Genomic DNA, 100,112 nt, shown 5'->3' on the forward strand with positions numbered 1-100,112 from the left:
GCCGGTTTTCGTCCGCCCTGCCACGCGACCGCGCCTTGCGTACACAAGCCGGCGGACGAAAACAGGCGGTTTTTTCACAACGCCCTTAACCCCGTACGTGACCGGCGGCCTCCGTGCCCGACTCTCGTCCAACCCGCAACCACACCACCAACACGGCAAACCAATCCAGCCACCGCACTAGGCGCGAGTGCCACGCCGGGCTTCCCTGAGAAGCGAGCTTGGCGCTGGCAACACGGCGAACCGGTCCCCGCACCACAAGAAGCCCGCATAGCGCCGCAAGCAAGCTAGTGGCGCCACGCGGCTCGGCAAAACACGTGGCTGCGGCATCGAGCACGCCGACGCCGGAAACGAATCAAGCGAGCTTGGCGCTGGCAACTCGGCGAACCGGTCCCCGCACCGCAAGAAGTCCGCATAGCGCCGCAAGCAAGTTAGTGGCGCCATGCGGCTCGGCAGAACACGTAGCTGCGGTATCAAGCACGCTGGCGCCGCAAGCGAATCAGGCGTGCGCAGCAATCAGCAGCGTGCTCAAGCTCCCCGGGCGCGCGGCTGGCGAAGCGGGCTGGCACAGCACCGGCCGTGGCAGGCGCCGAATCAGCCCTTTGATAAAACAGCCGCAGCCATCGTGCCCTGCGAAAAAAGTAAAACAGAACCCTAAAGCTCCCCGCCCGATCTGCCGATACAAATATTAAGCGGCCCCCGGCCCCGGCGTAGCTCGCGTCCCTGCCCTCCGCGAGCGCGCCGTCGCCGGTCGCTGCCTCCTGGTAGCAGGTTTCCGGCAGGTTGCCCCCCGGCCTGTCGGGGGCCGGTTCCGCTCCGTGATGATCTGCGGATTTCAGCACCCGCAGATCATCGCGGCGTGGGGCGGTGTTCAGGGCCGTGTGCTTCAGGAGCCCGCCGACGCAGCTAAGGAGTGCGTCAGCGGGCTCTGTCAGGCCGGTGGCCGTTTCGGCGGGGTCGCGCTACTTGATCGAGCCCGCTGTCAGGCCGTCGACGACCTTGCGCTCGATCAGGCCGAACAGGACGATCACCGGGATGGTCGCGATGACCGTGCTGGCGAACAGGTGGCCGTAGTCCACTGTGTACTGGCCGATGTAGTTGTCCACCGCCACTGACAGTGGTGCCTTGTCCGGACTGGTGGTCAGGGTCAGGGCGACGATGAACTCGTTCCAGGCCGCGATGAAGGTGAAGATCAGCGCGGTCACGATGCCCGGCATCGCCAGCGGGATGGTGACGCGGCGGAAGGCGCCGAAGCGGGTCGCGCCGTCGATCATCGCCGCCTGTTCCAGTTCGACCGGGATGGCCGAGAAGTACGCCGACAGGATCCAGACCGCGAAGGCCAGGTTGAAGCCGGCGTCCACGATGATCAGGGCCCAGACCGAGTTGATCATGTTCAGGTCGCGCATCTCGCCGTAGATGCCGACCACCATGGCGGTGGGCTGGAACATCTGCGTGACCAGGACCAGGAACAGGAACGCCTTGCGGCCGCGGAAGCGCTTGCGGGCCGTGTAGTAGGCCGCCGGCAGGGCCACGAGCAGCACCAGGAAGGTCGCGCCGAAGGCGACTTCCAGGGTGATGCGCATGTTGGTGCCGAAGCTGGAGTCGCCGGAGAACACCGAGGTGAAGTTCGACCACTGGAAGTGGTGCGGGATGATCGTCGGGTCGGAGTCCTCCTTCACCGGCCGCAGCGCGGTGAGGAGCATCTCCAGGTAGGGGGTGATGAAGATCAGCGCGATCAGGTACGCGCCGCCGACCATCAGGATCTTCTTCACGCTCGGCAGGCCGCGCGGGGGCTTGGGGGCGTTCGGGACCCGGTCCTGGCGCTGGCTCCGAGAGGAGGTCGTGACCGCGGTCATGCGTCGGCCTCACTGTTCCACTTGCTCACCTTGAGGAAGGCGAAGACGATCACGATGATCAGCGCGAAGTTGACCATCGACAGGGCCGCGGACTCGCCGATGTTCTGGCCCTTGAGGATCCACATGAAGACCGTGGTGGTCGCGGTGTCGTAGCCCGGCCCGCCCTTGGTCATCTCCCAGATGATGGGGAAGCTGTTGAACACGTTCATCACGTTGATGACCGTGGCCACCAGCAGCGCCGGGCGCAGCAGCGGCAGCGTCACCGAGAAGTAGGTGCGGACCTTGCTCGCGCCGTCCACCTTGGCCGCCTCGTACACCTCGGCCGGGACGGTCTGAAGGCCGGCGATCACCGTGTAGCTGGTGAACGGGATCGACACGAAGATGGCGACCGCCATCTCCCACATGAACCCGGAGCCGGAGTGCCCGAGCCAGTCCGCGGTGTTGCTGTTGCGGTCCACCAGGCCCAGGTCGTTCAGGATGATGTTGATGAACCCGTAGCCCGGGTACAGCATCCACTTGAAGATGATCGCGGTCATCATCACCGAGGCCGCCCACGGGGCGATCAGCGCCCAGCGCGCGACGGTGCGGCCCGGGAACTTCTGGTTGAACAGCTGCGCGACGCCCAGCGAGATCACCATCGTGAGGGTGACGACCACGACCACCCAGATGCCGGTGCGCTCCAGCACACCGGACAGGTCCTGCTCCTTGAACAGCTTGTTGTAGTTGTCCGTCCCGTTGGACCCCAGGTTCACGCCGTAGCGGGACCAGTGGGTGGTCGAGGACTGGACCATCTTCACCACCGGCCACAGCACGGCGAAGGCGATCAGCGCGATCGCCGGGCCGATCCAGGCCAGCGGGGCCAGGCCGGACAGGACCGACCTGGCGAGGGCGGGGCGGGGCCGGCCGAGCCGGCCCCGCTCAGTGTGCGTCGTCATAGCTGGGGTATCCCGTGGGACCTTAGTTGCTGGCCGTCGCGACGGCCTGGATCTGGTCCAGGACGCCCTTCGGGTCCGAGGTCACCGCCTTGCCGACGATGTCCTTGACCTTCTGCGAGGCCGGGTCCCAGTTCGGGTCCGAGCTCGGGTACCAGGCGGCCGTGGGCAGCGCGTCGATGAAGGGCTTCAGGGCCGGGTTGGACGCCGACAGGTCGGCGGCCGCGTCCTGGGTGGCCGGCAGCAGGTCGTAGAGGTTGTCGAACTTCTCCTGGTACTGCTTCTGGAGCGCGAAGTCCAGGAACTCGCCGATCGCGGTCTTGTGGTCCGGGTGGCTGTTGAAGGCCTCGATGAAGTCCGCGACGCCCAGCGGGGTGCTCAGCGTGCCGGTCTTGCCGGGGATCGGCGAGGACTTGAAGTTGCTGCCGATGGTGCCCTCCTTGAGGATCGGCAGCAGCGCCGGGGAGCCGTTGATCATGCCGATGTTGCCGGCCGCGAAGTCCTTCCACAGGTCCGTGCGGTCCTTGGTGCCCGGGTCCGGCTCGGTCAGGCCCGGCTTGACCAGGTTGTCGGTCAGCCACTGGAAGGTCTGGACGTTCTGCGGGGAGTTGATGTCCCACTTGCCCGAGGCGTCCTTGTAGCCGCCGCCGTTGCCCAGCGTCCACAGGTAGGTCTCGGCCTGCGCCTCCTCCGAGCCCAGCGGCAGCCCGAAGCCGGTCTTGCCGAGCGTCTTGATCTTCGCGGCGTCGGCGGCGACGTCGGCCCAGGTCTGCGGGGCCGTGGTGATGCCGGCCTGCTGGAACAGCTGGGTGTTGTAGAAGAAGGCGCGGGTGGAGGTGGTGAACGGGATGCCGTACTGGGCCTGCTGGCCGTCCTGGCCCTTGGTCTGGCCGAGCTGGGCCACGTGCGGGATCAGGTTGCTCAGCGTCTGCGGGGAGACGATGTCCGAGGCCTTGTAGAGCAGGCCCTGCGCCGCGACGTCGGCGTAGCCGCCGCCCTCGAACAGGTCCGGGGCGTCGTTGTTCTGGAGCGCCGTGGTCAGCTTGGTGGCCAGGTTGTCCCAGGTGGCCTCCTGGAGCTGGACCTTGACGTTCGGGTACTTGGCCTCGAAGGCCGTGATGATGTCGCCCCAGTAGTTCTTGCTGTCGTCAGCGGTACCGCTGCCGTAGTTCGGGGCGAGCAGGGTGATGGTCACGGGCTTGGAGGAGCCCGAGGACGAGGACGAGCCGCCAGAGGACTTGCTGGACGAGCACGCCGAGAGGACGAGGGACGCGGCCAGACCGGTCGCGGCGAGGGTGGCGAGACGCTTCACCTGGGTTCCACCTTTGTCGGAGGGTGAGGGTTGGGGACAGCAGGTCGTGACGCTGGGACACGCTAATCAGGTTTCAGTCAGCGGTATAGACCAGATGGCCCTCAGGTATAGACCAGTTATCGAACCGTCATCTCGGAATCGGGACAGAATCGGATCAATCCGGGCGTAATCAAGGGGTTGAAAGCGTCTTCAGAATGAACCACTGTTGAGCCGCAGATGTTGGCCGGCGTGCGGACCGGCCGTACGGCGACTTCCGCCGCGATGACCGGATCGTTCCGCATCCGGGCCGGAACGGGCCTGCCGCCGGCCCGGCCCGGCGGCGATGCTGAGGACATGACACAGCGCGCTCTCATCGTCATCGACGTCCAGGAATCCTTCCGCTCCCGGCCGCTCTGGCGACTGATCGACAACCCCGATATCGCCGACGACGTCAACCGCCTGGTGGACCACGCCCGCGACCACGACGACCTGGTGGTCTGGGTCCTGCACCAGGAACCGGGCACCGGCGGCGCCTTCGACCCCGAGTCCGGCCACGTCCGCTACCTGGACGGCCTGCGCGCACCGGCCGCCGGCGAACCGCAGATCCGCAAGACCTCGCACAACGCGTTCACCACCACCAACCTGCAGCAGCTGCTCACCGAGCACGGCGTCCGCGAGCTGGCGATCTGCGGCATCCGCACCGAGCAGTGCTGCGAGACGACCGCGCGCCTGGGCTCCGACCTGGGCTACCAGGTGACCTTCGTGATCGACGCGACCGCCACCAACCCGATCGCGCACCCGGACGCGCCGGACGGCCTGACTCCCGAAGAGCTCGCCGCCGACCCCCGCACGCTGCCGGCCTCGGCGGTCGTGGAGCGCACCGTCTTCGCGCTCAGCGGGCGGTTCGCGACCGTGGCGACCGTGGACCAGGTGGTCGGTTCGGGCGTTCCGGCAACGATCGGACTAAGCTGACCGGATTGTGAAGGTCGTCTTCCTGCTCATCCCGCGTCTGCACCTGCTGGACCTCTCCGGTCCGGCCCAGGTGTTCTCCACCGCTGATGATCACGGGTATCCGTACGAGCTGCGGTACGTCGCCGAGCAGGAAGACATCGTGACCGCGCAGGGCGTCCGGCTGCGCGCCGAGACCGAGTGGCCCGGCGCCGGACCCGCCGACCTCGTCCTGGTCCCGGGCTGGCGCTCGCCCATGCTCAAGGGCGGCCCGCGCCCGGGCCGGGAGCTGCTGGGCCGGCTGGTCGCGCACCACGCCGCCGGCGGCACCGTGGCCAGTGTCTGCTCCGGCGCCGACGTGCTCGGGCAGGCCGGGCTGCTGGACGGCCGGCGCTGCACCACCCACCACGATCTCCAGGACGAACTGGCCCTGCGTTATCCGCGGGCCCGGGTCGAGCGCGACGTGGTCTACGTCGCCGACGACCGGGTGATCACCTCGGCGGGCATCGCCAGCGGCATCGACCTGGCGCTGCACCTGGTCGCCGAACAGCACGGCCCGGCCGCCGCCGCCCGCGTCGCCCGGGACATGGTGGTCTACGCGCGCCGCTCCGGCGAGGAGTCGCAAGACAGCGCGATGCTCCGGCACCGCTGGCATCTGCGCGACGCCGTGCACCGCGCGCAGGACCGGATCGACGCGAACTACGCCGAGCCGTTGCGGCTCACGGAACTGGCGCGCGCCGGTGGCGTCAGTGAACGGACGCTGACCCGGCAGTTCGTGGAGAGCACCGGTATGACCCCATTGCGCTACCAGCAGACGCTGCGTCTGGAACGCGCCGAGCACCTGATCGGCCACGGCGCGACGGTCGAGGCCGCGGCCCACGCGGTGGGCTTCGCCGACGCCCGCATGTTGCGCCGGCTGCGTTCGCGCGTGATGTAGCACACGTCACTTTCATCCTCTTGCTCCGCAACCGCCCCACCCCCCTTGGGCGTCTGAGAACCGCACGGGAAAAACAGGCAAGCTGGCGGTACCCATCAATGAATGGCCATACTCTGAGGCTGGATCGGGGACCGGACTGAGAGGATCGTGGATGACACCGGCACCGACGGGAAGGACCGGCGACGGCAATCCGGGACGCGGGGTACCTCCGCGGCCGGACCGGCCGCAGGGACCGCCCCGCGGCCGCGAGGTACCGCGTCCCAGGCCCCCTCAGGACCCCCGGCAGGGGCCCGCCGTAGAGCCACGGACGCCGTGGGACGACTACTCCGCGCCGCAGGCCCCGCAGTACCCGCAGGGCCGCGACCCCCGTGCCGACCAGCAGCGGGACCCTCGCCACCCGAGCTACCAGCCGAATCCGGGCTACCAGCAGCCTGAGTACCCGCAGCCCGGTTATCAGCAGCCCGACTATCAACAGCCCAGCCGGCAGCAGCCGCAGCCGCCGCCCGGCTACCAGGCCGGGCACGCGCAGCAGGCGCCGAGCTACCAGCAGAGCCCGAGCTTCCAGCCGCACCCGGGTCAGCAGCAGAATCCCAGCTATCAGCAGAACCCGAGTTACCAGCGGCTGGACGGCGCGGCCCAGGACATGCGCGCGCTGGACGAGACCCACGTCCCGCGCGGCACCCGCCGCCGAGTACCTCAAAACCCTGAGGATCTGCGGCCGGCCCCGGTACCGGGCCAGCGGGCGCGGGCCGGCGAGTACGGCGGCGGCCCCGGCGACACCGAGTACTCCTCGGGTTTCCCGGACGGCTACAGCGACAACCACAGCGACGGCTACGGCGAGAACGAGAGCCCCGAGAGCGACGCCGTCGAAACCGAGGAGCACGGCCGGTCCCGCCGCCGCGCGAAGACCCGCCGCCGGGACCGGCTCACCCCGGCCCAGCGCCGGCGCCGCAAGCTCATCCGGCGCAGTCTCGCCGGCGTGCTGGCCGTGCTGGTCTTCCTGACCAGCTACTCGCTCTACGGCGCGCTGAGCGCCCCGGGCAACATGAGCAACCAGGCCCGGATCGCCGAGTGGGCCCGCGGGCACGACATGGGCTGGGCCGTCACCTGGCTGGAGAACCAGCAGTACCAGAGCAACAAGCCGAAGACCGGCGGCGGCCTGTCCCCCTCGCAGCTGGCCGACCTCGCGCCGCCGTCGGCGACGCCGACCCTGGCCCAGGGCCAGCACGATCTGGCGCCGATGAAGCCGTTCGTGCCGAACCCGGCGCCGGGTGAGGGCGTCTGGCAGCCCACGGTCGTGGTGAACGGCGTGCCGGTGATCCAGACCGCGAAGCTGCGCTCGGACCCCCAGCACCTGGACTACCTGTCGGCGGTGGCGTACATGGACCAGAAGCACGCCAGCTTCATCCTGCACCCCGGCTCCCAGCAGCCCGGCACCGCCGGCTACAACCAGACCGACCACCTGTCCGGCGACCAGTTCAAGAACCTGATCGCCACCTGGAACGGGGCCTTCCTGCTCAGCCCGAACGACGCGCACGGCGGCTTCTACCTCAACGGCAAGACCTACGGCACTCTGGTCCCGGGCCAGGCCTCGGAGGTGTTCTACAAGGACGGCACGGTCAACATCGGGTCCTGGAACTCCGGCGCGGGCTTCCAGCTGGACCCGAACGTGGTCGGCGTCCGGCAGAACCTCCAGCTGCTGGTGGACAACGGCCAGGTCAACCCGAGCGTGGACAGCGAGGACAAGAAGCTGTGGGGCGTGACGGTCAAGAACGCCTACTACGTCTGGCGTTCCGGGATCGGCATAACGGCCGACGGCAACCTGGTCTACGCGATCGGCCCGGCGCTGTCCGTCCGGACCCTGGCCGAACTGCTCCAGCGGGCCGGCGCGGTGCGCGGCATGGAGCTGGACATCAACCAGGAGTGGGTGTCCTACATGACCTACGACAGCAGCAAGGGCCAGAACCCGCCGGACTCGACGAAGCTGTTGGACTTCGCCCGGACCGCGCAGCGGTATTACTCAACTGATGAGCGCGACTTCGTGGCCGTATACAGTCGTTAGCTCCGAAGGTCGCTCGCTCTATCGCTCCCCTCTCGCTACCTTTGTTCGGTAGGCGAGAGGGGAGCGCTGTTTTTCATGAACGGGACCGTATTCGGCATCATCCTGATCGTGCTCGCGGCCGCCGGCGGTGCGGCGTTGTGGGTGGACACCGTCCGCAAGCGCGACAAGCAATAGCCGCGGCGAACGACGACAGCGGGCGACAGCTCGCTCAGTAACCGCCGGAGCCACCGCTGCCTGGCGGACGTGGACGCGTTCGCCGGTGCCGGACTCGACGGTCCGGCACCGGCGGCCGTCCTCACCTTCTTCGATCGGATCGGTGGTTCAGGACCTCAGGACCGCTGGTTCAGGACCGCTGGATCAGCGTCAGAGTGGTCCACACCCCGACATGGACCCGCTGCCCGGCCTCGACCGGGAACGCCTGGTTCGGCGGGAGCGGCGCGGTGTCGTCGTTGAGCACCGTGCCGTTCGTCGACTCCAGGTCCACCACCGACCAGCCGCCGTCCGGGCGCCGCTGGAGCACCGCGTGCAGATGCGAGATGCCGGGGTCGGTGGGCGGGCCCGTCAGGTCGATCTCGACGCTCCCCTTCTTGCCCGAGCGGCCTATGCGCACCGTGTCGCCGTCGAGCGCGAACTCGCGTTCCGGGCAGTACGGCGGGAACGGGTAGGCGGCCGCGTCGATCTCGCCCTCGGCGACCACCGCGTCGTAGTAGGCGCGGTCGGCGCTGGCGACGGCGATCCATCCGGAGGTGGCGGCCGGGGCGCCGACCGGGTCGACCGGGTCGATGGTGACCGGGTCGACGAAGACCGGGTCCACTTCCAGGGGCCCGGGCGTCGGGTCGCCGCCGACCGGACCTGGGCCCGGAACCGGATCGCCGCCGCCGACCGGGTCGGTCCCGGTGGTGCCGCCGGCCCCGGGGCCCGGCCAGACCCCGGTGCCGATGCTCCCCTCCTGGTCGAAGGGGAAGCCGCAGGCCTCACAGAAAGTGTCGCCGGCCTGCCGCGGGATCAGGCAGTTCGGACACGGGTCGCCGGGCGAGCCGTAGGCCGACGCCGCGCCGCCCGTCCCCGCGCTGGAGACCGGCTCCGACACCTGCACCGGACCGCCCATCGACAAGCCGCACTCGTCGCAGTAATCGGTCGCGACCGTTTGGTGTCCGTCCGGACACGTGGCCATCATCGTCCCCCTGCCTTAATGGTCGCCATCGTCAGCTCCCCGAGCCGCCGGTCCGCTTGTTGGTCCGCACCGTCTTGGTCGAGTCCAGCACGGCCTCCATCACGTCGCCCTTGTTGACATCGGACTTGGACTTGGCCCGCAGGACCCGCTGGGTGTCCGGGTCGACCTCGGCTATCTTGCGCAACATCTTGACGGTGTCCTCGCGCCCGGACTCCAGCGCCAGGTCCATGGCGCGGCCCAGGCGCGCGGTGGCGGTCGGCATGTCGCCGGCCTCCTGGGCGGCCGCGCCCTCCTCGATGGCCGCGGCCATCTCGGCCTGGCCGGTGTAGTGCGCCACCCGGCCGTTGATCCGCCCGGTCTTCTCCTCCTCGTTGGTCCAGATCGCCCGGATCTTGCCCTCGCCCAGCGCCGTGACGCCGGCGCTGTCCTTGGCCACCAGGGTGACCCGGCCGGCCAGCTTCTCGGTGTTCAGGTTGCCGGGCTCGACCTCGACGCAGATGTGGTACTCGCGGCTCTCCGCGCCCCAGGCACCGGTCGGATAGTCGCCGATGAGCGGGCCGCCCCCGTCCGCGCGCTTCCCGGTCAGGTCGGCCAGCGTCGGGTTGACCTGCTTGACGAACCGGACCACCGCGCCCTTGGGCGTCCACAGCCGCAGCGCGACGTCCGCGACCTCCTTGCCCATCGAGTTCGCGGTCATCTCGCGGAAGTCCTCGGCCAGCCGCTCCGGCTCGCGGATGATGCCCACGGTGCCCAGCAGCGCGTCGGCGATCTTCTTCACCTCGGCGATCTCCCAGTCCTCGCCGATCCCGCGGCAGTCGGCGGTGAAGGTGCCGATGCTGGCCTGGATGGCCCGGGCCAGGTCGGCCGGGGTCTCCGACTCGTCCTTGCCGTCGGTGAGCAGGATCGCGTGCTTGATCGCGTTCGGGTGGGCGTCGAAGATCCGGCCGGCCTGGCCCAGCCAGCGGCCCATCGCGGTGCCGCCGTTGGCGTGCAGGCGCGAGACCGCCTCCTTGGCCGCCGCGCGGCTCTGGTAGTCGGCGCGCAGCAGGTGGCCGCCGGTCGGGTAGACCACGCGCGCGCCCTCGGTGCCGGCCACCACCGCGAAGTAGGTGCCGTCGCTGAGCGTGTCGATGGCGACCTTGGTGGCCTCCTTGGCCGCCATCATCTTGGTGCGCGGGTAGTCCATGGACCCCGAGCAGTCGATGATGATGACCTCGACCTTCTCGCCGCCAGCGCCCGGGGCCGGGGCCCCGTAGGCCGGCGCCGCCGCGCCGCCGGTCGCGGAGGTGGCGGTCAGCGTGACCACCGCGTGCACCTCGCGTGCGCCCTCGGCGAGATACTCGTTCTGGTTGATCTCGAAGGCGAAGTCCGGGTACTGGCTCATGGCTGCCTACTCACTCCTGTCGTGCTGACGCCCTCGGCGGGCGGCTGAACCGGATAGGGGACGAGCACCGCGGTGATGTTGTCGTGACCGCCGTCGGCCAGGGCCCGGCGGACCAGGGCCTCGGCCGCGGTGAACGGGTCCGTCAGGGCCCCGGGCAGGGCGATCGCGGCCAGGTCCGCGGCCTTCTCCACGTAGTTCCACAGGCCGTCGCTGCACACCAGGACCACGCCGGGGCCGTCCGGGGTGAAGCTCGCCAGATGCGGCTCGGGACCGCCGGAGTCGGCGCCGAGCCAGGCCTCGATGGCGTGCGAGCCCTCCTCGGCGTCGTCCCGGGTCAGGGCGCGGGAGGTACCGCGCTCGTCGAGCCAATAGGCGCGGCTGTCGCCGAGCCAGGCCAGGGTGACGTCGGTGTCGACGATGGCGCAGACGTAGGTGCAGGCCGGCGGGTTGCCGTGGTCGGCGTCCCGGGCCAGGCCCGAGACCGCGTGGTCGGCGTCGATCACGGCCTGCCGGGAGACGGCGCGCAGATCTGCCCGCCGGCCCCGGCGCGGCTGGTCTTCCTCGGCCGTCGAAGGCTCAGGGGACAGGGTCTCGGGGGCGATGGTCTCGGCGACCACTGTCTCCGGCACCGTTTCCATGACCGCGGTCTCCACCGGCCCGGCGCGCGTCGGCTCCGGCCCGGGTCCGTCCGGGGCGCTACCGCCGGCGATCGCGGCCAGCAGCAGCTTCGCGGCGGTCTTGACCGCCGCCGCCGAGGCCTCGTCCGGCCGCTCCGAGGTGGACACCCCGTCGCAGACCACCGCGATCATCAGGGTCCGGCCGTCCGGCCCGAACGCCGGGCCGAGCGCCATCGAGTCCTCGTTGCGGTGGTGGCGCAGGCCGCGGTCGCTGACCCCGGCGACCGCCTTGAAGTCCACCTCCATCCGGTCCCGGCGGCGCGGCTGTAGATCGCCGCAGTCGGTGCAGTAGCCCTCGGCGTCGATCTCGGTGCCGCCGCAGGAGACGCAGGGTTTGGGGTCCTCGGCGGTACCGGGTTCCTCGTCCCCGGTCACCGCCTCGGCCAGCGCGTACCCGCACTGCTCGCAGAACCGCGAGGCCTGGTCGGCCTCCAGGTCCGTCGCCCCGCACTTGGGACACGTCAGTTGCAGTGCCATGGCAGTGTCCGCCTCCGGTCCGGCCGTCGTCGCGCCGGGGCCCGTCCCGACCGCGGTCCCGACCGTCATATCAGGGTCCTGGGACGGACCGCGTTGGCCTGGTCGACCAGCTCGATGCGCTTGCCCTTGTCGGTGGCCAGCCGGGCCAGCGAGCGGTAGGTGTGCTCCATGCCCAGGCGCAGCGAGCGCTCGTCGACGGCGCGGTCGATGAGCTTCTGGCCGGGTTGCAGGTCCTGCGGCACCTGGACCTGGAGCCGGCGGCCCGCGGTCTGGAACACCTCCAGCGCCAACAGGTTGGCGTGCTCGGGGTCCAGCCGGTCGGCCAGCCACTTGTAGCGGCTGTCGATCCCGGCCAGGTCGGCGCCGGTCAGGTCGTTGTCCCGGCCGGCCAGCAGGGCCCGCAGCGCGGCCTCGTTGGCGGCGGTGTGGTGCGTGGAGGTCTGCGGCACCGCGCCGAACGCGGCCACCGCCGCGCCGCGCTGGCCGGTGCCCAGCAGCGCCCGGGCCAGACCGAAGGCGGCGCTGACGTAGCCGGTGTCGGTGCGCCAGACCGTGTCGTAGTAACGGCTGGCGGTGACGAAGTCGCCCTGAAGCTCGGCGCAGGCCGCCAGCGCCAGCTTCGGCGCCGCCTCGCCCGGCAGCGCGTCGTAGACCGCGGTGAACATCCGCACGGCCTCGGTGAGCAGGCCGCCCTGGAGCTGGATCAGGCCGCGGTACCAGAAGGTGCGCCAGTCGCCGCCGTTGTCGTTCTCGAACCGGTCGAGCAGCCCGACCGCGGCGGCGAAGTCGCCGACCGCGGCGGCGGCCAGCACCAGGCGCAGCTGGATCTCCTGGGAGTTGCCCAATAGCGGGGAGTTCTCCAGGGCCCGGCGCTGGTCGGCCAGATCCAGCGCGCCGAGCCCGGCCAGGAACTGCGCGCCGGGGTCGTCGCGGTCCACCAGCGGCACCGGCAGCGCCTGCGCCACGGCGAACGGCTCCGGCACCGCCGCGGTGGTGCTCGGCACCCGGACCTCGGGCCCGAACATGACCGAGGCGCCGGGATGCGGCTTGTTCTCGTCCAGCGAGAGCACTTCGCGCAGCACCGCGGTCAGCTGCTCGGCCATCTGCTGGGCCGAGCCGAACCGCATGTCCGGGTCCTGGTCGGTGGCCCGCTGGAGCAGCTTGTAGAACGACTCGTGCCGGCCGAACAACGGCACCACGTCCGGCGCCGGCAGCTCCTCCAGGTAGGTGGTCTGGTAGGTCCGGGTGTCCAGGCTGGTGAGCACCGCCAGGCTGCGGCCGACGGTGTACAGGTCGGACTCCACCGAGGGGCCGTCGGCGATCTCCGGGGCCTGGAAGCCGCGGGTGCCGTAGATCGGCGAGTCCTCGTCGTCCATCTGGATCACACCGCCCATGTCGATGAGCTTGAGCTGCTCCTCGGACTGGATGATGTTGTCCGGCTTGAAGTCGTTGTAGACCAGGCCCAGGCTGTGCAGGTAGCCGAAGGCCGGCAGGATCTCGATCGCGTAGGCGATGGCCTGCGCCACCGGCAGCGGGCCGGCCTGCCCGGCGGAGTCCCGGTACTCGTCGCGGATCTGCTTGAGCGAACTGCCGCCGACGTACTCCATGACGATGTAGCCCACCGGCGCGCCGGTCTTGGCGTCCGGGTGCTGCACGAAGTTCATGATCTGCACGATCGAGGGGTGGTTCACCTCGGCCAGGAACTTGCGCTCGGCGGCCGCGGCGGCCATCGCGTCGGCGTCGCCGGAGTCCAGCAGGCCCTTGAGGACCACCCAGCGGTCCGAGACGTTCTCGTCCTTGGCCAGGTAGATCCAGCCCAGACCGCCGTGCGCGATGCAGCCGAGCACCGCGTACTGCCCGACCTTGTCCCCGGCCTTCAGCTTGGGCTCGAAGGAGAACGCGGTCCGGCACTTGCGGCAGAAGCCCTCGGTGCGGCCCGGCTGGCCGTCCCGGCCGCGGCCCACCTCGGCGTTGCACTTCGAGCAGCGCCGCTTGTTCTCCGGCACCATCGGATTGGCCATGATCGCGGTCATCGGGTCCCGGGCCGGGACCGGCGGCACCTCGATCAGCCCGGCGCCCAGGTTGCCCCGGCGCGAGCGGCCGGAGCTGCCGCCCCGGGTGCCGCGGGTGCGGCTGGACACCGAGGTGGAGTTGCGGCTGGAGGCCGACGTGGACGTGGAACGCGTGGAACTGCTGGTGCGCGCCGAGTTCGCGGTACGCGACGAGGCCTGGCCGGCCCCGGTGCGCGGCGCGGTCTGCGCCGCCGCCGCGGCGGCGGTACCGCAGGTGTCGCAGTAGCCGTCGGCGTCGATGGTCCCGTCGCAGCCCGGCTCAAGACAGGCGGTCACTGGTGTTTCCCTCTCCCCTGTAAAACCCTTGTGGAGCCTTGTTGAGATTCCGATGGAGTCCGGTGTGGTCGGTTTCGCCCCCGCTCACTAGTGCACACCAGACCTATGACATGCTCGGCAGCGCCGCGCCGACCGCCGCCAGGTACTCGCGTACCCCGGCCTCGGCCGCCGTCAGGTCGCACGGCGCGGACCACAGCCGGTCGTGGACCGACTGGTACAGCGCGGTCAGCACCGGGGCCTCGGCGACGCCGTGCCGGGCGGCGCGCGCCCGGTAGGCCTCCAGCAGCCCGCGCAGCTCGTCCCGCCGGTCCAGCGGTTCCCGGATCTGCGCGATCCGCTTCTGCGCGTTCTCCAGGATCAAGCGGCTGTTCTTCTCCAGCGCCGACAAGTTCCGGCCGAGCAACGTCCAGGACTGGCCCGATCGTTCCCGCTCCAGTTCGGCGACCTTGCCGCGCAGATGCGCGGCGGCGGCCGAGGCCGGCGGCAGCTTCGGCGCGGCTATCTTCTCCCGGACGGTGACCCGGACCTGTTCGGCCTCGGCCTCGGCCCGCGCGATCCGCACGATGACGTCCTGGAGCCCGGCCAGCCGCTGGTCGAACTCGGTCCGGGCGACCAGCGCCTGGTCCAGTTCGGTCTGCACATCAGCCAGCTGCCCGAGCAGCCCCGCCACCCGGGCCGGCGTGAGGGCCGAGGCGCCGCCGACCATGCCCAGCGGATCGGTCAGCGCCTGCCGCCGCATGTCGGAGACCTGCTTCTCGATCCCGGCCAGCCGGTCGAAGACCGGATCGCCGCCGGCCCCGACCTGATCGGCCGTGGCCCGGGCGGCCCGGGCCTTGGCCTGCAGGTCGTCCAGCGGCTCCAGCAGCCGGTTCCACGCGTTCTCGGCGTCGACCGCGACCTTCTTGACCATGTCGTAGGTCCGGGCCATGGACTCCACGGCCTCGTCCAGGGTCAGCAGGTCCTGGGTGCTGGCCGGATCCAGCAGCCCGCGCCGCTCGAACGGCACGGCCTGCCGGGGCAGCTCGACGGAGCGGCCGGTCAGCAGATCGGCCATGGCCGCCAGTTCCCGGTCGCCCAGCTTGGTCTTCGGGCCGCCGCGCATCGCCGAGACCCGGTCCAGCACCTGCTGGTACGCCTCGAACACGGTCCACAGCCCGGCCAGTTCGGCCGACGCCTTCGCCCAGGACTGGGCCGTGGCGCCGGTCAGCTTGGCGCCGTCCAGCAGCCGCCGGCCCGGGTGGTCGTCCAGTTCCAGCAGGCCGGCCGACACCCCTGAGCGCTCCAGGGCGCGGCGGTCGATCGCGGCATCGATCGCCTGCCGGGTCCACATCGTCGTCACGGTCGTGCTCTTGCTCCCCCCATGCCTGTCTGCCTGGACTCTATTGCCCGTCCCATCAGGTCGGCTAACTCCCCAGAGGGTACGCCGTCGGGATCTCCGGCAGGGATACGGGTTGTGAACCCAAATCCTTTGCAAACAGTGAGCGCCAGCCGTTCGGACCGGAGTCCTGGATCATGTTCGCCAGGACGGCGTTCACGAACGGGGTGAGGTCGTTCGGCGACTTCGGGTCGCAGTTCGTGGCGATGCCATATGGCTGGTCCTGCCCGCCGGGCGCGGTGGTCATCGCGACATGCGGGTCCTGCGATGCCATGCCGCGCAGCAGGGCGTCATCGGTGTAGATCGCGCCGACTTGGTCTTGTTGCAAGTCTGCGAGGCAGTCCAGGGCGTTGGGCACCTGGACGGCCGCCGAGGCGCCGAGGGTGTTCTTGATGATGTCGACCGGGGTGGAGTTCAGCGTCGCGCAGACCTTCGTGCCCGTGCCCTTCAGTTGTGCCAGGGACGTGGTCTGCGCGCTGCCGTCGTCGCGGAGCGGCATCAGCAGCTTCAGCTGGGCGGTGTAGTAGGGGTTGGAGAAGTTCATCCGCTCCGCGCCCTCCATGCGCGCGCAGGTGATGGTGGTGGTCTCCACGGCCAGGTCGATGTTCCCGGCGTGCAGCTGCGCGTACTCGCCGGTCTTCGGGTCGGCCAGGGTGACCACCCGGAACTGGATGTGGCCGTCGGCGCCGAAGATGGCGCGGGCCACCGCCTTGGCCATGTCGACGTCGAAACCCTGCGGGTTGTTGTTGTGCTGCGGGTCGTAGCCGAACAGCTCGGTGTTCAGGTCGATCCCGGCGATCAGGAATCCGCGCTTGCGGATCTTGTCCAGGGTGCCGCCGGGGGTCGCCGGAGCGTTCGGGTCCGGTAGCGCGTTCAACGTGGCCGCGGTCGCCGACGGCCCGCAGGGCGTCGGCGATGACTTCGGAGCGTTGGGCAGAGCGCCCGGGCCGATGCCCTGACCGGCTAGGGGCCTCGCGCCGCCCTTGGAGGCACTGCACGCCGCGGTGAGCGCGACGGCCGCCACGACCGCCGCGGCCCCCCATGTCCGCATCCTGATGTTCCGCCTGCCGTTCATCGTGGTCATCCCCCGCCCGCTCATTGGTATTCCGCGATCCGCCGGCCCAGGCCCCGGACCACCGCCGCCGCCATCAACAGCGCCAGCACGCCGAGCCCGATCTCCAACCCGGCCACGGCCCCGGCGCCGTCCTTGGCCTCGGCACCGAAGGAGGTCTCCGCGTACGTGATGGCGTGGTCCAGATCGGTCTGCAAGGCGTCGAACGACTTGGCCGCGCTGGGCGCGGTCGCGAAGTCGTGCTGGCCCAGCGCCGAGTCCACGGCCTTCTCGTACTGGTTCTGCGCGTCGAAGCCGCGCAGCGTCTGGTGCTGGGTGTGCCAGGCCGCCTCGTCGCCCAGCGCGGCGGCGGCCAGCTTGGTCCCGGTGTCGTCGGTCGCGAGCTTCTCCGCCTGCTGCAAGGCGGTGGCCAGATTCGCCTCGGTGCCCGGGGTGTACGTCCCGTTCGCCGCGGTCACGCCGGCGTAGTCGGTCTCCTGGTCGTCCGCGGTGCCCCGGCCGACCAGGGTCAGCATCTCCTCGGTCCGGCCCTGCAACGACAGGATGCGGGCCGTGGCCAGAACGCTCACCTGGTCCGAACCGCGCGACTTGGCCTTGTCCTCGTGGCCGTTCTGGACCCCGATGTCCACGCCGGTCCAGGCGAACGCGACCACGAGCGCGACCGTGGCGGCGAGCAGACCGGGGCTGAAGACCCGGTTGGTCCGCCGGGACTCCCGGACCTGGACCACCGTCAACGCGGCCAGCAACAGCAGGCCGACCACCAGCATCGGCACCGGGAACTGCTTGGCCGTGCCCTCCGCGGCGGAGAGGTTCTTCGCCTCAGTGTCGGTGAGGTTCTGGGCCCACGGCAGTATCCCGGACGGCGGGGCGGTGGCCGTGGCGCTGGTCCCCTGCATCAGGTTCGAGGCCTGAAGCAGGTACCGGAAGCCGACCGGATAGCCGATCAGGTTGTTGGCCGCCGCGGTGGCGTTCAGCTTGACGTACTGCGGCAGCTGGGTGGCGATCTGGTCCAGCGCCTTCACGGCCACGGCGTCGCCGCCGGCCTCCTTGGTGGCGGCCAAGAGCGCGGCCTGCGCGTTCTGCAGGTCGGTGTTGTACTGCTGCAACAGGTTCGCCGGCGCCTCACCGACGTGCAGGTACATGGTCGTCGAGGTGGCGTCCGCGTCCGAGAGGCTGTGGTAGATCTGCTCGGCCTGCTCGATCAGGATCCCGCTGTGCGTCTTGGCGTCGTTCGCGCCGTCGGTCCGGACCTGCACCCCGTATATGCCCACCGCTCCGAACAGGAGCGCGCCGACAGCCAGGAACACACGGATCCGCGCCAGACGCCGGTCCGTACGCGGCCTCGCGGATCTGGCCGGTTCCCCCGGCACTGCTGGGGCCGAACCCGCGGCCGCGGCGGCCTGGGTCGGCGGATGTCCGGTGGCAGCGAGTGTCATCCAGGAGCCCCCTCTAGATCAGTCCCGATAGGCAGTCGGCTTGTGCTTCTCCTCTGCCTCCCCGTGGTTAAGGAAAACCTAACGGTTCACCCGCAGGCTACGTCGCCATTGGTATCAGGCAGTTATAGGATCGAGCACAGGAGGCGATTATGCGCAGACTGCACAAGCTCGCCGTCGCGGTGGCCGTGGTAGGCCTGACCACCGCTGCTTGTGGCGGGGGCGGGAATTCCCAGAAGACGGCGACGGTGGCCCCGGTGGCCAACGGGTCTTCGACCTCTCCTTCGGCGGGGACCAGCGGCGGATCTTCTCAGAGCTCTGCGTCGAGCTCACCGTCGAGTTCGGCGTCCACCAGCGCGGCCCCGGCCCTGGTGGTGATCAAACCCGCGGGCGACGGTTCCGATGTGGACCCGGCCTCGCAGATCCAGGTCAGCGTGGCGAACGGGAAGCTGACGTCGGTCACCGCGCAGCTGTCCGGCGGCAGCGCGGTGGACGGGACGCTGGATCCCTCAGGCGCGTCCTGGACGTCCGCGAACCCGGTCGGCATCGACCACACCTACAAGGTGACGGCGATCGCCATGGGCGACAATGGGAAGGCGCAGACGGTCACGTCGCAGTTCTCGACCGCCTCACCGGACAACACATATGCGGGCACTTACACACCGGACCCCGGCACCACCTACGGCATCGCACAGCCGGTGTCGATAACGTTCGACAAGTCGATCCCGGACCGCGCCGCGGTGGAGAAGCAGCTGACGGTCACCTCCGACCCGCCGGTGGCCGGTTCCTGGCACTGGTTCGGCTCCGAGCGGGTGGACTGGCGTCCGCAGCAGTACTGGGCCCCGGGCACCAAGGTGACGCTGCACATGCGCCTGGACGGCGTGAAGAGCGGCAGCCTGTACGGCAAGCAGAACCGGGACGTCACCTTCACCATCGGCCGCTCGCTGATCGCGACCATGGACGCCAACACCAAGAAGATGACCGTGGTCACCGGCGGCAAGACCACCACGCTGCTGACCAGTTCCGGCAAGCCCGGATTCGAGACCTGGAACGGCACCATGGTGGTGCTGGAGAAAGACCAGGACATCAGCATGAATTCCGACACGGTCGGGATATTCGGCGTGAACGCCTATGACATTCCGAACGTGTACTGGGACGTCCGGCTGACCCCGTCGGGGACCTTCGTGCACGCCGCACCGTGGAACGCCGGCAAGTTCGGCAACGTCAACGGCAGCCACGGCTGCATCGGCATGTCGACCGACGACGCGGAGTGGTTCTTCAACCAGGTGATCCCGGGCGACCCGGTGACCGTGGTGAACTCCAAGGACACGGTGCGCGCCGACAACGGGTTCGGCGACTGGAACCTGAGCTGGAGCGACTGGATCGCGGGGAGCGCGCTGCCGCACTGAGGACCGGCTGGGCGTTACCGAACCGGGTCTGGATCCGCGCCCGGACCGGCGCCTTTTCGATATCTCCGAGCACCCGCGACATCGTCCTGAGAAAGGCCCGCCGGAATATAAGGTCTACGCATGACCAACCTCCGGGCCGCCTACCCCGCTGTCGACGACCACGGCCTCATCGGCGACCTGCGCACTTGTGCGCTGGTGGCCGGTGACGGCACCGTGGACTGGTTCTGCCCGGGACGGTTCGACGAACCGAGCGTTTTCGGCGCGGTGCTGGACAGCGAGCGGGGCGGGGCGTTCCGGATCTGGGTCGAGGGCGCCACGTCGAGTCAGTCCTACGTGCCGCGCAGCGCGGTGCTGGTGACCCGGTTCGAGACGCCCGACGGGGCGGTCGGCGAGGTCGTGGACTTCATGGTGCCGCAGGAGGCGCGCTCCTCCCGCGCCGCGGTCCCGGCGTGGGACCGGGGGCGCGAGACCGGCGCGACCATGCTCTACCGGATCGTGCGCGCGGTCCGTGGCGACGTCCAGTTCTCCGTCGACTGCCGTCCCCGATTCGACTACGGCCTGGTCTCCGGAACGGTCGAATCGGTGCGGCGCGGCGGCTCTGCGGCCGCGGTCTTCTCCGGTCCGGACCGCACGCTGAGCCTGCTCTCGACGGCCCCGCTGACCGTCTCCGGCGGCACCGACGACTCCGGCCTGGACCCCGGCCGCGCCGGCGCCGCGAGCGCCGAGGTGCTGCTCGGACCCGGCGAGGCCGCCGCGTTCATCCTGGTCGCCGACCTCGACGAGCCGGACGACTGGCAGCCCGACGTGGCCGCCGAGGTGGAGCGCTCGCTGGAGGAGGTGCTCATCTTCTGGCACGGCTGGCTGGCCGAGTGCACGTACCGCGGCCGCTGGACGGACGCCGTGCACCGCTCGGCGATGACCCTCAAGCTCCTCACCCACGCCCCCACCGGCGCCATCGTCGCGGCCCCCACCACGGCGCTGCCGGAGCAGGTGGGCGGCCGGCGTAACTGGGACTACCGCTATACCTGGATCCGCGACGGTTCCTTCATCTCGCGCGCCCTGCTCGACCTCGGCTTCCACGACGAGGCCGAGGCGTTCGCGCGCTGGGTCACCGACCGGCTGGCCGAGGGGCCGACGGCGCTCGGCGAGGCGCTGCACGTCATGTACCGGGTCGACGGAACGTCGGAACTGGTCGAGATGGAACTGCCGCACCTGGAGGGCCACCGCCAGTCGGCGCCGGTCCGCATCGGCAACCACGCGTCGGAGCAGCTGCAAATCGACGTCTACGGGGAATTCCTCTACTCGCTCTCGGCCACCGACCACCTCCAGAGCCCCGAGGGCCAGGCCGCGGTCAGCAGGCTGCTGGACTGGCTGGTCGAGAACTGGGCCCGTCCCGACGAGGGGATCTGGGAGACCCGGGGCGGGCGGCGCGATTTCACGTACAGCCGCATGATGTGCTGGATCGCGTTCGAGTACGGACTCCGCATCGCGCCCACGCACGAGAACGCGGGGATGTGGGCCGTCATGGCGCACTCGATCGCCGCCGAGATCAACACGCGGGGCTGGAACGAATCGCAGCAGTCGTATGTGCACAGCTACGGCGACAGCGCGATGGACGCGGCGATCCTGTTCATGCCGTTCGTCGGCTTCCTGTCGCCGACCGACCCGCGCTGGGCGAGCACGCTGGCCGCCATCGAGCAGGGCCTGGTCCACGACGGGCTGTGCCACCGCTACCGGCTGAGCGAATACAACGACGGGTTGGCCGGCGACGAGTCGAGCTTCGACCTGTGCACGATGATGTATTACGTGGCGCTGGCTCAGAGTGGCGCCGTGGAGCGGGCGCAAGAGCTGTTCGAGAGGTTCCTCGGCCACGCCGGCCCGACCGGGTTGTTCTCCGAGAGGCTGACGCCGGAAGGCGAGCAGATCGGGAACTATCCGCAGGGTTTCACGCATTTGGGCGTGATCTGGGCGGCTTTGGCCCTGGATGCCGCCTTGGACGCCGAGCTCGAGACGGCGCGAGGCACGGCCCGTCTCGTGCCGGCGAACGGATAGCGACCTCCCCACCACATCGCGTTCACGCCACCCCCACGCCGTAACCCGTTGGCATGACTTTCCAATAGCCGGGCCCCTTTCCCCGATGCGCAGCCCTACAATCGCGACCGTCAGACCACAACGCGAACGCCATCACCCGCCCCTCGGGCACTGCTTGGAATGGGGAGCTGTCTGACGCTGCCGCAGCGTCCCGTGGAAGGAACCCTGAGCATGCACATCCCGGGCAAGTCACGCACGATAGACGCGGTCGTCTTCGACGTCGGGGAGACGTTGGTGGACGAGAGCATCGAGTACCACAACTGGGCCGACTGGCTGGGGGTCCCCCGCCACACGTTCTCCGCGGTGTTCGGGGCGGTCATCGCCGCGGGCCGGCCGCACCTGGAAGCCTTCGAGTACTTCCGCCCCGGCTTCGACCTCGAAGCCGAACGCCGGGCCCGCACCATCGCGGGCCGGCCCGAAGGCTACGGCGAACGCGACCTCTACCCCGATGCCCGCCGCACCCTCGCCGCCCTCAAAGAAGCCGGCTACCTGGTCCTGATAGCCGCGAACCAGACCACTGCCTCACACCGCATCCTGGAATCGCTCGACCTGCCGGTGCACCTGGTGACCACCTCCGGCATGTGGGGCGGCCTGGAGAAACCGGACCCCGCGTTCTTCGCCAAGGTCATCGAAGTCTGCGACGACGTGTCCCGCGCCCAGGGCCGGGGCCCGCTGCGCGGCGCCGGCCGCATCCTGTACGTGGGCGACCGCCTCGACAACGACCTCCGCCCCGCCTGGGGCGCGGGCCTGCGCACCGCCTTCATCCGCCGAGGCCCCTGGGGCATGATCCACGGCGACCACCCGGATCTGGTCGCCAAGGCCGATTTCTCGCTCACCAGCCTCGACGAACTCCCCGGGATGCTCGCCGACGAGGTTTGACCGCGGGCCCCGGCGCTAGGGCGTGTTTGAGAAGTCGGGCGGGGCGCGACGCCTGATCGGCGGCGCCTGGCTGCGCCGGACGACCAGCCACAGCCAACCAGGATGAGGCAGGCCGTCCGTCTTGCCATGCTTGCCGCTGAGCCGTCGCGCTCGACCTGCTCATCACCTGCGGGACACCACCCACCCGACTTCTCAAACACGCCCTAGGCGGTGGAATGCGGCGCCGGGGCCCGCTTCGGGCCGAGGACACCGAGATCAGTCGAGCTCATCGAGATCACTGGGATCATCGGGATCACCCGAGATCGCGGAGACCACCGAAACCGCCGCACCAATAACGGCGGTGCCTCGCACCATCCCCCCCGAGGCGGAGCCCCCCGGCTGCCAGTGTGTCGCCTGCTCACTAGGAGCGGCGTTGGGGTACAGGGGCAGCGTCATCTCCGCCTCCGATGGTACCCGGTAGTCATACCCCGAATTCAGTGCGGGTACTCCCCACGACCGACGGCCGCGGCGTGCGTCTGATTCCGGGTCACGGGTCCCGGGCCCAGAGCACCACCGCGACCGCCGTCGCAGGCAACACCGCGCCGCGAAGGCTTCGCCCGCGGCCGGCCTCGTTGCCTTGCCTGCCCTCTTCTTTCGACGGACTACTTCAGTCGCGTCTCATCACAACAGCGCCATGACCACTCCTTCCCCCCGAGGATCCGTCACTCGAACTCGGCCGCGCGCAGTCGCACCGACACCCGCTCCCGGCGCCGCGACGCGGCCTCCAACGCGGTCCCGCCGACGGTGCACAGCACCGCCGCGCCGATGACGGGTACCAGCCACCCACCGCTCGGCGCGCCCGGGACCTGGGCACCCAGGAGCGGCGCGAGCGCCGTCCCCATCGCCAGGCCGCCGGCTGCCGCCAGGACCAACAGCGGCAGCGTAACGGCGGGACCCAGCAGCCGACCCCCTGTTTCAGAAAGACCATAGATTCGCAGTAGCAGAGCGCTGTCACGCGCCGCGCTCCGCGTCCCGGCCATCGTCTGTACGAGGCACAGCAGCCCGAAGCCGGCCGACAGCAGCTCGGCCATGCGCAGCACGGCGTGGGCGGCGGCGGTGCGGCCATTGGCATAACCGGCGGCGGATACCTGGGCGTAGGACGCCAGCGGGAAGTAGGGCCGGACGCCGGGCAACGTACGCAGGGCATGGATATCCGGATGGCCGGTGACCCAGAGCGCGTTCGGCTTCACCGCCTTGGCTCCCATCTGATCCGACGGGAGCACCACGTATCCGGGCCCGTATTCACCGCCGATCACCGACGCGGTGGGCAGATCGGCGGTGGCGACGAAGTCCACCTCGACGTCCTCGGTCGGCAACGCCACCGTGGCATGCGTCCCGACCAGCCCCGCCAGCCCCGGTGACACCAGCGCGGTCACCGTCCCGGGTCGGCTCGGCGTCATCGGCCAGTAGGTCGGCACCCGCCCGGACCGTCCCCGCGACTCGCGGGCGGCCCGGTCGGTCAGCGCCCGCAGCGCACCGGAATCGGCCACCAGCACCGCGACGTTCGCCGGGGCCGCGGGCACACCCGAGATCCCTGCCGGCCCCACGAAAGCGCTCATCGCCTGCCCGGCCCCCGGCAGGGCGGCGGCCCGCGCGGCGAATCCGTCGGGCAGCGACACCTGGGCGCCGCTGTTCAACACGATCGTCGACGGATCCGGGACCGCCTCGACCCGGGCCCCGGCGCCGACCGCGGACAACGCGTCGTCGCGGACCCCCTGCGTCACCGACGAATCCAGCCGGGCGGCGAACGTCGCGGCGGCGGTGGCCACGACCAGCCCGGCCAACGGCGCGGCCAGGACCGGCACCCGCCGGCCGGCCAACGCGGTCGCCACGAACGTCAGCGTCCCGCGCCGGCGCCGTGCGAGCCAGAGCGGCACCGACCACAGCACCGGAACCGCCCGCACCACCACCACGGCCGCGGCGAAGGCCAGCAACGCCGGGGCCGCGACCGCCAGCCAGTCGAAGGACCCTGATCCGTTCCGTGCGCCGCGCGTCCGCATGATGCCGACCGCCGCCGCGGCCCCCAGCGGCACCGCGATGTCGCGCACCAGCCGGGGAATCCGCGCGGTGGCATCGGCCTGGGAAGGCTCGCGCCGCGCCGAACCGGGCCGGTCGTCGTGAGCCAGAACCCTGAGGTGGACGGCGACAGAGCCGGCCAGCGTCAACAACACCGCACCGATCCAGGCCCGAAATGATCCGCCCGCGGCCACTCCGGCAACTGTGGCGATCAGCACCCCGGCGACCGAAGAGCCGGCCACCACGATCCCTGATTGCGCGGCGAACCGCGACGCCAACCGCGCCGGCCCCGCACCCCGCGCCTTGCACAGCACGATCTCGGCCGACCGCCGCGTGACCACCGTGCGCAGCATCAGGAAGAAGGCAGCCAGCGCCCCGGCCGACGCCGCCCCGAGCACGACGTAGTCCAGCACCCGCGCCTGCCGCTCGACGGTCAGCGCCCGACCGGCGAGCACGTCGAGCCGGGTCTTGGCGGCCAGCGGGAACGCGTGGCCGTCGGGGTCCCGCAAGCTCAGCCCCGATCCCCCGACCACCAACCTGTGCACCGCGTCCTGCAACGCCGCGAGGCCCGACACCTGGACCCGCGACGGATCGGCCACGTACTCGATTTCCGTGTTGTTCTGGCCGGTGCCCGGAATCACCCCCACCGCGTCCACGTCGGCGACTGAAGACACCAGCAGATCAACGCGCCAGATAGCCGGCGGCTGGCCGCACTTCGGGTCGGGCACGTAGCCGATGTCGGGAACGTCCGAGCCGCAGATGGAGCCCAGGCCCAGGCCCTGCGCGTAGTTGGCGTAGCGCCAGAACGCATCGTCGGACGGGTTCTCGGAGACATAGATGCCGGTGATGGTGTACCGGATCACCTCATGACCGTCGCCCGCGAAGCCGCCCACCGTGCTCACTACCGATCCGACCCGCAGGCCGAGGGAGTCTGCGGCGGCCTTGCTGATCGCCGCCGATTCCGTCACCAAGGCGGACGGCGGATTGCCGTTGGTGAAGGTGACGTGGCTGGGGGCGCTAGGCGCTGCTCCCTCGACGAAGCGGACGTGGTTCTCATAGCCGAGCACCGCGGCCTCGCGCAGGTGCACGAACTGGTTGTTCGGCCCCTTGAACGGCCCGTCGGGCTCCATGATCGGATACTCGCCGGAACTCACGACGCTGATATCGGTCGCACTGAACAGCGCCGACAGCTGTGGCGCCATGGCGGCCCGCGACTGGGCCGCGACGGACTTCAGGAAGTCGTTGCTGTACTGGTCAGTGCTGGGAGCGATCAGCGTGATATCGCGGTCCAGGCTGCTCGCGCCGCCCACGGAGTCGTTGACGATCGCCCGGTCGGAGCGGCTGATCTGGTACGGCACCGCTGCCGCCGTAGCGGCCGTGGCCGCACCGAAGACGGCCAACAGGACCAGCGCGCCACGCACCCGCGAGGTCTGGGCCCACCACCGCGACCGCCGCATCAGTTCGCCTCCGCACGGAACGAGGCCCGCTCGCTGAGCGCATAGGTGAGCAGCACGGCCAGCGCCCCGAACACCGCCGCGGCCGCCCCGGCCAAGCCCAGCGTCGGCCAGTCGTAGACGCGGACCGGCGGCGGCGTCGGCGGAGCGCCGGAGGGCGTGAACACCATGAGCTTGAACTCCGATCGCAGGGCGAGGTCGCCCAGACCGAGCCCGGCCAGTGCGCCGAGCAGCGCGACGCCGGCTTGTTCGGCCAGCAGCAGGAGGGCGGCACGGCGCCGGGTCAGGCCGAGCGCGTCCAGCACCGCCAGTTCGCGGGCCCGTTCGCGCAGCGTGGAGACGGTGTGCAAGGCCAGGCCGAGCAGGACGAATGCGAGTGCCGCGATCGAGCCGAGTTTGAGCGTCAGGCTGAACCCGGCGGCGAATGGATAGTCCCGCAGCGCGCTCTGCTGCCTCGCCCGATCGTCGACGGTCGCGGGCTGCGAGAGGTGCGCGCCGGTCAGCGTGCTGCGATACCGGTCGGCGAGGCTGGGCGCGGAGACGCCACCGGCCGTGTCGGCCCACCACTGGCCGCTCAGTGGCGCGCGCTGTTGCCCGGCCTGGCCCGGACCGGCCGCGGCCCGTTCCGCCTCGCGGTCCAGCAGGCCGATCGGCACGATCAGCGCGTCCTGGCCGCCGCCGGCGGACCCGGGAGCGGCCGCGATCGAGGCGACGAAACGCAGGATCACCGGCTGGGAGAAGGCCCCGGTGGCGAAGGTGTCGCCGACGCGCTTGTCCAGCTCGGCCAGCAGGTGCTCAGTGGCGATCGCGGGGACGATCAGCGGGCCGGGCTTGCCGGTCTTGGTGAGCTCCAGGAACTCCAGCGGCTGCGCGGCGGGGCCGTTCTTGACGTCGGCGTCGGTGGCGGCGAGGTCGGCGTCGGTGGACACGGCGGGGGCCGCGAAAACCACGCCGGCCGGGATGCTCACCGGTCGGCTGTCGGCGTGCAGCGCGCCGACGCTCACGCGACCGATCGGGCACACTGTGGCGGACGTAACCGACAGGGCACTGATGCTGATCGGGTAGGCGACGTTCTCACCGCTGCCGATCAGCGTCCCGGACAGCGTGTGAACAAGACCGTCCGGCGCGGCGATCGTGCCGAGGACCGCCGAGCCCGGGAAGCCGTAGGCGTCGGTGAAGTGCGCGGTCACCTGAAGCGGACCGTCCGTGCAACTGGCGCCGGTACCGGGGTTGTACGTGAGGTCCGCGGACAAGCGGGTCGGCGTGCCGGGCAGTGAGACCCCGACCAAGCCGTGTGCGTCCCAGCCGTCGCCGGTCAGCAGAGGACTGATTCGCGGCCAGCTCTTGCCGCCCGCCAGGTCGTTCCGCAGAACAAGGACGCCGTCGGAACGGGCCGGGTCCAGACCCAGCACATCGGCGGTCGGCGTGGTCTCGTCCAGGCCATCGGTCGTGGCGGCCTGATCGGCGCGGACCATGCGGTAGGGGGCGCGCAGGGCGGCGAATCCCTTGCCGGTACCAGGCGTGGTCGTCAGCGCGTGGAGCGTCTGCGGTCCGGTGGATACCAGCCCGGCGACCCGCACGTCGGCGCCGACCGCGAAGCCGGCCTGGTCCGCGTCCGAGCGGTCGGCCGAGGACAGCAGAACACTGGCTTGCACGCCGATCGCCACCGCGACGACCAGAAGCGCCATCGGAAGGGCCTGGGTCCGGGCGGCTCGGCCGAGGCGCCAGCCGACCAGCGCGGCCAGCGCGCCCTTGCCGTGCGCGGCGAACCGGCCGGCCGGGGCGGCGATGAACGGCAGGAGCCGCAGAGCGATCAGCGCCCCGGCGAACAGCAGGACGGCGGGCGCCACGACCTGCGGCCAGGGCAGCGCGCCGGTGCGGGAGGCGTCGTCACCGGCCTGGAACAGTTCCCACAGCGCGGCAAGCGCGAACGCCAGCACCGCGAGGTCGATCGTGGCCCGCTGCAAGGTGCTGCGCAGCGTGGAGCGGCGACGGACGCGGGCGACGGTGCTGTAGGTGAGGGCCGAGCGCGTGCCGACCGAGCCGAGCAGGATCGCGGCCAGCACCGCGCCGACCAGGGCGACCACCCACTGCGCGGTCTGGATACGGTCCGCACCGTCCAGAGCGCCGGCGACCCCGGAATCCCCGTGCGCCCACGTCGCTCCCATCCGCCGCTCCAGCCAGCGGGCCGCCCACGGCGCCAGCAGCGCACAGGGCAGCGCGAGGGCCAGGCCTTCGACGATCTGCACCCTCCCGAGCGCGCGGATGGAGGAGCCGCGAGCGCGGAGCAGGCCGTCCATGGCGTGCCGACGGTCGGCGAGGGCCTGCGCGATCTGGGCCAGAGCGGCCACCGACAGCACTCCGAGCTCCGCGGCCACCAGCCACTCCAGGCGCACGCTGACCACCGTCACCCCGACCAGCGCGCTCATCCGCGGCGCGAGTGGGTCCTCGATCGACGCGGCGAAGTCGCCGTCCGGGGAGGACGTGGTCGGGACCCAGGCGTCGAAGGCCGCCAGCTGACCGGCGAACTGCGGGAGCCGGCCGGCCGGGAAGCCGGCGGAGTCGGGGGTCGCGGCGACGGCGGCTTGTGCCAGCACGGTGTCGGGGCGGGCGGTGACCGAGGGGTCGACCAAGACAGCGGCCTGATCCCCGTCGTGCTGCCAGAACACGTCGGCGGGGTCCGCGGGCTGGTAGACGCCGACGATGCGGAACGTGAGGTTGCTGGTGGCCTCCCAGCCGGAGCGGGTGCGGACCGTGTCGCCGAGGTTCCAGTGGTGGCCGGCGAGAGTCTGCTGGGAGACGACGGCCGGAAACCCTTCCGCGGACGACGCGGCCGCACTCGGCCACTGCCCCCGCGCCAGCCGCGCCTTGTCCTTCAGCGCGTCGCTGGACCAGAACGCGACGGAATCGGTACTGGAAAGGCCCGAATCGAGCAGCACATACGGCCCGGACACGACTGTGGTGTCCACCTGCGCCCCGACCCCGGCGAACGCGGCGGCGACCCGTCCGTGCAGCTGCGCGAAGAACGCGGTGCGCTGATCGGGCGTCGCCCGCCACTCGGTCCCGGATCCGTAGACCGCGCGCACCGTCCGCGTGTCCGGCGACATAGCCTGGAGCGCGCTGCGCACCGAAGCCGTCCGCACCGCCGAAGCGTGCAAACCGATGAGGGTGACCAGGATGAGCGCCGGCGTCAGCACCGCCACCGCGGCGGCGAGCATGGCACGCTGGTGTACCGCCCGGCGGAGCAGGAGACGGGGTGCGGTCATGCTTGTTAACGACGAGTCCCGGCGAGTGGGGGGTTGCGGGCGTTATCCAACGGTGATCAAGACAGGGAGCTTAGATGCTGTTGCGCGATGTCCGACTCACCGATGTCGACGCCTACGTGCGGATGCGCTGCGATCCGGCGATGATGGCCGAGCTCGGCGGAGCACGGCCCCGGGAGGAGATCGACGCCAAAGTCGCCAAGGACGTCGACGAGGCCGAGGCGGACATCTCCTGGATCAAGATGATCGTCGTCGACGAAGCCGTGGCCGGCACGGTCACGCTCTGGCAGCACGAAGGCGACAGCGGCACGTTCTCCGAGATCGGCTGGATGGTCCTGCCCGAACACCAGGGCCGGGGACTGGCGAAACAAGCGGTCCGCGTGGTGCTGGACGCGGCACACGCCGACGGCCGCTGGGGCCCGGTCCACGCCTTCCCCGGCGTGGCCAACGGCCCCTCGAACGGCATCTGCCGCGCACTGGGCTTCCAGCTGCTCGGCCCCGAAGAGATCACCTTCGCCGGAAAGCCGTTCTCCTCGAACCACTGGGTCTTCGGCTGAGAGGCTGGCCTCTGGGCCCTCAGTCCGGCAGCCGCACGCCGTTCCCCGCGTCGAACAAGTGCAGCGCCGCCCCGGCCCGCACCCCCAGCACCACGCTCTCCCCCTTGGCCGGCACCGGCCCGCCCGCGTGCCGCACCACGAGGTCGCTCTCCTCGCCGTCGACCACCATGCGGGCGGTCACCAGGTAGTCGCGGCCGGTGTCGCGGACCAGGACGGTCGTCGCGCGGATGCCGTCGGTCTCGGCGCCGATCGCCAAGTCCTCGGCGCGGATGCCGATCACCACCCGGTGGCCGGTCAATGTTGAGGCTTGCGTTGAGGTGAGGGCCACCGCGAGGCCGCCCATGCGCGCCACGCCGTCGGCGACGGCAGCGGTCACCAGGTTCATGCCGGGTTGGCCGAGGAACTGCGCCACCGCGATGGTGGCCGGTTTGTCGAACACCTCGGCCGGGGTGCCGAGCTGCTGGACCCGGCCGCTGTCCAGGACCGCGATCCGGTCGGCGATCGACCACGCGTCGATCGAACTGCAGGTCGCGTACAGCGTCGTGATGCGCAGTTCGCGCTGTAACGCCGCGATCGGCGAGCGGCCGCGCATCATCAGCGGCACGCCCGAGCCGGCCAGCGGTTCGTCCAGGCACACCACACCCGGCCGGCGCACGATCGCCCGGGCCATCGTGGCGCGCTGCCGGACGTCGTAGCCGACCGAGTCCGGTTTGCTGTTCAGGTGGTCCGCGATGCCGCAGAGCTCTGCGACCTGCTGCACCCGGGCCGCCGCCGACTTCGCCGAGTTCTTGCGCATGGTCAGCGGCAGCGCGATGTTCTCGCGGATGCTCTGGTGCGGGAACAGCGCGAAGCCCTGGAAGATCATCGAGACCCCGCGCTTGTCCGGGGCGGTGCGCCCGACGTCCTTGCCGCCGATCAGCACACTGCCCCGGTCCATCGGCTCCAGCCCGGCCAGCATCCGCAGCAGCGTGGTCTTGCCGCTGCCGGAGGGGCCGGTCAGGACCAGCAGCTCGCCGTCGCGGACATCGAGGCTGACGCCGTCGACAGCGGGCCGCCAGGCCCCGTGGAACACCCTTGTGGCGTCGAGGAAACGGACGTCCGCCACGGTTGCGCCTTCTCCTGCCTTCGATTCGTCGCCTGGGAGGGGTGGGAGGACGGCTGGCTCTAGCCCTAGCCCTAGCCCTAGCCCTAGCCCTAGCCCTAGCCCTAGCCCTTGACCGAGCCCGCCATGAGTCCTTGGACGAAGTATCTCTGGAAAGCGAAGAACACCACGAGAGGCACCGACAGTGACAGGAACGCGCCGGGCGCGAGGATGTCGATGTTGCTGCCGAACTGCCTCATGTTGGACTGCAACGCCACCGTCAGCGGCTGCGTCTTCGCGTTCGAGAACACCAACGCCACCAACAGGTCGTTCCACACCCACAGGAACTGGAAGATGGCCAGCGAGGCGATGGCCGGCAGCCCCAGCGGCACGATCACCTTGCGGAAGATCGTCCACTCGCTGCCACCCTCCATTCGCGTCGCCTCCAGCAGTTCGCGCGGGATCGCCGCGAAGAAGTTGCGCAGCAGGTAGATGGCGAACGGCAGCCCGAAGCCGACGTGGAACATCACCACGCCCAGGATGGTGCCGAAGATGTGCAGGTTCCGGTAGAGCGCGGCCACCGGCAGCAGCGCCACCTGGATCGGCACCACCATCAGCCCGACCACGACCACGAACAGCCAGTCCCGGCCCCGGAAGTCGATCCAGGCGAAGGCGTAGGCGGCCAGCGCGCCGAGGAACACCACCAGCACCGTGGCCGGCACGGTGATCAGCACCGTGTTCCACAGCGACTGGATGATCCCCTTGTTGGCGAACAGGTTCGAGTAGTCCTTGAAGGTGATCTGCGCCGGATGCGTGAAGACCGTCCACCAGCCGCTGTCGCTGATGTCGGAGGCCTTCCGCAGAGAGCTGATGAACAGCCCCAGCGTCGGGATCAGCCAGATGACGCCGACCAGCAGGACGACGAGGTACCACGCGCCGCCGGTGAGGCGCTTGGCGACGCGGGTGCCGGCGGGGACCCGGCCGGGCACGGCGACGGGGCGCGTGACGCTCATCGTCCTCCCTCCTTCTTCTCTCTGCGCAGACGGCGGATGTTGAAGTACATGGCCGGCAGCACCAGCGCGTACAGGAACACGCCCATCGCACTGCCCAGGCCCTGGTCCTGGCCGCCGCCGAAGGACACGTTCCACATCTGCACGGCCAGCACGTTCGCATTCGGCAGCGTGGATCCGGGCGCGATGACGTAGACCAGGTCGAAGACCTTCAGCACATTGATGACCTGGGTCACCAGCACGACCAGCAACACCGGCGCCAGCAGCGGCACCGTCACCCGCCAGAAGATCTGTCTCTCGTTGGCGCCGTCGACCCGCGCCGCCTCCTGCAACTCCCGCGGGATCGAGGCCAGGCCGGCGGCGATCAGCACCATCGCGAACCCGGCCCAGATCCACAGATACGAGGCGATGATCGCGGGCGTCACCAAGCTCGGCCCCAGCCACTGGATCCCCCGGTAGGGCTGGGCGAAGTTGCTGCCCGGAAGCTCCAGCCGATAGCTGGCGCCGGGTTTCAGGCCTTTGATGGTGAAGGTGCCGTCGTTGTGCGCGGACGCCGATCCAGCGCTTTTCCCGGTCGCGGCGTCGATCGCCTTGACCGAGATCCCGGGCATGCCCTTCTTCCCGGGGTCGATGCTGCCCGGCTTACCGCCGCCGCCGTAGATGATGTCCAGCCAGACGGTGCCCTCGATCTGGTCCGGGGCCGGCGCCGCACTCGGTGCCGCGGCCTGCGCCGCCTTGCCGGGCAACGAGGCGGCCTGGAGGCCGACCAGTGGCACCGTCACAACCGAACCGGCCTGGTAGGTGTGCACCGTGTTGAAGGCGCCGCCGCCGGCCTCGGTGCCCTCGTTCGGCCGGGGCCGCGCGCCGGGATACTGCGAGGACTTCGCGAACGTGTCGTGGACCCCGACCGCGACCGCGTTGGCCACACCCTGGTTCGGGTCCTGCTGGTAGACCAGCTCGAAGATGACGCCGGCGGCCAGGAACGAGATGGCCATCGGCATGAAGATGACCGCCTTGAACGCGGTCGACCACCGGATCTTCTCGGCCAGCAGGGCGAACATCAGGCCCAGCGCGCAGGCGATGGTCGGGGCGCACACCACCCAGATGACGTTGTTCTTCAGCGCGGTGAGCGTCGCTGAGTCGGTGAACATCGTCTTGTAGTTGTGCAGGCCGACCCACTTGGAGCCGTCGTGGTTGTGCAGGCTCAGCCAGACCGAGTCGACGGCCGGCCAGATGATGATGGCGGCCAGGATGACCGCGGCCGGGATCAGGAACCCGGCCCGCACCCGGACCGGTATTCGCAGGGGGCTGCGACCGTGGTCGGCCGATGAGAACAGGTGCGGCGCGGGACCGGGACCGCTCGGGGCCGGCGGGCCCGCCGCCGGGGCGGCCCCGGCGGCGGGTGCGGCGGACAGGGGCTCATCCATGCTTAGGACCACGTCACCTTGGCGGCGTCGGCCTCCAGCTTCGCGGCGGTGCCGTCCACGTCGGTCGGGTGGCCGAGGAAGTATTGCAGGTCACCCCATTCGCCGGCGCCCTTGGTGCCGCCGAACCCGGCCGGGGACAGGTCGTCCAGGCTGAACCGGAAGTTCGGCCCGGCCTGGGTCAGCTGGGCCGCCTCGGCGCGGGTGATGTCGTCGGGGTAGGCCGAGGCCGGGACGTTTTTGTTCGGCGAGAGGAATCCGCCGGCCTGGGCCCAGATCGACCCGGCTTGCGGGGAGGCCAGGAACTGGATGAAGGCCATCGTGGCCGGGTTGCCGTTCAGCGCGACCGCCGCGTCGCCGGAGCCCTGCACGAAGTTCGCGGTGGAACCGGCGGCCGGGAACGGGAAGAACTTGGCGTCGGTGCCCAGCTTCGCCGAGGTGGTGCTGGTGATCACCGAGGAGGAGAAGTCGCCCTCGAACACCATCGCCGCCTTGGACGGGGTCTTGAAGGTGTTGGTGACCGAGTCGTTGAACGAGGTCTGCAACGCCCCGGACTTGCCGCCGGCCAGGAACTGGTCGTTGCCGAAGAGCTGGCCGAGCGTGGTCAGCGCCTGCTTGACGCTGGGATCGGTCCACGGGATCTGGTGGTGCGAGAGCTTGTCGTACATGTCCGGTCCGGCCTGCGACAGGTAGACGTTCTGGAACCAGTCGGCCAGGGTCCAGCCGTCCGCGCCGCCGACGGACACCGGGGTGATGCCGGCGTCGGACAGGGTCTGGCAGTCCTTGAGGAAGCCGGCCCAGTCGGTCGGCGGCTGGATGCCGGCCTGCTGGAAGGCGGCGGTGTTGTACCAGAAGGTGCCCTTGTCCGCGGCCTTGAACATGATCGAGTAGGACTTGCCGTCGATCGTGCCGAGCTTCTTCCAGCCCGGGTCGAAGTTGGCGTCGATGGTCGACTGCACGTCGGCCGACAGCGGGGTGAGCTTGCCGGCCTTGGCCAGGTCGGTGATCGCGCCGGGGGCGGCGATCAGCGCCACGTCCGGGGCCCCGCCACCGGCGATCTTGCTTTGCAGCACGGTGACCGTCTGGTCCCCGGCGCCCTGGTAGCTGACCTTGGCGTGGGTCTTGGCCGTGAAGGCGTCGATCACCTTCTGGAAGTCCTGCTGTTCGGTGCCGGACCACTCGGCCAGCACCTGGATCGACTTGCCGGACAGGTCCGGCAGCGCCGGACCCGGGGCCGTGCTGCCGCCGCTCGCCGAACCGGACGCCGAACCCGAGGCGGAGGTGGCCGCCGAGGAGTTCGAGGAGCCCGCCGACGGCTTGGAGGAGCTGGAGGAGCAGCCGGCCAGTGCCAGGCCGGAGGCCAGTCCGACGGCGGCGACCGCCGTGACGGACCGGTGCGAGCGTGCGCCCATGATCAGCCTTCTTTCATCAACTCGAGTGAGGGACCTGTCGTTATTAAGGCGGGGTTTCAAGGCGTGGCGGTGATGCCGGAAACGTAGGGGCGACGAAATGAAGGCGTCAAGCATGTTGCGATTCCGTGATGCGCGAACAAATTCCACCGAACTAACCACCCCCGCAACCCCCCTATTTGTTTGGCCCTTGACTAATCGCGGCCCATCGCAGCATCCTTCAGAACATGAGGACGCCTGTCCGGGAGTCCCGGGCCGACCGCAGCCGACTGGCCGTGGTGCGGCTGCTGCGCGAGCGCGGGACGATGAGCCGCGCCGACATAGCCCGGCACGTCGGGCTGTCCCGCTCGACGGTCTCCGGGATCATCGCCACGCTGGTCGCCGACGACCTGGTGGTGGAGCTGGAGGCGAAGCTGACGCCGGCCGGCGGCGGGGCCGGGCGGCCGGGTGCGGCGGTGATGCTGAACCCGGCCAGCGGCGAGGCGATCGGCGTCGACTTCGGGTACCGGCACGTGCACGTGATCATCGCGAACGTGGCGCACGCCGTGCGGATCGCGAAATCGGTGCGGCTGCCGGTCGGCTACGACCCCGGGGCGGCCTTCGACGTCGCCGCCGATCTGGTGCGCGGCGCCATCGACGAGGCCGGCACCGATCCCAGCCGGATCCTCGGCGTCGGGGTGAGCGTGCCGGGGCCCTTCGACACCAGACGCGGCGTCCCCTCCTCGGGCATGCCCTCGCCCTGGGCCGGTATCCCGGTGGCCGTCGAACTCGGCGGCCGGCTGAACCTGCCGGTCCTGGCCGACGGCGACACCAAGCTCGGCGCACTGGCCGAGCGGCGCTGGGGCGCGGCGCGCGGCTACGACGAGTTCGTCTACATGAAGCTGCACGGCGGGGTCGGCGGCGCCTTCGTCTCCAACGGACAGCTGGCCCGCGGCGTCAACGGCGGCGCCGGCGAGATCGGGCATCTGGTGGTGGACGCCACCGGGCCGCTGTGCCGGTGCGGCAACCGCGGCTGCCTGGAGACGTTCGTTGGGCTGCCGGTCGTGATGCGCGCGCTGGAACCGACCTACGGCGACCGCCTGACCCTGCGCAACGTCATCACCATGGCCTGGCAGGGCGACCGCGGCTGCATCAGGGCCCTGTCGGACGCCGGCACCATGGCCGGCCGCGCGGTCGGCATGCTCGGCAACATCCTCAACCCGCAGAGCGTCATCATCGGCGGCGCCCTGGCCGCCGCGGGCGAGTTGCTGATGGGCCCGCTGCGCGAGGCGGCCGCCGCGGCCTCCCTGCCGCTGGCCGGCGACGTGCTGACGATCCAGGTCGGGGCGCTGGGGCCGCAGGCGTGCGCGCTGGGCGCGGTGGCCATGGTGCTGGGCGAGACCGACGAGAAGCTGTTGGCGGCCATGGGTTCCTGAGCGCGGAACGGGACGACTCAGGGTCCTGGCTGAGCAGAGCGCTGATAGCGTGATCGGACGCAGTGCGTTTCGCGGGGGCGGGGGAATCGAGCGATGCGAGAGCTACAACCGGGGGACCCGGACCGGCTGGGGCCGTTCGAGATCCGCAGCCGCATCGGATCCGGCGGCATGGGGGTGGTCTACCTCGGGCGCTCGCCGAGCGGACGGCTGGCGGCGGTCAAGCTGGTACGGCTGGAAGTGGCCGACGACGAGGAGTTCCGGGCCCGGTTCCGACGGGAGATCGACGCCGCGCGCCAGGTCTCGGGCGCCTTCACCGCCGGTGTGCTGGACGCCGACCCGGACGCCGAGCGGCCGTGGCTGGCCTCGGCCTACATCGAGGGTCCCTCACTGCGCGAGCGCGTCATCGACGCCGGGCCATTGCCGCTGCCCGAGGTCCGCAAGCTGGGAGCCGGCCTGGCCGAGGCGCTGGCCGACCTGCACCGTGTCGGGTTGGTGCACCGGGACGTGAAGCCGGGCAACGTGCTGCTGGCCGCCGACGGCCCGCGGCTGATCGACTTCGGCGTCATCCGCTCGGACGCGCTGGCCGAGCTGACCGAGTCCGGGTTCATCATGGGCTCGGCCGGCTACATGGCGCCGGAACAGGCCGAGGGCCGGCGCACCGGGCCGGAGGCGGACGTGTTCTCGCTCGGCGCTTTGCTGACGTTCGCCACCACCGGCCGGGGTCCGTACGGCACCGGATCGGCCGCGACGCTGTTGCTGCGCACGGTGAATGAGGCTCCTGATCTGACGGGCGTGCCGGCGGAGCTGCGGGGCGTCATCCAGCGCTGCCTGGCCGCCGATCCCGCCGACCGGCCGCGCGACCGGGATCTGCTCGCGATGCTGGCGCCGGGCGCCGAGGCGCTGCCGGAGTGGGAGCGGCCGCGGCAGACCGACGGCGGGCCGAGGGCCGTCGGGATGCCGCGGCCGTATCCGAGCGCGGCCCAGCAATCGGAACCGCCGCCGTTCATGTCCCAGGGCGATCCCGCCGCCGCGTCCTTCCTTCAGCCGCCGCCGATGCTCGTGCTCAACCCCCAGCAGCAACCGCAGTTCCCGGTCCCGGTCCAGCAGCAGCCGTACTATCCGGTGATGTACCCACCGCCCTACTCGACAGGTATCCCGGCTTATCGGCGTCGGTCGTTGCCGGCCCCGGTCAAGGTGCTCATCATCATGGCCTGGGTAGGGTGCATGCTCCTGCTCGTGTTCATGGTGGTGGGGGCCTCCAACCCGTGACGGCTCAGGCCTTCCGGTACAGCGTCACCACGGCCGCGCCGCCGAGCCCGACGTTGTGCGCCAGTCCCACGCGCGCGCCCTGGACCTGGCGGGCACCGGCCTGGCCGCGCAGGTGCCAGTTGATCTCAGCGCACTGAGCCAGTCCGGTGGCGCCCAGCGGGTGGCCCTTGGAGATCAGGCCGCCGGAGGGGTTGACCACCCAGCGGCCGCCGTAGGTGGTGGCGCCGTCGGCGACCAGCTTGCCGCCCTCGCCCTCCCCGCACAGGCCCAGCGCCTCGTAGGTGATGAGCTCGTTGATGGAGAAGCAGTCGTGCAGCTCGATCAGGTCCAGGTCGTCCGGGCCGAGGCCGGAGGCGTCGAAGACCTTGCGCGCGGCGTCCCGGCTCATCGGGCGGCCGACGACGTCGATACAGCTGCGGGTGTCGAAGGCCTCGGCGGTGTCGGTGGCCATGGCCTGGGCGAGGATCTCAACGGCCTGATCGGCCAGGCCGTGCTGCTCGACGAAGCGCTCGCTGACCACGACCGCCGCCGCCGAGCCGTCGGAGGTCGGCGAGCACTGGAGCTTGGTCAGCGGCCGGTGGATCTCCTTGGCGTCCAGGATGTCCTGGACCGAGTACTCGTCCTGGAACTGGGCGTTCGGGTTGTGGACCGAGTGCCGGTGGTTCTTGGCGGCGACCATCGCCAGCTGTTCGGCGGTGGTGCCGTACTCGTCCATGTGCTCGCGCGCGGCGTCGCCGAAGATCTGCGCGGTCGGCGGCGTGGGCTCGAAGCCGTGCAGGTCGGCCATCAGCGTGTAGTGCCGGGCCACCGGTGAGGCGGCGAAGTCGTCGTTGTTCACGCCGCCGCCCAGCGCGCCCTTCTTCATCTGCTCGAAGCCCAGCGCCAGCACGCAGTCGTTGAGCCCGCCGGCCACCCACTGCGCGGCCATCATCAGCGCGGTGGAGCCGGTGGCGCAGTTGTTGTTGACGTTGTAGACCGGCACGCCGGTCAGGCCGAGTTCGTAGGCGGCGCGCTGCCCGCAGGTCGAGGGGCCGAAGACGTAGCCGGCAGCCACCTGCTCGATCTGTTCGTAGCGCACGCCGGCATCGGCCAGCGCCGCGGTGCCGGCCTCGCGGGCCATGTCGAAGTAGCGCCACTGCCGGGTCTCGGGCTTCTCGAACTTCGTCATGCCGACGCCGACGACGTAGACCTTGTTCACTGTCGTATCTCCTTCATCAGAGTTCAGTCTCAGTCGCGGGGCAGGCCCAGGATCCGTTCGCCGATCACGTTGAGCTGCACTTCGGTGGTACCGCCGGCGATGGTCAGGCAGCGGCTGGACAGGAAGGCCTGGGTCCAGCCGGCGGCGGAGCCCGCCGCTTCGGTGGCACCGGCGGCGCCGAGCAGGTCCAGGCCGAGTTCGGCGACGTCCTGAGCGAGCTTCATCGAGATCAGCTTCCTGATGCTGGCCTCGGGCCCCTGCTCCATCCCGGACAGCTGGCGCAGCGTGGTCCGCAGGCCCAGCAGTGCGGCGGACTGGCCCTGGCAGACCAGGGCGCCGAGCCGTTGGGCCAGCACCGGATCCAGCTCGTCCCGCGCGGCGACCGAGCTGAGCAGGCCCTCCAGCGAGCCGCCGAGGACCGGGCCGGAGGCCAGCGAGACGCGCTCGTTGCCCAGGGTGTTGCGAGCCAGCGGCCAGCCGCCGTCCACCTCGCCGACCACCAGAGCGTCGGGGACGAACACGCCGTCCAGGAACACCTCGTTGAACATCGACTGGCCGGTGATCTCGCGCAGCGGCCGGACGTCCACGCCGGGCGACAACATGTCGACCAGGAAGTAAGTGATGCCCTCGTGCTTGGGCTTGTCAGGGCTCGTACGCGCGATGCAGATCGCCCACTGCGCGAAGTTCGCCACCGACGTCCAGACCTTCTGCCCGTCCAGCCGCCAGCCGCCCTCGGCCCGGGTGGCGCGGGTGGTCAGCGCGGCGAGGTCGGAGCCGGCCCCGGGTTCGCTGAACAGCTGGCACCAGATGACCTCGCCGCGCAGGGTCGGCGCCGCGAACCGCTCGCGCTGCTCGTCGGTGCCGTATTTGACCAGCGTCGGGACCACCCAGTTGCCGATGATCAGATCCGGCAGCTTCACCTTCGCGGCCGCCTGCTCCTGCGCGATGACGATCTGCTCGACCGGGCCGGCCGACAGGCCGTAGGGCTTGGAGAGGTAGGGGGCGGCGTAGCCGGTGGCGGCGAGCGCCTTGCGCTGCTCGGCGGGCGTCAGGTCTTGGACGGCTGCGAAGGCTTCGCGGGCGGCTGTGCGGTAGGCGTCGGCTTCCGCGGGGAGCTCGATCTTGAGTTCGCGGCGGCGGCCGGCGGCGGTGAGTTCGGCGACACGGGCCAGCCGGCGGCTGGTCGAGCCGTGTACCTGGCGCAGAGTCAGGGCCCTGCGGAGGTAGACGTGGGCGTCGTGCTCCCAGGTGAAGCCGATGCCGCCGAGGACCTGGATGCAGTCCTTGGCGCATTCGACAGCGGCTTCGAGCGCCAGCGCGGCGGCCAGGGCGATCGGGAGTTCGGTGGGTTCGGCCGCTTCTACATCCTGAGCGGCGATACCGGATCCGGCGACGAAGGCGGCGTCCCAGACCGCGCTCCGCGCTTGCTCCATGCGCGCGACCATGTTCGCGCAGCGGTGCTTGACGCCTTGGAACTGGCCGATCGGTTTGCCGAACTGGACCCGGACCTTGGCGTACTCGGCGGCGGTACGAGTGCACCAGTCCGCGATGCCGACCGCTTCGGCCGAGGCGAGCAGCGCCGCGGTCCGGTCGAGGCTGTCCGTGGCGCCGATGATGACGCGGTCGCGCGGGACGAAGACGCCTTCGGCGCCGACCTTCGCCACCCGCCGGGTCCGATCCAGCGAGATCAATGGGCTGATATCCAGCTCCGCGGCCGGGACGAGCGCCTGGATGTCGGAGCCGTCGGACCGGCGAGCCGTGAGCAGCAGCCAGTCGGCGAGCGCCGCACCGATAACCGGTTCTACCGAACCGTCGAGTGTGTAGCCGCCGTTCACGGGTTCCGCGACGAGCGTGCCGGGATCCGTCGCGACGGCCGCCGTCGTGCTGCCGTCGGCGATGCCGCGGAGCACGTCGGCGTTGGCCTTTCCGCCGCTGTCGGCCAGGAAGACGCTCGCGATCGCCGTCGGCAGGAACGGTCCCGGGGTGGCCGCGCGGCCGGTCTCCTCCAGCGCGACGGCCAGCGTCAGCAGCCCGGCGTCCGCGCCTCCGACGTCCTCGGGAAGGTGGTTGCCGAGCAGCCCCTGCTTGGCGAGTTCGGCCCAGAACGCGGGCCGTTCCTCCTGCTCGGCGTCCAGCGCCGCGCGCACGGCGGCCGGCGGCACGGCCCGGGCCAGCCACCCCCTGACCGCCTCGGCGAGGTCGCGGTGCTCACTGGTGATCCCTATGGAGCCGATTCCGGCGGTCACTGAAGCCACGTGGCGGATAGTAGAACACGTTTCAGTTATTCGGAAGATAGAGTGACGCCATGGATCAAAAGCTGCGCGCCGCCGCCGAAGCCGCCCCCGGCTTCATGCCGCCCGCCGAGGGCCTGGCCCTGTACGAGGCGGCCGAGCGCGCCGCGAAGATCGGCGACCTGCTGGAGATCGGCACGTACTGCGGCAAGTCCACGATCTACCTGGCCGCGGCCGCCGCCACCGCGGACCGGGTGGTGGTCACCGTCGACCACCACCGCGGCTCGGAGGAGCAGCAGCCGGGCTGGGAGTACCACGACCCGGAGCTGGTCGACCCCGAAGTGGGCCTGATGGACACCCTGCCCACCATGCGCCGCACCCTGCACAAGGCCGAGGTCGAGGATCGGGTGGTCGCGATCGTCGGCCGTTCCCCGGTCGTGGCGCGGCTCTGGAACACCCCGGTCGGCCTGGTCTTCATCGACGGCGGCCACACCGACGAACACGCGGGGGGCGACTACGAGGGCTGGGCCCACCACGTGGCGCCGGGCGGCGTGCTGGTCATCCACGACGTGTTCCCGGACCCGGCGGACGGCGGTCAGGCGCCGTATCGCGTCTATCTGCGGGCGTTGGAGTCGGGCGACTTCGTCGAGGAGTCGGTGACCGGGTCGCTCAGGGTGCTGCGACGGGTTTAGGCGCTATGCGTCTTTAGGTCCTATCCGACTTTAGGCGCGCTATGCATCGAGAGCGGCGAGCTTGCCCTCCAGCACCGCCCGCTCCCGCTCGTTCCCACACAGCTTGATGGCGCGTTCCAGCTCCGTGCGCGCCTCCGCGAAGCGCTCCAACCGGATCAACAGTTCGCCGCGCACGCTGGACAACAGATACGAGTTCGCCAGCGGACCTTGCAACTCGTCCACGAGCGCCAGTGCGGCGGCGGGTCCGCGCGCCATCGAGACCGCGACCGCGCGGTTGAGCTCCACGACCGGGGACGGGGTCAGGCGGCCGAGGGCGTCGTAGAGGGTGACGATCCGTTCCCAGTCCGTGTCCTGGACCGACGTCGCGACCGCGTGGCATTCGGCGATCATCGCCTGCAAGCCGTACGCCCCCACGCCGCGCTCGCCGCGGCGGGCCTGAGCCAGCGCCGCGCGGCCGCGCCGGATCGCGGCGTGGTCCCACAGGCGGCGGTCCTGGTCGGCCAACAGGACCGGCTCGCCGTCCGGGGCGACACGGGCCGGGAAGCGGGCGGCCGTCAGCTCCAGCAGGGCCAGCAGGCCGTGGGTCTCCGGTTCGTCCGGCACCAGGCGGGTCAGCATGCGGGCGAAGCGTTGCGCCTCGCCGGCCAGGTCCTGACGGATCAGGGCGTCGCCGGCACTGGCTGAGGAGCCCTCGGTGAAGATCAGGTAGACCACGGTCAGGACCGAGCCCAGCCGCTCGGCACGCTCTTCCGGCGGCGGGACCTCGAACGGGACGCCGGCCGCGGCCAGCGCCTTCTTCGCGCGGGTGATGCGGGCCTGCACGGTCGCGGTCGGCACCAGGAACGCGCGGGCGATCTCGTCGCTGGTCAGGCCGCCCACCACGCGCAGCGTCAGGGCCACCCGGGCTTCGCGGGACAGGACCGGATGACAGGAGACGAACATCAGGGCCAGCAGGTCGTCGTCGATCTGGTCCGGGTCCCACAACACCTCACCGCCATCGCGCGCCGGATCGTTCGGCGCGCCGCCGGTGGCCACACCACCCTCGCCCAGCTCCTGAGCCAGGGCCGCGTACTTGCGGTCCTGGACGGCGTGCCGACGGAAGTGGTCGATCGCGCGGCGGCGGCCGACGGTGAGCAGCCAGCCGGCCGGTTGGCGCGGGACGCCCTCGCGCGGCCAGGTGACCAGCGCCTCGGCGAGGGCTTCCTGCGCCACGTCCTCGGCCAGCGCGAAGTCGCCGGTGTAACGGGCCAGCGCGCCGACGATGCGGGCGGACTCTATGTGCCAGACCGCGGCCACGGCGGCACGGCCGGCGGGTTCCGGCGCGGCAGGTTCGGTCACGACCGGCTCCGGTTGACGTGACCAGCCCGGTTCGCACGCGAGCCCCGCCCCGCGTGCGAACCCGAGCCCGATCCCGGCCCCACCATCGCGCTCAGAGCTGCCCGGTGGCCTCGCGCCACGCCCGCTCCTTCTTGATCCACTCGTTGTCCTGCGGCATCTCCTCGATCGAGGTCACCCGCCGGATCTCGGCCTTGAACCCGGGCCCGGTGATCGGGGAGCGCTTGGCCCACTCCACGGCCTCCTCCTTCGAGGCCACGTTGAGGATGTAGAAGCCGTTGAACAGCTCCTTGGTCTCCCCGTAGGGGCCGTCGGTGACGATCGGCGGCTCGGCGGAGTAGTCGACGACCACGCCGTCGTCCGGCTCGGCCAGCCCCTCGGCGGCCAGCAGGACGCCGGCGCGGATCAGCTCGTCGTTGAACTGCCCGACGGTCTCGATCATCTTGCCGAAGTCGGTCTGGCCCATCGACGCCAGCGCCGTGTCGTCGGCGCGGAAGATCAGCATGTACTTCATGGTCGGTCTCCTAGCGATTCCTCCGGGCCCCGTCCGGGCCCGTTCACCCATAGGTCGAACGGGGACCGCGGCGGATCGACACGCCTGCGGCAGCAGATTCAGTCCTGCACGTTGTACTGGTCGTGTTCCAGGAAGAACGCCTGACCCATCGTGTTCTGCAACCCGTCCACCAACCCGCGGAAGTAGTTCTCACGCGGCGCGCCGGGGGCGAACATCAGCAGCATTGAGGCCGGCTCGCCGGACTCGTTGCGGAACGCGTGCAGCCCGCCGGGCGGGACGAACAGGTAGTCGCCGGGCGTCGCCTCCACCCACTTCTCACCGTTGAACAGGCGCACCGCGCCCTTCAGGATGAAGAACGCCTCGCTCATCGTCTTGTGGAAATGAGTACCCGGACCACTCGGTGCGGCGGCGAAGTCCCAACGGTAGAGCCCGTACAAGCCGTCGGAGCTGTCCGAGGTGGACAGCAGGCTGCAAGTGCCGCCGGAGGCGAAGGCGATCTCCGGCTCGGCGTCGGCCGGGCGGAACGTGGCGCTAACATCGCCGGTGTCGGCGAAGTAGCGCGGGTCGGGATAGGACATAGACGCAACCCTTCCTGAGTACTTCGGCGGATGTGATCATTACCCCGCTTCCGTAGTCTGTCCGAAGTCGGAATCACAGTCGACCCGGGCGATCTTGTGGGGGATACAGATCATGACCGACAAGTCTCAACCCGGCCGCCTGGTCGGCGGCCGGTACCGTCTGGTCGACCGATTGGGTGCCGGAGGCATGGGCCGCGTGTGGCGGGCCCACGACCAGACGCTGGGCATCGACGTGGCGATCAAAGAGGTGTCGCTGCCGTTCATGTTGTCCGACGAGCAGCTGGCCGAGCGGCTGCGGCGGGCCGAGCGCGAGGCCCGCAACACCGCGCGGCTGCGGGATCAGCCGGGCATCGTGACCGTGCACGACGTGGTGATCGACGACGACGCGCCGTGGATCGTGATGCAGCTGGTCTCCGGCATGTCGCTGGACGAGCACCTGCGCGAGCACGGCCCGCTGAGCGTGGCGAACACCGCGAAGGTGGCCGACACGATGCTGCGCGCCCTGGACGCCGCGCACGCCGCCGGGATCGTGCACCGCGACGTGAAGCCGGCGAACGTGCTGCTGGCCGAGGACGGCCGGGTGCTGCTCACCGACTTCGGCATCGCCCACTACGAGAACGACACCTCGCTGACGATGACCGGCGCGGTCGTCGGCTCGGCGGAGTACCTGGCGCCGGAGCGGGCGCGCGCCCAGGAGGCCGGTCCGTCCTCGGACCTGTTCTCCCTGGGCGTCACGCTCTACCAGGCGGTGGAGGGCGTCTCGCCGTTCCGCCGCGACTCCCCCACCGCCACGATGACCGCGGTGTTGTTCGACCAGCCGGCACCGCCGAAGAACGCCGAGCGGCTGACGGCGCTGCTGGCCGGGCTGCTGGCGAAGGACCCGGCGCAGCGGCCGTCGGTGCAGGCCGCGCTGGCGATGGTGAACGGGACCGCGCCCACCGGTGCGGGCCCGGCGGTCACCATCGCGTCCATCCCGACCCCGCCCATGCCGTTCGTCCCGCCGACGCGCGCGCTGACGAACCAGCCAAATGCGCAGGGCTCGCCGCCCTACCCGACGAGTTCGACGCCGTATCTGGCCAATCCGACGCTGAGCCCGCCGCCGCGCAACGGGAACGGCAACGGCAACGGCCTGAAGATCGGCCTCGGCGTGCTGGCGGTGGTGGCGGTCAGCGCGCTGGCGACGTTCGGCGTCACCCAGCTGATGCACTCCAACTCGCCGCAGGCCGGGCCGGGCACGTCGTCGTCCTCGGGCGCCGGCCCGGCCACCGCGACGACGCCGACCTCCCAGGCTGCGTCCGGGAACGTGCCGAACAGCGACGGTTCGCAGAGCCCGACGACGTCCGTGACGACGAGCAGCGGGCCGCCGAGCCCGGCCGGCGGGGGCAAGGCCGGCTGCTCCCAGGCCCTGGCGGACGTGAACGCCTTCAACAAGTCGAACCCGGCCGGCACCGGCAACAAGGACATCGAGATCCAGGCCGACCACGACCTGGCGACCAAGCTCAACGCCGACGCGGCCACGGCCACCGACCCGGCGGTGCAGACCGCGATCCAGAACCTGGCGGAGAGCTGGGACACGTTCGCGACGGACTACTCCAACGGCGACACCGCGGGGATGAGCCAGACGATTCCGCAGACCACCAAGGACTTCACCCTGATGAACACGGCTTGCAACAGCTGAAACGGCGATCGCGGCCCGGTCTTCAACCGGGTCGCGCGGGGGTTCTCAGACCGCCACGCACTCCGCGACCGAGCACGCCACCAGCATCCCCTCAGGCAGACCGTCGCCGCCGAACACCGCGACCGTCGCCTTCTCCTCGGCGAGCGCGGCCAGCGCCAGCAATAGCGCGCCCGCGGTCCAGGCCGTCTTCTCCCGCGGCCAGATCGCGGGCCGGTGCCCCTCGTCGTCCGCCTCGTAGACCCGGCCGGTCCAGTACATCCCGTCGGCGTCGTCCCGCAGGTGCTGGATGTCCCGCAACAAAATCCGCGCCCGCTCGGCATCCCCGATCGCCCACAGCGCCAGCGCCAGTTCGCACGTCTCGCCGCCGGTGACCCACGGGTTCGTCGAGACGCACCGCACCCCCAGGTCGCGGACCACGAAGGCGTCCCAGCCCGCTGCGATCCGCCGCTCGGCCGCCTGGCCGCGCAGCGCCGTCCCGAGCACCGGGTAGTACCAGTCCATCGAGTACGTGCCCTTATCCGCGAACCGCTCCGGGTGCGCGGCCAGCGCGTGCCCCAGGCGGCCGCAGGCCAGCTCCCAGTCCGGCCGCCCGCTCCCGACCCGCTCGGCGATCGCCAGCGCGCAGCGCAGCGCCTGGTACATCGACGAGCAGCCGGTCAGCAGCGCCTCGTCGGCTTCGCGTCCCTGCTCGTCCCGGCACCACACGATCTCGCCGCCCGGGCTCTGAAGGCTCAGCACGAAGTCCATCGCGCGCCGCACCGGCGGCCACATCTCGGCCAGGAAGTCCTCGTCACCGGTGGCCAGCCAGTGGTGCCAGACGCCGACCGCGAGATAGGCGCTGAAGTTGGTCTCGCACAGCCGGTTGGTCGGCTCGCTCACCCCGGCCGGCGCGTCGGCGTAGGCGGCGTACCAGGAACCGTCAGAGTTCTGTGACGCCGCCAGCCACCGGTAGGCCGCCAGCGCGCGGTCCGGCAGCGCGGCAACGTCCAGCGCCATCGCCGCCTCGATGTGGTCCCAGGGGTCCAGATGGCCGCCGTGGAACCACGGGATCGCGCCGTCCGGCCGCTGGAGCGCGGCTATCCCCGCGACTGTGGTCCGGACCTGCTCGGCGCTCAGAACGCCTTCGCAGGCCAGCAGTTCCGCCGCGGCGGCGAGTTCTCCGGACTCCGTTACGGGCCCGAACGTCATGCGGCCGGCTTCGTGGCATAGACGACCAGGCTCTTGCCCAGCACCGGGTTCAGCAGCGCCTCGCTGGCGCGGGTGAGGGCCGGGGCCTTGATGATGTCCCACTCCAGGAGCTTCTTGTACGCCTTCACCGGGGCGTTCTCGTTGTCGACCCCCACCGCGCACTTCAGCCACCAGTACGGCGCGTGCAGCGCGTGCGCGTGGTGCAGTTCCCGTGGCACCACACCGGCCTGGCGCAGCTTGTCGACCATCTCGCGCCGCTTGTAGACCCGGATGTGGCCGCCCTCGACCTCGTGGTAGGCATCGGACAGGGCCCAGCAGACCTTCTCCGGGAACCAGCGCGGCACCGTCACCGCCAGCCGCCCGCCGGGTTTGAGCACCCGCACCAGCTCGGCCATCGCCAGCCGGTCGTCGGGCAGGTGCTCCAGCACCTCGGCGGCGACGATCGCGTCGAAGGTGCCGTCGGCGAACGGCAGCCCGTAGGCGGTGCCGCGCACCGCGATCGCGCCGGCGCCGGCCGGCACCTCCCCGGCCAGCCGCATCGCGGCGAACCACTTGGTCACCTCGGCGACCTCGTCCTGGCTGTAGTCCAGGGCGACCACGTCAGCGCCCTGACGCAGCAGCGCGAAGGCGTGCCGGCCGAAGCCGCAGCCCATGTCCAGGACCTTCTCGCCCTTGTTGATCGGGAACTTCTCGAAGTCCACGGTGAGCACGTCAGACCCCTGCCTTTCGTCCGCGACGGAGCCTGTCGGCGGCCATCCGGTCCCAGTCGATCGGATCCCGGCCGGCTGTGAGGAGCGCGCGGTAGCGCTCGGCGGTGGCGATCGCCGCGGCGCGCCACGTGAACCGTTCCAGAACACGTTCCCGTGCCGCCGCGCCCAACCGGGCCCGCAGATCCGCGTCCCCCAGTACCCGGGTCAAGGCGGTGGCAAGCGCCGACGGGTCGCCCGGCGGCACCGCGAGGGTGGTCCGGCCGTCCTGGCCCGCCACCTCGGGGATCGCCCCGCCGGTGGTGGACACCAGCGCGGCACCGCAGGACATGGCCTCGACCGCGGGCAGCGAGAAGCCCTCATAGAGCGAGGGCACACAGGCCGCCTCGGCCGAGCGGATCAGGTCGACGAGTTCGGCGTCGGATATCCCGTGCACGAACCGCACCGAGCCGGTCAGCCCCAGGCGCTCGATCGCCTTGGCGACGACGCCGTCCTGCTTGGCCTTGCCGACCACCACCAGATGCGCCTGCTCGTTCTCGACCCGCACCTTCGCCAGCGCCTCCACCAACGGCAGCAGGCCCTTCAGCGGCACGTCCGCACTGGCCGTGGTGACGATCCGCCCCGGGACCTTGGCCACCGACGGATCCGGCGAGAAGGTGTCGGTGTCGGCCCCGATCGGGATCGTGGTGATCCGCCGCCGCGGCACGCCGAGGTATTCGCCGATCTCCACGGCCGACGAGGACGAGACGGTGATGATCTCCGGCAGCCGCCGCGCGACGCGGGTCTGCATCCTGGTGAAGGCGTACCAGCGGCGCACCGACGCGCGCTTGCCCCGGCCCGGCGCGGCGGCCAGCTCCAGCTCGCGGTCCACCTGGATCGGGTGGTGGATGGTCGCCAGCGTCGGGAAGCCCAGGCGCGGCATGCCGAGCAGCCCGTAGCCCAGGCTCTGGTTGTCGTGGACCACGTCGAACTCACCCCGGCGGCCCTGAAGGTGGCGCAGCGCACGCAGCGAGAAGGTCAGCGGCTCGGGGAATCCGGCGGTCCACATCGTCCCGACCTCCAGCATGTCCACCCAGTCGCGGTACTCCTCGCGCTTGGGGGTGCGGAACGGGTCGGGCTGGCGGTACAGGTCCAGGCTGGCTATCTCGGTGAGCTTGACGCCGGGCTCGGGGTCCAGCACCGGATACGGCTGGCCGGCCAGCACTTCGACGGTGTGGCCCAGGCGGGCGAGTTCACGGGAGAGGTGCCGGACGTAGACGCCTTGGCCGCCGCAGAAGGGATTGCCCTTGTATGCGAGCAAGGCTATGCGTAGTCGGCCATCATCCATGCTCCATCACCTCGCTCCGTAAGTCCGTGTCCCGCCTTCACGGCTTAGACGGCGTCACGAGCGGGTCAACGGAGCATAATCCGTGGCGCTAATCTAGAACAAGTTCCTACTCCGCCCGCGCCGCAGGTGGCAGAGTTGGGACGTGACACAGTTCACAGACGGTTCACATCCGGCTACCAGGACGGAAACGGTCTGTGTCCGCGCCAGAGCCCAGCCGGGAACGAACACTTGAGGACCCAGAGGTTGAGGAACGCCCATGACGGTTGACGCGTCGGCCCCGACCGGCACCCCCGCTTCGGCACCGTCCCCGGTTCCGGCCCTGACGGAGCGCCAGGAAGCCCGCCGCCAGCGCATCCTGCGCGCCACCCAACAGCTGGCGGCCCGCGGCGGCTTCGACGCGGTCCAGATGCGCGAGGTGGCCGAGCTCTCGGAGGTGGCACTGGGCACCCTCTACCGCTACTTCCCCTCCAAGATCCACCTCTTGGTGGCCACCATGCAGGACCAACTGGAGCAACTGCACGACCAGCTCCGCCGCAAGCCCCCGATCAGCACCGACCCGGGCGAGCGCGTCGCCGAGACACTGATGCGCACCTTCAAGGCCCTCCAGCGCGAACCACACCTGGCCGAGGCCATGATGCGCGCCCTGACCTTCGCCGACCGCTCCGTCTCCGCCGAAGTGGACTCGGTCAACCGCCTGATCACCGACGTCATCGGCGACGCCATCCACGCCGGCCGACAGCTGACCCGGGCGGAACTGGCGGCGGTGCGGGTCGTGACGCACACGTGGCACTCGACGCTGATCACCTGGCTGTCGGGGCGGGCCTCGATTTCGCAGGTAAAGGCGGATATCGACACGGCTTGCACGCTGGTTTCGCAGGCGGCGGGAGCGGAGTAGGGGCGCTTAGGGCAAGCCGCCGCCGTCGGGCGAGGAGGCTTCCGGCCCCACCGCCGCGCGGGGAGAAAAGCCCTTGCGCCGAAAACCGGCCGTCACCCGTCGCAACCCCCTGTCACCATCGGTGGCCCAAGGAGGTGACGACATGGGAGCCCGCGTATCCCACATGGGCGACTGGCTCTACGAGCTCCACGAAGTCCGGCGCGAGTGGCTGGCGGTACAGGCGTGCACGGAGCCCGCCGACCGGGACGAGGCCGAGTTCGGGATCGCGCTGGCGTACGAGTGCGCCGGCCTGACCCAGCCGCGCACCGTGGTCTGGGTGCCGGATCCGGCACTCGGCGCGATCGTGGCCGGCGTGCTGGCGACCCGCGCGGGGCGGGCTGCGGTGCGGGCTTCGGACAAGGTGTGGGTCCAGGCACGGCACAGCGCCAGGCGCGCGGCGTCGTTGATGTACTCCAACCGGGCCTGGCAGCGTGCCTCCGAGGCCGTACGGTTCCCCGACAACGAGCGCGTCGACGGTGCCATCCGCTCGGCGGCCCTCGGCCTGGCCTTCACCACCCGCGACGCCAAGACCCCGGAGATCGACGCCGGTGTCCCGCAGTCGGCGGGGCGGACGCAGCGCGCGCAGGTCGAGGCGTCCATGGCGACGTGGGGCCGGCCCGCGTTCTGGGACCACACCGCCTTCGGCCACCGCCGCGAGGGGCTGCGGATCGCGATGGAGGCGATCAGCGCCTCGGAAGCCCAGATCACCGACCGCCCCCGGCTGCCGCTCCACAGCCAGGCCCGCACCACCCTGGCCTGGGCCCGCAACCAGCGCGACCACCTCCAGGAACTGGCCCTGCACGACGCCCTGTCCCGGCTCCACAGCCGCGACTCGCTGCGCGCGGTCGAGGGCCTGGTCATGGCGGCCCGCACGGCCGGCTGGTGGTGGCCGTTCCAGGGCGTGGCAGTGGTCTGCGACCGGCCGTCGATCCGCGCACTGGACCGCGAGGGCCGCCTGCACGCGGAGAACGGCCCGGCGCTGGCGTACCGGGACGGCTTCAGCGCGTACTTCTGGCACGGACGCATCGTCCCGCAGTGGGTGGTGCGGGAACCGACCGTCGCGCGCATCGCGGCCGAACCGAACGTCGAGGTCCGCCGCTGCGCGATCGAGGCTGCGGCGGCAGCGGGAGCTGGACACCTCGCGGCCGGATGCCGAGGAGCTGGCGGCGCAGGCCGCGGTCAAGGCCGCCCGGACTCGGGTGCGGTACGTGCGGGACTGACGGATTCGCTAAGGCTGACGGGCGGCGTCCAGGTGCCGCCCCAATCAGCATCCCGCGCGGCGCGGTACGTATCCCCCTGCCGCTTGGAGACGAGCGCCTGCGCGATCGTGCTGTCCGGCTGGCACAGCTGCATCATCACCAGACCCTTGCGGATCTGCGGGTGCCGCAGGATGCGGGCCGGCGCCGCCGGCGCGAGCGGCTCGCGGGTCGCCACGACGTATGCGAACTTCTCGTCCTCGTGCCCGAGATCGGCGCCCTTGAGGCGCCGGTGCAGGGGTGTGCGGTGGATGCGCGAGGCGAAGTGGCACCAGTCGCGGGTGCCGAGCAGCGGGCAGGTTTGGGAGTGGGGGCAGGGGGCGGCGATGTGCAGGCCCATGTCGGTGAGTACGTCGCGCGCCGCCATGATCCGCTGGTAGCCGTCGGGGGTGCCGGGTTCGATCACCGCGATCGTCTCGCCGGCTGCCGCTGACGCCCGGACCAGTGCCTCCTGCGCCTCGGGGGCCAGCTCGCTCAGGACATACGACACGGTCACCAGGTCGGCGGCTGGGATCTCAGCGGGGAAGCGCACCTGGCGCCAGTCCGTGTGCCGCAGCGCGCCCGAGAACGCGTCGCGCGCCAGCCGCCGACCCAGGTCGAGCGCTTCGGGCACCTGGTCGAGGACGGTGATGTCGTTGAGCGTGTCACCGAATACGCCGGCCGCCGCCCACGCCGCCGCACCAGTCCCGCCGCCGACGTCCACGAGAGTCTGCGGCGCCAAGCCCGGCAGGCGCGCGGCGGTCGCACTGAGGGCCGCACGCACCGCACTCCATGTGGCGGGCATCCGGTATGCGGCATACGCGGCGGCGTCGACGGCACCGGACAGGATCGGGCGATCGGCGCGCCCGGGGGTCCGGTAGCGGGCGATCAGGCGGTCGACGGAGGCCTCCAACTCGCGCAACGAGAGGTCGGCGGTGGCGGCTTCGAGGGACGCGGCGAGGTCGGCGGGGAGGTCCATGGCGCGACCATCCTGCCATGTGGAAGGCCCTGCTATGCGGAAGGCGGTGCCAGGCGCTAACCCAACGCCAACCGCCACTCCTGCTCAACCAAATGATGCCCCCAGATCTGCACCGCCTCCTGCTGCACGATCTCGAACCCCACCGCCCGATAGATCCGGTGCGCGGCGCTGAGTCCGTCCACCGTGTACAGCACCACCCGCCGGTACCCGGCCTTGCGCGCGAACGCCACGCACTCCTCGACCAGCCGCCAGCCCACCCCCAACCCCCGCGCCGAGGGCTCGACCAACAGAATCCTGAGTTGCGCCGTGTCGACGCCGTCGTCCGTCGGCCGGCGCACCAGCGCGACGCAGCCGACGCGCCGTCCCAGCGCCTCGGCGATCCAGAACGCCTCGCGCTCCGGGTCGTGCGAACGCGCGTAGTCGGCGACGATCTGGGCGACGTCGGCCTCGAAGCTCTCGTCGAAGTCGCGCTCGGCCGCGTACAGGGCCCCGTGGCGCTCCACGGCCCAGCCGTAGTCACCGGGCCGCGGCGCACGGAGCGTCACGCCCGCGCCGGTTCCGGCGCCAGCTCCGACGCCGGCACCCACCCCGGTACCCACGCCTGCGCCGACGGCAGCGCCAATACCCGTGCCGGTACCGGTGCCAGTACCGGCGGAACCCGGGTCCTGCGCAGCAGCCCCTTCAAGCTGCAACAACGCCCCTATCTGGCCCATGGCCTCGACCAGCCGCGCCCGCTCCCCGGCCCCCAACCGCGACAGCCAAGCCGCGACCTGCTCACTCGACCGCTCATCGAGCCCTGAGAAAACCCCGGCCCCACGCTCCGTCAGCGCGACAGTCCCCTTACGCGCGTCCTCGGGGGCCCGCCCCCGGACCACCAGTCCCTCGTTGTCGAACCGCGCCAGGATCCGGCTCAGGTACCCGGGATCGAGCCCGAGGTCCTCCCGTATCCGGGCGACGCTCGAACCGTCCGGCCCGGCGTGCGCGATCTCGAACAGGACGCGGACCTCGGTGAGTGTGTACGAGCTCTGAAGCAGTCCCTCTTCGAGGACGCCGATGACCTTCGTATAGCCGCGATTGAACGAACGCACGGCAGCCACAGCGGGCGCGAGATCCACCATGCGCCCACGGTAGGCCAATATCCTTGACTGAGTCAATGACTCAGTCAAGGATTTGGTCAGCCGAAGAGGTCGGCCAAAGTGAGCCAGCCAAAGGATCACGGGCCGGCGAAGCCTCAATCCGCGGGAGGGAAAACCGCGATCCCACTCCCCTCCTCCACGATCGCGATGGCCTCCACCGGACAGTTCTCCGCGGCATCCAGCACCTCGTCCGAAACCCCCAGCACCGCGTGCCGCGGACAAGACTGCCGAGCCGCGTCCAGCTCGAACCCCTCAGGCGCGCGCAGCACGCACCCCCCGGACCCGATGCACAGGTCCGTATCGACCGTCACCCGCCACTTGGTCTCCGTCACCGCTCAAAACCCTTCCGGCGTATAGCCGTTCGGCAGATGCATCGTCTTCGTCTCCAGGTATGCCCGCAGCCCCTCGGGCCCGAACTCGCGCCCGATCCCGGACTGCTTGAAGCCGCCGAACGGCGAGTTGAACTCCATCCCGAACGTGTTGACCCCGTAGTTCCCGGTCCGCACCCGACGCGCCACGTCCAGTCCGTGTTCCACGTCCGCCGACCACACCGAGCCCGACAGCCCGTAGTCCGAGTCGTTGGCGATCCGGATCGCGTCCGCCTCGTCCGTGTACGGGATCATCGCCACCACCGGACCGAAGATCTCCTCCTGCGCGATCACCATCCGGTTGTCGACGTCCGCGAACAGCGTCGGCTCGACGAACCAACCCTTCGGCAGACCCGCCGGCCGTCCGCCGCCGACGACCACCCGTGCGCCCTCACCCACACCCTTGGCGATGTAGGACTCCACGCGGTCCCGCTGTCGCTGCGCGACCAACGGCCCGATCTGTGTCTCCGGATCGAGCGGATCGCCGGTCTTCAGACCCCTGACAGCCTCGGCCATCGCCTCGACCGTCTCGGCGTACCGGTCACGCTGCACCAGCACCCGCGTCTGCGCGACGCAGGCCTGCCCGTTGTTCATATACGAGTTCGGCAACAGTCCCGGGATCGCAGTACCCAGATCCGCGTCCGGCAGGATGATCGCCGCCGACTTGCCGCCGAGTTCCAGCGTCACCCGCGTCAGGTTCGGTGTGGCGGCCGCCAGGACGGCCTTGCCGCCGGCCGTGGAGCCGGTGAAGGCGATCTTGTCCAGCCCCGGATGCGCGGCCAGGTAGGCGCTGTTCTCGCGGCCCGCCGGGACGATGTTCAGCACGCCTTCCGGCAGCCCGGCCTCCAAAGCCATGTCCGCCAACAGGTACGAGTCCAACGCGGTCTCCGGCGACGGCTTCACCACCACCGCGCAGCCGGCCACCAGCGCCGGGGCGATCTTGCTCACCGTGATGAACTGCGGCACGTTCCAGGCCACGATCCCGGCCGCCACGCCCACCGGTTCGCTGCGCACCAGCGTCGGCCCGAGCAACCCCTGCCGCAGTTCCTCCCACGGGTAGTCCGCGGCCATGTTCAGGAAGTAGTCCCAAATCATGATCGGCGCCCACACCTGGGCCAGGATCGACCACGAGTACGGCGATCCGGTCTCGGAGCTGATCAGCTTCGCCAGCTCCTCCGAGCGGGCCTCGTACCGGTCCCGCAGCCGGCGCAGGATCTCCACCCGCTCGGCCACGCTCATCCGCGGCCACGGGCCGTCGTCGAAGGCGTGGCGGGCCGCGGCGACCGCGCGGTCCATGTCCGCCGGGGCGGCCTCGGGGGTGCGGCCGAAGACCTCCTCGGTGACCGGCGAGATCATCTCCAGCTTCGCGTCGGTGGCCGGGTCGACATAGGAGCCGCCGATGAACAGTTTCGCGTGCTCGGTCACGGTGCCCATTGCCGAGTGCCTCTCGTGATTGCCTCTCGTGATGCTGACTGGCCGTCAGAAGGCGGCCCGTTAGAACAGATACCAGTTCCCACGGGCAAGCTCAATGACCGTCTGGCCGGGGCTGGCGGGAGTGAACCTTTCGCCTTGCTAACTAGCCATGAGAACGTGTTCCCATCACCGTTGAGCGAAGGAGCACCGCATGCAGGACGCCGCGCCCGGTACTACTCGGCCCCCCGGCGAAGAGCTCCCCGGCGTCTGGTCGATCCGCGTCCCCTTCCCCGACAACCCGCTCGGCTACACGCTCGTCTACGCCCTGGAGACGACCGCGGGCGGCCCCGTCCTCATCGACGCCGGGTGGGACGATCCCGGCTCGCTGGCGGCGCTGGAGCAAGGGCTGGAGGCCATCGGCACCTCGATCTCCGACGTGCACGGCGTGCTCGTCACCCACCACCATCCCGACCACCACGGGCTGGCCGGGCGTATCCGGGAACTGAGCGGGTGCTGGGTGGCGCTGCACGAGGCCGACGCGAAGGTCGTCGACCTGGTCCGGACCGCCGAGCGCGAGCCGTGGACCAAGCGCTACAAGGCGTTGCTGGAACTGTGCGGGGCGCCCGCCGACGCGATCGCGAACGCCGCGGCGGCGATCCCGTCCGGGGCCAAGCCGGCGGTGCCAGACGTGCTGATCGAGGACGGCGCCTTGATGGACGTCCCAGGACGCACGCTGCGCGCCGTCTGGACCCCCGGCCACTCCCCCGGCCACACCTGCTTCCACTTGGAGGACAGCGGGGCGCTGCTGACCGGAGACCATGTGCTGCCGGGCATCACGCCGGTGGTGACCGTCTATGACGACCACGTGGTCGGCACCTCCGACCCGCTGGGCGACTTCCTGGCGTCGTTGCAGAAGGTCTCACGTCTGAAGACCACGCGGGCGCTGCCGGCGCACCGGGCGCCCTTCGACGACGTCGCCGGGCGGGCCGCGGAGATCACCGAGCACCACGTCCGGCGGCTGGCGCAGATCGAGGGGCAGCTGGCCGTGGGGCCCAAGACGCTGTGGAGCATCACCGAGGGCATGGAGTGGAACAAGGGCTGGGAGCGGCTGGACACCTTCGCGCGGCATCTGGCGCTCGGCGAGGCCGGGTCGCATCTGCGGCACCTGGCGTTGACCGGGCGGGTGCGGTTGTCCTCGACCGAGCCGATCGAGTTCTCGCTCGCTTGATCGGGGCTGCGACAGGCTGACGACAGGCTGACGGGAGCCGACGGTTCAGGCCATGAACCGTCGGCGTACGCTGATGAACCATGCCGGTCCAGAACTCGCACTGCTCCTACTGCGGCACCGCCTACGCCCCCGGGGCCACGTGGCCGCGCACCTGTGCGCACTGTGGTGAAACCACCTGGCGCAACCCGACGCCGGTGGCGCTGGTGATGATGCCGATCATCGGGACGGACGGCCGGACCGGGCTGCTGACGGTGCGCCGCGGCATCGAGCCGCAACTGGGCGAGATCGGGCTGCCCGGGGGCTTCATCGAGGAGGGCGAGAGCTGGCAGCAGGCGGCCGTGCGCGAGCTGCGGGAGGAGACCGGGCTGGACGCGGACGTGGCCGAGGTGGAGCTCGCGGACGTGCTGAGCGCGCCGCGTTTCGTGATCCTCATCTTCGGCCGGGTCAAGCCGCGGCCGATCGAGGATCTGGCCGGGCTCACGCCCGAGCGCGTGCACGCGCTGTCCGAGGGCGAGACCCAGGAGTTGGTCGTGATCGACCACGCGCAACCGCTCTGTTTCCCGCTCCACACGGAGATGAGCGATCGTTTCTTCGCCGGTCTGGGATGAGAATTTCGCCAGGCCTCCGAAACACCTCTGAAAACCCCGGACACCCCCGACACCCCCGGCCACCTCTGCGGGAACGGTCGGGGAACGCCACTGGAACCCCGCGTGGCCGGGTGGATCTGTCCGCCACGAGAGTGACGACACGTCGCCCACCATGTCCTTTCACCTATCGTCACGGCCGTGGTAGTGCTACCGTGACGCTCGGTCGCACTGGGCAGTCGGTTCATGAAGCACATCGGGACTCACTCCAAGCTCGACCGGTATCGGTGCAACAAGCACTGGTACCCATCCACTGGTCCCGCTCACAGCGGGAGTGATTTCCGAGGTAGAACGCAGCATGGCAACTGGCACGGTCAAGTGGTTCAACGGCGAGAAGGGCTACGGCTTCATCGCGCAGGACGGCGGCGGTCCGGACGTCTTCGTCCACTTCTCGGCCATCGAGGGCTCGGGTTACCGGAACCTCGAGGAGAACCAGCCGGTCGAGTTCGAGATCACCCAGGGCCCGAAGGGCCCGCAGGCGGAGAAGGTCCGGGCGCTCGCCCAGTAACCCGACCCGAAAACCTCTCACACGGAGAAGCCCTCGCGACACGTCGCGGGGGCTTCTCCGGCGTCCGGAGCCAGCTTTGGACGCCGATTCCAACAACGCAAGATCACGAGGCCTGAAACAGACCTGGCCGGCCGTCACCATGGCGCGCCAGAGGGCACCGTAGGACGACCGACCATGGATCCAGCCGCGGCTCGCACTACGCCGAGCGTGGCGGCCTCTGACGGCCGCGCACGAACGCCGCCGCCGGCTCCTGATCGGCCAGGCTGCGCTTCAGACTCACCAAGCGCCGCCGGCACTCCGCCCGCCGCATACGAACGCCGCCTCCGACTCGCCCCAAGCACCGCCGGCTACTCCGCGAGTCGCCTACCCCGCGCGCCGCCTACTCGCCGCCTACTCGGCGAACCCCGCCGGCAGCTCCCGGTCAGTCGGGCCGTCGTACCAGTCCGGCCCCTGCATTTGCAGCGACAGCGGCTGCACCATGTCGGAGTTCTCCGAGGCGCGCCAGCCCTTCTCGCGCGTCGACTCCTCGATCGAGTGGGCGCACAGGGACAGGGTGCGGGCGGTGATGAACATCGCCTTCATCTCCAGCGGGGAGTAGCCGGCGTCCAGGCCGATGCAGCCCATCGCGCCGGGGCCGTTGATCCACAGGCGGCGGCCGAAGACTTCCTCGGTGGCGTCCTCCATGGCGCGGGCGATGGCGACGTAGGTGCCGCTGATGCCCCACTTGTCGCTGAGCTCCAGCAGGCGCACGGTGCGCGGGTCGCGGATGTGCTGCGCGTGGTGGTAGCCGGGCATGTTCTCGCGGCGGGCGCGCATCTCCTTGACGGTGAGCGCGGCGGCCTGCTCCATCGGGATGCCCTCGGCGGCGGCGCGCTGCTCGACGCCGATGTACATGTTCGCCGGGCGGTCCGCGGTGCCGTGCAGGCGGCCGATCGCCGCGACGCCGGCCGAGACCGCGCCGTTGAGTTCGGCGCCGCCGGAGGTGGCGAAGCGGACGGTGGCCGAGGACGGGGACATCGCGTGCTCGGCCAGCGAGACCATCATGGCGTTGGTGATCTTCGCCTGCGCCTCGGTCGGCAGCTCGCCCTTGAGGACCAGGAACAGCATCTGGCCGAAGTCCAGGTTGCCGGTGAGCTCGTTGACGTCGTAGCCGCGGACCACGATCCGGTCGCGGTTCTTCCACGCGATGTTGGACTTCCAGTGGAAGGGGGTCTTCTCAGTGGCGTCGGCCATATCAGTGCTTTCCGTTCTTCAGTCGTTCTGGGCTGTGTCGTTCTGGGAAATAACGGGAGTCGGGGTCGAGCACGTCGCGCAGCAGCGCCAGGTGCTCCGCGGAGGGGGTGGCGACCACGTCGAGGTGGTCGGCGATCCGGGGCGTGAAGCCGGTGTTGGCCAGCACGTCCTCGACGGTCGCGCCGGGCATCAGGGCACTGACGGTGAGCTCGCCCTCGGTGTCGTCGCCCTCCAGCACGCACAGGTCGGTGACCACCTTCACCCACACCGGGTTCAGCCCGGCCCGGCGGCGGGCGCCGGGGCCGTCCAGGAAGCCCGGGGAGGTGATGTAGTCGCAGCGCTCCGGGAAGCGGCGCTTCTCGTGGCTGGTGAGCACCACGATCGTGGCGCAGTGCGAGGCGATGTCGTTGGCGCCGCCGCTGCCGGGCAGCCGCACCCGGCCCGAGCCGCGCTGGATCCAGGTGGAGTTGATGTTCGCGCGGGCGTCGATCTGCGCCCCGCCCAGGAAGCCGGTGGCGACCAGGCCGCGCTGCACGAAGCCGCCGAGCGATTCGATCAGCGAGCCCAGCTTGGACGGCGCGTGCATGATCCGCGGGTCCACCACGGACAGCGGCGTCGGCACCACTTTGGGGAACACGACCCCTGATTCGATCAGCAGCCGGGCATGCGGGGCGTGCGTGCGCTGCGCCACCAGACCGGCCAGCAACGGCAGTCCGGTGCCGGCGATCACGCAGTCGCCGTCGGCGATCTGCCGGGCGCCCTCGAACACCAGCAGCTCGCGCGGCAGGGCACTGATAGCGGGTTCGGTCACGGTCACAGCAGGCTCCGCATCTGCTCGGCCATCGCGGTCCGCGCCGACCCGCCGGGATCGGTCGCGGCCAGGTAGGCGTCGAAATCGGCGTGCGCCGCGACGTTCTCGGCCAGGAAGGCCCGCGGCCCCTCGTCCCCGGCCTTGGCGCTCTTCTGGTAGCCGTCGATCTCGGATTCGTAGTAGTCGTACTTGCGATAGACGCTGGTCGGCCAGGCGCCCCAGGGCTGCTCCACGACCGCGCTGATGTAGGCCCCTGAGATGGTGACCCGCTCCGGCTGGTCGTCGAACGCGCCGGCCGGCAGCACCTGCTCCACCGAGACGATGACGTGCCGCGAGGCCCGGACCATGTCCACCTCGTGGCTGGTCACCCCGTCGATGACCACGTTGCCGTCGGTGTCGGCGGCGTTGGCGTGGATCAGCGAGACGTCGGGGGTGCAGGCGCGCACCAGCACCACCGGCTCGCCGCTCCAGTGGTCGGCGATGACCACCGCGTCGTCCTCGGCCACGAGCCGTTCGAGCACCGAGGAACCCAGCAGCGAGCGCACCGGCATGAACGGCAGGCCCATCGCACCGGCCAGGAACCGGGAGGCCATCGACAGATGCGAGTAGTCGCGCACCTCGATGCGGTTCGCCTCCACGGCCCGGCGCCAGCTGAACAGCGTGCCGAACTTCTCCAGGTTGCCGCTGCCCTGTTCGGTGCGGACCACCAGGCCCGCGGCGACCAGGTGGTCCAGCGGCAGCGACAGGTTGCAGCCGACGACCGTCAGCTCGCCGATGTCCTGCCGCACCACCTCGTGCACCAGCGCCATCGGGCAGCGGTTGATGTTCTGGCCGCCCAGGCCCAGCACCGCGCCGGGCTCGACGAAGGCCTGCACCGCTTCAGCGGCGGACATGACCCTGGCCTGGCCCAGCGGATTCAGTAGCTGATGCACGCCGACCGCCATTCGGTGTAGAAGTCCCAGACCTCCGGCGAGCACTCCGGCGCGCCGTACTGCGACTGCTTGGCGCCCATGTGCGGCAGGTGCGCGTAGGCGCCGACGCCGGGCCGGTTGACGTGGAGCATGCCGGCCTCGAAGCGTTCCAGCGCCTCGAAGATGTGGGCCGGGTTCTGCGTGAAGATGGTGCCGGACATGCCGTATTTCACCGAGTTCGAGATGCGCATCGCGTCGTCGAAGCCGTCGCAGTCGATGACCGACAACACCGGGCCGAAGATCTCCTCCTGCGCGATCTCGCAGTCCCAGGGGACGTCGCGCAGCACGGTCGGCTGGACGTAGTAGCCGTCCGGGACACCGTCGGTGAACCGGTGCCCGCCGACCGCCACCTTCGCCCCGGCCTCCTGGGCCTTGACGACGGCGTCCAGGCAGGCGTCCATCCGGTCCTCGTTGACCACCGGGCAGACCTCGGCGGCCGGGTCGAAGGGGCTGCCCACCTTCAGGGCGCCCGCCTTCGCGACCACCTTCTCCAGCAACGCCTCCTTGACCCGCACGTCGACCACGACCCGCGAGGTCGCCGAACACCGTTGCCCGGCCTGGCCGAACGCGCCGAACACGATCGCGGCCGCCGCCTTGTCCAGATCGGCGTCCGGGAGCACCAGCACCGCGTTCTTGCCGCCGAGTTCCAGCTGCGTCTTCATCAGCCGCCCGGCACCGGCCTGGTGGATCGCGCGGCCGACCGGCAGCGAGCCGGTGAAGGAGATCCCCGCCACCCGCTCGTCGTCGGTCAGCGCCTCGCCGGGTTCGCGGTCGCCCTGCACCAGGTTCAGCACCCCGGCCGGGACCCCGGCGTCGGCGAAGGCCTGCACCAGCAGCGCCGCCGAATAGGGGGTGAACGGCGACGGCTTCAGCACGCTGGTGCATCCGGCGACCAGCGCCGGCGCCACCTTCCAGATCGGGATGGTCAGCGGGAAGTTCCACGGCGTGATCAGCCCGACCACGCCGATCGGGCGGCGGAAGGTCATCGCGACGGTGCGCGGTTCCTCGGCCGGTGTGGTGTAACCGTTGAGCCGCCGGCCCTCGCCGGCTGTGAAGTCCAGGATCGCCATCCCGCGCCGCACTTCGCCGAGCGCCTCCTGGTACAGCTTGCCCTGCTCCCGGCTGATCGCCCGGGCGAACTCGTCCTCGCGCTCGCCGAGGATCCTCTCTGCTCGGCGTACGAACTCCGCGCGCTTGATCGGCCCGAGCTCGCGCCAGGCCGGCAGCGCGGCCTCGGCGGCGTCCACGGCGGCGGTGGCGTCGGCGGCCGTGGAGTCGGCGAAGCGGCCGAGCACGTCGGAGGTGTCGGCGGGGCTCACGTTCGCCCGCGTGCCGCCGGCCGCGGCCGGGCCCCAGGCACCGCCGACGAAGTTGCCGAGGAGTCCGGGGCGGACAGGGAGATGATCAACCATGGTTCCTACCTTGGGATAAGCGCGGGCATCCGCCAAGACCGCTCTTCAGCATGGAGTGGATAGCGGCTCGCTATGTGCGGCCCGCGCATCGAAACACAGGTTTGAAGGACTGGATGAACACTCCGTGAACCGGAGGGTGACTCGGAGCCCGGGCCTGCGGCGAGGGCTTCGGCTATGGCGGCCATAGCCGGTATGGCGGTTGGCGGCCCTTCCTGCGGCAGGAACACTCCGGAGCACGGAATGCCACCTGCCGCACGATGTCCGAACACGAATGTTCACCAGGCGATCGCCTGTCAGTCACTCGCACCCGCGAAGGTACGGCTCCGAGTCACGACATACCCGGAGATATTCACCTAGAAGGGCACCCCCATGTCGCAAGTACTGACCCGCCGCCTCGGCGCCGTGTTCGCCGTCGGCGGGCTGGCACTGACCGGGCTGACGGCTTGTTCCTCCTCCAAGTCCGCCACCGGCGCCGCCGGCGGCTCCGCCACCACGGCGGCCGCCGCGTCCTCCACCCCCTGCCCGGCCCTCGGCGCCGCCGCCCCGACCGCCGCGCCCAAGGCCGACGGCTCCGGCGGCCAGGTGACCATCTACAGCGCCGACGGTCTGTACGACAGCAAGGACGACAACAACTGGTATTAGGTCAAGCTCATGCCCCTGACCTGCTGATATGCCCTGTAGGACAATTCAGGTTTCCGCCCCCTCCGAGCGCGGCCGAGGTGGCGCTCATGTGTGCTATCACAATGAGGGTTCTGATAGGCGCAGGCCTATCGTTGATCACAAAATGGCACGGCCCCCGGCGCGCGCCACGGTTGGGGGGAAGGTACGCGCCGGGGGCCGGTCTAGTCCTCTACAGCTCCAGACTCGGGGGGCTCACGCTCGTCCGGCGGAGCGGGCCGCCGCATGATGGGGTGGCAGCCGTCCCCGTTGCACACCTTGCACGTGTGGGGCCGCTCAAGCGTTGTCCACTCCCCGCGAATCTTCGCGCGGTACTCCGCCAGCACCAGCCCATTGACACACGTGAACGGCTTGTGCAGTCCGCCGTCTGGTCCGCTGTAGAGGTTGCTCACCTTCTTAGTGTGGACCAGGACCGTCGCAATCAGTGCGCTGTCCGTTGACGATCATGACGCCAGAGCCGCCACACTTGCAGCTCTGCCCGGTGGACTGGTTGTTGTTCGCCTTGTTCTCCGGGTCCTTGGGGTCTGGCTTGGCCATGTCCTGTCTCCTCTCAGGGTGCTGGGGTGAGGTTTCCGAGGCCCGCGCTCGCGCCTCGGGGGCTGTAGGGGTACCAGGCCAGATAGGCAGCCTCATAGGCGCTGCGAAGGCCCGCGCCCTTGACGCAGTATCCGGGCTTGACGACCGGCACGCCCCAGTCATTGAGCTTGCAGTGCAGGCAATTTCGGTTCCGGCAGTGCGCCATCAGAGCGTCGTAGAGGCCGCGCGCTTCCCTGCGCAGTTCCTCGGCCAGTTCCTCGACTGTGACCGGCCTGGCGTGGGTTGCTATAGCCATCGCGTACCTGCCGCGCTCGCAGTCGTGACGGCCTTGATGCGGAGCCCCCGACCGACATCGCAGCTCTGATACTTGGACGGGCAGGCGTGGCAGCGCTCGCAGTGCCGCTCGTACGCCTGTTTCGCTTCCCACCAAAGATCAATGAGATCGAGCTCTGATGCCTCCGCCGCCTCTGCCGGCGGGGCGTCCGCATGGGTGTTCATCTGGTCGTCTTCCGTAGATGATGTTCGAGGGCTGCTTCACCCAGAATGGACCCGCGAGCTAGCCTCAGAGAGCCCCCGGCACTTAACGGAACGGAAGTTAGATGGTCGCGCCACGTGAACTCGACCCCTCGACGCCCGAAGGCATGTTCGGGTTCGAGGTCCGTCGCCTGCGCGAGCAGCGCGGATGGACGCAGGAGCAGCTAGGTCAGCATGCATACTGCACGGGGGCGCAGATCAGCCAGACCGAGACGGCATCCCGGATCCCATCGCCCCACTTCGCCAAAGCGCTGGACGATGCACTAGACGCGAATGGCCTGCTTATTCGACTGCACGGGCTGATCAAACAGGATCCTTACCCTGTATGGGCTCGGCCGTTCCTGGAGTTGGAGGCCCGCGCGATCGAGATCCGCACGTATGAGAACCAGCTCGTTCCCGGGCTGCATCAGACCGAGGAGTATGCGCGGGCGCTGATCCGCGCGGGCCGTCCCCTCGATTCAGACGAGTCCGTTGACGCGCTGGTGGCCGCTCGCCTCGAACGGCAGTCCTTACTCATGTCCGACACCCCGCCTGTGCTCTGGCACATCCTCGACGAGGCGGTACTACGTCGTCCCGTAGGAACGCCCGAGACGATGCGCGCGCAGTTCGCGAAACTGATCGAGGTTGGGAACCGGCCCAACGTCATCATCCAGGTGCTGCCATTCAACGCCGGGGTCCACGCAGCGATGGGGAGCACGCTCACGATCATGACGACGCGGGACACCGAGATGGTTGCCTACATCGAGTCGATGAGCACTGGCCACCTAATTGCGCTCGCCGATGAGGTCCGGGCGTATAGCCTGGCGTACGATCTCGTTAGTGCCGAAGCGTTGCCGCAGGCCGCATCGGTGGCAATGATCACCTCGGCGATGGAAGGTCTCTCATGAGCGAACACGAATACGAAACCGCGTCGCTGGTGTGGCGCAAGTCCTCCTACAGCAACGGGCAGGGCGGTCAGTGCGTTGAGACCGCCGTGCTCCCCGATGGCGGACGCCTGGTCCGCAACAGCAAGAAGCCGGACGGCCCGGCTGTGCAGTTCACCGCCGGAGAGTGGTCGGCGTTCATCTCTGGCCTGAAGGCCGGGGAAGATCTGTAGGCCCGAGAAGTAAGCCCCCTACCTCGCGATGAGGTAGGGGGCTTACTTGTCTCAGCCTCCGGCGCCCCCGGCGTCTCCCAGGTTGTAGGCGTGCTTGGGTGGGGTGAGCTGGGGCGGTGCGGCCACGACCGGGAACGGCATCGCCCACAGGGTCGCCCATGCCTTCATCGCGCCCGTGCTGGTCGAGCCGACCCGGACCGAGAGCACGTCGCCTTGTGCGCAGCGGACCGGGCCGCTGATGTTCGGGATGTCGTCGGGCGGTAGGAGGACCTGTGCGAGCGGGTCCCAGCCCTCTGGCTCCTGGTGGATGTTGTAGCTCCACACGAAGTCGAGTCCGCCGGTCTCGAAGACGTAGGCGAAGCCGCCCACCAGGTACAGGCCAGGGACCTTACACGTCAGGGTGCCGTCCGCGTTCAGGGTCCAGCCCTGCGGCGGCCCGGCCCCGTCCGCGAGCGCCAGCGGTACGGCGGTCCCCTCGCTGCGCGCGGGGATACGCGCCTCCCCCGAGGTCCAGAACCCCGCGCCTAGAACCGTGTCGATGCGCTCGGCGAGCGCCTGTGTCTGGTCGGGTGCGCGCGGGGCGTCGCCCGGCTCGGGGTAGGGCAGGCCCAGGTACGTGGTCTGCTTCGTCATGTTGCCTTCTCCAATCGGACGAGGATGCACGTCACGGCCGGGGCGACCAGGACGAGCACGAGGTCACCGGGGGCCGGTGCCAGGTCGGCGGGAATGCGAGCCCTGAGCTTGGCGCTCCCTGGCCGGCCTACGAGTTCTGCGACGCCCGCCGAGGCCGCGGTGACGGTCGCCAGGGTGTAGCGAGCGCCGCCGGACAGGTCTCTGCGTTCGTTGAGGATCTGGGCGACCGTGGGCATCTCAGGAACCTCCGTCGTCGTTGTCCGGCGGGGTGGTCGAGATGGCCACCTCCATGGAGTCCGAGGCCAGCAGCGGCAGCGTCAGGGCTTGGATTCGGCCGGTCCAGGGGTTGCCGCCGGTCACGACCTGCGCGACGTCGCCCAGTTCAAGGGAGGGGTCCGGCACGGCTTTGATGGTCTCGGCGCGGGACAGGCCGCTGTAGCGGCGGAGCATGGCCGCTGCGGTGTCGGCGCACTGCTGATCGGTGGTGAGCAGGTCCGAGGCGTAGTAGCGGACGCGGCGGCCGAACGGCCCGTCTACGCGGATCGGTGAGGTCGGATCGGTGATCTCTGCGGTGCCGGACGGCCCGGCGGCCGACTCGTCCTCAGGGGCCTTGCCCGTCACGGTCACGGCGTTGAACAGCCGCTCGCGGGTCCCGGAGCGGTTGCGGTCGGTCAGGGTGCCGGAGTAGCCGCCTTGCAGCCGCACGACCGGCGGGGTGTCGGCTACGGCCGGGTAGGGCGGGAGCGCGGCCAGGCGGCCGTCATCGTCTACGACGATGCGCACGCCCCAGGCCCGCGCGAGGTCGGCGAGGTTCTTGGTCCGGTCCCGGTCCCACACGGTCGCGGTGTTGATCGGGGCGTCCGCCACGTCCGGGTGGATCCAGACCGGCAGGATGCCGTCCGCCTGGCGGATCAGCTCGCTGCCGTAGGTGGCGCCGGACGGCGGGGAGTCCGGGAAGTCCTGCCGGTTGTCCGCGATCAGCTGCATGAGGTCTACGCCGGTCACGCTCACCGTCTGGTCCGAGTCGTTCAGCTCCCACTGATCGATGAGGTACCAGCCCTGATTCAGAACCTCGGTGGTCCCGGTGGGGTTGAGGATGCCCGCCCAGATGTTGAGCCGCTGGCCGTAGAAGGCGAGGGGGTGCGCCGGGTCGTCGCGCGGGTCCCAGCGGGTCCCGTCCATGTCCACCAGCGGCACGGTGAGGGAGAGCTGACGGCGCAGCGTCGCCGTGTCGTCGAACGTCACGGACCCCGCGACCACGGGCACGCGGGAGGCCAGCAGCTTCCCGCCGCGCCAGGAGTCCACTCGCAGCGCGACGCCGTGGGAGGCGGTCAGGGCGTAGCGCCAGGCCGCAGAGGTCTGCCTCATGGTGACTCTCCGCGCCCGCCGGCCTCACTGTGTGCTGATACCGGCCGCCACTCGCTGACGTCCTGCCACGTCGGCATATCGGCAGCGAGCGCCGCCCAGGTCGGCCAGTGCGCGGCCACGTCGCGCCACGTTGTCGAGCCCTGCCGCGCGGTGGCCGGGATCGGGGCGACCTCTTGCACATCGGCCTGCACGGCCATGACCCAGTTCGAGCCGTCACCGGGGTAGGCCCGGGTCTCCGAGACGTCGCCCACCGAGGCATAGACCGTGCGCAGGCTGGACGCGGGCTGAGTGCGCAGCAGCACCAGCCGCGTGAGCAGCACCGCCGTCAGGGCGTCCAGCGCCTCCCTGGTGCCCGTTCGCAGCACCCAGGTTCCCGAGGGCCACAGATGAGCGTCCGAGAGCGCCACGGGGTCCGGGCGGCCCGCCACGGCCAGGTAGGCGACGCGGGCCGAGCGCTTGCGGGTGTCCCAGGACACGACCGTGACCGGCACACACACCCCGGTCACGGTCGAGGTCAGCCAGCAGCCGCGCGTGCCGGACAGCATGACCGCGTTGGACTCGACGTGATCCACGGTGCCGTTCTTGCGCGTCACGTCCAGGACGTAGGTCACCGGGACGCCGAGCGGGCATTCGTGGTCTTCCACGCTGTTGCCGTTCGGGAAAGCGTCGGTGGCGTAGATGACCGTGGAGAGGGTCGGCTCGGCGTTCGGGGCGCTGCGGGTGATGGTCCAGGACGCCACCGTGTCCGGGGACCCGATCCACACGTCGAGCACGACCATCGGGCAGTCGGCGGCCGGGGGCACGTAGCCGGTGGCGTAGATCGTGGCCGGTCCCACGTCCACCGTGACGGCCGTGCTCGCGGTCTCGCTCGAACGGTCCGCATCGGCCCACGTCTCGATCTTGGCCGGAAGATCAGCCCACGTCGGATTGTCGGCGGCGAGCGCCGTCCACGTGGCGTACTTGACCGGGCAAGCGGCCGTGGCGGTCGCGGTGTAGGTGTGGTGGCCCGGGTCGCTGTACTCGTGCCGGATCGTGCCGGTCCCGTTGGTCAGCGGCACCGTCAGGATGCTGGTCCCGTCGCCGGGGTCCAGCGTGGCCGTGGCTGCTTTGCCGTTGGTCACGGTGAACGTGGCCGTGGCGCGCGGATCAGAGCTGACCTCGACGGACAGCGCGAGGCGGGGCGTGGGCCAGGGTGCCATATCAGTACCATCCCGAGGTCGCCAGGCGCGCGCCGTCGCGCGTCAGCGCGCCGTCTACCGTGCGGGTGATGCGCCCCTGTAGCTGCTGGCCGTCGATCATGATCGAGAAGTTGATATTGGTCGCGGCCATGAGGGTTTCCCGGCCCGCGTACGTTGACGCGTCCCGCGCGAGCTGTCCGGCGGCGGCGGGCGGAAGTGCGAGCATTGAGAAGGGGTTAATCTTGCCGACGATGCTCTTGATGACCCCCGCACCAGGCAGGTGGCTGAGCAGGTCGCCCATCTCCTTGATCTTGTCGATGACGAACTGCACTGCGTCCTTGACGCCGTTGAAGGCGTCGCGCATCGCCCCGATCGCAGCCGGGACGGCGATGCGGCCCAGCCAGTCGATCAGGGGCCTGATTGCCTTGTCGTAGAGGTAGGTCACGACGTCGGCGACCGCTTGGAACGCCACCTTGTACGGCGTCAGGGCGATGCGGATACAGGTCACGATGATGCTGGTCAGGGTGTCCACGACGTCGTGGAAGGTCTTGAAGTGGGTGTAGGCGTAGATCGCACCGGCCGCGACGAGTGCGACCGCTGCGATGATCGCCAGCACCGGGGATTCGAGCACGACCATCGCGAGGTCCAGTGCTGCGACGGCGATCGTCATCGTCCGTACGGCGATGGCCGTGGCGATCAGCGCCGGGCCGAGGATCTGTAGGACGGGCGTGGGCACCGCGTTGATGATCGCTGCGAAGCCCTGGACAAGTAGCGTCGTCGCGCCGAGCAGGGGTCCCATGTTCGAGACCAGGCGTAGGACCGCCTCGATCAGGGGCACGAGGGTTTTGCCTGCATGGTCGCAGGCCTCTGCGAACTTCGAGATACCGTCGCCGTTGTCGCGGGTCGGTCCGGTCAGCGCGGCGAACTGTGTACCCCAGCGCTCCAACTGGTCGGAGAAGTCGGCGGCTGGCTTGCCGAGGGACAGCAGGACGTTGCCGAAGCCCTTGCCGAACTGCACGGCCGCGCCGATCAGCGATGGCAGGACCCTGCTGGCCATGTCCGCTAGCCGGGTGGTGACCTTCAGGATGGCGCCGGACTTGGCCTCGGCCTCGAACTGCGCCACGAACGGGGCGACGGCGCGCGCCGCAGCGTTCACCAGCGGGGTCAGCGCGGGCAGCGCCGCTTGCAGGCCGTTGATCCCCTGCGTGAAGATCGGCATCGTCTCCGGCGCCAGGGAGTCAGACCACTTGTGCGTGGCCGTGGTCAGGTCAGCCAGCGCCGAGGCGGTATCGCGGGTCGCCTGAGGCATCCCGGCGACTTGCTGCTGATACAGAGCCATGGTCTTGGCGGCCGACGCCGAGCCCTCAGCCTGCTGTTTCTGGGCCAGGGCAAGGGTCTGGGACGCCTCGGTGATCGCCTTAAACTGCGGGACCACCGCGATGCCGAGCCCTGCGAAGGCCGCGCCCGTGGCGGTCGCCGCAGCGGCCACCGGCACCAGGGCCGCGCCGAGGGACAGCGCGGCCCCGGTGATCGCGGCGAAGTTCCCGGCGCGGTTCAGGCCGTCGAGCTTGCCTTGTACCTTGTCCAGGTCCTCGGCCGCGCTCTTGGCGTCGCTGATGATCCGGATGACCAGGTTCGCCGGTCTGCCCATCGCGCGCCTCCTACATCAATACCTAGCCAAGGTCTTTACATACAGGGCAAAAAAAGAGGGTCAGTCCGCGGTGAGCTCATCAGCGAGCTTCATCGCGGCGTCCAGCTCGCCGAGCGTCAGATCCCTGACGTGCAGCGGGGAACAGCCGTAGAACTTGGCGACGGCCGCCTGAAGCATCAAGCGGCTGCCGTAGGGTCCTCGGGATCGTCCAGGTTCGGCGGCTCCACGACCTCGATGTCTTCGAGCTTGAGCGTCATCCAGGCATCCAGCGGGATCGACCGGTCATAGCGGCGCGCCAGCAGCACGGCCGTGATGCCGATCGACTCCACCGCGAAATCCTCGCGGGGTGTCCCGTGGTCTCAGGACCCAGAGAAACTCGAGAGTTGGTCACGCACCGTGACCCCGCCCCGCCCGGTTATGCATACTTATTCATTCGTTCATTCACACGCGGCGCGTCGGCTTGACCTAGTGCCTGTTGATCCACATCACGATGACTACGGCCACTGCGACGAGTAGCAATGCGTCCACCAGCATGGCCGGTACCAGGTACTCGATCACCATGGCCTGCTCGCTGTCGGCTCGTCCTGCTCGACCACCACGGGCGCGCTGTACCACTCGCCGATGGCCTCGGCCGTCCACCGTGGGCGGTGGTCAGCGCGCGCCCGCCGTAGGCACTCCTCGATGCCGGGATCGAGCACGATCACCGTCGCCCCAGCAGCGCCGTACGTGGCCAACTGCGCGGCCGAGGGGTGGCAGTGGATCAGCCAGGCGTCCGGGCCGTCAGCGGGGCCGAGGACGCGCATCATGGCGTCCGCCACGGCATCGCGGGCCGCGCGTGCGCAGTGCCGCTGAAGCGCCGAGGGAGCGCGCGCCAGGCGCGCGCCGAGCGCTTCGGCCAGCGCGTCCATGTCGCACACGGCGTCGTCCGGCGCGCGCCGACCGGCGATGTACGTGCTCTTGCCCGCACACGGCGGACCGGCGATGACGTAGAGCACTGCCATCACGCAGCGTTCCGGCCGGCACGGCGGTGCGTTACCTCAGCGTGCTGGCACGGCTCGCGCTCGATCGTGCAGCCCTCGCAGGCGTCGCGGTCGTGCGGCTCGTCCAGGTCGCAGAGCACGAGTGTCACGTCCTCGTCGTCCATGCACAGATCCAGGGTTCTACCAGCCACGGCTAGGGCCTCCCTCCGATGACCGGCCCATGCGCGCGCCGCGTGAGCAGTTGCAGCGCGAGCAGGACGCCACCAAGTTCCCGGGTGAATCGTCCCCGCCAGCGGCGCGCGGTACGACGTGATCGACGGTGGTTGCCACGGCCCCGCACCAGTGGCAGCGCCACCCGTCGCGGTCCAGGATCGACGCTCGCAGCTTGCGCCAGGCGCGCGTTGAGCCGCCCCGTCGCAGCGCGCTCACGCGGCTGCATCGTCCGGCCCGCACGTACACGGCCACCCCGGCGCGCCGTCCGCCCAGCAGTCGCACCGGATGCCCCACGGCTCGATCACTTCGCCAGGGCTCATCGAGCACCGGTCACACGGGTTGCCGTCGCTCCACACGAACGACACCGGCCGCTTGTGCCGCACGTGCTTGACCAAGGGAGCGACGCGGTTCTTACGAGGCACGGCGATCGTCCCGGGGCCGTCGCCAGATGGCCGAGGGCGGCGCGTCAGGGTCCTTGTCCGGCGACTTCCCGATCAGGGACAGCGCGCACACCACCAGCGCCAGGCAGAGCGTGACCAGCACCAGCGACACGATGGCCGCGATCGTCACGGCGGTCACCGGTACAGCCCCCCGATCAGTTCCCTGCCGGTCCACGTCGCGGCCCGGCACGAGCATTCGGCGCGCGTCGATCCGCACGACAGCGCGAACCGGTCGTAGCCAACCGGGGTCACCAGGACCGAGGCGTCAGGCATGGCCGGGCTGGTCATGCGCACCGCGAACGGGCGGGTTCCGGCGTAGTCGGCGCGCAGGTGCTCGGGCTCTACGCCGATCTCGACCAGGCGCGTGCGGGTGAACTCACGCACCTGCTCGGCAAGCGTCTCCGCGCAGATCCGCCCCCAGTCTGTCGCTGTTGTACTCATGAGCGACATGTAGCACGCCGCGCCCGGAATTCCGGACGCGGCGTGCGTGGTCCACTGTTCAATTCATCCGACCGGCGTATCAGTCCATCGTCGCGGCCTCGATCCACTCGCCCGGCTCCATGCCGTCGAGGCAGAGTTCTCCGTCGATCACGTCGAAGGACTCCGGGGTGAGGTCGATCCCGTGTCGGGCGGCCCGCCGAATGGCGCGGCGCATCTCGGCCGTCAGGTCGGGGTGTTGCTCGGGGTTCACGATCACTCCTAGGCGGCGGTGCGGGGGCGTAGACGGGCGATCGGGGCCACGGGCAGGCCCCGCCATGCGTCGCGCTCTGTACGCAGCGCTGCGAAGCTCTCAGGGAGCCACAGGGCGCCGAAGGTGTGCATCTCCTTGCGCTCGTCGTTGTACGGGATGAAGTCTTCGCGGTCGCCGATGTCGTCTTTGTGCCTGGCGTATCCACGCGTGGTGTTGATGTTCTGGTGGCCGATCAGGTCGCATGTCGCGTCGATGTCGCCGTACAGCTCTACGTGCTCGGAGATCATGAATGCCCGCAGCATGTGAGGGCTGATGTCTCGGACTCCGTGGCGCTCCGCCCAGCGCCGGAAGTGCGCGCCGAGTTGCGCACCGTCCTTCCCACCCAGCGCCGCAAGAGCGCGCTCGTTCGGGTCTTCGTAGTAGGCCGAGAAGAAGTCGCACACCGCCGGTAGTCCCCGAACGACTTGCGGCGCGCGCCGCTCGTAGCCCTTGGACTCGGCCAGCGTCAGACGCGCGCTCTTGCGGCCGGTTCGGTCGAGGTCTGCGGGGCGGAAGGCGTACGCGCTGCCCTCCCGCATCCCTTGCACTGTGGTCAGGAACAGGAACGCGTACCAGGCGCGGCCCTCTTCGGCGGTGGCGTCGTCGGCCCAGTCGTCGGCGGCGGCGGCGAACATGTCGAACCGCTGCCCTCGGGAGATCGGGTGCGTCTTGTCTGCGGGCACGCGCTCCACCCGCGCCGGTCCGGCCGTCAGGTCCGGGACGTCGAAGATCTCGCACCACTTGCGCACGCCGGACTGCATGGCGGCGACGCTGTTCACGTCCAGTTGCCTGCCGCGCTGCCCCGGCAACAGACCCTTGGCGTACTGCCCTTGCCAGGCGAGGAACGTACGGCGGCCGTCAGGTCCACGGAAGAACCCGGGCGGGTCGTCGTACGCCTGCGGGAAGCGGCGCGGCTGAAAGGTCCACTCGAACAGCATCCTGATCGCGTCGGTGTACGGCCGGACGGTGCCGGTGGACAGACCGGCGCCGATCATCAGGCCGAACTCTTCCAACTGCGGATGCGCCAGCGCTGCGGCGTCGCTTATCCCTACGTCGCGGTGTGGGACGCGGGTCAGTCCCTTCTCAAACCGCTGCCACTCCCCCAGGGTGTACTCATAGCCCCCACGGGACTTGTCGGCCAGTCGTCGGCCGGTCTTCTCGCTGCGGTACTCCAGCAGCCGCTCTTTGGCCATGGCGCGCAGAGCGTCGTAGCCACCGGCGAACTTCGCCATGGTCCGCAGTCGGGACACGACAGTTCGCATGGTCCCGTCATCGGTGTTCTGCGTGAGCTTGTGAAGGTAGAAGGGGACGATCTCCGGGGGGATGGGCTGCGGCTTCGGGCCGCGCCGGGGTGGCGTCGGGGGCATGTGCGGGTGGTCCTGTTCGTATCGGCTGTCCAGTGGTCGAGTCGTCGGGAAAGGTGAAGGTGTGCGTGCAGCAGGCAGGATGAAGCATTTGCCCTTGCGCCAGGTCTTAGCCATCCCCCGAACGAGTGACCAACTATTATTCTTAATGACTGGTACAACCAGGAGTTCAAGAAGTTCACGGCGCTGACCGGCATCCACGTGAACTACTCCGAGGACGGCTCCGGCGGCGTCGAGACCAAGGTCGACTCCGAGAAGTCGAACCCGAAGGCCGACGTGTTGGTCACCCTGCCGCCGTTCATCCAGAAGGCCGAGGCCTCCGGGCTGTTGCAGGCCTACAGCCCGACCTGCGTGGACAAGGTCGACCCCTCGCTGGTGGACAAGAACGGTCAGTGGGAAGCCGTCATGGGCGACTACCTGTCCTTCATCTACAACACCAAGGCGCTGCCCGACGGCCCGCCGAAGACCTGGAACGACCTGCTGGACCCGAAGTTCGCCAAGAAGCTCCAGTACTCCACCCCGGGCGTGGCCGGCGACGGCACCGGCGTGATGATCGCGGCGATCCAGGCGTTCGGCGGCGACCGGAACGCGGCGTGGGACTACTTCAAGAAGCTCCAGTCCAGCAACGTCGGACCGTCCAAGTCCACCGGCGCGCTGGAGAGCAAGGTCAACACCGGCGACCTGTGGGTGGCCAACGGCGACGTGCAGATGAACTACGTCGACAGCACGACGCAGTACCCGAACAACAAGATCTTCTTCCCGGCCGGCAACGACGGCAAGCCCAGCACCTTCTCCCTGCCCTACATGGCCGGGCTGGTCAAGGGCGCGCCCAACGAGGCCAACGGCAAGAAGCTGATCGACTTCCTGCTCTCCGAGGGCGCGCAGCTGGACGCCTCGAAGGTGGCCTACGGCTTCCCGACCCGCACCGACGTCAAGCCCACGGACGGCAACTACGCGGCCCTGACCGCGCTGATGCAGGGCGTGACCGTCTTCCCGGTGGACTGGAACGAGGTCGCGCAGAACTACAACAGCGACGTCAAGGCCTGGGACACCGCGACCGGCACCCCGAGCTGACCGGCACCCCGAGCTGACCGGCACCCCCGAGCCGACCGACCGGCCGGCCGACGCGCCGACATATCAGTACCCATATCACCAACAGGAGTGACCAGGAGTGAGCATGGCCGCCACCGACGCCGACCCGACGGCCCGACGAACAGGACGCGGATCCGGGGGCATCCGCTTCGACGACGTGACGGTCGCCTACAACGGCAACGTCGTGCTCGACTCCTTCACCCTGGACGTGGCCCCGGGCGAGGTCGTGGCCCTGCTCGGGCCGTCCGGCTCGGGCAAGACCACGGCCCTGCGCGCGGTCGCCGGCTTCGTCCGCCCGGCCTCCGGACGCGTGCACGTCGGCGGCCGGGACGTCACCGACCTGCCGCCGTACAAGCGCGGGCTGGGGATGGTGGTGCAGCAGTACGCGCTCTTCCCGCACATGCGGGTGGAGCAGAACGTGGCCTTCGGACTGAAGGCACAGAAGATCGTCGCCAAATCGGAGATACCGGCGCGCGTGGCCGAGGCGCTGCGGATGACCGGCATGGCCCAGTACGCCAAGCGCTACCCGCGCGAGCTGTCCGGCGGGCAGCAGCAGCGGGTCGCGATCGCCCGCGCCCTGGCGATCCAGCCGTCGGTGCTGCTGCTGGACGAGCCGCTGTCGGCCCTGGACGCACAGCTGCGCAGCGGCATGCTCGCGGAGCTGGCGCGGCTGCACCGGGAGCTGCCCGATGTCAGCATCCTGTATGTCACCCACGACCAGATCGAGGCCCTGACGCTGGCCGACCGGATCGCGGTGATGAACGAGGCACGGCTGGTCGAGGTCGGCACGGCCCGGGACTTGTACAAGCGCCCCGGGACGGAGTTCGCGGCGGGGTTCGTGGGGAACTCGAATCTGCTGCCGGTGACTGTGGCGGAGTGTGTGGCGCACGGCGATGGGTCGTTCCGGGCGACGGTGCGGATCGCGACGGAGAGCGGCGCGACCACCGGTGAGTTGGTGACCGCGACCTGCACCGAAAATGCTGCCGCCGGAGAGACCCGAACGCTTTGCCTGCGCCCGCACTTCCTGGGCCTGGCAGCCGCCGAGCACCATGACAACGCCTTCAGCGGAACGGTGACCGAGGTGCAGTGGCGCGGCTCGGCGCACCGGATCTTCGCCGATGTGCACGGACATGAGGTGCGGCTGGACACCAACGAACTGCGGAACCCGCCGGCGATCGGCGATGAGGTGTGGTTGCACTTCTCGGCCGAGGACGCGGTGCTGATACCGGCGAGTGGCACAGGATCGCCGAGCCCTGATCCAGTCTCGGCCGCCGAGCCCGCTCCGGCCAACCCTGCTTCGACCGAACCTGCTCCGGCCAAGCCCGCTTCGACCAAGCCCGCTCCGGCCAAGGACGCGGTGCCGATACCGGCAACTGCCACCGGATCGCCGAGCCCTGATCCAGTCTCGGCCGCCGAGCCCGCGCTGGCCGAAACCGCTCCCGCCGAGCCCGCTCCGGCCGAGGACGCCGCCCGATGACCACCGTCACCGAACTCCCGCCGCCCACGCCGCCTGCGCCGGCCATGCCCAGCAGCCGGCCCGCCGCGCCCGCCAACAAGGCCCGCCGTTCCCTGGCCTGGCTGTGGTCCACTCCCCCGATCCTCTTGCTCGGCGCGGCTTTTCTCTATCCTCTTTACCTCGTCGTCAAGCAGGCGATCGAGGGCAGCCCGCCGGATCCGACCAATCCCTTCAAGGTGACCACGTCCTTCATGGACACCCTGAAGGACCCCGGCACGCGCACCGTCATCAAGAACACCATCCAGATGGCGGTCTACTCGACCGTCGGCTGCTTGGTGCTGGGCTTCGTGCTCGCGCTGATCATCGCGTTCGTGCCGTTCCCCGGCGCGCGGGCGGTGTCGCGGTTCATCGACGTGTTCCTGTCGTTCCCGTCGTTCCTGGTCACCGTGTCGATCATGTTCCTGTACGGGCGGGTCGGGATGGTGAACCACATCGCGTCGGCGCTCACCGGGGGGCGGCATGACACGCCGATCAACTTCATCGAGTACTCGCCGTGGGGGATCTGGCTGGCCGAGCTGATCTACTTCACGCCGTTCGTGATGCGGCCGCTGCTGACCGCGTTCTCGCAGATCGACACCGGGCAGTTGGAGGTCGCCGCCTCGCTCGGGGCCCGGGCCGGGCGGGTGATCTGGCAGGTGATCCTGCCCGAGGCGCTGCCCGCGGTGTTCGCCGGCGGGTCGCTGGTGCTGATGCTGACGATGAACGAGTACGGCATCGTCTCCTTCACCGGCGCCAAGTACCAGACGCTCCCGGTGCTGATCGAGAACTTCGCCAAGGAGCAGACCAACTACGCCGGGGCCTGCGCCCTGGCCGTCATCAACATCGTGCTGTCGCTGGCCCTGTTCGCCGGCTACCGCGTGCTGCTCGCCCGGATGTCTGGAGGCCGTCGTGCTGCTGTACACGCGTAGGGCGCAGCGGATCGCGTGGGCGGTCTTCGCGTTCTTCTTCCTGTTGCTGTTCGCGCTGCCGTTCGGCGTGCTGGTGCTGGCGGCGTTCACCAAGCAGTGGAACGGCGCGTTCCCGTCCTCCTACACCTTCTCCAACGTCACCGCCGCCTTCCACACCGACCCGCTGGACGGCCTGGAGACCTCGCTGATCACCGCACTGCTGTCCAGCCTGATCGCATTGGTGCTGGGCACGTGGGCCGCGCTGGCCCTGGACGCGGTCCGCAACCGCGTCGGCAAGACCCTGATCCAGACCGTGTTCATGCTGCCGATCGCGGTCCCGTCGGTGGTCGTCGGCCTGGCCCTGCTGGTCGCCTTCTCGCAGGGACCGGTCCTGCTCAACGGCACCAACACGATCGTGGTGATGGCGCACTCGATCCTGGTCACCGCCTACGCCTTCCAGCAGGTCTCGGCGGCCGTCACCCGCCTGGATCCGGCATATGAGCAGGCTGCCGCGTCCCTCGGCGCGCGGCCGTACTACACGCTGCTGCGCGTGAAGCTGCCACTGTTGCTCCCGGCGCTGACCGGCTCGCTCGCCCTGTGCTTCGCGCTGTCGATGGGCGAGCTCGGCGCGACCGCGATGGTCTACTCGGCGAACTGGACGACGCTCCCGCTGCGCATCTACGCGCTCGACGACCGCGGCCACCAGTTTGTGGCGGCGGCGGTGACCGCGGTGATGATGACGATCACGCTGGCGGTGCTGTTGGTGGTGTCGCGGATCCGGACCCGCGCGAACTACCGCTAAGGGCAGAACCGCCTCTGAGGCAGGCACCCCGGAAGATCATCCAGGCTGGCGATCACGCCGCTGAACTGGAGGTATGCTCCCTGAGCCGACCCGCGGGCGGTCGGCCAGGGAGAGGGACCGGGGATGGAAACCGAGATCGGCCTCGCGCCGAACGAATCGTCACGCTCGGCGGAGTCCGGCACTGAAAGCACACCGGTCACACCGGTTACATCGATCACACCAGTCGCACCGGTCGCTTCGGCCCCGCCGGTCCAGCCCGTTCCCCCGCTGCCGGCATATCCGGGGGCGAACCCCTACGGCTACCAGCCCTATCCGCCGTACGGCTACGGCTACCCGCCGCAGCCGACCGGCACCAACGGGTTCGCGATCGCCTCCTTCGTCCTGGGCATCTGTGGATTCGCCGTCGTCACCCCGATCGTGGGGCTCTTCTTCGGGCTCTTCTCGCTGTCGACGATCAAAAGGACCGGCCAGAAGGGCAAGGGCCTGGCGGTCAGCGGAATCGTCCTGTCGAGCGTGTGGATCGCGGCCATCGCCACCCTCGTCACCATCGGCCTGGTCACCGCGCCGGACGACGTCAGCCCGCCGCACCGGGACGCCGGCGGCAACGTCGTCGGCAAGGGCGCGGTGCCGATCTTCGACCTGAGCCCGGGCGACTGCTTCACCCTCCCGCCGGGCCTGATGGGCTCGACGAAGAGCGCCGCCCTGACCTTCACGGTCGCCCCTTGTTCCACGCCGCACGACAGCGAGGCAGTCGGCTCGTCCACCCTCGACGAGGACTCCTACCCCGGAGCGGACGCCCTACGGGCCGAGGGCGCGTCCCACTGCATCGACGTCCTCAACCGGTACCTTCCAGACACCGGGGCGGTGAACGGCCGCATCGAGTTCGTCTACCCGGACGAGCAGGCGTGGGGAGCGGGCGTGCACCGGGTGGTGTGTTTCCTCCAGTTCCCGGACGCCACGCTGACCCGGTCTGTACACCGGGACCGGTCGAGTTACACCGCCGACCAGCTGAGCCTCCTGGACGCCACCCGCCCGGTGATCACCACCGTCGGCCGGCTCACCCTGCTGCCGCAGTCGGCGTCGCTGGCCGACCAGGAACAGGCGGCGAGCGACATCACGACCGCCCTACGGGGCGAGATCACGGCACTGACCACCGAACAGTGGCCGGCGGACGTGCAGCCGGCCATCGACACCCTCGTCGCCGCGCATACCTCCGCCGCCGATATCTGGGCGCAGACGGCGAGCGCCCCCGGCACCGCCACCTTCCAGGACGACCTGCGCCGAGCGGAGGACAGCCTGGACCTGACCGATATGGTGGCCGCCCGCTCTGCGCTCGGCCTGGCATCGGCCACCTCCGGTGCCGACGGCTCGACCGGCTCGACCGCCCCGGCCCAACAGTCCGCCTGACTCTCCCGGCGCGCCGGTGGGCGGTATATCGGTATGCGGTATGTCGGTCTGCGGTGTGTCGGATCACATCTCCCGCCGCCCAAAGTTACCCGCTGGTAGCATCGCGCCATGACTCACGACCCGGCCGCGTTGTTCAACCCGCGCACCGCCGACTTCTCGCACTTCGACGAGGAGACGCAGCGGCTGCTCACCGCCGTCATCGACTGGTTCGAGGCGCGCGGCAAGCGCCGCCTGCTCGCCGAGGACCTGGACCGGGTCTGGTACGCCGACTTCCTGGAGTTCGTCGCGAAGGAGAAGCTGTTCGCGACGTTCCAGACCCCGGCCGCCGACGCCTTCGGCCCGGCCGTCCCGGCCCAGCGCTGGGACACCTCCCGCAACGCCGCGCTGAGCGAGATCCTGGGCTTCTACGGCCTGCCCTACTGGTACACCTGGCAGGTCACGGTCCTGGGCCTGGGTCCGGTGTGGATGAGTGAGAACGCGGCGGCCCGCGAGCGCGCGGCCCGGCTGCTCGACGAGGGCCACGTCTTCGCCTTCGGCCTGTCCGAGAAGGAACACGGCGCCGACGTCTACAGCACCGACATGATCCTCACTCCGGACGGCGCCGGCGGCTACACCGCGACCGGCGGCAAGTACTACATCGGCAACGGCAACGTGGCCGGCCTGGTGTCGGTCTTCGGCCGCCGCGCCGACGTCGAGGGCCCCGACGGCTACGTCTTCTTCGCCGTGGACAGCCGGCACGAGAAGTTCGAGCTGGTCCAGAACGTCGTCGACTCGCAGATGTTCGTCAGCGAGTTCAAACTGCACGCCTACCCGGTCACCGACGCCGACCTCCTGCACACCGGCCCGGACGCCTTCAGCGCCGCGCTGAACACGGTCAACGTCGGCAAGTTCAACCTGTGCACGGCCTCGGTGGGGATCGCAGAGCACTCCTTCTACGAGGCCATCACCCACGCCCACAACCGGATCCTCTACGGCCACCCGGTCACCGACTTCGGCCACGTCCGCGCCGCCTTCGCCGACGCCTACGCCCGGCTGGTCGCGATGAAGCTGTTCAGCGCCCGCGCCGTCGACTACTTCCGCACCGCGAGCGCCGAGGACCGCCGGTACCTGTTGTTCAACCCGATCACCAAGATGAAGGTGACCTCGGAGGGCGAGCGCGTCGTCGATCTGCTGTGGGACGTGATCGCCGCCCGCGGCTTCGAGAAGGACACGTACTTCAACGGCGCCACCCACTACATCAGGGCCCTGCCGAAGCTGGAGGGCACGGTGCACGTGAACCTCGCGCTGGTGCTGAAGTTCATGCCGAACTATCTGTTCACCCCGCAGGAGTATGCCGAGGTCCCGACCCGCGACGACGCCGCCGACGACACGTTCCTGTTCCACCAGGGCCCGGCGCGCGGCCTGGGCAAGGTGCGCTTCCACGACTGGCGCGCGGCCTACCGCGAGGCGGCCGGCGTGCCGAACGTCGCCCGCTTCACCGAGCAGGCCGAGGCCCTGACGCAGTTCCTGGCCACCTGCCCGCCGGATGAGGCGCAGCAGAAGGACCTGGACTTCCTGCTGAACCTCGGGCACCTGTTCACGCTCGTCGTCTACGGTCAGCTGATCCTGGAGCAGGCCCGGCTGACCGGGCTGGACGCCGACGCGGTGGACCAGATCTTCGACTTCCTGGTCCGGGACTTCTCCGAGTACGCCGTCGCGCTGCACGGCAAGCCGTCCTCGACCCAGGCGCAGCAGGCCTGGGCGCTGGGCGCGGTGCGCAAGCCGGTGGTGGACCCCGCGCGGTTCGGCCGGATCTGGGAGCGGGTGGCGGGTTTGTCGGGCGCTTACGAGATGCACCCCTAGAATTCACCGCAGGGCTCTACCATCCCCGCATGGGGGACCTTTTCATCGTCGTCGGCGGGAACTCTCTGGCCTACCGCCTCAGCTATGAGTTGACCAAGCACTACGGCGTCCGCACCACCGCGATCGTCCCGGCCGAGGAGACGTCCCACACCATCCGCATCGCCGAGCGGCTGGGCCCGGACCGGACCGTCGCGGACACCTACGTCTCCAAGGAAGCCCTGCGCCAGGCCGGGATCCAGGAGGCGGCGGCGATCGCCTTCGTCGACGGGGACGACCGCGCCAACATCCACGCCGCGATGCTCGCCGCGTCGATGCGCCCGGATATCAGGGTCGTGATCCGGATGTTCAACCAGCGGCTCGGCGTGCACATCAGGCAGCTGGTCGACAACTGCACGGTCCTGTCGGCGTCGGCGACCGCCGCGCCGGCCTTCGTCAACGCCGCGCTGCAACGTCCGCACTCGGTCAGCGCCGGCGGCCGGGCCCTGCGGGTCGCCATCGGTTCGGCGATCGACATGGACCGGACCCCGCGGCTGATCGCCGACGGCATCGACCGGGACAGCCAGGAGGACATCGAGGTCCTGCCGGAGGCGGCGGCCGGGAGCCGGACCGCGGAGTGGATGCTGCTCCAGGAGCGCTCGCCACGGCACGCCGCGCTCCAGTTCCTCGACGTGGCCGACACCGGCACACCGAGGGGCAGTTACCAGGTCTCGCCGACCTCGCGCCTGATGTGGCGGGCCTCCGACACCCTGCGCTTCTTCACCAGCGCCAAACTGCGCACGATCCTGATCGCCTCGGTCGTCACGCTCATGGTGTCCCTCATCGGCATCTGGGTGCTGGCCCGGCCGTTCGTCTGGGCACTGTACGAGACCTTGCTCGACGTCGCCGGCTCCGCTGTCCCGGACGTCTACGGCCAGCCCAGCGCGGTCGGCGGCGACTTGCAACGGCTGTTCCAGGTGGCCATCACGCTGTGCGGCATCGTGCTGATGCCGGTGGTGACGGCGGTGTTCGTGGAGAGCACCGCGACGCGTCGCAGTGTCCGTACCCGCCAGCCCAGCACCGGGCTGCGCGGCCACGTCGTCGTGGTGGGCCTGGGCAACGCCGGGACCCGGGTGACGGCCCTGTTCCGGGAGCTCGGCGTCCCGGTCGTGGGCATCGAGCGGGACGCCGAGGCCCGTGGGATCGCCGCGGCGCGGGTGCTGGACGTCCCGGTGGTGGCCGGCGACCGGCCGATCGACGACGCCCTGCGCCGCGCGCAGATCGGCCGGGCCCGCGCGGTCGTGGCGGTGACCGGCGACGACGTCGTGAACCTGGAGGCGGCGCTGGAGGCGCGGGCCATCAACCCGGAGGTGCGGGTGGTGGTGCGGCTCTTCGACGACGACTTCGCCAAGCACATCTACACGAAGTTCGACAACACCGCCTCCCGCTCGGTGTCCTACCTCGCGGCCCCGGCGTTCGCTGCCGCGATGATGGGGCGGGAGGTGCTGGGGACGCTGTCGGTGTATCGCAAGGTCCTGCTGATAGCGGAGGTCGCGGTCGAGGAGGGTTCGGAGCTGGCCGGCCGGGAGCTGCGCAGCGTGGACCAGCCGGCGCTGACCCGGGTGCTGGCCATCCGGCGCACCGGCAGCGACGATTACGACTGGTCGGGGGCGGATCGGGGGCGCGTTCTGGTGCCGGGCGATCGGCTGATCCTGGCTGCCACCCGGACCGGGTTCGGCAAGCTGCCGAAGAAGCGGGCGGCGGATTGAGGGAGCACAGTCCGCGGCTTACCTCGCGATGCTGAAAGCCTCGAACGCGCCAGCGCTCCGGGGGCCCGACCCAACTCCCGGAGCGCCGCACTGGATCGTGGATCGTGGATCGTCAGCAGACTCGGAATCGTCAGCAGTCCCGAAGTCGTCAGCAGTCCCGAAACTCCGGCGACTGATTCAGGATCTGCGCACGCTCCGACGTGAACCGGCGATAGGCCTCCGAGTCCGCGGCCTCCGGCCGGAACACCGCGACCCGGTGACAGTTCTGGAACGCGAGCTTCACGCCGAACCGGCGCTCCAGGCTGCCGCGAATGGAGTCCGACGCCAGCGCGCGCAGCAGCTGGCCGCGCTCGGCGTCAGTGGGGGCGATCTGGTTGTCAGTGAACTGTTTCGCGGGGTCGGCGTGCAGTTCGGCGGCCAGCTTCTCGACCATCGTGTGGGCGTAGGGCAGCGAGGCCGCGACGGTGCCGGCGAAGTCCGCCTCGTTCACCTCGCCGACTTCGGCCTGCTTCAGCAGGTGGGGTGCGACTTCCAGGGACATGCTTCGGGTCTTCCTCTCCTCTGGGGGCGAACACTCGACGACATTCGGCATTCGGTTTTCGGTAATGAATGTCGTTTTCATCAGGAGCGTAGCCCCGGCCCGCCGCGATTCGGCCCCCGGCGCCGTCACACCGGCGTGTCGCGGGAGTTGAACAGCACCGCGAGCTGCGTGCGGCTGCCGCAGGAGGTGGCCGCCAGGACGCGTGTCAGGTGCTTCTTCACCGTGTCCACGCCGATGAACAGCCGGGCCGCGATCTGCCGATTCGTGAGCCCCTGCGCGGCGAGGTCCGCGACGTCCCATTCGCGCGGGGTCAGATCCCAGTCGCCGCGCGAGGCCTCGCGCGCCCGGTGCCGGGCCAGCTGCTCGACGGCCAGCGGCGTCAGGTGCCGGCGCAGCACCCGGAGCACGGCCAGGTCGCGATCGGGGACCCGGCGCGCGCCGACGTCCGCACCCTGGCCGCCCGCACCCTGGCCGCCCGCGCCCTGGCCGCCGGCCCCCTGATCGCTCGCCCCTTGGTCGCCGGGCATCGCCAGCCCGACCCACAGCACCCCGGACGGCCCGGCGTCGACGAGCATCGCGGCCTTGTCGGCGATGCCGCGCGGGTGCAGGAACTGGTCGAGGAAGCGCGAGCCCGCGGCGACGTCGGTCAGCCGCAGCACTCCCGCCTCGGGCAGCCGCCGCAGGAAGTCCTCGGCCCGGAACGGATCCTCGCCGACCCAGCCTTCGGCGTCATAGCTGGCCAGGAACTCCGCGGAGTAGCCGGCCAACACCCCGCAGCCGTTCACGACAGCATCGGCAGCGGTGTCGCCGTGCAGCACCGTGACCCCGCGGTAGCCGAACCAGGTTTGCAGCGCCGTGACCAGCCGTTCCCGAAACTCGGCGAGGTCCGCGGCCCGGTCCACGGCCTCCACCACGCCGACCGCCCGGCGGTAGTCCTCCGGGCTCAGCGGCTCGTCGGCGGGCAGCGGTCGGGGACGCGGCGCGGGGCCGGGCAGCGCGATGGTCACCCCCCGATATTCCACCTTCGGGCCATACCGCGGCCAGCGGGGTCTGCCCCAAGATGGAAGGCATGACAGACGCGACACCCACCACCCGCCGCTGGTTCATCACCGGCGCCAACAGCGGCTTCGGCCTCGCCTTCGTCCACGCCGCGCTGGCCGCCGGCGACGAGGTGGTCGCCGCCGTCCGGCGCCCGGAGACCCTGGCCGGGCTGGCGGCGTCCGCCGACGGCCGGGTGACAGTGCTCGAACTCGACGTCAGCGACGCCGCCGCCCGCCGCCGCGCGGTCGAGGCCGCCGGCCGCATCGACGTCCTGGTGAACAACGCCGGCTTCGGCATCACCGGGGCGATCGAGGAGACCGCCGAAGCCGAACTGCGCGACGCCATGGAAGTGATGTTCTTCGGCCCCCTGGAGCTGACCCGCCTGGTCCTGCCGCAGATGCGCGCCCGCCGGTCCGGCACCGTCGTCCAGCTCACCAGCATGGGCGGCTTCCTGTCCTTCCCCGGCGTCGGCGCCTACAGCGCGGCCAAGGGCGCCCTGGAACTGGCCAGCGAAGCCCTGGCCGGCGAGGTGGCCCCGCTCGGCATCAAAGTCCTGATCGTCGAGCCGGGCGCCTTCCGCACCGGCTTCGCCGCCCCCACCGCCCTGCGCACAGTCGCGTCCCGGATCGCCGACTACGACACCACTTCCGGCGCGATCCGCGACGACCTGTCGGCCGCGCACGGCACGCAGGAAGGCGACCCGGCCAAGGCGGCCGAGGCGGTGCTGGAGGTGCTGACGTGGAAGGAGCCGCCGCTGCGGCTGGCCCTGGGCAGCGACGCGGTGGACGCGGTCCGGGCGAAGCTGGCGTCGGTCGGGGCGGACCTGGACGCGACCGAGCATTTGGGACGGGCGATGGGAGCGTAAACGAGGGCTCTTATATAGACTTATGGACTGACACAAGGATGGAAGCAACTCAATAGGTTCACATGGGGGTGGAACCATTGGTGCGTCCGACTGGTTGGGACATTCTGGGGCTGGACAGCGACCCGACGCCTGGCGTGGTGGAGTCGGTACAGGCGTTGACGAAGCAGTTAGGAGACTTCGCGCATGACGTGGAGTCGGCGTATCGCAGCCTGAACTCGTTCGGCTCTGATAGCGCGGCGATGCAGTGGGTGGGTCAGACTGCTGATGCGTTCAAGGCTCAGTACGGCCCGCTGCCGGGGCGGTTGCAGAAGCTGTACACGTCCTACTCTGAGGCCTCTGACGCGTTGTCGGCGTACTGGCCGGCGCTTCAGGCGGCGCAGGACAAGGCCGACTCCGCACTGCGTCAGGCGCAGGATGCCAACGCTGATCTGCAACGTGCGACCACCAGCGCCAACAGCGCGGCGAACGATCTGAAGACGGCGCAGCAAAATCATGCTGCCAGCCCGAACCCGCAGGCCGTCACCGACGCGCAGAATGCGCACAACACCGCGCAGACCAACTTGACCAACGCCAAGACGGCGATGGCCGCGTTGACCAAGCAGGCCGACGACGCGTACAACGACCGCGTCAACGCCGCCAAAACCTGCGCGTCGGCCCTGGGCAAGGCCCAAGGCGACGGTATCCACAACAAGTCCTGGTGGGACCACGTCGCCGAGGACCTGTCCTCCTGGGGCGGGGAGATCGCCCAGATCGCCGGTGAGCTGGCTCCGATCCTGATGGTGATCGCCTTGGCGACCTCCTGGATCCCCGGTGTCGACGTCGTCACGGCCGCCCTGGCCGAGGCCGACAACCTGGTGATGCTGGTCGGCACCGCGATGTCCACCATCGGCGCCGCCATGCAGGGCCACTGGGGCGACGCGCTGCTCGGCGTCGGCATGCTGGGCCTGGCGGCGTTCGGCGGCGAGGCACTCGGCTCGGAGGCCGAGGAAGCCGAGGGCGGGGAGGCCGCGCTGGTCCGCACCGCCGACGGCGACGGACCCGCCAATGTGGCGGACGACCCCGTCGACGTGGTGTCGGGCTGGATGCTGACCGACGCCACCGACGTGGAACTGCCCGGCGTCCTGCCGCTGGTGCTGCGCCGCGCCTACGCCTCCGGCTACCGGAGCGGCCGGCTGTTCGGTCCCGGCTGGTCCTCCACGCTGGACCAGCGGCTGTCCGTCAACGCCTCCGGCATCCACCTGGCCGGCGACGACGCCCAGCGCCTGGACTACCCGGTCCCGGCCCAGGGCGAGCACTCGCTCCCGGTCCTGGGCAGCCGATGGCCCCTGGTGTGGGACCGCGAGACCGACGAGATCCGCGTCCTGGACCCATGGACCGGCCACACCCGCCACTTCGGGGTGGTCCACTTCGAGAACGAGACCGGCCAGATCCGCGACCTGACCGCGATCAGCGACCGCAACGGCAACCGCGTCAGCATCCTGCGGGACGAGCACGGCACCCCCACCGGCGTCGAACACCCCGGCTACCGCATCGCGGTCGACGCCGTGCCCACCGGCGCCGGGCCATGTATCAGTGCCCTGCATCTGGTGACGGCGAACAGCACGGACACCGTGTTGCGGCGCTTCTCCTACGACGAACGCGGCCGGCTGACCGGCGTCGTCAACTCCTCCGGCCTGCCGTTCGGCTACGAGTGGGACGACACGGACCGCATCACGGCCTGGCGCGACCGCGCCGGCTACCGCTACGGCTACGTCTACGACGACCGGGGACGTGTCATCCGCGGCGAGGGCGCCTTCCTCGCCGGTTCGTTCCAGTACGACCCGGCGAACCGCACCACGGTGCACACCAACTCGCTCGGGCACGTCACCACCTTCGAATACGACCGCCACGGCCACATCACCGCCGAGACCGACCCGCTGGGCCGCACCACCGGTACCGACACCGACCCCTACGGCAGGATGAGATCGCAGACCGACGCCCTCGGCAACGTCACCACGTACGACCGCGACGAGTCCGGCGATGTACGCCGGATCATCGAAGCCGACGGCGCCACCACCGAGCTGGAGTACAACGAGTTCCACCAGGCGGTCGCCGTCACCTACCCGGACGGGGCCCGGTGGAGTCGTGACCACGACGATCGCGGCAATCTGATACGCGTGACGGACCCGGCCGGGGCCACCACCGCTTTCGAGTACGCAAGCACCGGGGCGCTGAGCGCCGTCACCGACCCGCTGGGCGCCCGCACCCGCTATGCCACCGACGCCGCGGGCCTGCTGGTCGAGATCCTCGACCCGGTCGGCGGGCTGACCCGCGCGGTACGGGACGGGGCCGGCCGGATCTCCCGCCTCACCGATCCGGTCGGGGCGACCACGGCGATGGAGTGGAACGCCGACGGGCAGCCGGTGTCGCGGACCGGCCCGGACGGCGCGCTCACCCGGTGGGAGCACGACGCCGGCGGTCAGCTGGTGAAGACCGTCAACCCCGTCGGGGCGACCACCGTCGTCGAGCCCGGCCCCATGGGCATCGTGACCGCGCGGACCGGTCCGGACGGCGTCCGCCACGCCTTCACCTATGACAGTGAACTGAACCTGCTGTCCGTAGCCCATCCCGACGGAGCCAGCTGGGACTACCGCTACGACGCGGCCGACCAGCTGACCGGCGAGACCGACTTCAACGGCCGCCGGCTGGCCTACGCCTACGACGCGGCGGGACGGCTGAGCACCCGGACCACCGGCACCGGCGAGCAGATCTTCCTGGACCGCGACCCGGTAGGCCGGGTGGTCGGCCGCCGGGCGACCGAGGGCGCGTCCGCGTACACCTACGACACCGCCGGCCGGCTCGCCTCGGCCACCAGTCCCACGTCCAGCCTGGAGTACGAGCGCGACGCTCTGGGCCGGGTGCTGGCTGAGACCGTCGACGGCCACACCACCGGCTACGGCTACGACGCGCTCGGCCGGCTCGTCAGCCGCACCACCGCCTCGGGGGCGCGATCGTCCTGGTCCTTCGACGCCGCGGGCCGGCCGGTCGCACTGGATGCCGGAAGCGGCAGCCTGCGCCTGTCCTTCGACCCCGCGGGTCGCCAGACGCAGCGGTTGTCGGGCACTGACACAAGGCTGACCTTCCAGTACGACGCCGACGGCCGCCTGCTCACCCAACAGCTGACGGTCGGCGACACCGGTGCCGACCAGTCCGTCGCGGGCCAGACCACGCTGCTGAACCGTTCGTGGACGTGGCGGGCCGACGGGGTCCCGGAGTCGATCGAGGACAGCCTGCACGGCAACCGCCGGATCACGTCCGACGCAGCAGGACGCCCCACCGCGGTGTCGGGGCGGGACTGGCACGCGACCTACGCCTACGACACCTTCGGAAACCTCCTGCCCGACGCCCCCGACGCCCCCGACGACGCCTCGGAAACGACGGGGCCCGAGCAGGTCACCACCAGGACCCTGATCCGCCGCAAGGGTCGCACCCGCTACGACTACGACGACGCCGGCCGCCTCATTCGCACGGTCCGCCGCACGCTGGACGGCCGCCGCAAGACCTGGACCTACACCTGGGACTCACAAGACCGCCTGGTCCGGGCCGACACCCCGGACCACGGCGGCTGGCACTACTCCTACGACCCCATGGGCCGGCGCACCGGCAAGCAGCACGTCACCGGCGACGGCACGGCCACCGACCGGATCCGCTTCACCTGGGACGGTCCGCGGCTGGCCGAGCAGACCTCGTCCGCGGCCGACGGCACCGTCATCACCACCACGTGGGACTACGACCCGGGCACCTTCCGTCCCGCGGCGCAGCGCCGCCGCACGACGCCCCACGACCGGCCCGATCCCGACCAGAACGCCGTCGACGAAGCCTTCCACGCCATCGTCACCGACCTGGTCGGCGCGCCGACCGAACTGGTCACGGCCGACGGCCGCATCGCCTGGCACACCACCACCGACATCTGGGGACAGACCGTCGGCACGTCCGCCGAGGCGGGCGTCGACTGCCCGCTGCGCTTCCCGGGGCAGTACCACGACCTGGAGACCGGGCTGCACTACAACCTCCACCGCTACTACAACCCGGAGACCGCGGCCTACCTCACCCCCGACCCCCTCGGTCTGGCCCCTTCGCCCAACGACCACGCCTACGTCCCGAACCCGATCACCGGCAGCGACCCGTTGGGCCTGTACGAGGCCACCGACGGCGGCGGCTGCGGCGACCCCGCCCACTCCTCGAAGTGCGGCTGCGACCAGGGCGACCCGGTCCAGATGAAGCGCGGTCCCAAGCCGTCGGGCACCGGCCCGCACAACCTGAAGATCGAAGAGGTGGCCGGCCAGGTCCAGGACGGCGACGTCATCGCCGGCGGCGGCGCGCTACCGGAACGGGCCTTCGACACGCCCGGCGGGTTCAAGGGCTCGCGGCGGCCGGACATCCTGGTCCAACGCCCGGACGGCAGCCAGTACGGGATCAATGTCGGGAAGCAGGCGGCTTCGGGGGCGCCGATCAAACGAGAAGCCGAAGCGCTTCAAGACCTGGAAGGCATCGGGCTCCCCATGCACTTCGTGTCCTACAATTAGCGCGCCATGACAAAACTCTCGCTCCAGTTCCACGCCGACCGCGACGAGATCCTGGCCGCGGTCCGCCGCTGGGCCGAACAGTCCGGGCTCACCGTCGTCGAGGAGAGCTTCAGCCCGGTCTACCAGGTGCGCCTGGCGGACCGGGCCGGTATTCGCGATGACGCGGACTTCCCCCTGAGCCGGATCTCGTTGAGCACGCGTCCCGTCGACCTGCGGGTTTCGTCGTCGCTGGCATACCTGCGCGGCAACCCGGACGTGCTGACGATCACCCTCGGCGAACAGTCGGGCCAGGTCCTCCGGGAGTCGGCGCTGGCCGCCATGACCGACGACGCGGAGTCGCTCGCCGTGTGGAAGCGGCTGCGGAACGACCTTCGCAAGACCCTGCGTAAGGGCGCTTCGGTCGAGAATGTCATGACCGGGGCGCAGAGCCGAAAGGACGCCCACCTTTACAGTGCCGGCGCCAAGAAACTGGCAGATGGCGGCGTGAATATCGCCGGTCTGACAGACTCTCTTCGATATATCCTCGATTAGCCGGTCGTCGGCACCTGCTGGATATCAGAGGTCACATCCGCCTCGGACCCGAACCGCTCCGCTGTCCCACGCACCGTGCAAGCGAAAGCGCCGGCGGCCAGCCCCCGGCGCATGCACTCCTCCGGCGCCGCGTCGCGCAGCATCCCGGACACGAACCCGGCCACGAACGCGTCGCCGGCGCCGTTGCTGTCCACGACGGGCGCCGGCGGGGCGAGCGCCGGGAAGTGCCGGACGCCTTCGACGCCCCGCACGGCCAGGTAGGCTCCGCGGGGCCCGTCGGTGGCCACGACCGTCCGGGCGCGGCCGTGCGCCAGTACGTCGGCGAGGACCGCGTCGCGGCGCGCGCCGAGGTTCGCGGCGCTCATCGAGACGTGGTCGGCGGCGTAGGCGAAGTCCTTGTGGTGCTCGGCGACGCCGTCCCAGTCGTGCAGGTCCGTCGAGATCGAGACCCCGTGCCGGAGCGCGACCGGCAGCACGTGGCGGGCGTGGTCGACTATGCAGACGTGCACGTGCCGCGACCGGGCGAGCCAGCCCTCGTAGAACGCCTCCGGCATCCGCTGGTCCGGCACGCCGCGCGGGTCGTAGAACGACATCCGGCGTCCGTCGGCTGACACCAGGTTCACCGCGCGGACCGTTCCGGCCGCGGACGGCAGCCACGAGAAGTCCAGCCGCTCGCTTTCGAATCGGCGCCGTACCTGCCGGCCGAAGGTGTCCTCGCCGAGGAAGTCGACGAACTTCACCCGCAGTCCCAGCGAGCGCGCGCCGAGGGCGACGGCCGTGCCGGTGTGCGCGACGTAGGACTCGATCGGTTCCACCAGCACCGAATCCGCGTACGGCACCGGCAGTTCCGGTACCCGGACGATGGTGTCGATCCCCGCGCCGCCGACCACCAGCAGGTCGAACTCAGCATCCTGCGATATCACAGCCCAGTCCCGCCTTCGAAGAGGAAACCTACCGACGCACCCGCGGTCCGGACCCGGTGGACCCGCGCACCACCAACTCCGGCGCGAACACGAACTCCGTACGCGGCGCGTGCCCGCCCCCGACCTCTTCCAGCAGCGCCCGCACCGCGGCGGCGCCCATGGCGGCGACCGGCTGGCGCACCGTGGTCAGCGGCGGGTCGGTGTACGGGATCAGCGGCGAGTCGTCGTACCCGACCACCGAGATGTCTCCGGGCACCGCCAGGCCGCGGGCCCGCACCTCGGCGATGGCGCCGAGCGCCATCATGTCCGAGGCGCACACGATCCCCGTGCATCCCCGGTCCAGCAGCTTGGCCGCCGCCGCGCGCCCGCCTTCGAAGCCGTACAGCGAGTGTTCGACGAAGTCCGCCGGGCTCTGCTCGCCGAGCGTGTCGCGCAGCGCCGCCGTGAAGCCGGCTATCTTGCGGATCACCGGCACATACCGCTTGGGCCCGACCGCGAGCCCGATCCGCTCGTGCCCGAGATCGGCGAGGTGGGTGACCGACAGCCGGGCGGCCAGCGCGTCGTCCGGGGAGATGAAGGGGGCTGCGATGCCCTCGGCGTAGCCGTTGATCAGCACGAACGGCACGCCCCGGTCCGAGAGCCGGTGGTACCGGTCGCGCGAGGCGGTGGTGTCGGCGTGCAGCCCGGAGGCGAACACGATGCCCGCGACCCCGTGTTCGAGCAGCAGCTCCACCAGATCGTCCTCGGTGGCGCCGCCGGGCGAGACCGTCGCCAGCACCGGCGTGTAACCGTGATGTGTCAGCGCCCGCTCCACCGCCTGCGCCATCGCCGGGAAGATGGGGTTGTCCAGCTCCGGGATGATCAGCCCGATCAGCGCGGCGTTCCGCTGCCGCAACCGCGTCGGCCGTTCGTACCCCATGACGTCCAGCGCCGCCAGCACCGCCTGCCGGGTCGCCGCGGCCACCCCCGGCTTGCCGTTCAGCACCCGGCTCACGGTCGCCTCGCTCACCTTGGCGTGCGCGGCGATGTCCGCCAGTCGGGCGGTGGCGGGCAGCGCGGTGTTCTCGGTCATGGCGACCATTGAAAGTTCTTGCAGCAAGTTTTCTGCAACTTACAGATAACGATGCGACAACGCAGTGCCGCCGGAGAGCGACCCCGGCCCCCGCCTTGCCGAACACCTCAGAGCCCCGAAGCTCAGAGCCCTGAAACTCAGAGCCCCGAAGCTCAGAACCCTGAAACTCAGCCGTCCCGCTCGGCGAGCACCAACTCCGCGACCTCTTCGGCCAGCACCTCACGCGCCTCGACCGGCAGCCCGTCATCGCTCACCAGCACCGCCGCGTCTCCGAGCCCGGCGAACGCCGACAGCCCGACCACGCCCCACTTGGTGTGGTCGGCGACCACGACCAGGTTCCGCGCCGCCGTCACCAGCGCGCGGTTGGTCTCGGACTCCATCAGGTTCGGGCTGGTGTAGCCGGCGGCGGCGTCCATGCCGTACACGCCGAGGAACACCTGGTCCAGGTGCAGGGTGCGGATGGCCTGTACCGCTATCGGGCCGACCAGCGCCTCCGAGGGCGTCCGCATGCCGCCGGTGAGGATCACCGTCTGGTTGTTGCCGGGGTTGGCGCTCTCGTGGGCGTGCAACACGTCGGCGACCCGCAGCGAGTTCGTGACCACCGTCAGGTCCGGCACCCCGACCAGGTGCCGGGCCAGCGTGTAGGTCGTGCTGCCGCCGCTGATGCCGATCGCGGTGCCGGGGCGGACCAGGGCCGCCGCCTTACGCGCGATCGCGTCCTTGGCGGGTTGTTCCATCTCGGCCTTGACCGTGAACGCCGGCTCGTCGGTGGAGCCGGCGCGGCGCACCGTGGCGCCGCCGTGGACCTTCGTGAGCAGGCCTCGGGAGTCCAGGACGTCCAGGTCCCGCCGCACGGTCATGTCCGAGACGCCCAGCAGGCGCGTCAGGTCGTTGACCCGCGCACCCCCGGTCCGCTGCACCTCTTCGAGGATCCGCGCCTGCCGCTGCGCTGCCAGCATCGGATAGTCCCTGTCCCCTTCACGCGCCCAGGCCGCCCGGCCGGCCCGTTGCCGGCTGAACGCACGGTAACACGCTCACCAACTCTTCCAGGCCTGGTAGAGCGCCAGGCCGGGGATCCGGGCCGAGCGGACCCGGCGCGGCGCGGCGAAGCCGGCGGCTCGCAACCAGGTCGCCAGGTCGGAAGGGGTGTGAACGGTCGAGCCGGAGGTGAGGCGGACGAACAGGGCCAGGTGCGTGGCGGCCGCGTTGCCGCGGGCCCGGCCGGGGCGCGGCGGTTCGGCGAAGGCGTCCAGCACGGCCAGCGTGCCGCCCGGTTTCAGGGCCGCGGCGGCCCGGGTGAACAGGGCCGGGATCTCGGTCTCGGTGAGATGGTGCAGCAGGTTGAAGCAGAGCACGGCGTCCTGGCCGTCCGGGAAGTCGGCGGAGCGGGCGTCGCCTTCGACGAACGTCACCCGGTGCGCCAGACCGGCCGCGTCGACCACCTCGCGGCCGATCCGCGCGCTGCCCGGCAGGTCCAGCACGGTCGCGGTCAGCCCCGGATGGCGCCGGCACAGCATGGCCGAGTACCAGCCGTGGCCGCCGCCGACGTCCAGGACGCTGCCCGCGCCGTCGGGCAGCACCAAGCGCCGTGCCACCTCCGGGGCGGTCAGGCGGGCCAGGTCGAGCTGACCGAGGATGTAGCGGCGCCAATAGGGGTCATCCGGCCCCCGGTCGTGCTGCTCCACCGAAGCGCCGGTCTCTATCAACCGGTCCAGATCGCGCCACCAGTCGAAGTAGTCGCCGCAGGCGTTCACGAAGCGCGCGACGCCCATCTCCGACTCCGGATCCAGCCAGCGGCGGTCGCGGCGGGCCAGCCGCACCGAGCCGTCACGGGCCCGGCGGGCGTGGCCGGTCGCGATCAGACAGTCGACCAGCAGCCGGGTCGGGGTCAGCGCCAGGCACAGATCCCGCGCGATGTCCTCGGTGCGGGCCGGCGAGCTGGCCAGCCGGGCCACCACGCCGGTGCGGACCGCCGCCACCAACACGCCGGAGGTCGCCATCCCACCCCACGCCTCCGCGGCCGGGCCCGGGACTAGGTTGGCGCGCAGGGCCAAGCGCTCCAAAAGGTTGCCTCCGCGCAGCGCTAGTCGCATGGTCCTTGCATACCCCTTACGAGGAGAACTTGATGCCGATCCTCAAAGCACTGTTCCGTACCTGTCATCCTCTGCCCTCGCTGGCGGTGACGGCGATGTTCGCGGCGTTGATCGCGCGCGCCGCGCCGCACGGGATCGGGCCGGTGGCGGCGATCGCGGCGGTGCTGCTCGGCGAGTTGTCCATCGGATGGTCGAACGACTACTTCGACGCGCCCCGGGACGCGATGGCCGGCCGCACCGACAAGCCGATCGTGGCCGGGGTGATCTCGCAGCGGGCGGTGCTGGCCGCGGCGGTCGTCGCGGTGGCGGCATCGGTGGTGCTGGCGTTCTCGGTGAACACGGCGTGCGGGACCGTCGACGTCGCCCAGATGGCGGCCGGCTGGTTCTACAACGCGGGGCTGAAGATCACACCGGTGTCCGGGGTCGCGTACGCGGTCGGCTTCGGCCTGATCCCGGAGTTCGCGACCAGCACCGCGCCCGGCGTCCCGGCCGCCCGGCCCGCGGTGCTCATCGCGGCGGCGCTGCTGGGCGTCGGCGGGCACCTGGCGAACGCGCTGCCGGACCTGGACGGTGACCGGGTGGCCGGGGTCCGGGGGCTGCCGAACGTGCTGGCCGACCGGTTCGGCGCCGGGGCCGTCCGCATCATCGCCGTCCTGCTCCTGTTGGGCGCCTCGGGATTTCTGGCCTTGTCCGGATCGCCCTGGCTGTGGCTGGGGTTCGCGCTCGCGGCGCTGCTGGCCTGGCTCGGGTTGAGCGGCGAGGGGCGCGCGCCGTTCCTGGCCGCCCTCGCGATCGCCGGGATCGACGTGGTGATGTTCGTGCTGGGGGGTGTACCGCTGTCCTGAAGTGCGCTGAAGTGCGCATTATTCGGCACCGCGCCGGGTACCGGGTATCTGACGCGCCCGCGTCGGCAGTTCCTTGCGACCGGACAGGGAGTACAAGTGTCCCGCATCGCGGCAGTCACTTCGGCTCTCCCCGCCCACCGGCACTTACAGGCCGACCTGGCCTCGGCCACCGCCGACCTGTGCGCCCTCTCGCCGACCCGGCGCGCGTTGCTGGACCGGCTGTACGCCAACTCCGGCGTCCAGACCAGGCACACCGTGCTGCCGCTGACCGGCTACCGGAAGCTTGAGGGGATAGACCAGACCAACGACGCCTACACCGAGCACGCCACCGAACTCGGCGGCGAGGCCGTCGACAGCGCTCTGCGACAGGCGGGGGTGGCAGCGGAGGACGTCGATCTGTTCGTCACGACCTCGGTCACCGGCCTGGCGGTGCCGTCCCTGGACGCCCGGCTGATGCCGCGGCTCGGGATGCGGCCGGACGTGAAGCGGGTGCCGATGTTCGGGTTGGGGTGTGTGGGCGGGGCAGCCGGGCTGTCCCGGATCCATGACTACCTGCTCGCGTGGCCGGAGCACACGGCGGTGCTGATGGCGGTCGAGCTGTGTTCGCTGAGCGTGCCGCTGGTCGACGCGACGGTGCCGGATCTGGTGGTGAGCGCGCTGTTCGGGGACGGGGCCGGAGCGGTGGTGGTGCGCGGGGCCGGTACCAGACCCGCCCCGGGCGGCGGCGTCCGCGTCGTGGCAACCCGCAGCGAGCTGTGCCCGAACTCCCACGACGTCCTGGGCTGGCGCCTCGGCCCGAACGGCTTCCGCATCGTCCTGACCACCGAGCTCTCCGGGGTCGTGGAACGCGAACTCGGCGGCGCGGTCAAACGGTTCCTGGCCGACCACGGGTTACAGGTCCCTGACGTGGTCGCCTGGATCGTGCACCCCGGCGGCCCGAAGGTGATCGACGCGGTCCGCGACTCACTCGAACTGCCTGAGGACCGGGTCGCCACCGCGCGCGCCGCGCTGGCCGAGGCCGGGAACCTGTCGTCGGCGTCGATCGTGCAAGTGCTGGGCAAGGAACTGGCCGATCCGGCCGCGCGGCCCGGTCCCATGGTGGTCGTGGGGCTGGGGCCCGGGGTGAGCATCGAGCTGCTGTTGCTGGACCGCGACTGATGATCGTCTATTACGCACTGGTGATCGCCACCTGCTTCGAACGGCTCGCGGAACTGGTCGTGGCCAAGCGGAACGCGGCGTGGAGCCTGGCGCGCGGCGGCGTGGAGACCGGCCGCGGACACTACCCGCCGATGGTGCTGCTGCACACCGGGCTGCTGGCCGGCTGCCTGATCGAGCCGGTGGTCGCGCACCGGTCGTTCGTCCCGGCCCTGGAATCGGCGATGCTGGTACTGGCGATCGGCGCGCAGGGGCTGCGGTGGTGGTGCATCAAGACTCTGGGTCAGCGGTGGAACACCCGGGTGATCGTGGTTCCCGGGCTGCCGTTGGTGGCGACCGGACCGTATCGGTGGTTCGCCCATCCGAACTACGTGGCCGTCGTGGTCGAGGGCTTCGCGTTGCCGCTGGCCGGTTCGGCGTGGGTGACGGCGGTGGTGTTCACGGTCTTGAACGCCGCGCTGCTGAGGGTGCGGCTGCGGTGCGAGATCAGGGCACTGTGTTCGACGTCCTGATCGTCGGCGGCGGCCCGATCGGTCTGGCGACGGCCTGCTACGTGGCCGAGGCGGGCCTGTCCGCGGTCGTCGCCGAGCCCCGCACCGGACCGATCGACAAGGCGTGCGGCGAGGGCCTGATGCCGCCTGCCGTGGCCGCCCTGCGCGCGCTCGGCGTGGATCCGGTCGGCCGGCGGCTGCGCGGTATCCGCTATTGCGATCCGACCCACAGCGTCGATGCCGAGTTCCGCAGCGGCCCGGGGCGCGGTGTCCGGCGGACCGTGCTGCACACCGCGCTGGCCGAGCGCGCCGAGGCCCTCGGCGTCGAACTGGTTCCGAAGCGCATCACGGAGTTCAGCCAGTCCGCCGCCTGCGTCCAAGCCGACGGTCTCAGCGCGCGCTTCCTCGTGGCCGCCGACGGGCTGCACTCCCCCATTCGCCGCGCCTGCGACCTGGATCCGACCTCGGCGTCAACGTCGGCCCCGGCGTTGGTCCCGGCCTCTGCCTCGCCCTCACCCTCGCCCTCGCCCCGGCAGGCGCGCTACGGCTTGCGACGGCACTTCCAGACCGCGCCGTGGACCGATTTCGTCGAGGTGCACTGGTCCCGCGCCTCAGAGGCCTACGTCACCCCGGTCGACGACGGCCTGGTCGGCGTGGCGATCCTCGGTCCGGCCGGCGCCACGTTCGAGGAGCGGCTGGCGGCGTTCCCGGCGCTGCGCGAACGGCTCGCGGACGCGGAGGCCGGGCCGGTACGCGGGGCCGGGCCGTTGCGGCAGGCCGTGCGCCGCCGGGTGGCACCGGGCGGCCGGGTGCTGCTGGTCGGGGACGCCTCGGGCTACGTCGACGCGCTGACCGGCGAGGGCATCAGCGTCGGGCTGGCCCAGGCCCGGGCGCTCGCGGCGTGCCTGGGCGCCGGCCGCCCGGGCGAGTACGAGCGGCGCTGGCACCGGGTCTCCCGGCGCTCGAACCTGCTGACCGCCGCCCTGCTGGCCGCCCGCCGCAACCCGGTGCTCGGACCGCGCATCGTGCCGGCCGCCGGGGCGCTGCCGGCGGTCTTCGGCGGCGCGGTGCGGCTCATCGCGGGCTGACCTGCGGATCAAGGCGGTTGTCAAGGAGATTCACCCGGACGGGTGGCTATAGTCGATCACCGCGGTGTTCACAAGAACCTGCGTTGAGAGTAGATTGACGTACCGTGGCACGCCCGGTCACCGAGTGTCACCGAAGCCAGGGTACTGACGCGAAGTCGACGGTCGCCGGTCGCACGACACCGGCAACGGGGGATGGGGAGCATGGCCGACGCTGAGAAGGAACCGCTCCCAAGACTCTTCTGGTGGTTCTTCGCCGCGGGAGCGGTGTCCTGGCTCGGCGACGGCGTCATCGTCGTCGGGTTCCCACTGCTGGCCGCCGGGCTCACCGGCTCGCCGCTGGGGATCGCGGCCGTGGTCGTCACCCAGCGACTGGCCCCGATGCTGCTCTCGCTGCCGGCCGGGGCGCTGGCCGACCGCTGGAACGCCCGGGTCACGGTGATCGCCACCAACGCCGCGCAGGCCGTGCTGTTCGCCGTCGCCGCGCTGCTGGTCGCCGGGAACCACGTCGGGCTGGCCGGGCTGATCGTGATCGCGTTCCTGGCCGACGCGCTCGGGACGCTGTTCACCTGCTCCAACAGCGCCCTGCTCGCAGACGTGGTGGAGCCCAAGCACTTCGGCGCGGCCAACACCTGGCTGCGGGGCACCAACGCGATCATCGCGTTCGTGATCGGCCCGGGCGTCGGCGGTCTGCTCTACTCCACCGGCCGCCAGCTGCCGCTGCTCATCGACGCCTGCTCGTTCGTCGCCGCCGCCGTGGTGCTGACCACTCTGCGGCTGCCGAACGCCCGCCCCCGGCCCGAACGCACCGACCGGCACTTCGTCGCCGAGGTGAAGGAGGGGGTGCGGATCTCGTTCGGCTCCGCGCAGATGCGGCTGATGGCCGGGATGGTCGGCACGATGACGCTGGCCCAGGCCGGATCGGTCGCGGCGATCGTGGTGCTCGGCACGCACACCGTGGGGCTGGGCAAGGCCGGCTTCGGCTGGACGCTGGCGGCCGGGAACATCGCGGCGGTGGCCGTCATGCTGTCCATCGGGCGGCTGGCCAAGCTGCGGACGTCCTCGGCGGTGCTGGTCAGCCTGGCCTTCGGCATCGTCGGCGAGGTGCTGCTGGGCACCGCGCACAGCGGGCCGCAGATCTCGCTCGGGCTGGCCCTGGACGGGGCCGCGGCGTTGATCGTCGGCATCACGCTGACCACCGCGCGGATGCGTCTGGTGCCCCGGGAGCAGCTGGGGCGGATGACCGGCGGGTACCAGACGGTGATGTACGCGGCCGGGACGGTCGGGACCATCATCGGCGGCGCGCTGGCCGAGTCGAGCGGGCGGCTGCCTTATCTGGTGTGCGCGGCGATTTACGCCGGGCTGCTGGCGACTTCTTTCCGGCGGGTGCGGGGGTTGGATGTGGAGGCGGCGGCGCCGGCTTCAACGTCGACTCCGACTTCAACGTCGACTCCGGTCACCGTGCCGACGCAGAACCCCGCCGCCGACAAGGTCGGCGACGGGGTTCCGGGAGTTCCCGCGGGCGAGGTCGTGGACTGAGGTCGTCCCGGCTCACACCCCGCCGGTCGCCGAGAAGGCCGGCATCGGGGTGTCGTTGATCACCGCGCTCCACAGCTGGGCGGCCTTCGTCTTGTCCCACAGGATGCTGGACCCGACACCGGGCACGTTGTAGTTCTCATTGGCGATCGGCACCACGATGGTGTGCCCACTGCCGCCGCTGACCCCCTTCATGTTCTGGAACATGTCGTAGAGGTCGCCCAGGCTGGTGCCGTCGCTGACCTTGAAGGCGGCCAGCGAGTTGTCCAGGACCGGGACCAGCTTGAACGGGTTCAGGATCACTCCCATGGAGGACACCTGGTGCGCCAGCGCCGCCAGGAACGTGCGCTGCCGCTCCATGCGGCCGATGTCGCCGAGCGGGTCGGAGTAGCGGTCGCGGACGTAGGCCAGGGCCTGGGCCCCGTTCAGGGTCTGGCAGCCGGGGTTCAGGTCGGCGCCGGAGAGCTGGTCGTGCAGGCCCTGGGTCAGGCACATGTGCACCCCGCCGACAGCGTCGGTGACCTTCACGAAGCCGCCGAAACCGACCTCGGCGAAGTGGTCGATGTGCACCCCGGTCGTGACCTCGATGGTCTTGATCAGCAGCGGCGCGTCCCCGAACGCATAGGCGGCGTTGAGCTTGTTCTTCGACTCCTTGTGCTGATTGCCCTTGCTGTCCGTCCACGCCGGAATGGTGACGTAGGAGTCACGCGGCAGGCTGATCAGCGACGTCCCGTTCGACCCGGAGTGCAGGATCATCATCGAGTCGGTCCGCGACGTGTCCCCGGTCACAGCCCCGGTCCCGGTGTGCAGCTGGTCCTGCTGGTCCTGTGTCAAACCCTCCCGGCTGTCACTGCCGACCAACAGCCAGTTCGTCCCCTTACCCTCCGGAGGCCGCCCCGGGTAGTCGGAGATCACGTTCTCATGCTGGATGTCCCCCGACGCATGGAAGTAGAGCCACGTCCCGTATCCCGCGACCAACAACACCAGTACCACGCACCCCGCCAGCACCCGCTTGGGCCAGCTGAACCGCCGCACCTTCGGCGGCCGCGGACCCCCGTCACCCCCACCACCGGGCAG

At 70.4% G+C, this 100,112-nt stretch carries 86 protein-coding genes and 2 pseudogenes; 34 read left to right on the top strand and 54 right to left on the bottom strand.

Annotated features, from left to right (window positions below; genetic code table 11):
- Window positions 1-959 precede the first annotated feature (959 nt).
- The 3 genes from IZR01_RS03860 to IZR01_RS03870 are packed head-to-tail and all read right to left on the bottom strand — an operon-like array spanning window position 960 to window position 4,097.
- A complete protein-coding gene (locus IZR01_RS03860; RefSeq protein WP_194895149.1) occupies window positions 960-1,853 on the bottom strand; it encodes a carbohydrate ABC transporter permease in 894 nt (297 codons plus the stop codon).
- Window positions 1,850-2,788: a carbohydrate ABC transporter permease gene (locus IZR01_RS03865; RefSeq protein WP_194922906.1), complete on the bottom strand. Its 939-nt coding sequence runs from the start codon at window positions 2,786-2,788 to the stop codon at window positions 1,850-1,852. The genes IZR01_RS03860 and IZR01_RS03865 overlap by 4 nt, the downstream gene beginning before the upstream one ends.
- 22 nt (window positions 2,789-2,810) lie before the next feature.
- Window positions 2,811-4,097 carry an extracellular solute-binding protein gene (locus IZR01_RS03870; protein WP_194895151.1) on the bottom strand — a complete coding sequence of 429 codons (1,287 nt, stop codon included), beginning with the start codon at window positions 4,095-4,097 and terminating at the stop codon, window positions 2,811-2,813.
- Between the two features lie 333 nt (window positions 4,098-4,430).
- Between IZR01_RS03870 and IZR01_RS03875 the strand changes: the two genes are divergently transcribed.
- From IZR01_RS03875 to IZR01_RS03885, 3 genes are all read left to right on the top strand, one after another.
- Entirely contained in the window at window positions 4,431-5,048 is a 618-nt protein-coding gene (locus tag IZR01_RS03875; protein ID WP_194895165.1) for an isochorismatase family protein, read from the top strand.
- Window positions 5,049-5,052: 4 nt separating this feature from the next.
- Entirely contained in the window at window positions 5,053-5,961 is a 909-nt protein-coding gene (locus tag IZR01_RS03880; RefSeq protein WP_194895166.1) for a GlxA family transcriptional regulator, read from the top strand.
- Between the two features lie 151 nt (window positions 5,962-6,112).
- Complete coding sequence (locus IZR01_RS03885; RefSeq protein WP_194922907.1) at window positions 6,113-8,023, top strand: phosphodiester glycosidase family protein; 1,911 nt, start codon at window positions 6,113-6,115, stop codon at window positions 8,021-8,023.
- Window positions 8,024-8,366: 343 nt separating this feature from the next.
- Here IZR01_RS03885 and IZR01_RS03890 read toward each other — a convergent pair whose 3' ends face one another.
- The 7 genes from IZR01_RS03890 to IZR01_RS03920 all read right to left on the bottom strand — a co-directional run bounded on the left by IZR01_RS03890 (window position 8,367) and on the right by IZR01_RS03920 (window position 17,966).
- Window positions 8,367-9,200: an FHA domain-containing protein gene (locus IZR01_RS03890; RefSeq protein ID WP_228558899.1), complete on the bottom strand. Its 834-nt coding sequence runs from the start codon at window positions 9,198-9,200 to the stop codon at window positions 8,367-8,369.
- 28 nt (window positions 9,201-9,228) lie between these two features.
- Window positions 9,229-10,581, bottom strand: coding sequence for a VWA domain-containing protein (locus IZR01_RS03895; protein WP_194895154.1), 1,353 nt, complete (start codon window positions 10,579-10,581; stop codon window positions 9,229-9,231).
- Window positions 10,578-11,804, bottom strand: coding sequence for a PP2C family protein-serine/threonine phosphatase (locus IZR01_RS03900; protein ID WP_194922908.1), 1,227 nt, complete (start codon window positions 11,802-11,804; stop codon window positions 10,578-10,580). Before IZR01_RS03900 ends, IZR01_RS03895 begins: the two co-directional genes overlap by 4 nt.
- A complete protein-coding gene (locus IZR01_RS52965; RefSeq protein ID WP_323746376.1) occupies window positions 11,801-14,083 on the bottom strand; it encodes a serine/threonine-protein kinase in 2,283 nt (760 codons plus the stop codon). The genes IZR01_RS03900 and IZR01_RS52965 overlap by 4 nt, the downstream gene beginning before the upstream one ends.
- 103 nt (window positions 14,084-14,186) lie before the next feature.
- Window positions 14,187-15,422, bottom strand: coding sequence for a hypothetical protein (locus IZR01_RS03910; protein WP_194922909.1), 1,236 nt, complete (start codon window positions 15,420-15,422; stop codon window positions 14,187-14,189).
- A 64-nt stretch (window positions 15,423-15,486) separates the two neighbouring features.
- Window positions 15,487-16,509, bottom strand: a complete 1,023-nt coding sequence (locus IZR01_RS03915; protein ID WP_194922910.1) for a glutamate ABC transporter substrate-binding protein — start codon at window positions 16,507-16,509, stop codon at window positions 15,487-15,489.
- Between the two features lie 44 nt (window positions 16,510-16,553).
- Window positions 16,554-17,966, bottom strand: coding sequence for a GlnX family signal transduction membrane protein (locus IZR01_RS03920; protein WP_194922911.1), 1,413 nt, complete (start codon window positions 17,964-17,966; stop codon window positions 16,554-16,556).
- Window positions 17,967-18,115: 149 nt separating this feature from the next.
- On the opposite strand from IZR01_RS03920, the gene IZR01_RS03925 reads away from it, so the two are divergent.
- The 3 genes from IZR01_RS03925 to IZR01_RS03935 all read left to right on the top strand — a co-directional run bounded on the left by IZR01_RS03925 (window position 18,116) and on the right by IZR01_RS03935 (window position 22,342).
- Window positions 18,116-19,372 (top strand): L,D-transpeptidase, encoded by a 1,257-nt coding sequence (locus tag IZR01_RS03925; protein ID WP_194922912.1) that lies wholly within the window; start codon window positions 18,116-18,118, stop codon window positions 19,370-19,372.
- Window positions 19,373-19,492: 120 nt separating this feature from the next.
- Complete coding sequence (locus IZR01_RS03930; RefSeq protein ID WP_194922913.1) at window positions 19,493-21,424, top strand: glycoside hydrolase family 15 protein; 1,932 nt, start codon at window positions 19,493-19,495, stop codon at window positions 21,422-21,424.
- 210 nt (window positions 21,425-21,634) lie between these two features.
- A complete protein-coding gene (locus IZR01_RS03935) occupies window positions 21,635-22,342 on the top strand; it encodes an HAD family hydrolase (protein WP_194895161.1) in 708 nt (235 codons plus the stop codon).
- 701 nt (window positions 22,343-23,043) lie between these two features.
- Here IZR01_RS03935 and IZR01_RS03940 read toward each other — a convergent pair.
- Both IZR01_RS03940 and IZR01_RS03945 read right to left on the bottom strand, forming a co-directional pair.
- Window positions 23,044-25,854: a hypothetical protein gene (locus IZR01_RS03940; RefSeq protein WP_194922914.1), complete on the bottom strand. Its 2,811-nt coding sequence runs from the start codon at window positions 25,852-25,854 to the stop codon at window positions 23,044-23,046.
- Entirely contained in the window at window positions 25,854-29,117 is a 3,264-nt protein-coding gene (locus IZR01_RS03945; RefSeq protein ID WP_194922915.1) for an FtsX-like permease family protein, read from the bottom strand. Before IZR01_RS03945 ends, IZR01_RS03940 begins: the two co-directional genes overlap by 1 nt.
- Window positions 29,118-29,191: 74 nt before the next feature.
- On the opposite strand from IZR01_RS03945, the gene IZR01_RS03950 reads away from it, so the two are divergent.
- Entirely contained in the window at window positions 29,192-29,671 is a 480-nt protein-coding gene (locus IZR01_RS03950) for a GNAT family N-acetyltransferase (RefSeq protein ID WP_194922916.1), read from the top strand.
- A gap of 19 nt (window positions 29,672-29,690) precedes the next feature.
- Here IZR01_RS03950 and IZR01_RS52970 read toward each other — a convergent pair whose 3' ends face one another.
- The 4 genes from IZR01_RS52970 to IZR01_RS03970 all read right to left on the bottom strand — a co-directional run bounded on the left by IZR01_RS52970 (window position 29,691) and on the right by IZR01_RS03970 (window position 34,598).
- Window positions 29,691-30,776, bottom strand: a complete 1,086-nt coding sequence (locus IZR01_RS52970; RefSeq protein WP_194922917.1) for an ABC transporter ATP-binding protein — start codon at window positions 30,774-30,776, stop codon at window positions 29,691-29,693.
- A 101-nt stretch (window positions 30,777-30,877) separates the two neighbouring features.
- Window positions 30,878-31,765: a carbohydrate ABC transporter permease gene (locus IZR01_RS03960; RefSeq protein WP_194892448.1), complete on the bottom strand. Its 888-nt coding sequence runs from the start codon at window positions 31,763-31,765 to the stop codon at window positions 30,878-30,880.
- The gene (locus tag IZR01_RS03965; RefSeq protein WP_194922918.1) at window positions 31,762-33,189 is read right to left on the bottom strand and encodes an ABC transporter permease subunit; all 1,428 of its coding nucleotides are present in this window, start codon (window positions 33,187-33,189) and stop codon (window positions 31,762-31,764) included. Before IZR01_RS03965 ends, IZR01_RS03960 begins: the two co-directional genes overlap by 4 nt.
- Before the next feature lie 2 nt (window positions 33,190-33,191).
- Window positions 33,192-34,598: an ABC transporter substrate-binding protein gene (locus IZR01_RS03970; protein ID WP_194892450.1), complete on the bottom strand. Its 1,407-nt coding sequence runs from the start codon at window positions 34,596-34,598 to the stop codon at window positions 33,192-33,194.
- Between the two features lie 224 nt (window positions 34,599-34,822).
- On the opposite strand from IZR01_RS03970, the gene IZR01_RS03975 reads away from it, so the two are divergent.
- Window positions 34,823-36,010: an ROK family transcriptional regulator gene (locus IZR01_RS03975; RefSeq protein WP_194922919.1), complete on the top strand. Its 1,188-nt coding sequence runs from the start codon at window positions 34,823-34,825 to the stop codon at window positions 36,008-36,010.
- 93 nt (window positions 36,011-36,103) lie between these two features.
- Window positions 36,104-37,279, top strand: coding sequence for a serine/threonine-protein kinase (locus tag IZR01_RS03980; protein WP_194922920.1), 1,176 nt, complete (start codon window positions 36,104-36,106; stop codon window positions 37,277-37,279).
- Between the two features lie 4 nt (window positions 37,280-37,283).
- Here the strand turns inward: IZR01_RS03980 and IZR01_RS03985 are convergent, their stop codons facing one another.
- On the bottom strand, window positions 37,284-38,477 hold the full coding sequence (locus IZR01_RS03985; RefSeq protein ID WP_194892453.1) for a lipid-transfer protein: 1,194 nt from the start codon (window positions 38,475-38,477) through the stop codon (window positions 37,284-37,286).
- 29 nt (window positions 38,478-38,506) lie between these two features.
- On the bottom strand, window positions 38,507-40,732 hold the full coding sequence (locus tag IZR01_RS03990) for an acyl-CoA dehydrogenase family protein (protein WP_323746902.1): 2,226 nt from the start codon (window positions 40,730-40,732) through the stop codon (window positions 38,507-38,509).
- Between the two features lie 50 nt (window positions 40,733-40,782).
- On the opposite strand from IZR01_RS03990, the gene IZR01_RS03995 reads away from it, so the two are divergent.
- A complete protein-coding gene (locus tag IZR01_RS03995; protein WP_194892454.1) occupies window positions 40,783-41,400 on the top strand; it encodes a class I SAM-dependent methyltransferase in 618 nt (205 codons plus the stop codon).
- Between the two features lie 39 nt (window positions 41,401-41,439).
- Here the strand turns inward: IZR01_RS03995 and IZR01_RS04000 are convergent, their stop codons facing one another.
- The 3 genes from IZR01_RS04000 to IZR01_RS04010 form a co-directional block, all read right to left on the bottom strand.
- The gene (locus IZR01_RS04000) at window positions 41,440-42,738 is read right to left on the bottom strand and encodes an RNA polymerase sigma factor (RefSeq protein WP_194922921.1); all 1,299 of its coding nucleotides are present in this window, start codon (window positions 42,736-42,738) and stop codon (window positions 41,440-41,442) included.
- Window positions 42,739-42,829: 91 nt separating this feature from the next.
- Complete coding sequence (locus tag IZR01_RS04005; protein WP_194892456.1) at window positions 42,830-43,249, bottom strand: YciI family protein; 420 nt, start codon at window positions 43,247-43,249, stop codon at window positions 42,830-42,832.
- A gap of 98 nt (window positions 43,250-43,347) precedes the next feature.
- Window positions 43,348-43,827: a cupin domain-containing protein gene (locus IZR01_RS04010; protein WP_194892457.1), complete on the bottom strand. Its 480-nt coding sequence runs from the start codon at window positions 43,825-43,827 to the stop codon at window positions 43,348-43,350.
- 112 nt (window positions 43,828-43,939) lie between these two features.
- On the opposite strand from IZR01_RS04010, the gene IZR01_RS04015 reads away from it, so the two are divergent.
- Window positions 43,940-45,505, top strand: coding sequence for a serine/threonine-protein kinase (locus IZR01_RS04015; RefSeq protein ID WP_194922922.1), 1,566 nt, complete (start codon window positions 43,940-43,942; stop codon window positions 45,503-45,505).
- A gap of 45 nt (window positions 45,506-45,550) precedes the next feature.
- Here the strand turns inward: IZR01_RS04015 and IZR01_RS04020 are convergent, their stop codons facing one another.
- The 3 genes from IZR01_RS04020 to IZR01_RS04030 are packed head-to-tail and all read right to left on the bottom strand — an operon-like array spanning window position 45,551 to window position 48,727.
- Entirely contained in the window at window positions 45,551-46,693 is a 1,143-nt protein-coding gene (locus IZR01_RS04020) for a prenyltransferase/squalene oxidase repeat-containing protein (protein WP_228558900.1), read from the bottom strand.
- A complete protein-coding gene (locus IZR01_RS04025) occupies window positions 46,690-47,403 on the bottom strand; it encodes a class I SAM-dependent methyltransferase (protein ID WP_194922923.1) in 714 nt (237 codons plus the stop codon). Before IZR01_RS04025 ends, IZR01_RS04020 begins: the two co-directional genes overlap by 4 nt.
- Before the next feature lies 1 nt (window position 47,404).
- A complete protein-coding gene (locus tag IZR01_RS04030; RefSeq protein ID WP_194892460.1) occupies window positions 47,405-48,727 on the bottom strand; it encodes a glycosyltransferase family 4 protein in 1,323 nt (440 codons plus the stop codon).
- A gap of 256 nt (window positions 48,728-48,983) precedes the next feature.
- Between IZR01_RS04030 and IZR01_RS04035 the strand changes: the two genes are divergently transcribed.
- The gene (locus IZR01_RS04035) at window positions 48,984-49,622 is read left to right on the top strand and encodes a TetR family transcriptional regulator (protein WP_194892461.1); all 639 of its coding nucleotides are present in this window, start codon (window positions 48,984-48,986) and stop codon (window positions 49,620-49,622) included.
- Between the two features lie 898 nt (window positions 49,623-50,520).
- Window positions 50,521-50,712 (top strand): annotated as a pseudogene (locus tag IZR01_RS54050) (DUF6745 domain-containing protein); the annotation flags it as partial.
- A 128-nt stretch (window positions 50,713-50,840) separates the two neighbouring features.
- Here the strand turns inward: IZR01_RS54050 and IZR01_RS04045 are convergent.
- The 4 genes from IZR01_RS04045 to IZR01_RS04060 form a co-directional block, all read right to left on the bottom strand.
- Entirely contained in the window at window positions 50,841-51,875 is a 1,035-nt protein-coding gene (locus IZR01_RS04045; protein ID WP_194922925.1) for a small ribosomal subunit Rsm22 family protein, read from the bottom strand.
- A 56-nt stretch (window positions 51,876-51,931) separates the two neighbouring features.
- Entirely contained in the window at window positions 51,932-52,993 is a 1,062-nt protein-coding gene (locus IZR01_RS04050; protein ID WP_194922926.1) for a bifunctional helix-turn-helix transcriptional regulator/GNAT family N-acetyltransferase, read from the bottom strand.
- A gap of 113 nt (window positions 52,994-53,106) precedes the next feature.
- Window positions 53,107-53,343 carry a ferredoxin gene (locus IZR01_RS04055; RefSeq protein ID WP_194892465.1) on the bottom strand — a complete coding sequence of 79 codons (237 nt, stop codon included), beginning with the start codon at window positions 53,341-53,343 and terminating at the stop codon, window positions 53,107-53,109.
- A gap of 3 nt (window positions 53,344-53,346) precedes the next feature.
- Window positions 53,347-54,813 carry an aldehyde dehydrogenase gene (locus IZR01_RS04060; RefSeq protein WP_194892466.1) on the bottom strand — a complete coding sequence of 489 codons (1,467 nt, stop codon included), beginning with the start codon at window positions 54,811-54,813 and terminating at the stop codon, window positions 53,347-53,349.
- Between the two features lie 190 nt (window positions 54,814-55,003).
- Here IZR01_RS04060 and IZR01_RS04065 point away from each other — a divergent pair, with 190 nt between their 5' ends.
- The 3 genes from IZR01_RS04065 (at window position 55,004) to IZR01_RS04075 (ending at window position 57,172) form a co-directional block, all read left to right on the top strand.
- Window positions 55,004-56,020, top strand: a complete 1,017-nt coding sequence (locus IZR01_RS04065; protein WP_194922927.1) for an MBL fold metallo-hydrolase — start codon at window positions 55,004-55,006, stop codon at window positions 56,018-56,020.
- Between the two features lie 80 nt (window positions 56,021-56,100).
- Window positions 56,101-56,628: an NUDIX domain-containing protein gene (locus IZR01_RS04070; protein WP_194892468.1), complete on the top strand. Its 528-nt coding sequence runs from the start codon at window positions 56,101-56,103 to the stop codon at window positions 56,626-56,628.
- A gap of 334 nt (window positions 56,629-56,962) precedes the next feature.
- Entirely contained in the window at window positions 56,963-57,172 is a 210-nt protein-coding gene (locus IZR01_RS04075; protein WP_012786341.1) for a cold-shock protein, read from the top strand.
- A 390-nt stretch (window positions 57,173-57,562) separates the two neighbouring features.
- On the opposite strand, the gene IZR01_RS04080 is transcribed toward IZR01_RS04075, so the two are convergent.
- Genes IZR01_RS04080 through IZR01_RS04095 form a run of 4 tightly spaced genes read right to left on the bottom strand, consistent with a single transcriptional unit; the run spans window position 57,563 to window position 61,599 of the window.
- A complete protein-coding gene (locus tag IZR01_RS04080) occupies window positions 57,563-58,405 on the bottom strand; it encodes a citrate/2-methylcitrate synthase (protein ID WP_194892469.1) in 843 nt (280 codons plus the stop codon).
- A gap of 1 nt (window position 58,406) precedes the next feature.
- Window positions 58,407-59,222: a CoA-transferase subunit beta gene (locus tag IZR01_RS04085; protein ID WP_323746903.1), complete on the bottom strand. Its 816-nt coding sequence runs from the start codon at window positions 59,220-59,222 to the stop codon at window positions 58,407-58,409.
- Window positions 59,219-60,109: a CoA transferase subunit A gene (locus IZR01_RS04090; RefSeq protein ID WP_267254754.1), complete on the bottom strand. Its 891-nt coding sequence runs from the start codon at window positions 60,107-60,109 to the stop codon at window positions 59,219-59,221. The genes IZR01_RS04085 and IZR01_RS04090 overlap by 4 nt, the downstream gene beginning before the upstream one ends.
- 23 nt (window positions 60,110-60,132) lie before the next feature.
- Window positions 60,133-61,599 (bottom strand): aldehyde dehydrogenase family protein, encoded by a 1,467-nt coding sequence (locus IZR01_RS04095; RefSeq protein WP_194922928.1) that lies wholly within the window; start codon window positions 61,597-61,599, stop codon window positions 60,133-60,135.
- A 369-nt stretch (window positions 61,600-61,968) separates the two neighbouring features.
- Here IZR01_RS04095 and IZR01_RS04100 point away from each other — a divergent pair, with 369 nt between their 5' ends.
- Window positions 61,969-62,241: a hypothetical protein gene (locus IZR01_RS04100; protein WP_194922929.1), complete on the top strand. Its 273-nt coding sequence runs from the start codon at window positions 61,969-61,971 to the stop codon at window positions 62,239-62,241.
- A gap of 432 nt (window positions 62,242-62,673) precedes the next feature.
- Here the strand turns inward: IZR01_RS04100 and IZR01_RS04105 are convergent, their stop codons facing one another.
- Entirely contained in the window at window positions 62,674-62,814 is a 141-nt protein-coding gene (locus IZR01_RS04105; protein WP_194922930.1) for a hypothetical protein, read from the bottom strand.
- Between the two features lie 13 nt (window positions 62,815-62,827).
- Complete coding sequence (locus IZR01_RS04110; protein ID WP_194922931.1) at window positions 62,828-63,109, bottom strand: hypothetical protein; 282 nt, start codon at window positions 63,107-63,109, stop codon at window positions 62,828-62,830.
- Between the two features lie 304 nt (window positions 63,110-63,413).
- Between IZR01_RS04110 and IZR01_RS04115 the strand changes: the two genes are divergently transcribed.
- Window positions 63,414-64,235: a helix-turn-helix domain-containing protein gene (locus IZR01_RS04115; protein ID WP_194922932.1), complete on the top strand. Its 822-nt coding sequence runs from the start codon at window positions 63,414-63,416 to the stop codon at window positions 64,233-64,235.
- Window positions 64,232-64,444, top strand: a complete 213-nt coding sequence (locus tag IZR01_RS04120; RefSeq protein ID WP_194922933.1) for a DUF397 domain-containing protein — start codon at window positions 64,232-64,234, stop codon at window positions 64,442-64,444. The genes IZR01_RS04115 and IZR01_RS04120 overlap by 4 nt, the downstream gene beginning before the upstream one ends.
- 51 nt (window positions 64,445-64,495) lie before the next feature.
- Here IZR01_RS04120 and IZR01_RS04125 read toward each other — a convergent pair whose 3' ends face one another.
- The 13 genes from IZR01_RS04125 to IZR01_RS04185 form a co-directional block, all read right to left on the bottom strand.
- Complete coding sequence (locus tag IZR01_RS04125) at window positions 64,496-65,077, bottom strand: hypothetical protein (RefSeq protein ID WP_194922934.1); 582 nt, start codon at window positions 65,075-65,077, stop codon at window positions 64,496-64,498.
- A complete protein-coding gene (locus IZR01_RS04130) occupies window positions 65,074-65,313 on the bottom strand; it encodes a hypothetical protein (protein WP_194922935.1) in 240 nt (79 codons plus the stop codon). Before IZR01_RS04130 ends, IZR01_RS04125 begins: the two co-directional genes overlap by 4 nt.
- Window position 65,314: 1 nt before the next feature.
- Complete coding sequence (locus tag IZR01_RS04135; protein WP_194922936.1) at window positions 65,315-66,445, bottom strand: DUF5047 domain-containing protein; 1,131 nt, start codon at window positions 66,443-66,445, stop codon at window positions 65,315-65,317.
- Window positions 66,442-67,644, bottom strand: a complete 1,203-nt coding sequence (locus tag IZR01_RS04140) for a hypothetical protein (RefSeq protein ID WP_194922937.1) — start codon at window positions 67,642-67,644, stop codon at window positions 66,442-66,444. Before IZR01_RS04140 ends, IZR01_RS04135 begins: the two co-directional genes overlap by 4 nt.
- 1 nt (window position 67,645) lies before the next feature.
- Window positions 67,646-69,274 carry a hypothetical protein gene (locus tag IZR01_RS04145; protein WP_194922938.1) on the bottom strand — a complete coding sequence of 543 codons (1,629 nt, stop codon included), beginning with the start codon at window positions 69,272-69,274 and terminating at the stop codon, window positions 67,646-67,648.
- A 176-nt stretch (window positions 69,275-69,450) separates the two neighbouring features.
- On the bottom strand, window positions 69,451-69,603 hold the full coding sequence (locus tag IZR01_RS04150) for a hypothetical protein (RefSeq protein ID WP_194922939.1): 153 nt from the start codon (window positions 69,601-69,603) through the stop codon (window positions 69,451-69,453).
- Between the two features lie 225 nt (window positions 69,604-69,828).
- Window positions 69,829-70,275, bottom strand: coding sequence for a hypothetical protein (locus IZR01_RS04155; RefSeq protein WP_194922940.1), 447 nt, complete (start codon window positions 70,273-70,275; stop codon window positions 69,829-69,831).
- Window positions 70,275-70,445: a hypothetical protein gene (locus IZR01_RS04160; RefSeq protein ID WP_194922941.1), complete on the bottom strand. Its 171-nt coding sequence runs from the start codon at window positions 70,443-70,445 to the stop codon at window positions 70,275-70,277. The genes IZR01_RS04155 and IZR01_RS04160 overlap by 1 nt, the downstream gene beginning before the upstream one ends.
- Window positions 70,435-70,794 (bottom strand): HNH endonuclease, encoded by a 360-nt coding sequence (locus tag IZR01_RS54055; RefSeq protein ID WP_194922942.1) that lies wholly within the window; start codon window positions 70,792-70,794, stop codon window positions 70,435-70,437. Before IZR01_RS54055 ends, IZR01_RS04160 begins: the two co-directional genes overlap by 11 nt.
- Before the next feature lie 84 nt (window positions 70,795-70,878).
- Entirely contained in the window at window positions 70,879-71,046 is a 168-nt protein-coding gene (locus tag IZR01_RS04170; protein ID WP_194922943.1) for a hypothetical protein, read from the bottom strand.
- The gene (locus IZR01_RS04175; protein WP_194922944.1) at window positions 71,043-71,348 is read right to left on the bottom strand and encodes a hypothetical protein; all 306 of its coding nucleotides are present in this window, start codon (window positions 71,346-71,348) and stop codon (window positions 71,043-71,045) included. The genes IZR01_RS04170 and IZR01_RS04175 overlap by 4 nt, the downstream gene beginning before the upstream one ends.
- A 79-nt stretch (window positions 71,349-71,427) precedes the next feature.
- A complete protein-coding gene (locus IZR01_RS04180; RefSeq protein WP_194922945.1) occupies window positions 71,428-71,598 on the bottom strand; it encodes a hypothetical protein in 171 nt (56 codons plus the stop codon).
- 8 nt (window positions 71,599-71,606) lie between these two features.
- Complete coding sequence (locus IZR01_RS04185; protein ID WP_194922946.1) at window positions 71,607-73,004, bottom strand: site-specific integrase; 1,398 nt, start codon at window positions 73,002-73,004, stop codon at window positions 71,607-71,609.
- 138 nt (window positions 73,005-73,142) lie between these two features.
- On the opposite strand from IZR01_RS04185, the gene IZR01_RS04190 reads away from it, so the two are divergent.
- From IZR01_RS04190 to IZR01_RS04220, 7 genes and pseudogenes are all read left to right on the top strand, one after another.
- On the top strand, window positions 73,143-74,075 hold the full coding sequence (locus IZR01_RS04190) for a 2-aminoethylphosphonate ABC transporter substrate-binding protein (protein WP_323746905.1): 933 nt from the start codon (window positions 73,143-73,145) through the stop codon (window positions 74,073-74,075).
- Window positions 74,076-74,178: 103 nt separating this feature from the next.
- Window positions 74,179-75,351, top strand: a pseudogene (locus IZR01_RS04195) (ABC transporter ATP-binding protein); the annotation flags it as partial.
- Between the two features lie 215 nt (window positions 75,352-75,566).
- Window positions 75,567-76,517 (top strand): 2-aminoethylphosphonate ABC transporter permease subunit, encoded by a 951-nt coding sequence (locus IZR01_RS04200; RefSeq protein WP_194922948.1) that lies wholly within the window; start codon window positions 75,567-75,569, stop codon window positions 76,515-76,517.
- Entirely contained in the window at window positions 76,498-77,298 is an 801-nt protein-coding gene (locus tag IZR01_RS04205; RefSeq protein WP_194922949.1) for an ABC transporter permease, read from the top strand. Before IZR01_RS04200 ends, IZR01_RS04205 begins: the two co-directional genes overlap by 20 nt.
- Before the next feature lie 123 nt (window positions 77,299-77,421).
- Entirely contained in the window at window positions 77,422-78,705 is a 1,284-nt protein-coding gene (locus tag IZR01_RS04210; RefSeq protein ID WP_194922950.1) for a DUF4190 domain-containing protein, read from the top strand.
- Window positions 78,706-78,813: 108 nt separating this feature from the next.
- Window positions 78,814-80,547, top strand: a complete 1,734-nt coding sequence (locus IZR01_RS04215) for an acyl-CoA dehydrogenase family protein (protein WP_194922951.1) — start codon at window positions 78,814-78,816, stop codon at window positions 80,545-80,547.
- Window positions 80,548-80,576: 29 nt separating this feature from the next.
- On the top strand, window positions 80,577-82,292 hold the full coding sequence (locus tag IZR01_RS04220) for an NAD-binding protein (protein WP_194892478.1): 1,716 nt from the start codon (window positions 80,577-80,579) through the stop codon (window positions 82,290-82,292).
- A gap of 148 nt (window positions 82,293-82,440) precedes the next feature.
- Here IZR01_RS04220 and IZR01_RS04225 read toward each other — a convergent pair whose 3' ends face one another.
- Both IZR01_RS04225 and IZR01_RS04230 read right to left on the bottom strand, forming a co-directional pair.
- A complete protein-coding gene (locus IZR01_RS04225) occupies window positions 82,441-82,833 on the bottom strand; it encodes an SCO5389 family protein (RefSeq protein ID WP_194892479.1) in 393 nt (130 codons plus the stop codon).
- 125 nt (window positions 82,834-82,958) lie between these two features.
- Entirely contained in the window at window positions 82,959-83,840 is an 882-nt protein-coding gene (locus IZR01_RS04230) for a helix-turn-helix transcriptional regulator (protein ID WP_194922952.1), read from the bottom strand.
- A gap of 53 nt (window positions 83,841-83,893) precedes the next feature.
- On the opposite strand from IZR01_RS04230, the gene IZR01_RS04235 reads away from it, so the two are divergent.
- The 3 genes from IZR01_RS04235 (at window position 83,894) to IZR01_RS04245 (ending at window position 89,835) form a co-directional block, all read left to right on the top strand.
- Complete coding sequence (locus IZR01_RS04235; protein WP_194922953.1) at window positions 83,894-84,739, top strand: SDR family NAD(P)-dependent oxidoreductase; 846 nt, start codon at window positions 83,894-83,896, stop codon at window positions 84,737-84,739.
- 80 nt (window positions 84,740-84,819) lie between these two features.
- Complete coding sequence (locus tag IZR01_RS04240; protein WP_323746904.1) at window positions 84,820-89,304, top strand: RHS repeat-associated core domain-containing protein; 4,485 nt, start codon at window positions 84,820-84,822, stop codon at window positions 89,302-89,304.
- 6 nt (window positions 89,305-89,310) lie between these two features.
- On the top strand, window positions 89,311-89,835 hold the full coding sequence (locus IZR01_RS04245; protein ID WP_194892482.1) for a hypothetical protein: 525 nt from the start codon (window positions 89,311-89,313) through the stop codon (window positions 89,833-89,835).
- Here IZR01_RS04245 and IZR01_RS04250 read toward each other — a convergent pair.
- From IZR01_RS04250 to IZR01_RS04265, 4 genes are all read right to left on the bottom strand, one after another.
- Window positions 89,832-90,758 (bottom strand): carbohydrate kinase family protein, encoded by a 927-nt coding sequence (locus IZR01_RS04250; protein ID WP_194892483.1) that lies wholly within the window; start codon window positions 90,756-90,758, stop codon window positions 89,832-89,834. The two genes, IZR01_RS04245 and IZR01_RS04250, sit on opposite strands and share 4 nt — an antisense overlap.
- A 28-nt stretch (window positions 90,759-90,786) precedes the next feature.
- The gene (locus IZR01_RS04255; RefSeq protein ID WP_194892484.1) at window positions 90,787-91,839 is read right to left on the bottom strand and encodes a LacI family DNA-binding transcriptional regulator; all 1,053 of its coding nucleotides are present in this window, start codon (window positions 91,837-91,839) and stop codon (window positions 90,787-90,789) included.
- 158 nt (window positions 91,840-91,997) lie between these two features.
- Window positions 91,998-92,789, bottom strand: coding sequence for a DeoR/GlpR family DNA-binding transcription regulator (locus IZR01_RS04260; RefSeq protein WP_194892485.1), 792 nt, complete (start codon window positions 92,787-92,789; stop codon window positions 91,998-92,000).
- A 75-nt stretch (window positions 92,790-92,864) separates the two neighbouring features.
- Window positions 92,865-93,923 carry a class I SAM-dependent methyltransferase gene (locus IZR01_RS04265; protein ID WP_194892486.1) on the bottom strand — a complete coding sequence of 353 codons (1,059 nt, stop codon included), beginning with the start codon at window positions 93,921-93,923 and terminating at the stop codon, window positions 92,865-92,867.
- A gap of 32 nt (window positions 93,924-93,955) precedes the next feature.
- On the opposite strand from IZR01_RS04265, the gene IZR01_RS04270 reads away from it, so the two are divergent.
- The 5 genes from IZR01_RS04270 to IZR01_RS04290 all read left to right on the top strand — a co-directional run bounded on the left by IZR01_RS04270 (window position 93,956) and on the right by IZR01_RS04290 (window position 99,038).
- A complete protein-coding gene (locus IZR01_RS04270) occupies window positions 93,956-94,768 on the top strand; it encodes a UbiA family prenyltransferase (RefSeq protein ID WP_194892487.1) in 813 nt (270 codons plus the stop codon).
- Between the two features lie 96 nt (window positions 94,769-94,864).
- Window positions 94,865-95,926, top strand: a complete 1,062-nt coding sequence (locus tag IZR01_RS04275) for a type III polyketide synthase (RefSeq protein WP_194892488.1) — start codon at window positions 94,865-94,867, stop codon at window positions 95,924-95,926.
- Window positions 95,926-96,435 (top strand): isoprenylcysteine carboxyl methyltransferase family protein, encoded by a 510-nt coding sequence (locus IZR01_RS04280; protein WP_194892489.1) that lies wholly within the window; start codon window positions 95,926-95,928, stop codon window positions 96,433-96,435. Before IZR01_RS04275 ends, IZR01_RS04280 begins: the two co-directional genes overlap by 1 nt.
- Window positions 96,420-97,502, top strand: a complete 1,083-nt coding sequence (locus IZR01_RS04285) for an NAD(P)/FAD-dependent oxidoreductase (RefSeq protein WP_194892496.1) — start codon at window positions 96,420-96,422, stop codon at window positions 97,500-97,502. The genes IZR01_RS04280 and IZR01_RS04285 overlap by 16 nt, the downstream gene beginning before the upstream one ends.
- Window positions 97,503-97,703: 201 nt before the next feature.
- Window positions 97,704-99,038, top strand: a complete 1,335-nt coding sequence (locus IZR01_RS04290; protein ID WP_194922954.1) for an MFS transporter — start codon at window positions 97,704-97,706, stop codon at window positions 99,036-99,038.
- A gap of 12 nt (window positions 99,039-99,050) precedes the next feature.
- On the opposite strand, the gene IZR01_RS04295 is transcribed toward IZR01_RS04290, so the two are convergent.
- On the bottom strand, window positions 99,051-100,112 hold a 1,062-nt coding region (locus IZR01_RS04295; protein ID WP_228558903.1), incomplete at its 5' end, for an LCP family protein.

The organism is Catenulispora pinisilvae (assembly GCF_015356865.1).
GTDB classification, from domain to species: Bacteria; Actinomycetota; Actinomycetes; order Streptomycetales; family Catenulisporaceae; genus Catenulispora; species Catenulispora pinisilvae.

Excerpts from the sequence above, each read along its gene's own strand:
- IZR01_RS03860 (WP_194895149.1), bottom strand. The coding sequence starts at position 1,853 with ATGACCGCGGTCACGACCTCCTCTCGGAGCCAGCGCCAGGACCGGGTC.
- IZR01_RS03865 (WP_194922906.1), bottom strand. The coding sequence starts at position 2,788 with ATGACGACGCACACTGAGCGGGGCCGGCTCGGCCGGCCCCGCCCCGCC.
- IZR01_RS03875 (WP_194895165.1), top strand. The coding sequence starts at position 4,431 with ATGACACAGCGCGCTCTCATCGTCATCGACGTCCAGGAATCCTTCCGC.
- IZR01_RS03885 (WP_194922907.1), top strand. The coding sequence starts at position 6,113 with ATGACACCGGCACCGACGGGAAGGACCGGCGACGGCAATCCGGGACGC.
- IZR01_RS03890 (WP_228558899.1), bottom strand. The coding sequence starts at position 9,200 with ATGATGGCCACGTGTCCGGACGGACACCAAACGGTCGCGACCGATTAC.
- IZR01_RS03895 (WP_194895154.1), bottom strand. The coding sequence starts at position 10,581 with ATGAGCCAGTACCCGGACTTCGCCTTCGAGATCAACCAGAACGAGTAT.
- IZR01_RS03900 (WP_194922908.1), bottom strand. The coding sequence starts at position 11,804 with ATGACGGTCGGGACCGCGGTCGGGACGGGCCCCGGCGCGACGACGGCC.
- IZR01_RS03915 (WP_194922910.1), bottom strand. The coding sequence starts at position 16,509 with ATGCGGACATGGGGGGCCGCGGCGGTCGTGGCGGCCGTCGCGCTCACC.
- IZR01_RS03920 (WP_194922911.1), bottom strand. The coding sequence starts at position 17,966 with ATGACACTCGCTGCCACCGGACATCCGCCGACCCAGGCCGCCGCGGCC.
- IZR01_RS03925 (WP_194922912.1), top strand. The coding sequence starts at position 18,116 with ATGCGCAGACTGCACAAGCTCGCCGTCGCGGTGGCCGTGGTAGGCCTG.
- IZR01_RS03930 (WP_194922913.1), top strand. The coding sequence starts at position 19,493 with ATGACCAACCTCCGGGCCGCCTACCCCGCTGTCGACGACCACGGCCTC.
- IZR01_RS03935 (WP_194895161.1), top strand. The coding sequence starts at position 21,635 with ATGCACATCCCGGGCAAGTCACGCACGATAGACGCGGTCGTCTTCGAC.
- IZR01_RS03940 (WP_194922914.1), bottom strand. The coding sequence starts at position 25,854 with ATGCGGCGGTCGCGGTGGTGGGCCCAGACCTCGCGGGTGCGTGGCGCG.
- IZR01_RS03945 (WP_194922915.1), bottom strand. The coding sequence starts at position 29,117 with ATGACCGCACCCCGTCTCCTGCTCCGCCGGGCGGTACACCAGCGTGCC.
- IZR01_RS03950 (WP_194922916.1), top strand. The coding sequence starts at position 29,192 with ATGCTGTTGCGCGATGTCCGACTCACCGATGTCGACGCCTACGTGCGG.
- IZR01_RS03960 (WP_194892448.1), bottom strand. The coding sequence starts at position 31,765 with ATGAGCGTCACGCGCCCCGTCGCCGTGCCCGGCCGGGTCCCCGCCGGC.
- IZR01_RS03965 (WP_194922918.1), bottom strand. The coding sequence starts at position 33,189 with ATGGATGAGCCCCTGTCCGCCGCACCCGCCGCCGGGGCCGCCCCGGCG.
- IZR01_RS03970 (WP_194892450.1), bottom strand. The coding sequence starts at position 34,598 with ATGGGCGCACGCTCGCACCGGTCCGTCACGGCGGTCGCCGCCGTCGGA.
- IZR01_RS03975 (WP_194922919.1), top strand. The coding sequence starts at position 34,823 with ATGAGGACGCCTGTCCGGGAGTCCCGGGCCGACCGCAGCCGACTGGCC.
- IZR01_RS03980 (WP_194922920.1), top strand. The coding sequence starts at position 36,104 with ATGCGAGAGCTACAACCGGGGGACCCGGACCGGCTGGGGCCGTTCGAG.
- IZR01_RS03995 (WP_194892454.1), top strand. The coding sequence starts at position 40,783 with ATGGATCAAAAGCTGCGCGCCGCCGCCGAAGCCGCCCCCGGCTTCATG.
- IZR01_RS04005 (WP_194892456.1), bottom strand. The coding sequence starts at position 43,249 with ATGAAGTACATGCTGATCTTCCGCGCCGACGACACGGCGCTGGCGTCG.
- IZR01_RS04010 (WP_194892457.1), bottom strand. The coding sequence starts at position 43,827 with ATGTCCTATCCCGACCCGCGCTACTTCGCCGACACCGGCGATGTTAGC.
- IZR01_RS04015 (WP_194922922.1), top strand. The coding sequence starts at position 43,940 with ATGACCGACAAGTCTCAACCCGGCCGCCTGGTCGGCGGCCGGTACCGT.
- IZR01_RS04020 (WP_228558900.1), bottom strand. The coding sequence starts at position 46,693 with ATGACGTTCGGGCCCGTAACGGAGTCCGGAGAACTCGCCGCCGCGGCG.
- IZR01_RS04030 (WP_194892460.1), bottom strand. The coding sequence starts at position 48,727 with ATGGATGATGGCCGACTACGCATAGCCTTGCTCGCATACAAGGGCAAT.
- IZR01_RS04035 (WP_194892461.1), top strand. The coding sequence starts at position 48,984 with ATGACGGTTGACGCGTCGGCCCCGACCGGCACCCCCGCTTCGGCACCG.
- IZR01_RS04045 (WP_194922925.1), bottom strand. The coding sequence starts at position 51,875 with ATGGACCTCCCCGCCGACCTCGCCGCGTCCCTCGAAGCCGCCACCGCC.
- IZR01_RS04050 (WP_194922926.1), bottom strand. The coding sequence starts at position 52,993 with ATGGTGGATCTCGCGCCCGCTGTGGCTGCCGTGCGTTCGTTCAATCGC.
- IZR01_RS04060 (WP_194892466.1), bottom strand. The coding sequence starts at position 54,813 with ATGGGCACCGTGACCGAGCACGCGAAACTGTTCATCGGCGGCTCCTAT.
- IZR01_RS04065 (WP_194922927.1), top strand. The coding sequence starts at position 55,004 with ATGCAGGACGCCGCGCCCGGTACTACTCGGCCCCCCGGCGAAGAGCTC.
- IZR01_RS04070 (WP_194892468.1), top strand. The coding sequence starts at position 56,101 with ATGCCGGTCCAGAACTCGCACTGCTCCTACTGCGGCACCGCCTACGCC.
- IZR01_RS04075 (WP_012786341.1), top strand. The coding sequence starts at position 56,963 with ATGGCAACTGGCACGGTCAAGTGGTTCAACGGCGAGAAGGGCTACGGC.
- IZR01_RS04080 (WP_194892469.1), bottom strand. The coding sequence starts at position 58,405 with ATGGCCGACGCCACTGAGAAGACCCCCTTCCACTGGAAGTCCAACATC.
- IZR01_RS04090 (WP_267254754.1), bottom strand. The coding sequence starts at position 60,109 with ATGTCCGCCGCTGAAGCGGTGCAGGCCTTCGTCGAGCCCGGCGCGGTG.
- IZR01_RS04095 (WP_194922928.1), bottom strand. The coding sequence starts at position 61,599 with ATGGTTGATCATCTCCCTGTCCGCCCCGGACTCCTCGGCAACTTCGTC.
- IZR01_RS04100 (WP_194922929.1), top strand. The coding sequence starts at position 61,969 with ATGTCGCAAGTACTGACCCGCCGCCTCGGCGCCGTGTTCGCCGTCGGC.
- IZR01_RS04105 (WP_194922930.1), bottom strand. The coding sequence starts at position 62,814 with ATGGCCAAGCCAGACCCCAAGGACCCGGAGAACAAGGCGAACAACAAC.
- IZR01_RS04110 (WP_194922931.1), bottom strand. The coding sequence starts at position 63,109 with ATGGCTATAGCAACCCACGCCAGGCCGGTCACAGTCGAGGAACTGGCC.
- IZR01_RS04115 (WP_194922932.1), top strand. The coding sequence starts at position 63,414 with ATGGTCGCGCCACGTGAACTCGACCCCTCGACGCCCGAAGGCATGTTC.
- IZR01_RS04120 (WP_194922933.1), top strand. The coding sequence starts at position 64,232 with ATGAGCGAACACGAATACGAAACCGCGTCGCTGGTGTGGCGCAAGTCC.
- IZR01_RS04125 (WP_194922934.1), bottom strand. The coding sequence starts at position 65,077 with ATGACGAAGCAGACCACGTACCTGGGCCTGCCCTACCCCGAGCCGGGC.
- IZR01_RS04130 (WP_194922935.1), bottom strand. The coding sequence starts at position 65,313 with ATGCCCACGGTCGCCCAGATCCTCAACGAACGCAGAGACCTGTCCGGC.
- IZR01_RS04135 (WP_194922936.1), bottom strand. The coding sequence starts at position 66,445 with ATGAGGCAGACCTCTGCGGCCTGGCGCTACGCCCTGACCGCCTCCCAC.
- IZR01_RS04140 (WP_194922937.1), bottom strand. The coding sequence starts at position 67,644 with ATGGCACCCTGGCCCACGCCCCGCCTCGCGCTGTCCGTCGAGGTCAGC.
- IZR01_RS04145 (WP_194922938.1), bottom strand. The coding sequence starts at position 69,274 with ATGGGCAGACCGGCGAACCTGGTCATCCGGATCATCAGCGACGCCAAG.
- IZR01_RS04155 (WP_194922940.1), bottom strand. The coding sequence starts at position 70,275 with ATGGCAGTGCTCTACGTCATCGCCGGTCCGCCGTGTGCGGGCAAGAGC.
- IZR01_RS04175 (WP_194922944.1), bottom strand. The coding sequence starts at position 71,348 with ATGAGTACAACAGCGACAGACTGGGGGCGGATCTGCGCGGAGACGCTT.
- IZR01_RS04185 (WP_194922946.1), bottom strand. The coding sequence starts at position 73,004 with ATGCCCCCGACGCCACCCCGGCGCGGCCCGAAGCCGCAGCCCATCCCC.
- IZR01_RS04200 (WP_194922948.1), top strand. The coding sequence starts at position 75,567 with ATGACCACCGTCACCGAACTCCCGCCGCCCACGCCGCCTGCGCCGGCC.
- IZR01_RS04210 (WP_194922950.1), top strand. The coding sequence starts at position 77,422 with ATGGAAACCGAGATCGGCCTCGCGCCGAACGAATCGTCACGCTCGGCG.
- IZR01_RS04215 (WP_194922951.1), top strand. The coding sequence starts at position 78,814 with ATGACTCACGACCCGGCCGCGTTGTTCAACCCGCGCACCGCCGACTTC.
- IZR01_RS04220 (WP_194892478.1), top strand. The coding sequence starts at position 80,577 with ATGGGGGACCTTTTCATCGTCGTCGGCGGGAACTCTCTGGCCTACCGC.
- IZR01_RS04225 (WP_194892479.1), bottom strand. The coding sequence starts at position 82,833 with ATGTCCCTGGAAGTCGCACCCCACCTGCTGAAGCAGGCCGAAGTCGGC.
- IZR01_RS04235 (WP_194922953.1), top strand. The coding sequence starts at position 83,894 with ATGGAAGGCATGACAGACGCGACACCCACCACCCGCCGCTGGTTCATC.
- IZR01_RS04245 (WP_194892482.1), top strand. The coding sequence starts at position 89,311 with ATGACAAAACTCTCGCTCCAGTTCCACGCCGACCGCGACGAGATCCTG.
- IZR01_RS04255 (WP_194892484.1), bottom strand. The coding sequence starts at position 91,839 with ATGGTCGCCATGACCGAGAACACCGCGCTGCCCGCCACCGCCCGACTG.
- IZR01_RS04260 (WP_194892485.1), bottom strand. The coding sequence starts at position 92,789 with ATGCTGGCAGCGCAGCGGCAGGCGCGGATCCTCGAAGAGGTGCAGCGG.
- IZR01_RS04265 (WP_194892486.1), bottom strand. The coding sequence starts at position 93,923 with ATGCGACTAGCGCTGCGCGGAGGCAACCTTTTGGAGCGCTTGGCCCTG.
- IZR01_RS04270 (WP_194892487.1), top strand. The coding sequence starts at position 93,956 with ATGCCGATCCTCAAAGCACTGTTCCGTACCTGTCATCCTCTGCCCTCG.
- IZR01_RS04280 (WP_194892489.1), top strand. The coding sequence starts at position 95,926 with ATGATCGTCTATTACGCACTGGTGATCGCCACCTGCTTCGAACGGCTC.
- IZR01_RS04290 (WP_194922954.1), top strand. The coding sequence starts at position 97,704 with ATGGCCGACGCTGAGAAGGAACCGCTCCCAAGACTCTTCTGGTGGTTC.